At 71.4% G+C, this 83,182-nt stretch carries 88 protein-coding genes and 1 pseudogene (1 of these 89 cut by a window edge); 46 read left to right on the top strand and 43 right to left on the bottom strand.

The annotated features are described in order from the left end of the window. Positions 1 to 89 precede the first annotated feature (89 nt). Both AB0M93_RS35475 and AB0M93_RS35470 read right to left on the bottom strand, forming a co-directional pair. The gene (locus tag AB0M93_RS35475) at positions 90 to 320 is read right to left on the bottom strand and encodes a hypothetical protein (protein ID WP_364282041.1); all 231 of its coding nucleotides are present in this window, start codon (positions 318 to 320) and stop codon (positions 90 to 92) included. Beyond that, the gene (locus tag AB0M93_RS35470; RefSeq protein WP_364282038.1) at positions 313 to 669 is read right to left on the bottom strand and encodes a hypothetical protein; all 357 of its coding nucleotides are present in this window, start codon (positions 667 to 669) and stop codon (positions 313 to 315) included. Before AB0M93_RS35470 ends, AB0M93_RS35475 begins: the two co-directional genes overlap by 8 nt. An 81-nt stretch (positions 670 to 750) precedes the next feature. On the opposite strand from AB0M93_RS35470, the gene AB0M93_RS35465 reads away from it, so the two are divergent. Next, entirely contained in the window at positions 751 to 1,332 is a 582-nt protein-coding gene (locus AB0M93_RS35465) for a winged helix-turn-helix domain-containing protein (protein ID WP_364282035.1), read from the top strand. Here AB0M93_RS35465 and AB0M93_RS35460 read toward each other — a convergent pair. The 6 genes from AB0M93_RS35460 to AB0M93_RS35435 all read right to left on the bottom strand — a co-directional run bounded on the left by AB0M93_RS35460 (position 1,329) and on the right by AB0M93_RS35435 (position 5,747). Then, positions 1,329 to 1,955, bottom strand: coding sequence for an alpha-ketoglutarate-dependent dioxygenase AlkB (locus tag AB0M93_RS35460; protein WP_364282032.1), 627 nt, complete (start codon positions 1,953 to 1,955; stop codon positions 1,329 to 1,331). The two genes, AB0M93_RS35465 and AB0M93_RS35460, sit on opposite strands and share 4 nt — an antisense overlap. A gap of 249 nt (positions 1,956 to 2,204) precedes the next feature. Then, positions 2,205 to 3,263: an alcohol dehydrogenase catalytic domain-containing protein gene (locus AB0M93_RS35455; RefSeq protein WP_364282029.1), complete on the bottom strand. Its 1,059-nt coding sequence runs from the start codon at positions 3,261 to 3,263 to the stop codon at positions 2,205 to 2,207. A 29-nt stretch (positions 3,264 to 3,292) separates the two neighbouring features. Next, positions 3,293 to 3,622, bottom strand: a complete 330-nt coding sequence (locus AB0M93_RS35450; RefSeq protein WP_364282027.1) for a transcriptional regulator — start codon at positions 3,620 to 3,622, stop codon at positions 3,293 to 3,295. 72 nt (positions 3,623 to 3,694) lie between these two features. Then, on the bottom strand, positions 3,695 to 4,513 hold the full coding sequence (locus AB0M93_RS35445; protein ID WP_364282024.1) for an LLM class flavin-dependent oxidoreductase: 819 nt from the start codon (positions 4,511 to 4,513) through the stop codon (positions 3,695 to 3,697). A 69-nt stretch (positions 4,514 to 4,582) separates the two neighbouring features. Next, the gene (locus AB0M93_RS35440) at positions 4,583 to 5,266 is read right to left on the bottom strand and encodes a metal-dependent transcriptional regulator (protein ID WP_033261556.1); all 684 of its coding nucleotides are present in this window, start codon (positions 5,264 to 5,266) and stop codon (positions 4,583 to 4,585) included. Between the two features lie 40 nt (positions 5,267 to 5,306). Continuing rightward, positions 5,307 to 5,747 (bottom strand): GNAT family N-acetyltransferase, encoded by a 441-nt coding sequence (locus tag AB0M93_RS35435; protein WP_364259262.1) that lies wholly within the window; start codon positions 5,745 to 5,747, stop codon positions 5,307 to 5,309. A 56-nt stretch (positions 5,748 to 5,803) separates the two neighbouring features. Between AB0M93_RS35435 and AB0M93_RS35430 the strand changes: the two genes are divergently transcribed. After that, a complete protein-coding gene (locus AB0M93_RS35430) occupies positions 5,804 to 6,124 on the top strand; it encodes a hypothetical protein (RefSeq protein WP_364282022.1) in 321 nt (106 codons plus the stop codon). A gap of 4 nt (positions 6,125 to 6,128) precedes the next feature. On the opposite strand, the gene AB0M93_RS35425 is transcribed toward AB0M93_RS35430, so the two are convergent. Continuing rightward, positions 6,129 to 7,730, bottom strand: a complete 1,602-nt coding sequence (locus AB0M93_RS35425) for an amidohydrolase (protein ID WP_364282019.1) — start codon at positions 7,728 to 7,730, stop codon at positions 6,129 to 6,131. A 46-nt stretch (positions 7,731 to 7,776) separates the two neighbouring features. Here AB0M93_RS35425 and AB0M93_RS35420 point away from each other — a divergent pair, with 46 nt between their 5' ends. The 4 genes from AB0M93_RS35420 to AB0M93_RS35405 are packed head-to-tail and all read left to right on the top strand — an operon-like array spanning position 7,777 to position 11,045. Further along, positions 7,777 to 8,514, top strand: coding sequence for an enoyl-CoA hydratase/isomerase family protein (locus AB0M93_RS35420; RefSeq protein WP_364282016.1), 738 nt, complete (start codon positions 7,777 to 7,779; stop codon positions 8,512 to 8,514). Further along, positions 8,511 to 10,034, top strand: a complete 1,524-nt coding sequence (locus AB0M93_RS35415; protein ID WP_364282014.1) for an ATP-dependent acyl-CoA ligase — start codon at positions 8,511 to 8,513, stop codon at positions 10,032 to 10,034. The genes AB0M93_RS35420 and AB0M93_RS35415 overlap by 4 nt, the downstream gene beginning before the upstream one ends. Next, positions 10,031 to 10,666 carry a TetR/AcrR family transcriptional regulator gene (locus AB0M93_RS35410; RefSeq protein ID WP_364282066.1) on the top strand — a complete coding sequence of 212 codons (636 nt, stop codon included), beginning with the start codon at positions 10,031 to 10,033 and terminating at the stop codon, positions 10,664 to 10,666. Before AB0M93_RS35415 ends, AB0M93_RS35410 begins: the two co-directional genes overlap by 4 nt. Before the next feature lie 58 nt (positions 10,667 to 10,724). After that, entirely contained in the window at positions 10,725 to 11,045 is a 321-nt protein-coding gene (locus AB0M93_RS35405; RefSeq protein WP_013230128.1) for a hypothetical protein, read from the top strand. A gap of 57 nt (positions 11,046 to 11,102) precedes the next feature. On the opposite strand, the gene AB0M93_RS35400 is transcribed toward AB0M93_RS35405, so the two are convergent. Beyond that, positions 11,103 to 12,272, bottom strand: coding sequence for an acyl-CoA dehydrogenase family protein (locus AB0M93_RS35400; protein ID WP_364282011.1), 1,170 nt, complete (start codon positions 12,270 to 12,272; stop codon positions 11,103 to 11,105). Positions 12,273 to 12,438: 166 nt separating this feature from the next. Between AB0M93_RS35400 and AB0M93_RS35395 the strand changes: the two genes are divergently transcribed. Both AB0M93_RS35395 and AB0M93_RS35390 read left to right on the top strand, forming a co-directional pair. Then, complete coding sequence (locus tag AB0M93_RS35395; protein WP_364282009.1) at positions 12,439 to 13,062, top strand: hypothetical protein; 624 nt, start codon at positions 12,439 to 12,441, stop codon at positions 13,060 to 13,062. Positions 13,063 to 13,126: 64 nt separating this feature from the next. Further along, complete coding sequence (locus tag AB0M93_RS35390; RefSeq protein ID WP_364282007.1) at positions 13,127 to 13,813, top strand: 4'-phosphopantetheinyl transferase superfamily protein; 687 nt, start codon at positions 13,127 to 13,129, stop codon at positions 13,811 to 13,813. Here AB0M93_RS35390 and AB0M93_RS35385 read toward each other — a convergent pair. Next, entirely contained in the window at positions 13,810 to 15,024 is a 1,215-nt protein-coding gene (locus tag AB0M93_RS35385) for an isochorismate synthase (RefSeq protein ID WP_364282004.1), read from the bottom strand. The two genes, AB0M93_RS35390 and AB0M93_RS35385, sit on opposite strands and share 4 nt — an antisense overlap. An 84-nt stretch (positions 15,025 to 15,108) precedes the next feature. After that, positions 15,109 to 15,420, bottom strand: coding sequence for an integration host factor, actinobacterial type (gene mihF / locus AB0M93_RS35380; protein ID WP_051767699.1), 312 nt, complete (start codon positions 15,418 to 15,420; stop codon positions 15,109 to 15,111). A 444-nt stretch (positions 15,421 to 15,864) separates the two neighbouring features. Here mihF and AB0M93_RS35375 point away from each other — a divergent pair, with 444 nt between their 5' ends. From AB0M93_RS35375 to AB0M93_RS35340, 8 genes are all read left to right on the top strand, one after another. Then, positions 15,865 to 17,493 carry a long-chain fatty acid--CoA ligase gene (locus tag AB0M93_RS35375; protein ID WP_364282002.1) on the top strand — a complete coding sequence of 543 codons (1,629 nt, stop codon included), beginning with the start codon at positions 15,865 to 15,867 and terminating at the stop codon, positions 17,491 to 17,493. Between the two features lie 99 nt (positions 17,494 to 17,592). Next, complete coding sequence (locus AB0M93_RS35370) at positions 17,593 to 18,882, top strand: sugar ABC transporter substrate-binding protein (protein ID WP_364282000.1); 1,290 nt, start codon at positions 17,593 to 17,595, stop codon at positions 18,880 to 18,882. A 49-nt stretch (positions 18,883 to 18,931) separates the two neighbouring features. Continuing rightward, a complete protein-coding gene (locus AB0M93_RS35365) occupies positions 18,932 to 19,864 on the top strand; it encodes a sugar ABC transporter permease (RefSeq protein WP_364281998.1) in 933 nt (310 codons plus the stop codon). Between the two features lie 29 nt (positions 19,865 to 19,893). Further along, on the top strand, positions 19,894 to 20,676 hold the full coding sequence (locus AB0M93_RS35360; protein ID WP_364282063.1) for a carbohydrate ABC transporter permease: 783 nt from the start codon (positions 19,894 to 19,896) through the stop codon (positions 20,674 to 20,676). 437 nt (positions 20,677 to 21,113) lie between these two features. Next, the gene (locus tag AB0M93_RS35355; RefSeq protein ID WP_364281995.1) at positions 21,114 to 21,701 is read left to right on the top strand and encodes a TetR/AcrR family transcriptional regulator C-terminal domain-containing protein; all 588 of its coding nucleotides are present in this window, start codon (positions 21,114 to 21,116) and stop codon (positions 21,699 to 21,701) included. A gap of 145 nt (positions 21,702 to 21,846) precedes the next feature. Beyond that, positions 21,847 to 23,571, top strand: coding sequence for a TIGR03767 family metallophosphoesterase (locus AB0M93_RS35350; RefSeq protein WP_364281992.1), 1,725 nt, complete (start codon positions 21,847 to 21,849; stop codon positions 23,569 to 23,571). 52 nt (positions 23,572 to 23,623) lie between these two features. Then, the gene (locus tag AB0M93_RS35345; RefSeq protein ID WP_364281989.1) at positions 23,624 to 24,025 is read left to right on the top strand and encodes a PaaI family thioesterase; all 402 of its coding nucleotides are present in this window, start codon (positions 23,624 to 23,626) and stop codon (positions 24,023 to 24,025) included. A 71-nt stretch (positions 24,026 to 24,096) separates the two neighbouring features. Continuing rightward, the gene (locus AB0M93_RS35340) at positions 24,097 to 25,359 is read left to right on the top strand and encodes a peptidase C39 family protein (RefSeq protein WP_364281986.1); all 1,263 of its coding nucleotides are present in this window, start codon (positions 24,097 to 24,099) and stop codon (positions 25,357 to 25,359) included. Positions 25,360 to 25,398: 39 nt separating this feature from the next. On the opposite strand, the gene AB0M93_RS35335 is transcribed toward AB0M93_RS35340, so the two are convergent. Further along, on the bottom strand, positions 25,399 to 25,848 hold the full coding sequence (locus AB0M93_RS35335) for a carboxymuconolactone decarboxylase family protein (protein WP_364281983.1): 450 nt from the start codon (positions 25,846 to 25,848) through the stop codon (positions 25,399 to 25,401). 76 nt (positions 25,849 to 25,924) lie between these two features. On the opposite strand from AB0M93_RS35335, the gene AB0M93_RS35330 reads away from it, so the two are divergent. From AB0M93_RS35330 to AB0M93_RS35320, 3 genes are all read left to right on the top strand, one after another. After that, a complete protein-coding gene (locus AB0M93_RS35330; RefSeq protein ID WP_364281980.1) occupies positions 25,925 to 26,782 on the top strand; it encodes a sigma-70 family RNA polymerase sigma factor in 858 nt (285 codons plus the stop codon). A gap of 307 nt (positions 26,783 to 27,089) precedes the next feature. Then, the gene (locus tag AB0M93_RS35325; protein ID WP_364281977.1) at positions 27,090 to 28,187 is read left to right on the top strand and encodes an S-(hydroxymethyl)mycothiol dehydrogenase; all 1,098 of its coding nucleotides are present in this window, start codon (positions 27,090 to 27,092) and stop codon (positions 28,185 to 28,187) included. A 134-nt stretch (positions 28,188 to 28,321) separates the two neighbouring features. Next, positions 28,322 to 28,876 (top strand): gamma-glutamylcyclotransferase family protein, encoded by a 555-nt coding sequence (locus AB0M93_RS35320; protein ID WP_364281974.1) that lies wholly within the window; start codon positions 28,322 to 28,324, stop codon positions 28,874 to 28,876. On the opposite strand, the gene AB0M93_RS35315 is transcribed toward AB0M93_RS35320, so the two are convergent. Continuing rightward, complete coding sequence (locus tag AB0M93_RS35315; protein ID WP_364282061.1) at positions 28,854 to 30,272, bottom strand: FAD-binding oxidoreductase; 1,419 nt, start codon at positions 30,270 to 30,272, stop codon at positions 28,854 to 28,856. The two genes, AB0M93_RS35320 and AB0M93_RS35315, sit on opposite strands and share 23 nt — an antisense overlap. Before the next feature lie 298 nt (positions 30,273 to 30,570). Between AB0M93_RS35315 and AB0M93_RS35310 the strand changes: the two genes are divergently transcribed. The 7 genes from AB0M93_RS35310 (at position 30,571) to AB0M93_RS35280 (ending at position 35,723) form a co-directional block, all read left to right on the top strand. Then, positions 30,571 to 31,134 carry a helix-turn-helix domain-containing protein gene (locus tag AB0M93_RS35310; protein WP_354825695.1) on the top strand — a complete coding sequence of 188 codons (564 nt, stop codon included), beginning with the start codon at positions 30,571 to 30,573 and terminating at the stop codon, positions 31,132 to 31,134. Continuing rightward, positions 31,131 to 32,672 carry a glycerol-3-phosphate dehydrogenase/oxidase gene (locus AB0M93_RS35305; protein WP_364281971.1) on the top strand — a complete coding sequence of 514 codons (1,542 nt, stop codon included), beginning with the start codon at positions 31,131 to 31,133 and terminating at the stop codon, positions 32,670 to 32,672. The genes AB0M93_RS35310 and AB0M93_RS35305 overlap by 4 nt, the downstream gene beginning before the upstream one ends. A gap of 66 nt (positions 32,673 to 32,738) precedes the next feature. Then, positions 32,739 to 33,008 carry a helix-turn-helix transcriptional regulator gene (locus AB0M93_RS35300; protein WP_364281969.1) on the top strand — a complete coding sequence of 90 codons (270 nt, stop codon included), beginning with the start codon at positions 32,739 to 32,741 and terminating at the stop codon, positions 33,006 to 33,008. Next, complete coding sequence (locus AB0M93_RS35295) at positions 33,005 to 33,133, top strand: hypothetical protein (RefSeq protein WP_364281966.1); 129 nt, start codon at positions 33,005 to 33,007, stop codon at positions 33,131 to 33,133. The genes AB0M93_RS35300 and AB0M93_RS35295 overlap by 4 nt, the downstream gene beginning before the upstream one ends. Beyond that, positions 33,126 to 34,055, top strand: a complete 930-nt coding sequence (locus tag AB0M93_RS35290) for an ATP-binding cassette domain-containing protein (RefSeq protein ID WP_364281963.1) — start codon at positions 33,126 to 33,128, stop codon at positions 34,053 to 34,055. The genes AB0M93_RS35295 and AB0M93_RS35290 overlap by 8 nt, the downstream gene beginning before the upstream one ends. After that, entirely contained in the window at positions 34,052 to 35,242 is a 1,191-nt protein-coding gene (locus AB0M93_RS35285; RefSeq protein ID WP_364281960.1) for an ABC transporter permease, read from the top strand. Before AB0M93_RS35290 ends, AB0M93_RS35285 begins: the two co-directional genes overlap by 4 nt. Then, entirely contained in the window at positions 35,235 to 35,723 is a 489-nt protein-coding gene (locus tag AB0M93_RS35280) for a GNAT family N-acetyltransferase (RefSeq protein WP_364281957.1), read from the top strand. The genes AB0M93_RS35285 and AB0M93_RS35280 overlap by 8 nt, the downstream gene beginning before the upstream one ends. Here the strand turns inward: AB0M93_RS35280 and AB0M93_RS35275 are convergent. The 4 genes from AB0M93_RS35275 to AB0M93_RS35260 all read right to left on the bottom strand — a co-directional run bounded on the left by AB0M93_RS35275 (position 35,710) and on the right by AB0M93_RS35260 (position 40,198). Further along, positions 35,710 to 37,059 carry a deoxyribodipyrimidine photo-lyase gene (locus AB0M93_RS35275; protein WP_364281954.1) on the bottom strand — a complete coding sequence of 450 codons (1,350 nt, stop codon included), beginning with the start codon at positions 37,057 to 37,059 and terminating at the stop codon, positions 35,710 to 35,712. The two genes, AB0M93_RS35280 and AB0M93_RS35275, sit on opposite strands and share 14 nt — an antisense overlap. A gap of 63 nt (positions 37,060 to 37,122) precedes the next feature. Continuing rightward, positions 37,123 to 38,436 carry a citrate synthase gene (locus AB0M93_RS35270; RefSeq protein ID WP_364281951.1) on the bottom strand — a complete coding sequence of 438 codons (1,314 nt, stop codon included), beginning with the start codon at positions 38,434 to 38,436 and terminating at the stop codon, positions 37,123 to 37,125. A 197-nt stretch (positions 38,437 to 38,633) separates the two neighbouring features. Then, the gene (locus AB0M93_RS35265; RefSeq protein ID WP_364281948.1) at positions 38,634 to 39,575 is read right to left on the bottom strand and encodes a carbohydrate kinase; all 942 of its coding nucleotides are present in this window, start codon (positions 39,573 to 39,575) and stop codon (positions 38,634 to 38,636) included. 41 nt (positions 39,576 to 39,616) lie between these two features. Then, a complete protein-coding gene (locus tag AB0M93_RS35260) occupies positions 39,617 to 40,198 on the bottom strand; it encodes a TetR/AcrR family transcriptional regulator (RefSeq protein ID WP_364281946.1) in 582 nt (193 codons plus the stop codon). An 88-nt stretch (positions 40,199 to 40,286) separates the two neighbouring features. On the opposite strand from AB0M93_RS35260, the gene AB0M93_RS35255 reads away from it, so the two are divergent. Next, positions 40,287 to 41,423, top strand: a complete 1,137-nt coding sequence (locus AB0M93_RS35255; protein ID WP_364281944.1) for an acyl-CoA dehydrogenase family protein — start codon at positions 40,287 to 40,289, stop codon at positions 41,421 to 41,423. Between the two features lie 106 nt (positions 41,424 to 41,529). On the opposite strand, the gene AB0M93_RS35250 is transcribed toward AB0M93_RS35255, so the two are convergent. Then, positions 41,530 to 42,951, bottom strand: a complete 1,422-nt coding sequence (locus AB0M93_RS35250) for a hypothetical protein (protein ID WP_364281941.1) — start codon at positions 42,949 to 42,951, stop codon at positions 41,530 to 41,532. Positions 42,952 to 43,121: 170 nt separating this feature from the next. Here AB0M93_RS35250 and AB0M93_RS35245 point away from each other — a divergent pair, with 170 nt between their 5' ends. Further along, positions 43,122 to 43,646 (top strand): RNA polymerase sigma factor, encoded by a 525-nt coding sequence (locus tag AB0M93_RS35245; protein ID WP_364281938.1) that lies wholly within the window; start codon positions 43,122 to 43,124, stop codon positions 43,644 to 43,646. Then, on the top strand, positions 43,643 to 44,305 hold the full coding sequence (locus AB0M93_RS35240; protein ID WP_364281935.1) for a Rieske 2Fe-2S domain-containing protein: 663 nt from the start codon (positions 43,643 to 43,645) through the stop codon (positions 44,303 to 44,305). The genes AB0M93_RS35245 and AB0M93_RS35240 overlap by 4 nt, the downstream gene beginning before the upstream one ends. Positions 44,306 to 44,371: 66 nt before the next feature. On the opposite strand, the gene AB0M93_RS35235 is transcribed toward AB0M93_RS35240, so the two are convergent. The 3 genes from AB0M93_RS35235 to AB0M93_RS35225 are packed head-to-tail and all read right to left on the bottom strand — an operon-like array spanning position 44,372 to position 46,976. Then, complete coding sequence (locus tag AB0M93_RS35235; RefSeq protein ID WP_364281932.1) at positions 44,372 to 45,589, bottom strand: amidohydrolase; 1,218 nt, start codon at positions 45,587 to 45,589, stop codon at positions 44,372 to 44,374. Positions 45,590 to 45,609: 20 nt separating this feature from the next. Then, positions 45,610 to 46,104 (bottom strand): GNAT family N-acetyltransferase, encoded by a 495-nt coding sequence (locus AB0M93_RS35230; protein WP_364281929.1) that lies wholly within the window; start codon positions 46,102 to 46,104, stop codon positions 45,610 to 45,612. Next, positions 46,071 to 46,976, bottom strand: coding sequence for an aldose 1-epimerase family protein (locus tag AB0M93_RS35225; protein WP_364281927.1), 906 nt, complete (start codon positions 46,974 to 46,976; stop codon positions 46,071 to 46,073). The genes AB0M93_RS35230 and AB0M93_RS35225 overlap by 34 nt, the downstream gene beginning before the upstream one ends. 65 nt (positions 46,977 to 47,041) lie before the next feature. On the opposite strand from AB0M93_RS35225, the gene AB0M93_RS35220 reads away from it, so the two are divergent. From AB0M93_RS35220 to AB0M93_RS35205, 4 genes are read left to right on the top strand one after another with little or no spacing between them, the layout of a single operon-like run. Further along, positions 47,042 to 47,620 (top strand): TetR/AcrR family transcriptional regulator, encoded by a 579-nt coding sequence (locus AB0M93_RS35220; RefSeq protein ID WP_364281924.1) that lies wholly within the window; start codon positions 47,042 to 47,044, stop codon positions 47,618 to 47,620. Next, complete coding sequence (locus AB0M93_RS35215) at positions 47,620 to 48,519, top strand: MBL fold metallo-hydrolase (protein ID WP_364281921.1); 900 nt, start codon at positions 47,620 to 47,622, stop codon at positions 48,517 to 48,519. Before AB0M93_RS35220 ends, AB0M93_RS35215 begins: the two co-directional genes overlap by 1 nt. Further along, the gene (locus AB0M93_RS35210; RefSeq protein WP_364281918.1) at positions 48,516 to 49,340 is read left to right on the top strand and encodes an MBL fold metallo-hydrolase; all 825 of its coding nucleotides are present in this window, start codon (positions 48,516 to 48,518) and stop codon (positions 49,338 to 49,340) included. Before AB0M93_RS35215 ends, AB0M93_RS35210 begins: the two co-directional genes overlap by 4 nt. Continuing rightward, a complete protein-coding gene (locus AB0M93_RS35205; protein ID WP_364281916.1) occupies positions 49,337 to 49,744 on the top strand; it encodes a DUF5958 family protein in 408 nt (135 codons plus the stop codon). Before AB0M93_RS35210 ends, AB0M93_RS35205 begins: the two co-directional genes overlap by 4 nt. On the opposite strand, the gene AB0M93_RS35200 is transcribed toward AB0M93_RS35205, so the two are convergent. The 3 genes from AB0M93_RS35200 to pdxH form a co-directional block, all read right to left on the bottom strand. Continuing rightward, the gene (locus AB0M93_RS35200; protein ID WP_364281913.1) at positions 49,719 to 50,276 is read right to left on the bottom strand and encodes a DUF3558 family protein; all 558 of its coding nucleotides are present in this window, start codon (positions 50,274 to 50,276) and stop codon (positions 49,719 to 49,721) included. The two genes, AB0M93_RS35205 and AB0M93_RS35200, sit on opposite strands and share 26 nt — an antisense overlap. Before the next feature lie 23 nt (positions 50,277 to 50,299). Continuing rightward, on the bottom strand, positions 50,300 to 51,565 hold the full coding sequence (locus tag AB0M93_RS35195) for an MFS transporter (RefSeq protein WP_364282058.1): 1,266 nt from the start codon (positions 51,563 to 51,565) through the stop codon (positions 50,300 to 50,302). 87 nt (positions 51,566 to 51,652) lie between these two features. Next, a complete protein-coding gene (pdxH, locus tag AB0M93_RS35190; protein ID WP_364281911.1) occupies positions 51,653 to 52,330 on the bottom strand; it encodes a pyridoxamine 5'-phosphate oxidase in 678 nt (225 codons plus the stop codon). A gap of 229 nt (positions 52,331 to 52,559) precedes the next feature. Between pdxH and AB0M93_RS35185 the strand changes: the two genes are divergently transcribed. After that, the gene (locus AB0M93_RS35185; protein ID WP_364281908.1) at positions 52,560 to 54,233 is read left to right on the top strand and encodes a hypothetical protein; all 1,674 of its coding nucleotides are present in this window, start codon (positions 52,560 to 52,562) and stop codon (positions 54,231 to 54,233) included. 46 nt (positions 54,234 to 54,279) lie between these two features. Here AB0M93_RS35185 and AB0M93_RS35180 read toward each other — a convergent pair. Then, positions 54,280 to 54,990: pseudogene (locus AB0M93_RS35180) on the bottom strand (TetR/AcrR family transcriptional regulator). 89 nt (positions 54,991 to 55,079) lie between these two features. Between AB0M93_RS35180 and AB0M93_RS35175 the strand changes: the two are divergent. Continuing rightward, positions 55,080 to 56,180: a lipase family protein gene (locus AB0M93_RS35175; RefSeq protein WP_364281905.1), complete on the top strand. Its 1,101-nt coding sequence runs from the start codon at positions 55,080 to 55,082 to the stop codon at positions 56,178 to 56,180. A gap of 104 nt (positions 56,181 to 56,284) precedes the next feature. On the opposite strand, the gene AB0M93_RS35170 is transcribed toward AB0M93_RS35175, so the two are convergent. Genes AB0M93_RS35170 through AB0M93_RS35145 form a run of 6 tightly spaced genes read right to left on the bottom strand, consistent with a single transcriptional unit; the run spans position 56,285 to position 60,670 of the window. Continuing rightward, complete coding sequence (locus AB0M93_RS35170) at positions 56,285 to 56,980, bottom strand: urease accessory protein UreD (protein ID WP_364281902.1); 696 nt, start codon at positions 56,978 to 56,980, stop codon at positions 56,285 to 56,287. Further along, the gene (ureG, locus tag AB0M93_RS35165) at positions 56,977 to 57,666 is read right to left on the bottom strand and encodes an urease accessory protein UreG (protein ID WP_364281899.1); all 690 of its coding nucleotides are present in this window, start codon (positions 57,664 to 57,666) and stop codon (positions 56,977 to 56,979) included. The genes AB0M93_RS35170 and ureG overlap by 4 nt, the downstream gene beginning before the upstream one ends. Beyond that, a complete protein-coding gene (locus AB0M93_RS35160) occupies positions 57,656 to 58,336 on the bottom strand; it encodes an urease accessory UreF family protein (RefSeq protein WP_364281896.1) in 681 nt (226 codons plus the stop codon). Before AB0M93_RS35160 ends, ureG begins: the two co-directional genes overlap by 11 nt. After that, on the bottom strand, positions 58,336 to 60,051 hold the full coding sequence (locus AB0M93_RS35155) for an urease subunit alpha (RefSeq protein ID WP_364281893.1): 1,716 nt from the start codon (positions 60,049 to 60,051) through the stop codon (positions 58,336 to 58,338). The genes AB0M93_RS35160 and AB0M93_RS35155 overlap by 1 nt, the downstream gene beginning before the upstream one ends. Next, entirely contained in the window at positions 60,051 to 60,356 is a 306-nt protein-coding gene (locus AB0M93_RS35150) for an urease subunit beta (RefSeq protein ID WP_364281890.1), read from the bottom strand. Before AB0M93_RS35150 ends, AB0M93_RS35155 begins: the two co-directional genes overlap by 1 nt. An 11-nt stretch (positions 60,357 to 60,367) precedes the next feature. After that, entirely contained in the window at positions 60,368 to 60,670 is a 303-nt protein-coding gene (locus tag AB0M93_RS35145; RefSeq protein WP_020641633.1) for an urease subunit gamma, read from the bottom strand. A 290-nt stretch (positions 60,671 to 60,960) separates the two neighbouring features. Between AB0M93_RS35145 and AB0M93_RS35140 the strand changes: the two genes are divergently transcribed. Next, entirely contained in the window at positions 60,961 to 62,109 is a 1,149-nt protein-coding gene (locus tag AB0M93_RS35140; protein ID WP_176174616.1) for a citrate synthase 2, read from the top strand. Between the two features lie 24 nt (positions 62,110 to 62,133). On the opposite strand, the gene AB0M93_RS35135 is transcribed toward AB0M93_RS35140, so the two are convergent. Together AB0M93_RS35135 and AB0M93_RS35130 are read right to left on the bottom strand one after the other, a co-directional pair. Then, positions 62,134 to 62,721 (bottom strand): TetR/AcrR family transcriptional regulator, encoded by a 588-nt coding sequence (locus AB0M93_RS35135; RefSeq protein WP_364282055.1) that lies wholly within the window; start codon positions 62,719 to 62,721, stop codon positions 62,134 to 62,136. A 14-nt stretch (positions 62,722 to 62,735) separates the two neighbouring features. Then, positions 62,736 to 64,430: an SDR family oxidoreductase gene (locus AB0M93_RS35130; protein WP_364282052.1), complete on the bottom strand. Its 1,695-nt coding sequence runs from the start codon at positions 64,428 to 64,430 to the stop codon at positions 62,736 to 62,738. 216 nt (positions 64,431 to 64,646) lie between these two features. Here AB0M93_RS35130 and AB0M93_RS35125 point away from each other — a divergent pair, with 216 nt between their 5' ends. The 6 genes from AB0M93_RS35125 (at position 64,647) to serC (ending at position 70,960) form a co-directional block, all read left to right on the top strand. Further along, on the top strand, positions 64,647 to 65,486 hold the full coding sequence (locus AB0M93_RS35125; protein WP_364281887.1) for an ABC transporter ATP-binding protein: 840 nt from the start codon (positions 64,647 to 64,649) through the stop codon (positions 65,484 to 65,486). Next, positions 65,483 to 66,292, top strand: coding sequence for an ABC transporter permease (locus AB0M93_RS35120; RefSeq protein WP_364281884.1), 810 nt, complete (start codon positions 65,483 to 65,485; stop codon positions 66,290 to 66,292). The genes AB0M93_RS35125 and AB0M93_RS35120 overlap by 4 nt, the downstream gene beginning before the upstream one ends. Then, positions 66,289 to 67,449, top strand: a complete 1,161-nt coding sequence (locus AB0M93_RS35115) for a sensor histidine kinase (protein ID WP_364281882.1) — start codon at positions 66,289 to 66,291, stop codon at positions 67,447 to 67,449. The genes AB0M93_RS35120 and AB0M93_RS35115 overlap by 4 nt, the downstream gene beginning before the upstream one ends. Beyond that, the gene (locus AB0M93_RS35110; protein WP_364281879.1) at positions 67,446 to 68,066 is read left to right on the top strand and encodes a response regulator transcription factor; all 621 of its coding nucleotides are present in this window, start codon (positions 67,446 to 67,448) and stop codon (positions 68,064 to 68,066) included. Before AB0M93_RS35115 ends, AB0M93_RS35110 begins: the two co-directional genes overlap by 4 nt. Positions 68,067 to 68,289: 223 nt before the next feature. Next, positions 68,290 to 69,630 (top strand): serine hydrolase domain-containing protein, encoded by a 1,341-nt coding sequence (locus AB0M93_RS35105; RefSeq protein ID WP_364281876.1) that lies wholly within the window; start codon positions 68,290 to 68,292, stop codon positions 69,628 to 69,630. A 205-nt stretch (positions 69,631 to 69,835) separates the two neighbouring features. Continuing rightward, entirely contained in the window at positions 69,836 to 70,960 is a 1,125-nt protein-coding gene (gene serC / locus AB0M93_RS35100; RefSeq protein ID WP_364281873.1) for a phosphoserine transaminase, read from the top strand. Here the strand turns inward: serC and AB0M93_RS35095 are convergent. The 6 genes from AB0M93_RS35095 to AB0M93_RS35070 all read right to left on the bottom strand — a co-directional run bounded on the left by AB0M93_RS35095 (position 70,953) and on the right by AB0M93_RS35070 (position 77,409). Further along, on the bottom strand, positions 70,953 to 72,185 hold the full coding sequence (locus AB0M93_RS35095) for a glycosyltransferase 87 family protein (RefSeq protein WP_364281870.1): 1,233 nt from the start codon (positions 72,183 to 72,185) through the stop codon (positions 70,953 to 70,955). The genes serC and AB0M93_RS35095 overlap by 8 nt on opposite strands. A gap of 48 nt (positions 72,186 to 72,233) precedes the next feature. Further along, entirely contained in the window at positions 72,234 to 73,760 is a 1,527-nt protein-coding gene (locus AB0M93_RS35090; RefSeq protein WP_364281867.1) for an amidohydrolase family protein, read from the bottom strand. A gap of 133 nt (positions 73,761 to 73,893) precedes the next feature. Then, entirely contained in the window at positions 73,894 to 75,099 is a 1,206-nt protein-coding gene (locus tag AB0M93_RS35085; protein ID WP_364281865.1) for an ABC transporter permease, read from the bottom strand. Then, the gene (locus tag AB0M93_RS35080) at positions 75,096 to 75,782 is read right to left on the bottom strand and encodes an ABC transporter ATP-binding protein (RefSeq protein WP_364281862.1); all 687 of its coding nucleotides are present in this window, start codon (positions 75,780 to 75,782) and stop codon (positions 75,096 to 75,098) included. Before AB0M93_RS35080 ends, AB0M93_RS35085 begins: the two co-directional genes overlap by 4 nt. Beyond that, positions 75,779 to 76,873 carry a peptidoglycan-binding protein gene (locus AB0M93_RS35075; RefSeq protein WP_364281859.1) on the bottom strand — a complete coding sequence of 365 codons (1,095 nt, stop codon included), beginning with the start codon at positions 76,871 to 76,873 and terminating at the stop codon, positions 75,779 to 75,781. Before AB0M93_RS35075 ends, AB0M93_RS35080 begins: the two co-directional genes overlap by 4 nt. Continuing rightward, positions 76,870 to 77,409: a hypothetical protein gene (locus AB0M93_RS35070; protein WP_364281856.1), complete on the bottom strand. Its 540-nt coding sequence runs from the start codon at positions 77,407 to 77,409 to the stop codon at positions 76,870 to 76,872. The genes AB0M93_RS35075 and AB0M93_RS35070 overlap by 4 nt, the downstream gene beginning before the upstream one ends. 112 nt (positions 77,410 to 77,521) lie before the next feature. On the opposite strand from AB0M93_RS35070, the gene AB0M93_RS35065 reads away from it, so the two are divergent. The 3 genes from AB0M93_RS35065 to sepH all read left to right on the top strand — a co-directional run bounded on the left by AB0M93_RS35065 (position 77,522) and on the right by sepH (position 80,370). Then, positions 77,522 to 78,184 carry a response regulator transcription factor gene (locus tag AB0M93_RS35065; protein ID WP_364281853.1) on the top strand — a complete coding sequence of 221 codons (663 nt, stop codon included), beginning with the start codon at positions 77,522 to 77,524 and terminating at the stop codon, positions 78,182 to 78,184. After that, positions 78,181 to 79,332, top strand: a complete 1,152-nt coding sequence (locus AB0M93_RS35060; protein WP_364281850.1) for an ATP-binding protein — start codon at positions 78,181 to 78,183, stop codon at positions 79,330 to 79,332. The genes AB0M93_RS35065 and AB0M93_RS35060 overlap by 4 nt, the downstream gene beginning before the upstream one ends. Positions 79,333 to 79,524: 192 nt before the next feature. Further along, a complete protein-coding gene (sepH, locus tag AB0M93_RS35055) occupies positions 79,525 to 80,370 on the top strand; it encodes a septation protein SepH (RefSeq protein WP_364282049.1) in 846 nt (281 codons plus the stop codon). Here sepH and AB0M93_RS35050 read toward each other — a convergent pair. The 3 genes from AB0M93_RS35050 to AB0M93_RS35040 are packed head-to-tail and all read right to left on the bottom strand — an operon-like array spanning position 80,367 to position 82,187. Beyond that, positions 80,367 to 80,720: an MmcQ/YjbR family DNA-binding protein gene (locus AB0M93_RS35050; RefSeq protein WP_364281847.1), complete on the bottom strand. Its 354-nt coding sequence runs from the start codon at positions 80,718 to 80,720 to the stop codon at positions 80,367 to 80,369. The two genes, sepH and AB0M93_RS35050, sit on opposite strands and share 4 nt — an antisense overlap. Positions 80,721 to 80,737: 17 nt before the next feature. Continuing rightward, positions 80,738 to 81,349, bottom strand: a complete 612-nt coding sequence (locus AB0M93_RS35045) for a DUF2537 domain-containing protein (protein WP_364281844.1) — start codon at positions 81,347 to 81,349, stop codon at positions 80,738 to 80,740. Positions 81,350 to 81,380: 31 nt separating this feature from the next. After that, positions 81,381 to 82,187 carry an RNA methyltransferase gene (locus AB0M93_RS35040; protein ID WP_364281841.1) on the bottom strand — a complete coding sequence of 269 codons (807 nt, stop codon included), beginning with the start codon at positions 82,185 to 82,187 and terminating at the stop codon, positions 81,381 to 81,383. A gap of 209 nt (positions 82,188 to 82,396) precedes the next feature. Here AB0M93_RS35040 and AB0M93_RS35035 point away from each other — a divergent pair, with 209 nt between their 5' ends. Further along, positions 82,397 to 83,182, top strand: partial view of a glutamate--cysteine ligase gene (locus tag AB0M93_RS35035; RefSeq protein ID WP_364281839.1) — the 5' portion only. It continues 714 nt past the right edge of the window; 786 of the gene's 1,500 nt are visible here — the first part of the coding sequence; it begins with the start codon at positions 82,397 to 82,399; its stop codon lies off the right edge, out of view.

Here is an 83,182-nt window from a genome sequence, read left to right as displayed (position 1 = left end):
CGCCCCTCGCCGGGGCGCCCCCGGGGGGCCCCGCCCGGGCGGTGCGCGGCCGCGGGGGGGGGTTTGTGTTTCGGCTTTTACAACGCCGCTTAACCACTCACGACCACCAGCCAGCCGATGTTCGTGACCGCGATCGCGAGCCACGCCGCCCAGGCCACGGCGGGCGCGAGCCAGGTGGTGGCGACCCCCAGTGCCACCGTCACCACCAGCGGCCACGCGCGCGGCACCCGGCGCGGCTTTCGCTCGGCCAGATAGGCGTCGAGGGCCTCGGCGACCTGGTCGTCGATCTCGTCGCGCAGGTGCGCGTCCAGCTCAGACATGCGCCGGCACCGTCGGCCGCGGCAGGGCGACCGACAGGCACGCCAGCGCCAGCGGTACCTCCAAACCGGCCATGAGCAGCGAAAACACCACGTCGTCGCCGGCCGTCACGACGTCGAACCACGCGTCGGCGAGCAGCAGCGTCGCCGTGGCGATCGCCGCGAACGGCGTGCGCGGGTCGCCGCGGCCGACCAGCCACGCCGTGAGCAGCAGGCCGGCCGCCTCCGCCGCGTCGAAGCCCGTCCAGGCCAGGCGCCAGTGCTGCGCCTGGGCGACCTCCGGCAGCGTCGTCCCCAGTACCGCGATCCACGGCAGCAGGCACAGCCCCGCCGCCCAGAACAGCTTCTTCATGCGAACCCCCGAGTTCTCTCCCGGCCCACGGTAGCGATTGCAGAGATTCTTTGCAAACAATCTCTGTAGTACGCTCCCGGCATGGCCCAACGCCCCGAAAAGCGCGTCCTGACCGGCGCGGATCTCAAGGCCTTCTACAAGGCCCTGGCCAACCCGGTGCGCCGCGACATCCTGAACTACCTGGGCAAACACGGCGAAGCGAACTCGACGAGCGTCGCGAAGGCGCTCGGCGAGAGCACCGGGACGACCAGCTACCACCTCCGCCGGCTCGCCGACCTGGAGCTGATCGAAGAGATCGAAGACCGCGGGGACGGCCGCGAACGCTGGTGGAAATCGCGGTCGAAGGACCTCTACACCCCGCCCGACCTCGACCTGGCGCCGGACGAGCGCGAAGCGATGCTCAAACTCGGGGCGCTCAAGATGAGCCACGACCTGAGCCTGGTCACGCGGGCCTACGCGGGCTACGAGAACTCCCGCGGCTGGAACCAGATCTACCGCTCCGGCCTGTACCTGACGCAGGAGCAGGTGAAGTCCTTCGTCGAGGAGTACCAGAACCTGGTGTGGAAGTACGTCACCGAGCCGGGGCAGCACCCCGAAGGCTCGCGGCCCGTGGCCGTCCGGTTCATCGTGGTGCCGGAGGACGACGAGTCCACACCGGACTAGAGGCCGGACACCCGCAGCGTGATGTTCAGCCGTCCGGCCAGGCCCAGCGCCGGGTCCGCCGTGCCCGGCAGCGTCTTCGGGACGCCGTGGTAGGCGAGCCGGGACGGGCCGCCGAACACGAACACGTCACCGGAGCGGAGTTCGACGTCGGTGTACGGCCGGCCGCGGGTTTCGGTGTTGCCGAAGCGGAACACGCAGGCGTCGCCGAGGCTGACCGAGACCACCGGCTCGAGGCTGCGCTCGTCCTTGTCCTGGTGCAGCCCCATCTTGGCGGCGGCGTCGTAGAAGTTGACCAGGGCGATGTCCGGCGCGTACGCCTCGGCCGGCGTGCCGTACGCGTCCGCCAGCACGCGGCGGCCGAGGTCGCCGAGCCAGTCCGGGAACGGCAGCACCGGCGTGCCTTCGCCGGTCGTGCGCGAGTAGCCGTACGGGTACCAGTGCCAGCCGAGGCAGACCGACTTCACCGACATCACGCCGCCGTTCGGCAGCCGCGTGTGGCGGTAGCCGGACCAGCCGCGGCAGGCCGCGACGAGCTCGCGCTGTTCGTCGAAACCGAGCCAGTCGGGCAGGTGCACGGCGCCGGGCGCGATCTCGGCGCGCGGGCGCGGCAGCAGGGCGTCCATCACCTCGATTGTGCCGGAGACTCCCGTCGCACACGGGCGGTGACCGTCGAGGGGACGATGTGGTGACCGCGGAACGTGACACCCGCGCTGGTGAACAGCCGCAGGAGCCGCCCGAATGGTCCAGCAGAAGGCTCCTGCGGCCGAGTCCCCTCGCCCTGGGCCACCATGAAATAGACATTCCCACACCTGAATGTCACAACGCCAGCGTGGATCAGCTACGAACGGGTCACTTGACCGCGGTGCCGCCGATCAGTCGCGGAACGTGACGACGGTGACGCCCGCCTGCGCCGGCACCGGGTCGTTCATCGCGGCCAGCGCGGCCGGGACGTCGTCGAGCCCGATCCGCCGCCCGATCAGCGCGGCCAGGTCGATCCCCGCGGTCTCGACGACGCGCAGCAGCTCCGGGTACTCGTGGGCCTGGAGCCCGTGGATCCCGACCAGTTCGAGCTCGCCGCCGACGACCCGGTGCATCGGGATCGGCGCGACCCCCTGCGCGGGCGGCATCAGCCCGGCCTGGACGTGCCGGCCGCGTTTGCGGAGGCTGCCGACCGACGCCGCGCAGGTCGACGGCGAGCCGAGGCAGTCGAGCGAGACGTGGGTGCCGCCGCCGGTCAGCTCGCGGACGTGCGCGGCGACGGCTTCCGGTCCCTCGAATGCCGACGCGTCGACGGTCACCGCGGCGCCCGACTTCGCGGCGAGCCGCAGCGCGGCCGGCGAGACGTCGACCGCGACGACCTTCGCGCCCGCCGCGACGGCCAGCAGGACCGCGGAGATCCCGACGCCGCCGCAGCCATACACCGAAACCCACTGGCCCGCGGTGACACGCCCCTGCCGCAGCACCGCGCGGAACGCCGTGCCGAACCGGCAGCCGAGCGCGGCGGCCTCGGCGGCGCCGAGCGAATCCGGCAGCGCGACCAGGTTCGTCTCGGCGTGCTCGATGGCGACGCGCTCGGCGAAGGAACCCCAGTGCGTGGCGCCGGGCTGGAACTCGCGGTCGCAGATCTGCTGGTCGCCGCGGGCGCACTGGGCGCACGTCCCGCAGGCGCAGACGAACGGCACGGTGACGCGCGCGCCGAGCTCCCAGCCGCGCACGCCTTCGCCGAGCGCGACGATCCGCCCGGCGAGCTCGTGCCCGGCGACGTGCGGCAGCGTGACGGCCGCGTCGTGGCCCTGCCACGTGTGCCAGTCGCTGCGGCACACCCCGGTGGCGTCGACCTCGATCACCGCACCGCCCGGGGCGGCGACCGGCTCCGGGACGTCCCGCACGACGGGCGGGACGCAGAACTCCTCCATCACCACAGCTCGCATGCCGCGAGCCTAGCTTTCGTTGGCAGCGCTCAATTGAGCGCGTGGAACCGCCGGCTGCGCGGCGGGCCGAGGAGCCGGCTGAGCGAGCCGTCGGGCACGTTCAGGATGTCCTCGAGATTCCGCAGGGCCTCCAGCGATTCCGGCCGCTCGGGCCGGCACCGCCCGGACTGCCAGTGGCTGAGGGTGGCCAGGCTGACCGTGGTTCCCCTGCCGCGCAAGCGATAGCGGATCCGCTCGAGGCCGAGGCCGCGGGCCCGGATCGCCGCCCGCAGGGCCACGTCGAACGGTCCGGCCGCCAGCAGCCGGCCCAGCTCCGCCTGTTCCCCCCGGTCGATGGTGCGTGTTCGCTGACCGGTCATCACAACGCTCCGAAGCACTCCCGAATACGAAAATTGGAGCGTAGGCGCAGCTTCGCAAGATCGGAAGGGCCCTCACCCACCTGCCTTGCGCGCCTCGTCCGCGATCGCCGCGAACGGTTCCGCGTAGCCGGAGTTGATCGTGACGTAGGAAATCCCCCACCGCTCCCGCCACCGGAGAAGGGTTTCCGTGGCCTCGCCGGGATCCTCGGGCAGGACGGTGACAGCCCCGCCCGCAACGAGTTCCGGCACGTCGGCCCCGGCCCAGCGCGCGATCGAGGGCGACGGCTCCGTCCCGACGGCCATCAGGTTCAGGCCGAGCTCGATCTCCGGCAGCCGCGGCCCGGCGAGCTCCCGGAACCGATCCACAATGGACTCCGCCTCGGCTTCGGTGGTCCGCGGCGCCCAGCTGAAAGTCACGGTGTCGGCTTCTTGCGCGGCGAGCGCCAGCATTTTCGGCCCACCGCCGGCGAGCATCAACCGCGGCCGGTCGGCGGTCCGCTTGAGATGCGCGATGGTGGCGGCCATCCGTGTGATGCGCTCACCCGGTGAGGGGAATTCCCGCCCGAGCGCCGCGGCGTGCCCCTCGGCGCCCGGCCGCCCGACGCCGAGCCCGAGTTCGAACCGGCCGCGGGTCTGCCGGTGGAGGGTCTGCGCCTGCCAGTCGAGCGCCTCCGGGGTGCGGAAGGGATCGGCGAGCACGAAGGTCCCGACGGTGAGGTCGATGGTGACCGCGGCGGCGGCCCCGAGCAGCACGAAGGGATCGGCGGTCCCGACGGGATCGGTGGCGAGCAGGGTGTCGAAGCCGAGCTTCTCGACCCGCTCGGCCTGCGCGGTCCACGAGGTGAGGTTGGCCGAGTAACCGGCGACGATGCCGAAGCGGAAGGGTTTCATGCGAGCCATGGTCGCGGGCGGCGGACGGTCACCACATCCGCTTCACGACGTCACCCGCGCGTACGCCTCTCAGCGCAGGGTGACCGACAGCGCCTGCGCGATCTCCTTGCCGATGGCGTGCGTGGCCGCGTCCGGGGGCGAGCCCACCTTCACCACCATCGGGCCGCCGAACGGCTGGCGCTCCACCACCTCGATGCGTTCGCCCAGGTTGATCGCGTGTTCCGTCAGGTACCTCAGCAGCTCCGGGTCCGTGTCCCAGACGCGGACGATCTCGCCGACCGCGCCCGGCTGGAGGTCGTCCAGGATGCGGACCGGGAGCTCCTCCACGCTGCCGTCGGGCGCCGGGATCGGGTCGCCGTGGGGGTCGCGGACCGGGTTGCCCAGCTTCGCCGCGATGCGCTCGACCAGCCTGTCCGACACCGCGTGCTCCAGCGCGTCCGCCTCCGCGTGGACCTCGTCCCACGTGTAGCCGAGCTCCGACACCAGGTACGTCTCGATCAGCCGGTGGCGGCGGAGCACCGAGCGCGCCAGCAGCCTGCCGTCGGCCGTGAGCTCGATGCCGCGGTACGGCACGTGGGTGACCAGGCCCAGCTGGGACAGCTTCGTGACCATCCCCGACGCCGAGGACGGGCTGACCTCCAGCCGGCCGGCGAGCGACGTGTTGGTGACCGCCTCACCCCGCTCGACCAGGCCGTAGATCACCCGGACGTAGTCCTCGACCGACGAGGACCTCCGGACCGAACCATCTCCCATGCCGCATACGATACGGGGCCGGGTACTTTCTCGTGAAAGTTCACGGCCGCCAGCGGTAGCGGATCCAGCCCGGGACCGGCTCGGCGCCGAGCTGGGCGTAGAACGCCGCGCCTTTTTCGTTGCCCTCCTGCATGTCCCATTCCACGCGGCCGCTGGTGCGGTTGCGCAGCTCGTCCAGCAGCTCGCTGCCGAGGCCGAAGCGCCGGTGCGCGGGGCGGACGAACAGGTCGTCCAGCCAGATCCCCGGCCGCGCCTCCCAGGTGGAGAAGTTCCAGCTGCAGAAGGCGAAGCCGGCCACCGTGCCGGGCTCGCCGGGCGGGGTCGCGATGAGCACCCACGCCTTCGGGTCCGGCCCGAACAGGTGCCCGCTCATCTCGGCGCGGTCCAGCTTCAGGTCGTGGTTGTCCTCGTAGACGGCGTGCTCCTCGATGAGCGCGCAGATTTCCTCGATGTCTTCGAAGACGGCGTCGCGGACGGGCATCTCGCCTCCCTTTTTTTGTCGGTGGTGGTCGTTACGGTCGGGATCGGAGGTGGTCGATGTCACCAGAGGAGCGGTTCGAGGTCCTGGTCGACGAGTTCACCGGACGTCCGGGCATCACGCCACCCGGGGCGACCGGCGGGTTCGGGCGCTCGGCACTGCGTACGCACGGCCGGATCTTCGCGATGTTCGTCCGCGGGCAGCTCGTGCTCAAGCTGCCCCGGGGCCGGGTGGACGAGCTGGTCGAGGGCGGGCACGGGGTGCGCTTCGACGCCAACAAAGGCACCCCGATGAAGGAGTGGCTGGCCCTGGACGCCGGGTCGCCACAACCGTGGTCCGCGCTGGCCGAGGAAGCACTCGAGTTCGTGGGAAGGAAGTGAGTCATCACGCTTGATAACGCAGTTCGCCGCCGACGGCGGTGCCTTGCACGCTGAGTTCTCCGGATGCGAGGTCGTCCAAAGCGGACTCGTCCAGGGGCGAACCGGACAGCACGGCGAAGTCGGCGAGCTTCCCGGGTTCGAGCGTGCCCAGGTCACGCTCGGCGAAGGTCGCGTACGCCGAGCCGTACGTGTACGCGCGCAACGCCTGCTCCGGCGTCAGCGCCTCTTCGGGTGCGAAGGGCGCGCCTGACGCCGTGCGCCGACGCACCATGTCGGCCAGGGCGAGCAGCGGCGCGCCGTTCACGACGGGCCGGTCCGAGGACGCGGGGAGCACGCAGCCCGCGTCGAGGACGCTGCGCAGCCGGTAGCACCAGGGCACGCGAGCCTCGCCCAGCGCGGCGCGCATGCCGTCGCCGAGCTCGTTGACGAACCGGCCCTGCGGTGACGGGATGAGCCCGAGCGAGGCAAGCCGCGTCAGCTCCGCCGGCTGGAGCACCGCGCAGTGCTCGATGCGGTGCCGGTGGTCCGTGCGCGGCGAAGCGGCCAACGCGGCTTCGTAGGCGTCGAGGACGACGGTGATCGCGCGGTCGCCGATCGCGTGCGTCGCGATCTGCCAGCCCGCCTCGTGGGCGCGGCGGATCGTGCGCGCGAGCTCGTCCTCGGGCACCTGGAAGTAGCCGACGTTGCCCGGCTCGCCGTCGAACGGGTCGTGCATCGCGCAGGTGCGCCCGACCAGGGAGCCGTCGGCGAACAACTTCATCGGGCCGACGCGCAGCCACTCGTCGCCGAGGCCGGTGCGCAGGCCGAGGTCGAGGCCGAAGCCGGCGTCGTCGGGCAGGTCGTGCAGGACGCTTGCGGCGACCATCACCGTGCTGCGCACGCGCAGCACGCCGCGGTCGCGCGCCTCCTGGTAGGCCGCCAGCTCGGCGGGCGTCTCGCCGACGAGGCCGCCGCCGATCCCGGCCTCCTGGACGCTGGTGATGCCCTCGGCCAGGTACTGCTCGGACGCCCGCTCGAGCCCGCGGACCACGCGCGAAACCGGCGTCGGGTAGGTCAGCGGGCGCAGCAGCAGCTGGGCCTGCTCGCGCAGCAGCCCGGTCGGCGAGCCGTCGGTGTCCAGGACGACGTCGCCGCCGACCGGGACGTGCGCCAGGTCGAGCTGGTCGAGCACGGCCGAGTTGACCACGGTCATGTGCCCGGAGGTGTGCTTCAGCCGCACGAGCATGCCCGGCGCGGCGCGGTCGAGACCGTGCCGGTCGGGATGCCCGCCGGCGAGCTTGTTCTGGTCGTACCCGCTGCCGACCACCCAGCTCCCGGACGGGAGCGTCGCGGCGCGCGCGGCGACGGCGTCGTAGACCTCTTCGACGCTGCGGCAGGCACCCAGCGGGACGTCGTCCAGGGCCATGCCGAACCACGCCATGTGGTTGTGCGCGTCGTGGAACCCGGGCACGACGAAACCGCCGGCGAGGTCGACGCGAGCGCGCGCGGACAGCTCACGGGCGTCGTCCCCGAGCGCGACCACCCGGCCGTGCAGGACCGCGAGTGCGCTGGTGACGCCCGCGCCCGTCCACACCGTGGCGTTCTCGTAAACCGTGTCGACCCGCATCTCCAAAGGCTATCGATCGATCGATCGAACGTCTAGCATCGCCCTCATGCCCACCGTGGAGTTCGCCGTCGAGGACGGCATCGCGCAGATCCGGCTGAACCGGCCCGAGCGGCTGAACGCGGTCGCCGCCGTGCTGGTCGACGACTTCCTCGCCGCCCTCGACGCGGCCGCCCGCAGCGACGCCCGCGTCGTCGTGCTGTCCGGCGCCGGGCGCGCCTTCTGCGCCGGGCACGACCTCAAGGAACCCACCCCCGCGGGTGACTCACGGGCGCGGCTGGACCGGCTCCAGGACGTCACGCGGCGGCTGCGCGGGCTGCGCCAGCCGGTGATCGCGGCGGTGCACGGCTACGCGATCGGCGCCGGCGCGGAGTTCGCGCTCGGCTGCGACCTGATCCTGGCCGCCGAGGACGCCGTGTTCGCGTTCCCCGAGGTCTCGCTCGGCCTGAGCGTCACCGGTGCGGCGTCGCGGCTGCTCCCGCTGCTGGTCGGCCCGCTCAAGGCGAAGGAGCTCCTGCTGCTCGGCGAGCGCTTCGACGGCCGGAAGGCCGCCGAGCTGGGCATGGTCAACGCCGCCGTGCCCGCCGAGCGGCTCCAGGCCGAAGCGCTGGCCTGGGCGAAGCGGATCGCGGAGCACCCGCCGGCCGCCGCGGCCATGGCCAAGCGCGTCCTCGACACCCCGATCGACGTCGAGCCCGCCCTCGAACTCGAGGTCAGCCACGCCCTGATCACCGAGCACTCGGCCGCGGTCGCCGCGTCCACCGAAGCGTTCCGGAGCCGGGCGTGACGCCGCTGGCCGAGATCGGGACCCTCGCGCAGCTCGTCACGAGAGCCGCCGAGCTGTGGCCGGACCGCACGGCCTGGGTGTTCGACCACTTGGCCGAGACGTTCACGTTCGCCGAGGTCGACCGCGAAAGCTCCCGGCTCGCCGCGGCACTGGCCGGCCGCGGGATCGGCCCCGGCGACCGGGTCGCGGTGATGCTGCGGAACGTGCCCGCCTTCCCGCTCACCTGGCTGGCGCTCGCGAAACTCGGTGCGCAGCTGGTGCCGGTCAACACGAACTACCAGGAGTTCGACGGCGCCCACGTGCTCCGCCATTCCGGCGCGAAACTGGCCGTCGCCGCGCCGGAATTCACCGATCTCCTCGGCCGGATCGGCCTCACCGAAGTCGTCACCCCGGAGCAGCTCGAAGCGGCCGGCCCCCCGCCGGAGTTCACGCCCGTGCCCGAACTGCCGGTCAACATCCAGTACACCTCCGGCACCACCGGCGCGCCCAAGGGCTGCGTCCTGCCGAACCGCTACTGGACGACGCTGGCGATCGGCCTGGCCACCGACTTCCCCGCCGTCGGCGAGGACGACGTCGTCCTGACCGCGCAGCCGTTCCACTACATCGATCCACAGTGGAATGTCGCGCTGGGACTCGCCGGCGGCGCCACGCTCGTCGTCCTGGACCGGTTCCACCCCAGCACGTTCTGGACGAAGGTGCGCGAACACGGCGTCACCTGGTTCTACTGCCTCGGCCTGATGCCGACGCTGCTGCTGCGCCAGGAACCGTCCGAAGCCGACCGGGACCACCGCGTCCGCGCGATCTGCGCGTCCGCCATCCCGCGCGAACTGCACGCCGAGCTGGAGGCGCGCTGGGGCGTGCCGTGGTACGAGGCGTTCGGGATGACCGAAACCGGCGGCGACATCCGGATGACCGCCGCCGACCACGACGAGACCGTCGGCACCGGCTGCATCGGACGGCCGACCCGCGACCGCGAGGTGCTGATCGCCGACGACGCCGGGAAGCCGGTGCCGCGCGGGGAAACCGGGCAGCTGCTGATCCGCGGGGTCGGCCTGATGCACGGCTACCACGACGATCCGGAAGCGACGGCGAAGGCGTTCGGGAACGGCTGGTTCCACACCGGCGACCTGGCCCGGATGGACGCCGCCGGCCGCGTCTACTACGTCGGCCGCACCAAGGACATGATCCGCCGCAGCGGCGAAAACATCTCCGCCGACGAGGTCGAGCGCGCGCTGCTGCTGCACCCGGCGGTGCGGCTGGCGGCCGTCGTCGCGGTGCCCGACGAGCTGCGCGGCGAGGAGGTCAAGGCGTACGTCGTCTGCGACGGCGACCGGCCGGACCCCGCCGAGCTCGCCGAGTTCTGCGCCGGGAAGCTGGCCTACTTCAAGGTTCCGCGGTTCTGGGCGTTCGCCGGCGCGCTGCCGATGACGGCTTCGGAGCGGGTCGCCAAGGGCGAGCTGCGGAAGGTCGCGGACCCGCGCGCCGGATCGTGGGACGCGAAGGTGCGGGCATGGCTGTGAGCAGCCGGGAGCGGGTGCGCGCCGCCGCGGTGAAGCTGTTCGCCACCAAGGGCTTCCACGGCACCGGCATCCGGGATCTCGCCCAGGAGGCGGAACTCTCCTCCGCGAGCCTGTACCACTACATGGGCACCAAGGAGGATCTGCTCGCGGAGATCATGCACACCGCGCTGAACCGGCTCCTCGACGCCGCCCGCGAAGCGACCGCGGGCGCCGGGGACCCGGCGCACCGGCTGCGGACGCTGGTCGTGCTGCACGTCCTCGCGCACGCCGTCGGGCCGGCCGAAACCCGGGTGGTGGACAACGAAGTCGACGTCCTGTCCCCGGCCGCGCGCGAGCCGGTCGTGGCCCTGCGGGACGCCTACGAGCGGCTGTGGGCGTCGGCGATCGACGACGGCGTGGCCGCCGGGGTGTTCCGCGTCGCACACCCGGCGGTGACCCGGCTGGCACTGCTGGAGATGTGCAGCGGCGTCGCGAGGTGGTATTCGCCACGTGGCCCGCTGGCGCTGGACGAGCTGGCGGAGCACTACGCGGAACTGGCGTCGAGGGCGCTGGGGTGCACGTCGGCGCCGGGTGTCGCCGACTTGCGACGGTGCCGGGAAATCGTCGCGAAAGAGTGGGGGGTGTCCGTTTAGCGGCGCTTTTACCTGTGTACGCCTTGCCCAGACGGCGCGGGTGGGGGACGCTCGAAGGGTGACTGAGGAAACGATCCAACTGGAACTGGACGACTCGGGTCTCGCGCCGGGCCTCCCGGCGCCGGAAAACCCCCGCGATCAGGTGCAGGATGTGCCCTATCGCCCCGTCGAGTTCCGCGATGACGATCTCCCCACTGCCCTGGCACGGTGCTCCGCCTGGCTGCGGCAGGCCCAAGAGTGGCTGGGCGAGCCGCTCGACGTCCTGGCCATTCACCTCGACTACGACGACCGGCAGGGTTCGCCGTACTACGACGTGAAGCTCCTGTGCAACGAAGAGGACCTCGCGGGCGTCCCGATCGCCATCCGCAACAAGAAGTAAGCAAGCCGAAGCGCCGTCAAGGCCGCCGGAGGGCGGCCTTGACGGCTTCTCGCGTTCTTAACCCAGTGTGCCGCCGACCTTCACGTGCCCCTTGAGCAGGTTGCGGGCGATCGTCCGGCGCTGGATCTCGTCGGTGCCCTCGTAGATGCGCAGCAGCCGCAGCTCGCGGTACCACCGCTCGACCGGCAGCTCCCGCGTGTAGCCCATGCCGCCGTGGATCTGCAGGACGCGGTCGACGATTTCGTTGGCCTTCTGGCCGCCGTACAGCTTCGCCATCGACTGCGCGTGCCGCGAATCCACGCCCTGGTCGACCTGCCACGCCGCGTGCAGCACCAGCCACCGCAGCGCCTCGAGCTCGACACCGGAGTCGGCGATCATCCACTGGATGGCCTGCCGCTCCGCGATCTTCTGCCCGAACGTCTCGCGGGTGTTGGCGTGCTCGATGGCCATCGAGATCAGCCGTTCGCACGAGCCGATCGCGCGGGCGGGCAGCAGGTAGCGGCCCTGGCCGATCCACTGCATCGCGAGCTCGAAGCCGCGGCCCTCCTCGCCGAGGATCTGCGTCTCGGGCACGCGGACGTCCTGGAAGACCAGGGACGCCGGGCCCCACTCGCCCATGGTGTCGATGTACTCGGACTTCCAGCCGGCTTCGCGGTCGACCAGGAAGCAGGTGACGCCGCCGTTGGCCCCCTTCTCCGGGTCGGTGATGGCGAAGACCATGGTGAAGTCGGCCTCGTTGCCCCCGGTGATGAAGGTCTTCTCGCCGTTGATGATCCAGTCGCTGCCGTCCTTGCGGGCGGTGGTCCGGATGGCCTTGGCGTCCGACCCGGCGCCCGGCTCGGTGATCGCGAAGCACGACTTGCGCTCGCCCGAGATGGTCGGCAGCAGGTAGGTCTGCTTCTGCTCCTCGTTGGCGTGGAACAGGATGTTGTCGGCGGCGCCGCCGAAGCGGAACGGCACGAAGGTGCGCCCCAGCTCGGCTTCCAGCAGCGCGGCCATCACGGCGGACAGGCCCATGCCGCCGTACTCCTCCGGGGTCAGCACGCCCCAGAAGCCGGACTCCTTCGCCTTGAGCTGGAGGTTCTTGAGCTCCTCGCCGGTCAGGCCGGGCTGGTGGGCGCGTTCACGCCGGAGGACTTCCTGCTCGAGCGGGATCAGCTCCCGCTGGACGAACGTGCGGACCCAGTCGCGCACTTCCCGTTCTTCGGTGCTGAGTGAAAAGTCCATGGGGTGGCTGCTCCTCCGACACTGGCTAAGCGCTTGCTTACTCCCATAGTGCGCCACGCGTCACGCAGGCGCAAGGACGGCGGACCCGCCGAGGGCAGCCGGAACAGCCCGGAAGGCGGCATCCGGGGGCGGGACGAGCGGCGGGGTCCGCGCTTACCGTGGCCGCGTGGCGAAAGCAGCGCACCTCGGTGAGCACGAACCGCGCGAGGCCGCCCGGGCGACGCCCGCGCACACAGTCGCCGCGCGCCCCCAGCCGCCGGCCGTGCCGTCCACGAGTTCCGCCCTCGCCCTGCAGCGCCACGCGGGCAACCGCGCACTGTGCGGGCTCCTGGTGCAGCGTCAGACCGCACCCGCCCGGGCGGCCGGCCGCCGCGTCACGACCCCGTTCGGCCGGTTCGTGGTCGTCGGCCACGACGCGCCCGGCGACGACCGGATCACCCGCGCCGACCTCGACACCGCCACCCGGGCGTGGACGGCGATCACCTCCGGCCAGTCGCCGCTGACCATCTCGGACACCCAGACGCTGGGCCGCACCTACCCCGGCTTCCGCGAACGCGTCCTCGCCGCGCTCGCCACCCTGATGTCCAGCCGGCATGGCCGCCGGCTGGTCGTCGAGCCGGCCGCCGGACCGCATCGGGTGCGGATCGAACCGTCCGAGGCCGTCGCCCTGCTGGAGGACGGCGGCGAAACGCACGCTCTCGACGCGGCCGGCGCGCACGATCCGCACAGCGGCTACGGCCGTTCCCTCGACCCCCTGCCACGCATCCCGTCCGTGCCGCGCCGGCTGTAGCAACCCCTGACCTGAGCCCGGATTCGTGACAACGGCTTCGCGGCCCGGAAGGATCGGGGGTGTGATGGAGATCGAGGTCCGCTGGTCGTCGCCGTTGCCCACCGAAGATCGCTTCATGCGCCTGCTCGACGACGTCGAACAGGGCCGGTTCGAGGCGTACCGGCAGGAGGCCGACAAGCGGCGGTTCCTCACCGGCCGCGTCCTGGCGAAGACGGTCGCGGCCGAGCGGCTGGGCCTGGCGCTCGAGGCCGTGAAGTTCGACGCGACCTGCGAAGACTGCGGCAAGCCCCACGGCCGCCCGCACATCCCGGGCGCGGACCTGACGCTGTCGATCTCGCACTCGGGCGAGCTGATCGGCGTGGCGGCGACCCCGTCGGTCCCGGTGGGCCTGGACGTCGAGACGGCCACCCGCCGCGCGGACGACGGCCTGATCGAGTACGCCCTGAGCCCGGCGGAGGCGGGGCACCTGGCGGGCCTCGACGCGGCGGAGAAGGCCGCGGCGTTCTTCGTCTACTGGACCCGCAAGGAGGCGGTGATGAAGGCCACCGGCAAGGGCCTGCGCATCCCGCTGCAGAGCATCACGTTCTCCCGCTACGACGAGCCGGCCCGCCTGGTCTCCTCGGGCGACCCGGCCCTGGACCCGGCGACGACCCGCCTGGTGGACCTGAAGGCCGCGGACGGCTACCGCGCCGCCATCGCGGTGCTGACCACCGAGGAGCTGTCGGTCACCGAGGAGCACTGGGTCCCCTAGGCGACGTCCGCCAGGCCCATCGCGGTCAGCAGCGTGCGGAACTTCGCCGTCGTCTCGTCCAGCTCCTGCTGCGGGTCCGAGGCCGGCACGATCCCGCCGCCCGCGTACAGCCGCATCGACGTCGACGCGATCTCGGCGCAGCGGATCGCCACCGCCCACTCGCCGTCGCCCGCCGCGTCGACCCAGCCGACCGCGCCCGCGTAGTAGTCGCGGTCGAACGGCTCCAGCTCCTTGACCAGGTCGCGGGCGCCTTCCGTGGGGGTGCCGCAGACCGCCGGGGTCGGGTGCAGGGCCGCCGCCAGGTCCAGGGCGGTGATGTCCGGGTCCGCCAGCTCGCCGGTGATCGGCGTGCGCAGGTGCCAGATGGCCGGGGTCGTCACCAGCTCCGGGCCGGCCGGGACGTCCAGCGTGCGGCAGAACGGCCGCAGCGCCTCGACCACGTAGTCGATCACCACGGCGTGTTCCAGCTGGTCCTTGCGAGACGTCCGCAGCGCCTCGCCGTTCGCGCGGTCGGTCACCGGGTCGGCCGAACGCGGCATCGAGCCCGCGTGCGGCGAGGAAAACACCGTCCGGCCGATCCGCCGCAGCAGCAGCTCGGGCGTCGCGCCGACGAGCGTCCGGCCGCCCGGCAGCTCGGCCGCGTACGTGAAGTGCCGGGGGTTCCCGACGGCCAGGTTCCGCACGATGCTCTCGGTGGGCACCGGCGCGTCGAACTCGAGGTCCAGTGCGCGGGCCAGGACGGCTTTGCGCAGGTCACGTGCGGCCAGAGCCGCGACCGCGGACCGCACGGCCGCCATGTGCAACGCCGGTGACGGCACCGCACGGACCCGCATGGGCGGCGGGAGGACCTCACGCGGCAGGGAGGGCGCTCCTTCGGACCGGTGGACGGTCCGGGGCACGACGAGGTGGCCCGGCACCTTCGTGTCGGGCCCGGTGTCGAACGGGAGGACGCCGACGGCCAGCGGCGCACCGGTCTCGGTCAGGACGCCCGGGATCGCCGAGGCGAGCCGGCGGGGGTCCGTCTCGGTGACGGTGCGGATCGTGCCCTGCGCGAGCAGTGCGCGCGAGGCCGTCGTGAACAGGAAGTCGCCTCGCTGGTAGCGGGCGGCGAGGTCAGCCGGGATCGCCGGACTGACCGCTCTTGGGGGGTCCAGGGGGGCTTGCCCCCCGGCTGGGGTCTGGGGCTCGGCCCCAGAGGACGCAGAACTCACAAGACCAGCGTCCCAGGCTCCGGGAGTTCCGCGAGGGAAGTGTCGCTGACGACACTCCCCTCGCGGTCAGCTCCTGGTGACGGGCTACTTGAGCGCGTCGATGAGCGCCTCGCGCTGGCGCTCGCCCAGGCCGGCCGCACGCCGGTCCGGGTCGATGCCGGCCTGCTCGAGCAGGGCGGCGACCTTCACCGCGCCGAGGCCGGGGACGGCCTTCAGCAGCTGGGTGACCTTCGTCTTCCCGATGGTCTTGTTCTCCTTGGCCTGCTTGAGCACCTTTTCGATGCTCTCCTTGCCGGACTTGATCGACGCGAGCAGCTCCGAACGCGCCTTGCGAGCCTCGGCGGCCTTGGCCAGGGCCTCGGCGCGCTGCTCCGGAGTCAACGTAGGCAGAGCCAACGTAGTGTCCTTTCCTCTCAGGTCTCCGCTTTCGCGGCCGACAGCTTTTGTGAGTGCTTGCTCCTGCAAGCGCTGCTCAGCCGTCTCTTGCCACGGGCCCAGTAAACGCCACCCGCTTCGTGGCCGTGCAACCGACACGCACTTATTACCCCCGGAGGTGATACCGGGCAACCCGCTCCGGCCTGCGGAAACGCTCCCGAGAACGGTCCCGCGTGGCCCTTCTCACCCGGAAGTGAAGCCTCCGCTACCGGCTGTTCTCGCACACATTTCCTTGCCCATAAGGAAAACCCGAAAAATTGATGATCTTGATCATCGTCCGGTCGTCGCCCGATCGCGCTACGACCGTGACCGAACGGAGCCGTTGTCGACCATGCCCGCTTCACCCGATCCGCATTAGAGTCGGCGCAACCCCAGCCCACCGGCGAACGACCCCCGGGAGCGCCCATGTTGAGCACCATGCAGGACGGTCAGCTGTCGCTGGCGAACCTGCTCCGCCACGGCACGTCGGTGCACTCGGCGAGCGAAGTCATCACCTGGACCGGTTCAGAAGCCCGCCGGGAGAGCTACGGAGATCTCGGCCGGCACGCCGCCCGGCTCGCGAACGCGCTGCGCGGCCTCGGCGTGACAGGCGACCAGCGCGTCGGCACGTTCATGTGGAACAACGCCGAGCACATGGCCGCCTACCTGGCCGTTCCGGCGATGGGCGCCGTCCTGCACACGCTGAACATCCGGCTGTTCCCCGAGCAGCTGACCTTCGTCGCCAACCACGCCGAGGACCACGTCGTCATCGTCGACGGCACCCTCGTCCCGCTGCTGGCGAAGCAGCTGCCGGAGTTCAAGACCGTCCGGCACGTCATCGTGGCCAACGGCGACGCCGCGGCGCTGCAGGCCCCCGACGGCGTCCAGGTCCACGCCTACGCCGACCTGCTGGCCGCCCAGCCGGACACCTTCGACTGGCCCGACGTCGACGAACGCTCGGCCGCCGCGATGTGCTACACCTCGGGCACGACCGGTGACCCCAAGGGCGTCGCCTACTCGCACCGGTCGATCTGGCTGCACTCGATGCAGGTCTGCATGAGCGACAGCATGAACCTCGCGCAGAGCGACAAGGCCCTGGCCATCGTGCCGATGTTCCACGCGATGGCGTGGGGCCTGCCGTACGCGGCGCTGATGGTCGGCGCGTCGCTGCTGATGCCGGACCGGTTCCTCCAGCCGGCGCCGATCTCGGCGATGCTGGCCGCCGAGAAGCCGACGTTCGCCGGCGCCGTCCCGACCGTCTGGCAGGGCCTGCTGGCCCACCTCGAAGCGCACCCGCAGGACATCTCGCACCTGCGGGAGGTCGTGGTCGGCGGGTCGGCGGTGCCGCCGTCGCTGATGCACGCGTTCGAGGAGCGCCACCACGTCTCGATCCTGCACGCCTGGGGCATGACGGAGACCTCGCCGCTGGGCAGCGTGGCCCGCCCGCCGGCCGGCGCGACCGGCGACGAGGCCTGGAAGTACCGCTACACGCAGGGCCGGTTCCCGGCGTCCGTGCGGGCGCGGCTCATCGGCGACTCCGGCGAAGCGCTGCCGTGGGACAACGAAGCCGTCGGCGAGCTCGAGGTCCAGGGCCCGTGGATCGCCGGCTCCTACTACGGCGGCTCGCAGGTCGACCCGGACAAGTTCCACGACGGCTGGCTGCGCACCGGCGACGTCGGCAAGATCAGCGCCGACGGCTACCTGACGCTCACCGACCGCGCCAAGGACGTCATCAAGTCCGGCGGCGAGTGGATCTCCTCGGTCGACCTGGAGAACCAGGTGATGGGCCACCCGGCGGTCGCCGAGGCCGCGGTCGTCGGCATCCCCGACGAGAAGTGGGACGAGCGGCCGCTGGTCGCCGTCGTGCTCAAGGAGGGCCGGAGCGTCACGCCGGAAGAGCTGCGGGACTACCTGAGCGACAAGGTCGCGAAGTGGCAGCTGCCGGAGAACTGGACGTTCGTGGACGAAGTTCCCAAGACCAGCGTCGGCAAGTTCGACAAGAAGCGCATCCGCGCGTCCTACTCCGAGGGAAAGCTCGACATCGCCCAGCTCTAACGGGTAAATCTCCGGCGAGTCTGCACGCTTGGAACGGCCGCTATGGGGGAACCTACCTCCCTCATAGTGGCCTTCGGAGCACGTCGGAGGGGTCTGGGGATGCAGCGGAACAGGCGGAGTTTCCTCGCGCTCGCGGGGATGGGCGCGCTGGCGACGGCATGCGGGTCGAACACCGGGCGGCAGGGCGACCCGCCACCTTCGACGGCGTACTCGGCGGGGCCACCGCCGTCGGACGCCCCGAAGGTCACGCTCCAGCAGTGGTACCACGCCTACGGCGAGGACGGCGTCCAGGACGCCGTCAAGCGGTACGCGGCGAGCTACCCGGGCGCGGCCGTGAACGTGCAGTGGAACCCGGGCGACTACGACTCGAAGATCGTCACGGCGCTGCCGAACAGCAAGGTGCCGGACGTCTTCGAGGCCCAGGTCAAGATCGACTGGGTCCGGCAGAACCAGGTCGTTTCGCTCGACGACGTGATCGCGCCGGTGAAGGGCGACTTCAGCCCGGCCGTGCTGGCCGCGCAGACCGTCGAAGGCAAGGTCTACGGCATCCCGCAGGCCACCGACACGCAGGTGCTCTTCTACCGCAAGAGCCTGCTGCAGGCCGCGGGCGTCCAGCCGCCGCAGACGGTCGACGAGCTGGTCGACGCGGCCGCGAAGCTCACGAAGGACGGCGTCAAGGGCCTCTTCGCGGGCAACGACGGCGGCGTCGGCGTGCTCACCGGCCCGCTGCTGTGGTCGGCGGGGCTCGACTACCTGAAGAACGACAACCGCGAGGTCGGCTTCGACGACCCGCGGGCGGCGACGGCGCTGGCGAAGCTGCACACGCTGAACGCCAACAGTTCCCTGCTGCTCGGCGCCCCGGCGGACTGGTCGGACCCGGGCGCGTTCATCGACGGGCTGGCGGCGATGCAGTGGACCGGCCTGTGGAACGTGCCGAAGATCCGGCAGGCGTTCGACGACGACTTCGGCGTCCTGCCGTTCCCCAAGCTTGACGGCAGCGGCGCACCGTCGGTCCCGGTCGGCGCGTACGGCGCGATGGTGAACGCCAAGAGCGCGCACGTGGCCGAGGCCAAGGCGTTCGTGAAGTGGCTGTGGGTCGACCAGACGCAGGACCAGCTGGAGTTCGCGACGAAGTTCGGCTTCCACGTGCCGGCCCGCCAGAGCCTGGTCGGCCGCGCGGACAGCCTCAAGTCCGGCCCGGCCGCCGACGCGGCCCGGTTCGTCAAGGAGAACAGCCACCTCGTCGGCGGTCCGGTGTGGACGCAGCAGGCGAACACGGCGCTGTCCGACGCGGTCGCGAAGATCGCGAAGGAGGGCGCGGACCCGGTCGCGCAGACCAAGACGGCGGTCGAGGTGGCGCGCGCCGAGCTGAAGCGCCTGTTCGGATGAGCTGCGAGACTTATTCAGCCGTCGGCCGGCGCCAGCCGGCGGTTGAGCGATGAGCATTGGTCCGTTGCGCCGGCCTAACCAGAATAAGTCTCGGCGCGATGCGCGCGCGTTCTGGCTGTTCGTCGGGCCGTTCCTGATCGGCCTGGCGGTGTTCGCGTACCTGCCGATCGGCTGGAGCGCGTACCTGTCGTTCTTCGACGCGCGCAACACCGTGACGCCGACGCAGTTCGTCGGCCTGGACAACTACGCGCACATGCTCACCGACGAGCCGTTCCTGTCCAGCCTGGGGACGTTCAGCGTGTTCGCGGTGTTCATCGTGCCGCTGACGTTCGTGCTGTCGCTGGCCTTGGCGCTCGGCGTCCACCAGCTGCGGTTCGCGCGGGCGTTCTTCCGGTCGGTGTTCTTCCTGCCGTTCGCGTGCTCGTACGTGGTGGCGTCGCTGATCTGGAAGACGTCGCTGTTCTCGGGTGTCCGGTACGGACTGGCGAACAGCGTGCTTTCGCTCTTCGGCATCGACCCGGTGGCCTGGACCGGGACGGTGAGCCCGCCGTTGTACTGGGTGGTGCTGGTGACAGCGCGGCTGTGGCTGCAGCTGGGGTTCTACATGATCCTGTTCATCGCGGCCCTGCAGCGGATCCCGGCCCAGCTGTACGAAGCGGCGTGGCTCGACGGCGCGAAACCGGGCTGGCAGGTGTTCCGCCACATCACGCTGCCGCAGCTGCGCGCGACGTCGGTGGCGGTACTGCTGCTGAACCTGATCAACGCCTACCAGGCGTTCGACGAGTTCTACAACATCATGGGCGACGCGCGAGGGTACCCGCCGTTCGCCCGGCCGCCGCTGGTGTACCTGTACTACACGTCCCTGGGGTCGGGCGGCCAGGACCTGGGCCGCGGCAGCGCGGGTGCGGTGATCCTGGCGTTGCTCATCGCCCTGGTGACGTTGCTGCAGGGCCGCGTGTTCCGCTTCGGACGTGCATCGTGAGGGCGGTGCTGCGGTGGGCCGCGCTGGTGGTGGCGGCGGTGTTGTTCCTGCTGCCGTTCTACCTGCTGCTGCGGAACGGCCTGGCGTCGCGGGCGGACATCACGTCTCCGGAGTGGAGGTTCTTCCCGTCGACGCTGCACTGGGAGAACTTCTCGCGGCTGTTCTCCCTGCCGGACGTGCCCTTCGCGCGCAGCCTGCTGAACTCGCTGGTGGTCGCCACCCTGCAGACCCTGGGGCTGCTGGTGATCTGTTCCCTGGCCGGCTACGGCCTGGCGCGGATCCCCTACCGGCACTCGCGGTCGGTGTTCCACGCGGTACTGGCGACGTTGATGATCCCGACGTCGGTGACGTTCGTGCCGAGCTTCGTGGTGGTCTCGTCGCTGGGCTGGCTGTCGGACTTCCGCGGGCTGGTGATCCCGGGGCTGTTCAGCGCGTTCAGCGTGTTCCTGTTCCGGCAGTACTTCCTGGACTTCCCGCGCGAGCTGGAAGAGGCGGGCCGGGTGGACGGGCTTTCGCGCTGGGGCGTGTTCCGGCGGATCGTGGTGCCGAATTCGAAGGGGTTCTTCGCGGCGATCGCGGTGATCACCGTGATCGGCAGCTGGAACGCGTTCCTGTGGCCGCTGATCATCGCGCAGTCGCCGGATTCGTGGACGGTCCAGGTGGCGCTGTCGGGCTTGCTGACGGCCCAGAACCCGCAGCTGAACCTGCTGTTCCTGGCGGCGGCGGTGTCGATCCTGCCGATCGTGCTGCTGTTCGCGTTCCTGCAGCGGTACCTGGTGCGCGGGGTGGCGGAGTCCGGGTTGAAGGGCTGAACCGCCACCACAGCAGGGCGAGCGTCAGCAGCAGCGCGCCGCCGTCGGTGACCGCGGAGGGCAGCAGCCCCACCCAGCCGTGGAGGTCCAGCGTCGCCCGCCACACCGACGGCGGGATGGCGAAGACGCCCGCCGCCTGGGTGGCGTTGACCGCCAGCACCAGCCAGAACACCCACGCGCGCCCGGCGAGGGCCAGCAGCCCCAGGAGGTTCCCGGCCAGGTAGGCGTCGCCGACGAGCCGCAGGCCGGTCAGGAAGCCGTGGGACGCCGGCGTCCCGGCCAGCAATGCCGCGCGCGACCAGCTCGGCGTCGATCACCACGAAGTTCTGCAGCGCGGTGCCGAGCGCGAAGACCAGCGAGCACCCCGCGATCCACCAGCGCATCCTCGCCCCCCTATCAGTGATAGAGAGGACTCTATCACTGATAGAGTCCGCCGGGTGCCTCTCGACCGCCGTCAGATCACCGATGCTGCCCTCGCCCTGCTCGACGAGGTCGGGCTGGCCGAGCTGAGCACCCGGCGGCTCGCCGCGCGGCTCGGCGTCAGCTCGCCGACGCTCTACTGGCACGTCAAGGACAAGGCCCAGCTCCTCGACCTCCTCGCCGAAGCCGTCTGCGAAGGCGCCTTCGAGATCGACGAGACCCAGGACTGGCGCCGCCAGCTCGAACAGGGCCTCCACCAGTTCCGCGCCATGCTGCTGAAGCACCGCGACGCCGCGACCCTGCTGCGGGAACGTCCGCCCGGGCCGAACCGGCTCGCCCACATCGAGCGGACCGCCGGGATCCTGCTGGAGGCCGGCTTCACGCCGGAAGACACCGCGGGCATCGCCCGGCTGCTCACCGCGCACATCCTCGCGTCCGTCGAGCGGCCGGGGAAACCGGATCCCGAAGCCGCGAAAGCCTTCCGCGAGACCCTCAAGGGCTACCCGAACGCGCGCACCCTCGGGTTCACCGGGCTGACCGCCGACGACCTGTTCGCGCTCGGCACCGAGGTGATTCTCGACGGCCTGGCGCAGCGGAGGAAATGACCACAACCTTCGGCGGTACACCGCACTTCACCACCTGTGACAAAGTGAACTCAACTGTCACGGTGAATGTTTTTCACGTTCACCCCGTGTCCACCCAAGCCCGGCACCGTCCCGGGCAACCGAGAAGACTGGGGAGCGAACAACCATGGCCGAACTCACCCGGCGCACCTTCACCACCGCGGGCGCCGCCGGTCTCGGACTCCTGCTGTGCACGCCCACCGCGAACGCCCTCGACCGCGCCCTGCGGCTCACGAGCACCCGCTCGGTCACCACCACCGGCACCACCCTCGAACAGGTCGCCACCGGCGGCGGCACCGCGACCTACTCGCGCCTGTCCGCCGGCCCCGGCTGGCCGCTCGTCGTCCGCAGCGACCTCGCGACCCCGAAGAGCGGGCGCGACGACCGGCGGCAGGCCCTCAGCTCGTTCGTCCAGTTCACCGACCTGCACATCACCGACGCCGAGAGCCCCGCGCGGTTCGAGTACCTGCACCCGTTCATCGGCTCCGCGCACCGGCCACAGGAGGCCCTCGGCACCGTCGCCACCAGCGCGCTCGTCGAGCGCGTCAACAGCGTGCGGCAGGGCCCGTTCACCGGGCGGCCGTTCGACCTCATGGTCACCACCGGCGACAACACCGACAACCACGAGCTGCTCGAGCTCGACTGGTTCCTCAAGGTCCTCAACGGCGGCAGCGTCACCCCGAACTCCGGCGACCCGAACGCCTACGAGGGCGTCCAGAGCTCGGGCAACGACGAGTACTGGAACCCGTCGATCCCCGGCGTGGGCGACAAGTACTCGGCGAAGGGCTTCCCGCAGCTCCCCGGTCTGCTCGAAGCGGCCATGAAGACGTTCACCGCGCCCGGCCTCGACGTCCCGTGGTTCTGCACCTTCGGCAACCACGACGACAGCATCGTCGGCTCGCTGCCGGCGCAGATCCCCGGCATCGACGCCTGGTACACCGGCCGGTACAAGGTGATCGGCAAGGACGAGACCACCGCGAAGAAGCTCGCCGACGCCATCAAGAGCGGCTCCGGCGTCCCGGTCGCCGAGCTGTTCGGCGGCTCCGGCACCATCCGCGAGGTGACGCCGGACGCGCGGCGCCGCCCGTTCAGCACCGGCGAGTTCGTGCGCGCCCACCTCGACGCCGCCAACACCGGCCCCGGCCCCGTCGGCCACGGCTTCACCAGCGCCAACGCCGACGGCCAGAACGTCTACTACACGTTCCGGATCGCCCCCGGCATCACCGGGATCAGCCTCGACACGACCACCGACGCGGGGTTCGCCGACGGCTCGATCGGGCTCGCGCAGTACTCCTGGGTCGAGTCGACGCTGAAGCGCAACAGCTCGACCTACTACGACTTCTTCGGCCGCAAGGTCACCCACGCCGTCACCGACGAGCTGTTCATCCTCTTCAGCCACCACACCAGCGACACGATGACCAACCTGCTGCCGGACTCGCGCCACCTGCTCGACCCGCGGCTGAACGGCGACGCGTTCGTCGCGCTGCTCAAGCGGTTCCCGAACGTGCTGGCCTGGGTCAACGGCCACACGCACCTCAACAAGATCACGCCGCACGCCGGGAACACACCGCAGCAGGGCTTCTGGGAGATCAACACCGCGTCGCACGTCGACTTCCCGCAGCACGCCCGGATCGTCGAGGTGGCCGACAACGCCGACGGGACGTTATCGCTGTTCACCACGTTGATCGAGGCCGAAGCGCCGTACGCGGTGGACTACGACGCCCGGACGCCGCAAGCGTTTGCGTCGCTGTACCGCGAACTGTCGTACAACGACATCCACACCAACCTGGGCCGCGTCGGCGCGGCCGAGGACCACAACACGGAACTGCTGCTCGTCAACCCGCGGAGCTGAGTTACCCCGGAGGTCATCGCCCGGCCGCCGCTCTTCGGGCAAGCTGCCGGGTATGACCGATCCCGAAGGCACCCAGCTCTTCCACCGCTCCATGCCGTTCTCGGAACGGCTCGGCGTCGAGGTCCTGGAACACGGGCCGTCGCTCGTCCGCAGCCGGCTGAAGTGGGACGAGAGCCTCTGCACGCTCGGCGGTGCGCTGCACGGGGGCGCGCTCATGGCGCTGGCCGACTCGACCGGCGCCGTGTGCGCGTTCCTCAACCTGCCCGAGGGCGGGCAGGGCACGACGACCGTCGAATCGAAGACGAACTTCCTGCGCGCGGTGCGTTCGGGCTACGCCGTTGCGTCGTCCAGACCACTGCACGCGGGGCGCAAGTTCGTCGTGGTGGAGACCGAAATCCACGACGACGACGGCCGGTTGGTCGCGAAAGTGACACAGACGCAGGCCGTCCTGTAGGTACCTGTTTACATACCCGGCTCGACCGGCGAAAATCCCTGCCTACTGGGTGGGCCGATCAGGGAGCCGGGATGCGCGTACGCAAGTTGTTCACCTTACTGTCAGTGGTCGTGTTATCCGTGGTCACCGCGCAGGTCGCCGAGGCCGGGCCCGTCCGCCCTCGCGACGACGAGGCGATCGACTACCACGACTGGACCGGTGGCCGCTTCCACGAAGGCGGCTTCGCCGGGCTGGGGCTGAACCGCGACGGGCTGCGCATCACGCACCCGATCGGCACGGTGCAGCACACCGAGCCGGAGCTCGGCACGACGAGAACGTACGAATACGGCCAGTGGACGTCGCCGGAGTACCGGCAGGGCTTCGGCGCGACGCAGCTGGTCGCGTCGTGGAACGCCAAGACGCCGGCGAAGACCTGGCTGCAGGTCGAGGCGCAGGGCCGGACGTCGGCCGGCACCGAAACGACGTGGTACGTGATGGGCCGCTGGGCCAGCGGCGACGCCGACATCCTGCGCACCAGCGTCGACGGCCAGGACGACGCCAACGCCGCGGTGGACGTCGACACGCTGGAGATGAAGACCGGCGTCACGCTGAAGTCGTACCACCTGCGGATCAGTCTCTACCGCGAAGCCGGTTCGGGCGCGACGCCGTCCGTGAGCCTGCTGGGCGCGATGACGTCGGCCGTCCCGGACCGTTTCGAGGTCCAGACCACGAAACCGGGCCGCGCCACCGGGATCGAGCTGAAGGTGCCCGCGTACGCGCAGAACCTCCACAAGGGACAGTTCCCGCAGTACGGCGGGGGCGGCGAGGCCTGGTGCAGCCCGACGTCGACCGAGATGGTCGCCGAGTACTGGGGCAAGAAGCCGTCGGCCGAAGAGATGTCGTGGATCCCGGCGGACTACGTCGACCCGCAGGTGGCGTTCGCGGCGCGCTACACCTACGACCACGCCTACGACGGCACCGGCAACTGGCCGTTCAACACGGCGTACGCGGCGTCGCGCGGGCTGCGCGGGCACATCACGCGGCTGCACTCGCTGAACGAGCTGGAGAACTACATCGCGCGCGGCATCCCGGTGATCACGTCGCAGTCGTTCCTGTCGTCGGAACTCGACGGCGCCGGCTACGGGACGTCGGGGCACATCATGGTCGTCGTCGGCTTCACGAAGGACGGCGACGTGATCGCGAACGACCCCGCGTCGAGCAGCAACGACCGGGTCCGCAACGTCTACAAGCGCGACCAGTTCGAGAAGATCTGGCAGCGGACGAAGCGCTACCGCGCGGACGGCACCGTGGCGGGCGGCCCGGGCGGCATCGCGTACATCATCACGCCGGCGTGACCGGGGCCGGCGGGGCGCCTTCGCGGCGCCCCGCCGGGCTCACCAGGTCTTGCCGGCCTGCTCCCGGATCGCGCGGTTGATCCGGTTGAAGAAGCCGCTGAGCGCGATGTGCAGGACGATCGCGGACAGCTGCTTCTCGTCGAAGTGCGCGGCCGCGGCGGCCCAGATCTCGTCGGTCACGCCGGGCTGGCCGTCTTCAATCCGCGTGGCGGCTTCGGTCAGCTCCAGCGCGGCCCGCTCCGGCTCGGTGAAGAACGGCGTCTCGCGCCAGGCGACGACGCTGTGCAGCCGGTCGTCGGTCTCCCCCTGTTTCTTCGCCGACTGGACACCCGCGTAGGTGCACGGCGCACAGCCGTTGATCTGGCTGGCCCGCAGGTGGACCAGCTCCAGCAGCAGCGGGTCGACGCCGGCCGCGTGCACCGCCTTGAACAGCTGCTGGACCGCACCGGTCACCTCGGGACTGCTCGTGCTCTTGAGCCGTGCTTCCATCGTTGCTCCGTCCGTTACCTGTGCCCCTCCGGGCTCGTCATGTCCACGACGGAGCAGGAGCGAGGAAGGTAACCACATGTCCGACACCGTGGCCGCGGCGTTCGAAGCCCGGCGCGACCGGTTGCAGGCGGTGGCGCACCGCCTGCTGGGCTCGCACGCCGACGCCGAAGACGTGGTCCAGGAGGCGTGGCTGCGGCTGGCCCGCCAGGACGCGACGGTCATCGGCAACCTCGACGGCTGGCTGACCACGGTGGTCGGCCGGATCAGCCTGGACGTCCTGCGGTCGCGCAAGTCCCGCCCCGAATCGCCCTACGACGAGATCGTGGTGGCGATCGAGGACGGTTCGGAAGAGGTGGCCCGCGCCGATTCGGTCGGCCTGGCGCTGCTGGTGGTCCTGGAGACCCTGGGCCCGGCCGAGCGGCTGGCGTTCGTGCTGCACGACCTGTTCGCGGTCCCGTTCGAGGAGATCGCCCGCATCCTGGGCAAGTCGGCGGCCGCGACGAAGATGCTGGCCAGCCGCGCCCGCCGCAAGGTCCGCGCGGCGGACCGCCCACCCGCACCCGGCCGCCCAGAGCGAGAGGTGATCCAGGCATTCCTCCGCGCGGCCCGCGACGGCGACTTCGAGGGTCTGCTCCGCGTCCTGGACCCGGAGGTCCAGCTGACGGTGGACACCCCGGGCGGAGTGGTGGTGGTCCTGGGAGCAACCAAGGTGGCCGCAGGAGCCCAGTTCGGCGCGGCGGCGACCGGCCGCCCGTTCCTGGTCGGCGGCCTCCCGGGAGTGGTGGCCTGGCGAGAGGACGGCTCACCGCTGTCGGTGGTGGCGTTCACGGTGGCGGAGGGGAGGGTGACCGGGATCGCGGCGGTGGCCGACCCGGCCCGGCTGGCGTCGATGACCCTGCCGCCGCCACCCGAAACCGTCGGTGGCTCCCGGTAGCGTGGCAGCTGGGGGCCGGAGGCCCACGGTCGCGTGCTTGTGGGGCCGGAAGAGGCCCGCGTGCTTGCCGAGCGGACGGGCGCTGCAGAGGCCAGCACCGTCGTCGAGCTGCGGCGGCGGCCAACCAACCGCAGGCTCACCTCGCGAGCCCGGAAGCCCGGAAGCCCGGAAGCCCGGAAGCCACAGTTGCGTAAGGCGCAACTCGTTGCGTCTTCACCACGAACCTCACTCATGCGGATGTCGCCATGTCCGCGTGATCCGTGATTAGCTGCGGGCAGGAGCAGCCAGAGCCGGAAGGTGGATTCGCATGCCGTACGAGGTGCAGGGGGTCGTTTCGCGGGGTAAGGGCGAGCCCGTCTCGCTGGAGACCGTCCTCGTGCCCGATCCCGGTCCCGGTGAGGCCGTCGTGAACGTGCAGGCCTGCGGGGTCTGCCACACCGACCTGCACTACCGCGAAGGCGGGATCAACGACGACTTCCCGTTCCTGCTCGGCCACGAGGCCGCCGGGGTCGTCGAGGCCGTCGGCGAAGGCGTCACCGATCTCGCGCCGGGTGACTACGTCATCCTCAACTGGCGGGCCGTCTGCGGCACCTGCCGGGCCTGCCGGCGCGGCAAGCCGTGGTACTGCTTCTCGACCTTCAACGCCGCCCAGCCGATGACCCTCGCCGACGGCACCAAGCTCTCGCCCGCGCTCGGTATCGGCGCCTTCCTCGAAAAGACCCTTGTCCACAGCGGACAGTGCACAAAGGTCAACCGGGAAGCGGAGCCGGCGGTGGCCGGGCTGCTCGGCTGCGGTGTCATGGCCGGGCTCGGCGCCGCCATCAACACCGGCGCCGTCACCCGCGGTGACTCCGTCGCGGTCATCGGCTGCGGTGGCGTCGGGGACGCCGCCATCGCGGGCGCGAAGCTCGCCGGCGCGACCACGATCGTCGCCATCGACATGGACGACCGGAAGCTCGGCTGGGCCGAGGACTTCGGCGCCACGCACACCGTCAACAGCAAGGGCCTCACCGAAGAACAGGTCGTCGAGGCCATGCAGGACGCCACCAGCGGATTCGGCCCGGACGTCGTGATCGACGCCGTCGGCCGGCCCGAAACCTGGCGGCAGGCCTTCTACGGACGCGATCTGGCCGGCACGGTCGTGCTGGTCGGCGTGCCGACGCCGGAGATGCGCCTGAACGACCTGCCGCTGATCGACTTCTTCTCGCGCGGCGGCTCGCTCAAGTCGTCGTGGTACGGCGACTGCCTGCCGAGCCGGGACTTCCCGATGCTCGTCGACCTCTACCTGCAGGGCCGGCTGCCGCTGGACAAGTTCGTCACTGAGCGGATCGGCGTCGACGGCGTCGAGCATGCCTTCGAGCGCATGCACCACGGGGACGTCCTGCGCAGCGTGGTGACGTTCTGAGCAGCGTCTTCCAGGGCCAAGCCCCGGACCCCGGCCGGGGGGCAAGCCCCCCTGGACCCCCCGAAAGCCCGCTGTTCACCGACGACGAGTACCCGGCCGAGCCCTACCCCGGCGCCCGGCCGGGTCACTCGTTCGTGCACGTCGACGGCGTCGGGCATCCCCTCGACACCGCGCCCGACGGCTGGCGCAACCGGCTGGCCGTGCTGGCCTACGGTTCGAACGCGAACCCGTCGAAGATCACCTGGCTGCGGGCGCGGCTCGGACTCGAGGGCCCGGTCGTCGTGGCGCACGCGCGCTGCGCCGGGCTCGCCGCGGTGTGGGCCGCGGGCTTCCGCGTGGTCGACGACCAGCGCCCGGCCACCCTCACCGCGCTGGCCGGCGCCGAAGACCACGCCATCTGGTTCGTGACGCCCGACCAGCTGGCGGTCCTGGACCGCTGCGAAGGCCGCGGCACCCGCTACCACCTGGCCCGGCTCACCGAACCCGACGTCACGCTCGAAGACGGCACCCGGCTGACCGAGGTCCACACCTACGTCGGCGCCGCGCCGATCCGCTACCCGCTGCTGGTCGACGGCAAGCCGGTGCGCACGGCCGACGTCCCGCAGGCCGAGGCGGCGAAGCTCGAAGGTGTCGCCGCCGACGGCCACGGCGTACCGTGCGAGGTCGTCACACCAGCTTTCCCGGGTTGAGGATCCCGGTCGGATCCACGGCGGACTTGGCCGCCCGCAGCACTTCGACGCCCAGCGAGCCGATTTCCGCGCTCAGGTAGGGCGCGTGGTCGACGCCGACGGCGTGGTGGTGCGAAATCGTGCCCAGCCCGGTGATCGCCTCGGACGCCGCCGCCTTCGCCCGCTGCCACTGGCCGGCCGGATCGGACTCGTCCCGGGCCGTCAGCACCGTGAAGTAGAGCGACGCACCCGTTTCGTACGCGTGGGAGATGTGGCACATGACGATCGAGCGGCCCAGCGCGGCGGTCAGGGCCGCACGGACGTCGTCACGCAGTTCATCCACATTGGACCAATAGGCCGCCGTTTCGAGCGTCTCGACACAGACGCCCTGGTCCAGCAGGACATCCCGCTGCCGGGGACCGGCGAACCGGCCGTGCCGCCACGATTCACCGAGCGCCTTGCCGACGCGCACGGCCCCCGCCGCCTTCAGCCGCCGCGTCGTCTCACGGCGGCGCAGCGCCACGTCGTGCGCGGTGCCTTCCCAGCCGACAATGAGGAAACACGGCCGCCGCACGCCCCGCGCGACCAGGTAGCGGCGCAGCGCCGTCGTCTTCAACCCCGCGTTCAGCGCCAGCGACACCTCGGTTTCGTCCACATCGGACAGTCGGGTGACGTCGGCGAGCGCGTGGTGCTGCGCGAGGTCCCGCACCGCCTCGGCACCGGCCGTCCAGCCCGGTAGCGCGTAACCCTCGTACCGCCGGACCTTCGGCGCCGGCCGCACCCGCAGGGCGACTTCCGTGATGACGCCGAGCGTCCCCTCGCTGCCGATGGCGAGCTGGCGCAGGTCCGGCCCGGCCGCGGAGGCCGGCGCGACGCCGAGCTTCCACGGGCCGCGCGGGGTGGCCAGCCGCACCCCGGTCACCATGTCCTCGAACCGCCCGTAGCCCGACGACGCTTGGCCCGCCGAGCGCGTCGCCGCGAAACCGCCGATCGTCGCGCGCTCGAAGGACTGCGGCACGTGCCCGAGCGTCAGGCCGTGCCCGGCGAGCAGGCGCTCCGCCTCGGGCCCGCGGACGCCCGCCTGCAGGACGGCGATGCGCGACTCGGCGTCCACTGACACCAGCGCGTCGAGCCGGACGAGGTCCAGCGCGATCACCGCCGCCTTCTCGCCGCGCAAGGCCGCGACGCCGCCGACCACCGACGTGCCGCCGCCGAACGGCACGACACCGACGTCGTGCTGCACGCACACGTCGAGGACCGCCTGGACCTCGTCGGGATCGGCCGGCAGCACCACCGCGTCGGGCACCGGGAAGCTCGCCGAAGGCGACCGGCGCCGCAGGAGGTCGAGGTAGGACAGCCCGGTCGCCCGCGCGAGCCGCGCCGGGTCGTCCACCAGCACGTTCTCCTCGCCGACCACCTTCGCCAGCGCCTCCACAGCAGACTTCGCCAGTTTCGGTGACGGTATTTCCACCGGCATTTCGCGCGCTGGGGCGGCGGCGGGGGCGACCGGACCGATACGCTGGTCGAGCCACCTGGCCGCCCGCGCGGGCAGCGGGGTGGCGTCGGCGGCGTCCTCGGTCCAGGACCGGCGCAGGCGGTGGTCAATGAGCGGCTTCACGACTACAGTGTGACATATGGACGTGAAACGTCACACCACTCAGGCCGCGGCTTCGTCCGCGCTCGCGGACACCCGCAACCGCCAGACGGCCACCCGCGTGGCCGATGACGTGCTGCTCGACGCCGCGCGCTCGTGCGTGCTGGCCGTCGGTGTGCGCCGCACCACACTCGCCGAGATCGCCCGCACCGCGCGCGTCAGCCGGATGACGGTCTACCGCCGGTTCCCCGACGTCCGCAGCGTGCTCGCCGCGCTGATGACCCGCGAGTTCAGCGGGCTGCTGCGCACGGCGAGCGAAGGCGGCGCCGACGCCGCGCACAGCCGCGACCGGCTCGTGCTGATCGCGGCCGCCGGCGTCCGGGCACTGTCGACCGATCCGCTGTTCCGCACGCTGCTCGACGTCGACCCCGAGCTCGTCCTCCCGTACATCGTGGAGCGGCTCGGCGCGACGCAGAAGTTCGCCGAACAGGCGTTGCACCAGCTGCTGGAGGCCGGCCACCAGGACGGTTCGATCCGGCGGGCGCCGGTCGCCGTGCAGTCCCGGTCGGTGCTGCTGGTGGTGCAGTCGTTCGCGTTCTCGCTGCGGCCGGCCACGGCCGACGTGCCCGAGGCGGCGCTGATGGCGGAGTTCACCCACGTGCTCGACGCGGCGCTGAAGCCGTGACGTCCGGCTCGCTCAACGCGCGGCGCCGCGAACGTGAGCTCGCGGAGCTGGCTGCGGGCGAGCGAGTCGACGTCGTGGTGGTCGGCGGCGGCGTCACCGGCACGGGCATCGTGCTGGACGCGGCTTCCCGGGGCCTGTCGGTGGCGCTTGTGGAGGCGCACGACCTGGCGTTCGGGACGTCACGCTGGTCGTCGAAGCTGGTGCACGGCGGCCTGCGGTACCTGGCCCACGGCGAGTTCGGCCTGGCGCACGAGAGCGCGGTGGAGCGCGGGATCCTGATGACACGCACGGCACCGCACCTCACGCGCGCGATGCCGCAGCTGTTTCCGTTGTACCCCAGCACATCCCGGCTCCAGGAGCGCGTGGTCGCAGCCGGCTTGCGGGCGGGCGACGTGTTGCGCCGGGCGGCACGCACGCCGTCGTCCGTGCTGCCGCGTCCGCGCTCGGTTCCGGCGGCGGAAGCGTTGGCGCTGGCACCGGGGATTTCCCCGCACGGCTTGCGCGGTGGCTTGCTGGCTTACGACGGCGCGCTGGTCGACGACGCGCGGCTGGTGGTGACCCTGGCCCGGACGGCGGCGTCGTTCGGCGCCCGGATCCTCACGCGGCTGTCGGCGCTTTCGCTGTCCGCGGACCGCGTTCAGGTGCGTGACGGCATTTCCGGTTCCACTATGGACATCCACGCCCGCCAGGTGATCAACGCGACGGGCGTGTGGGCGGGCACGCTGACCGGCGCGGTGCGGCTGCGGCCGTCGCTCGGATCACACCTGGTACTGGCGCCGGGAACGGTCCCGCTGGGAACGACATCGGTGAACATCAGCGTGCCCGGCGAGACCAACCGGTTCGTGTTCCTGCTCCCCCAGCCGGACGGCCGGGTCTACTTGGGACTGACGGACGAGCCGGTTTCCGGGCCGATCCCCGCCGTGCCGACCGTTCCCGAGTCCGATGTGGATTTCCTGCTGGAACTGGCCTCGTCCGTGCTGTCGCGGCCGCTGACCCGGGCGGACGTCGCCGGCTCGTACGCGGGCCTGCGTCCGCTGGTCGAGGGGACGGGCGGCCGGTCGGCGGACCTTTCGCGCAAGCACGCGGTCCTGGCCGGTTCGGACGGCTTGCTGACGGTGGTCGGCGGCAAGCTGACGACGTACCGCCGGATGGCCGAGGACGCGGTCGACGCGGCGGTCCGCCTGGCGGGACTCAGTGCTTCACCCTGCCGGACGGCTCGATTGCCGTTGCTGGGCGCGGCTCCACGAGCGGAGCTGTCCCTTGTGGACGCTGCACCCCGGCTGGTGGCCCGGTACGGCACGGAGGCACCACGGGTGGCGGCGTTGGGCGAACTGGACGCGGAGTTCGCGGCGCCAGTGGGACCGGGCACCGAGATCACGGCGGCGGAGATCGTGTGGGCGGTCCGGAACGAAGGGGCGCTGGACGTTCCGGACGTGCTGGAGCGCCGGACGCGGTTGTCGCTGATCCCGCCGGACGCCGAGGCCGCGGCGGCGCGGGTGGCGGAGATTGTCGACAAGTCGCTCGCGGGTCTCGACTGAGCGTAGAACCAGACTTGATGTTCTCTTGAGTTGACGTCTCATTGTGTTTTTGCAACAGTATGTCGTATGAGCCCGGTCAGACGCGGCAAAGAGCTGCCGATCTACAACCGGCTTCCCGTGCTCCGAGCCGAGCGGGGGTTGAGCAGGGCCGCGCTCGCGAACGCCGTCGAGGTCAATCCGCAGACCATCGGCGCGCTCGAGCGGGGCGACCACTATCCCAGCCTGGACCTGGCGTTCCGGATCTGCGCCGTGTTCGACCTGCCGGTCGAAGCCGTGTTCGGCCGGGAGCCGTTCACGCCACTGTCCACCCAGGTCTACCGCGAGGGGGAAGCATGACCGAACTGCCGGGGTGGCGCGACCGGCGGCACCGGCGGCCGCTCGTGGCCGTGCTCGTCGTCGCCGATCTGGCGCTGCCCGACGACGACCCCGAGGATTTCGCAGAGGGGATGGGGAATGCCTGAGGGGACACTGGAGATCGACCGGATCTCCAAGCGCTACGGCGCCAAGACCGCGCTGGACGGCGTCACGTTCGACGTCCGCGCCGGCGAGCTGTTCGGTTTCGTCGGCAGCAACGGCGCCGGCAAGACCACCACGATGCGGATCGCGCTGGGGGTGCTCGCCGCCGACGGCGGGGAAGTCCGGTTCGGCGGCGAAAAGGTCACGCACGAAACGCGCACGCACATCGGCTACATGCCGGAGGAACGCGGCCTGTACCCGAAGATGAAGGTGCTCGACCAGCTCGTCTACCTGGCCGAGCTGCACGGGCTGAGCGCGAACGAGGCTCACCGCAACGCGGAGAACTGGATCACCCGGCTCGGGCTGGCCGACCGCCGCAAGGACGAGGTGCAGAAGCTGTCCCTCGGCAACCAGCAGCGCGTCCAGCTGGCCGCGGCGCTGGTGCACGACCCCGCGGTGCTGGTGCTCGACGAGCCGTTCTCCGGCCTCGACCCGCTCGCCGTGGACGTGATGAGCGGGGTGTTGCGGGAGAAGGCCGCGGCGGGGGTGCCAGTGGTGTTCTCCAGCCACCAGCTCGACCTCGTCGAGCGGCTGTGCGACCGGGTCGGGATCATCCGCGGCGGCCGGATGGTCGCCGTCGGCACGGTCGCCGAGCTGACCGCCGGCGCGCGCAGCAAGCTGGTCGTGACGGCGCCGGCCGCGCACCCCGGCTGGGCCGCCGGCCTGCCCGGGGTGCGGGTGCTGGAGCAGCAGGGCGCGACCACCGTACTCGACCTCGAACCGAGCGCGGACGACCAGGCCGTGCTCGCCGCGGCGCTGGCGACCGGGCCGGTCACCGAGTTCAGCCGCCGTCGCCGCTCGCTGACCGAGCTCTTCCGCGACGCCGTTTCCGACGGCGCCGCGGCCCCAGGGGAGGAACCGCGATGAGGAAGCTGAGTGGCCGCCGGGCGGTCTGGCTCGTGATGAAGCGCGAACTGAACACGCGGCTGCGGACGCGGTCGTTCGTGGTCGGCACGGCGGTGCTGCTGGTCCTGCTGCTGGGGTACGTGGTCTTCCAGACGGCGCTGGCCGGTTCGTCGGACCGGAGCACGGTCGGGCTGACCGGCCAGGCGATCGGCATCGCCCGCCAGCTGCAGGCCGAGGCGGCCGTTTCGGGCCGTGAGATCACCACGGTCGTCGTCACCGATCCGGACGAGGGCAGGCAAAAGGTCGAGAACGGCGACTTCGACGCGCTGGTCTCGGGCAGCGCGGCGCAGCTGACCGCCACCTACAAGTCCTCTTTGGACGACCAGCTGCGCCGCGTCCTCGACGAGGTCGCGCAGCAGCAGGTGCTCGACGGCGTGCTGTCGTCGGCGCAGCTCGAGCCGGCCGAGGTGATGGCCCGGGTCAACGGCACCCACGTGCACGACGACGCCCTCGAACCGCAGCCTGCGGATCACACGCAGCGGCTGGTCGTCGGCCTGGTCGTGGCGTTCCTGCTGTACATGAGCATCATCACCTACGGGATGATGGTCGCCCAGGGCGTCGTCGAGGAGAAGTCGAGCCGGGTGGTGGAGATCCTGCTCGCCAGCGTGCGGCCGTGGCAGCTGCTGCTGGGCAAGGTGATCGGCCTCGGCCTGGTCGGCCTGACCCAGCTGGTGATCCTCGCGGTGGTCGGCTTGGGCGCGGCGTCGGTGACCGGCGTGTTCACCCTGTCGGGGTTCGCGACGGGCGCGGTGCTGTGGGGCCTGCTCTGGTACCTGCTCGGCTTCCTGCTGTACGCCACGATCTACGGCGCACTCGGCTCACTGGTGTCACGCCAGGAGGACACCCAGTCGGTGGTCGGGCCGCTCAACATCATCCTGGTGGTCGGGTTCATCGCCGGGTTCAACCTGCTGGTCCAGAACCCGGCGGGCTCGGCGACGCAGATCGTGTCGCTGATCCCGCTGCTGTCCCCGATCCTGATGCCGGCCCGCATTTCGACGGGCGCGGCGGCGGGCTGGGAGATCGGGCTGTCGCTCGCGCTGACCGTCGCGTTGGTCGCGCTGCTGACGTGGGTGGGCGGGAAGATCTACGGCAACAGCGTCCTGCGGATCGGCAGCCGCATCAAGCTGTCCGAGGCCCTGCGTGGCTGACGTGCGGCCGGCCGGGCCGGCCGACGTGGCCGCCATCCGCCGGTTCGGCGAGGTACACGTCCGGGCGCACTACGCCCCGCTGATCGGCGCGGCCGCGGCGGACGCCCAGGTCCGCGACTGGTGGAACGAAACGCACCTGGCGGCGGCCGTAGCCGGCGGGCTGGTGATCGTCGCCGACGACGGCGGCGAGCTCGCCGGTGTCGGGCAACGCGGCCGCAACGGGCCCGAGCACGTGATCTACAAGCTCTACGTGCACCCCCGGCAGCGCGGCCGCGGGCTCGGCCCGCGGCTGCTCGACACCCTCGCCGCGCAGCTGCCCGCCGACGCCGAACGGCTGTACATCGAGCACTTCGCGGCCAACGAGCGAGCCGGTGCCTTCTACGAGCGCGAAGGCTTCACCGTCGACCGGATCGTGCCGAGCGCCGCCGGCGACCCCGCGCTCGACGTCGTGTGGCGGGTGCGGCCGGTCAGCGGGACGTGATCTTCCCGTACCGCTCCAGGGACACCTGCCGCTCGTGGGCGTGGTCGACCATCGGTGCCGGGTACTCCTCCGGCCTATCCTTCAGCTGGTGGACCGCCTTGCCCGGCACCGAGCGCAGCTCCGGCACGTACTTCCGCACGTAGCTCCCGTCGGGGTCGAACTTCTCGCCCTGGGTCGTCGGGTTGAAGACGCGGAAGTACGGGGCCGCGTCGGTGCCGCAGCCCGCCACCCACTGCCAGTTCAGCTGGTTCGATGCCAGGTCGCCGTCCACCAGGTGCTTCATGAAGTGGCGGGCGCCCAGCCACCACGGCAGGTGCAGGTCCTTCACCAGGAAGCTCGCGACGACCATCCGCACCCGGTTGTGCATCCAGCCCTCGGCCAGCAGCTGCCGCATGCCGGCGTCCACGATCGGGTAGCCCGTGCGGCCCGCGCACCACCGCTCGAACGCCTCGCGGTCGTCGTCGTGCTCCATCGCGTCGAAGCGCTTGTCGTAGTTCTCGCGGGCCGTTTCCGGGCGGTGCCACAGGACGTCCGCGTGGAACTCGCGCCAGCACAGCTCGCTCCGCAGCGACTTCGCGCCCGCGCGGTCGTCGCCGTCGAGGTCCGCCAGCAGCGTCCTCGGGTGGACGCACCCCCAGCGCAGGTACGGCGAAAGGCGCGTCGTGCCGTCGCGGTCCGGGCGGTCGCGGTCGACGTCGTAGGTGTCGATGCCGCCGTCGAGGAACGCGTGCCAGACGTCCAGCGCGGCCTGCTCGCCCGGCTCGGGCAACACCGCGGACACCCGGGGCGGCTTCGGGATCTTCAGCGAGCGCGGCGGCTCGATCCAGTCCACAAGGGACGGTCCGGTGTCGGCGGGCGAGTGCCAGCCGCGGGCGGTCCAGGCTCGGAAGAACGGCGTGAAGACGCGGTACGGCTCGCCGTCCGGCTTGGTGACGCTGCCCGGCGTCACCGCGTACGGGGAGCCCGTCTCGACCCAGTCGATGTTGTGCTCCGCCAACGCTTTCGCGACCGCGGCGTCCCGGCGGCGGCCGTAGGGGCCGGTGTCGGCGCTGACGTGCACCGCCGCGGCGCCGATCTTCTTCGCCACCTTCACGACCTCGGCCGCCGGTTCGCCGCGCACCAGCATCAGCCGGCCGCCGAGCTGCTCGTTCAGCTTCTCCAGGCAGCCGTGCAGGAACGCTTCACGCGGCGCACCGCCCGGCTTCAGCAGCGCTTCGTCGAGGACGTACAGCGCCAGCACGTGCTTGCTGTGCTTCGACGCCTCCAGCAGCGCGGCGTGGTCGCCGAGCCGCAGGTCACGGCGGAACCACAGGACGACCGGCGCTTCTCGAGTCACGGCGGTAAACGATAAGCGCCCCGCCGCGCAGGTGCACGGCGGGGCGCTTGTCCGGGTGAGCGATCAGCGCTCGGACATCGGGGTGTAGTCCCGCGACGCGTGGCCGGTGTAGATCTGCCGTGGGCGGCCGATCTTGGTGGCCGGGTCGTTGATCATTTCGCGCCAGTGCGCGATCCAGCCCGGGAGCCGGCCCAGCGCGAACAGCACCGTGAAGAACTTCGTCGGGAAGCCCAGCGCCCGGTAGATCAGGCCGGTGTAGAAGTCCACGTTCGGGTACAGCTTCCGCTCGACGAAGTAGTCGTCGGAAAGTGCGGTCTCTTCGAGCTTCTTGGCGATGTCGAGCAGCTGGTCGCCGCCCTTCAGCTTGCCGAGGATCTCGTCGGCGGTGCTCTTGATGATCTTCGCGCGCGGGTCGTAGTTCTTGTAGACCCGGTGCCCGAAGCCCATCAGCTTCACGCCCTTTTCCTTGTTCTTCACCCGCTCGACGAACTTGGCGACGTCGCCGCCGTCGCGCTGGATGCCCTCGAGCATGTCCAGCACCGCGGAGTTCGCGCCGCCGTGCAGCGGGCCGAACAGCGCGTTGATGCCGGCCGAAATCGAGGCGAACAGGTTCGCCTCGGACGAACCGACCAGGCGCACGGTCGAGGTCGAGCAGTTCTGCTCGTGGTCGGCGTGCAGGATGAACAGCAGGTCGAGCGCCTTGGCGGCCTCGGGGTCGACCTCGTACGGCTCCGCGGGGAAACCGAAGGTCATCCGGAGGAAGTTCTCCACCAGGCCCAGGGAGTTGTCCGGGTACAGCAGCGGCTGGCCGACGGACTTCTTGTAGGCGTAGGCCGCCAGCGTCGGCAGCTTCGCCAGCAGGCGGACGGTCGACAGCTCCACGTTCGGCTCGTCGAACGGGTTGAGCGAGTCCTGGTAGAAGGTCGACAGCGCCGACACCGCACTGGACAGGACCGGCATCGGGTGCGCGTCGCGCGGGAAGCCGCTGAAGAACGCCTTCAGGTCCTCGTGCAGCAGCGTGTGCCGCTGGATCTTCTCGGTGAAGTCGGCCAGCTGGGCCTGGGTCGGCAGCTCGCCGTAGATCAGCAGGTAGGAGACCTCGATGAAGGTTGACTTCTGGGCCAGCTGCTCGATCGGGTACCCGCGGTAGCGGAGGATGCCGGCGTCACCGTCGATGTAGGCGATGGCCGACGACGCGGCGCCGGTGTTGACGAAACCGGGGTCGTAGGTGATGTACCCCGTCTGCGCCAGCAGCTTCCCCAGTTCGATCCCCGGCGCGCCCTCGACCGGGTGCACGATCTTGAACTCGTGCTCGCCATTCGGCAGGGTCAGCTTCGCGGTTCCGCCGGACTGCCCCGCAGTCGTCGCGTCGGACATGCAAGTCCCTCTCACGTTGGGCACGGGCCGGCGGCGCCTGTAGGTTTCACAGGTAGCCACGTGTTCACGCGAGGAAACACTGGCGCCTCGCTGCACACCGCCCCGCTGGGGTATGAAGAATGCCCCACCACGCTAGTCGAGAAACCCGCCTTCGCGCAGCGGTGACGTTGCTCCTGGGGCCCCCTTTGGGACCAGGTTCACACGGTGGACGCCATATCGGCCGAAGTCGGCGGCTCCGCACCGCTGCGGGACACCGTGATCGACGCCGCTTTCGCGGCGAAAGCGAGGGCCTCGCGCCACGCGTCCGCGTCGAGAGAGGCCAGGTCGGCGGCCTCGTGGGTGTGCAGCCACGCCAGCAGCGCCCCCTGCACTGTGTCGCCCGCGCCGATCGTGTCGACGACGGTGACTTTTCGCGACGGCACGTGGGCCAGCTCACCTGCGGCGGTGATCACCGAGAGCCCGTCGGCGCCGCGGGTGAGCACCACGGCGTCCACTCCGGACTCGATCCACGTCTTCGCGGCGGCGACCGGGTCGGCGCCCCCGGTGAGCCACGCGGCGTCGTCGTCGGAGATCTTCAGCAGCCGGACGTCCGGCAGCCAGGACGCGAACCGGGCCCGGTAGGCGGCCGGGTCGGTGATCAGCGCCTCGCGGATGTTGGGGTCGAGGACGGTCAGGACGCCGCGGGCGGCCTCGCGCCGCAGCATCGCCTCGTACGCCGACGCGCCGGGCTCGAGGACCATGCCGAGCGTGCCGAGTGAGAGCGCGGTCACGTTCTCCGGCAGCGGCCCCGGGTCCGCGACGAGCCGGTCGGCGGTGCCCTCGACGTAGAAGGAGTAGCGCGCGGCACCCTTCGCGTCGAGCGCCACGACGGCGAGCGTCGTCGGTTCGTCGCCACGCTGCAGCAGCGACGTGTCGACGGCGGAGGCGTGCAGCCGGTCGACCATCGCCTCGCCGAAGCGGTCGGTGGACACGCGCGAGAGGAACGCCGCCGGCACGCCGAGCCGGCCGGCCGCCAGCGCGACGTTGTACGGGCCGCCGCCGAGCCGGGGCAGCAGCGCGCGCAACCCGCCGTCCACAGTGGAATCCAGGGGGTCGCCGGGAACCAGGTCGACCAGAGCTTCTCCGCCTACGACGATCACGCCGGAAGCTTAATTCACGCGGGACTGACAATTCCTGTCCGCTATTTGTCGAGACCGCCGAGCAGCAGTTCCCCCAAAGCGGTGAACGCCTCGGCGTCGGACACGTCGGTCCGCCTGCCGAGCACCCCGGTTTGGATGCCTTCGATGATCAGCCCGGTCATCTCGGCGACCAGCCGGGCGTGGACGTCCCGGAAGACGCCGTCGGCCACGCCCTTGTCGATGAACTGCCGGAGCCGTGTCGCGGCGAACCGGCTGTTGAGCTGGTAGGCCTCGCGAGCGGGACCGAAGGCGGCGAGGTCGCGCATGAAGGCCGCGGACGCCCGGTTGAGGTGCTCGGAGACGCCGGCCAGGTACTCGGCGATGAGCTTGCGGGCGTCGTCGATGCCGGCGACGCGCTCCTCGATCCGCTCCGCGGCGCCCCGGAAGAACTGGGTGACGACCTTGACGGCGAGCTGCTCCTTGCTGGGCGCGAGCGCGTAGAGCGTCGACTTGGAGCAGCGGAGACGGCCGGCGAGGTCGTCGAGGGTGAAGTCCGCGAAGCCCTCGGCCAGGAAGAGCGCCTCGAGGTCGGCGAGCAGGGCGCGCTGGCGAGCGGTCGGCCGTCGGCGGGGTTCGGGGCGCATCGGCTCACTATCTCCTACGTCTTCCGCGCCTTACGGTACTCTGAACGAGCCCACAGTACTGTTTTCAGTACCGCTTTGGAGGACGAAGATGCCCGCCGAACGCCTGCTGCCCGACTCCGATGCGGCGGATCTCGTCGCCCTGGCCAGGGAGATCGCGCGCGACGAACTCGCGCCCCGGGCGGCAGCGGCCGAGGAGGCCGAGCAGTTCCCGCGCGAGCAGTTCCGCCTGCTGGGCAAGTCCGGCCTGCTGGGCCTGCCGTACGCCGAGCGCTGGGGCGGCGGCGCGGTGTCCTACGAGGTCTACCTGCAGGTCCTGGAGGAGATCGCGACGGCGTGGATGACGGTCGGCGTCGGCCTGTCGGTGCACACGATGTCCTGCTACGCCCTGTCGGAGTACGGCACCGACGAGCAGCGCGACCAGTGGCTCCCGGACATGCTCGAAGGCTCGCTGCTGGGCGCGTACGCGCTGTCGGAGACGCAGGCGGGTTCGGACGCGGCGGCCCTCTCGACGCGCGCGCGCCTGGACGGCTCGGACTACGTCGTCAACGGCACGAAGGCGTGGATCACGCACGCGGGCGTGGCGGACTTCTACACGACGATGGTCCGCACGGGCGAGGCGGAAATCTCCACCCTGCTGGTTCCCGCCGCGACGCCGGGCCTCTCCGCGGCGCCGCGGGAGCGGAAGATGGGCCTCACGGGCTCCCCGACGGCGCAGATGATCTTCGACGACGCCCGGGTACCGGCCGCGCGGCTGCTGGGTTCCCCGGGAGACGGCCTCCGCATCGCGTTGTCGTCGCTGAGCTCGGGCCGGCTGGGGATCGCGGCGTGCGCGGTGGGCCTGGCGCAGGCGGCGCTTGACGAAGCGGTGGCGTACGCGAAGGGCCGATCGCAGTTCGGCCGCCCGATCATCGAGTTCCAGGGCATCGAATTCCTCCTGGCCGACATGGCCGCGACGGTGGAGTCTTCGCGGGCCATGTACCTGGAGGCGGCGCGGCGGCGTGACCGGGGGCTGCCGTTCAAGCGGCAGGCGTCGATCGCGAAGCTGGTCGCGACCGACGGTGCCATGAAGGTGACGACCGACGCCGTCCAGGTGCTCGGCGGCGCCGGCTACACGCGTGACTTCCCGGTGGAGCGGTACATGCGGGAGGCGAAGGTGCCCCAGATCTTCGAGGGCACCAACCAGATCCAGCGGCTGGTCATCGCCCGCGAGCTGAAAGCATCCTGACACTCGTTTCCCAGACGCGCATTTTTCCACCCCCCTTTGCTTTCCGCACGTGGTGCGGCCGGCGGTGAACCGGCCGCACCACGCACACCCCTCGGCCCTGGCTGGTCTAGCGGTTGTCGCCGTCCTGCGGAACGGACGCCGGCACGGACGGGCTCACGCGGGCGATGTCGCCGCTGAGCACCCATGCGCGCTGGCTGGGCGCGAAGCGCGGCGAAAGCAGCCCATCGTTGATCTCCCGGGTGACCGCGACGCGGTTGTACGCGGTCGCGGGCAGGAACAGCCGGTCGTTGGACTGGCCGCCGTCGGAGGTGTCTTCGAGGTCCGCCTCGACGGCGTCGACGATGCCGTCGTGGTTGCCGTCGACCCGCGCGACCTCGGCCGCGTAGGTGTCGAAGATCCGCTGGCTCAGGTTGTGCTCGTACGGCTCGAAGGACGCCGTCCGCAGGTATACGTCCAGCATCACTTCGTTGCCCAGCCCGCTCGGGATGAACCGGAGCCGCTTTTCCTTGTGGTCGTCGTTGTTCGGCATCGGGCGGTCCGGGTCGTCCGGGCTGGTGTTGAGCAGCCGGTCCGGGTCACGCGGGAAGTTCGGGTTGTCGCCGTCGACCTGCGACTGGTTCTTCACGCCCGAGGGACCCGAGCCCGGCACGATCGACGACAGCGCACCGATCTTGCCCTTTTCGAACGTGCCGGGGATCCCGCCGGTGAACGGCAGCTCGTACGTCGGCGGCACCCAGTTCGTGTACTGGTTGAGCTCCCAGTACGAGTGGAGGTCGCTCTGCTGCGTGGCGTTGTAGGCACCCAGCGACAGCTGGATCGGCACCAGGTTGGACACCTTGTCCGGCCAGTGGTCGTTCGCGGACGGCTCGCGGGGCGCCTTGCCGTCGGTGGTGAAGACCGCGCCCGGCTTGTTGTGGTGGTCCCCGGTCTTCGCCAGCGCCACGGCGTCCGCGGCGGTGATGGTCCCGAAGGCGGCGTGCCCGTCGGGGCGCGGCGCGGCGACGTCGGGCACCGTCACGTCGTGGATCAGCCAGCCCTCGTACCAGCCGGACTCGTTGTTGATGACGAACAGCCCCGAGATGTCGGTGAACATGTCGACGAACGAACCGGGGTCGTCCGGGTCGGTCGGCAGCCCCGGCTTCGGCTCGACGACCACCCGCAGGCCGCCCAGCGCGGGCGGGTCGTGGTTCGGCCCGGTGGCCGTGGGCGCGACGCCGTCGTTGATCCCCGGAACGGTCGTGGTGAACACGTTCGGTTGGAAATTCTTCGTGTCCAGCAGGTAGTACTGGAATAACTGACTCGGCGACGGCGCTTCGGAAAACGCGGTCATCGGCGGGAAGGTCGACGCTCTGCCAGCCAGCACCGCCAGGCGGTCCTTCAGTGGCTGCGGCAGGAACCGGATGTCGCCCCGGTCGGTGAAACCTCCCCCTTGCTGCGTAACGGCTTCGGCTCCGCCGGACAACGCGGCGGTCGCCCCCAGCGTCAATGCCGCGGCCACCGCGGTCGCGGCCTTTCGCTTGCTCGTCATGATTTGCTCCTCGCGTGAAACGGGCAGTCCCCGCGCTCGCCGGCAGGGGCGCGGAGGAGAAATCAAGGTGGCCCCTCGCCGAAAGGTATGCACCCGGGTTACATCCGCACTCGTCCTCGCGGCCGGCGGGCTCGCCGAGTATGGTCCGGAGCTACGGATGTGGAGTCCCGATGGAGGGGAAGTCCGGACCGGACTGGGAAACCGTTTACCGCGAAAATGTCGTCTGGGTATACCGACTGATACTGAAAAAGGTGGGAAACCCGGCGGACGCCGAGGATCTCACCGGCGAGGTCTTCCTCGCGGTGCTGAAACCGTTGCGCGGGAACGCGAACGCGGCGGAGATCCGCGCTTACCTGCTGGCGACGGCCCGCACCGTGCTCGCCGCCCATTGGCGGCGCCTGTTCGGCCGCGAGATCACCACGATCGGCCTCGACGAAACCACGGAAATACCCGACGACGACCACCGGATACCGAACGGCACGACAGTTCCGGCGACGGACCGGCGGGTCGCCGCGATACTCGCCGAATTGCCCGAGCGCGCGCGGAAAGTCCTGCAATTACGATTTCTGGAGTCCTACTCGCTGCAGGACGCCGCCGACGAGCTGGGGGTCAGCCTGGCCAACGTCAAGGTCATCCAGCACCGGGCCCTGCGGCTCGCCGCCCAGGCCGCGGCACGGATCGAGGAGCAGGCATGAACGACGTCGACCGCTTCACCGACAGCCTCCTCGGGCAGCGCTCGCCGGAGCCGTTCCGGCCGGACGACGAGCAGGTGGCCCAGATGCGCGGGGCCATCGAGCTGCAGGCCGCCCGCCTCGGCGCGGCCGACGCGCTGCCGGACGCGGACTTCGTCGCCCGGCTCGGCCGCGAGCTGGCGGCGGAGTGCACACCGCCCGCCATGCCACTGGATCGGCGCGCGAACCGGCGGCGCGTGGTCCGCACGGCCGGGATCGCTGCCGCGTCCCTCGCGGCAGGCGCCGGGATCGACCGCCTGGTCCGCGGCCCGGCACCGGCGGCACCACCGCGGGAACCGGGCGAGTGGCGAACGGTGGCGGCGAGCAAGGACGTGCCCGAGGGCGGCCTGCGGGAGTTCGAGCTGGACACCGTGACCGGTTTCGTCCAGCGGACCCCGGATGGCCTCCGAGCCGTGTCTTCGACCTGCACCCACCTGGGCTGCCGCCTGCGGCTGGCGAACCCCGGACGTCAGCTGGTCTGCCCTTGCCACAACGCGACCTTCGCGCTGACCGGCGAGATCCTGCACTACGACCTGCCGGTGGAGATCCCGCCACTGTCGGTGTTCGAAGCTCGCGAACAGGACGGCGACATCCAGATCTACACCCCCTTCGAGCGGGCGTAGCCGGTTCACCTCGATTGATCGGGCAGCACGCCGGAACCGCCCGGTTACCGGCGTGCCGCCCGAAACTCAGCGGGTCTCCCGGTACCGGCGGTCCTTCGACACGCCCTCGCCCAGTGCCTCGTCGAAGTGGTACACCTCGTCGCCCCGCACGAACACCCGCAGCGCGCGGTTCATGACGTCCAGGGGATCGCCCGACCACAGCACCACGTCGGCGTCCAGGCCCGGCTTCAGCGAGCCGATCCGCCCGTCCAGCCCCAGCATCGACGCCGGGTTGATCGTCAGCGACCGCAGGGCCGTCGCCGGGTCGAGGCCGTCCTTGACCGCCAGGGCCGCCTGGTACACCAGGAAGTTGATCGGGATCACCGGGTGGTCCGTCGTGATCGCGATCTGCACCCCGGCCCGCGCCAGGATGCCCGCTGACCGCAGCGTGCGGTTGCGCAGCTCGACCTTCGACTTCGTCGTGAACAGCGGGCCGAGGATGACCGGGACGTTCCGCTCGGCCAGCAGGTCCGCGATCAGGTGGCCCTCGGTGCCGTGGTTGATCACCAGCTTGTAGCCGAACTCGTCGGCCAGCCGGATCGCCGTGACGATGTCGTCCGCGCGGTGGACGTGCTGGTCCCAGTACAGCTCGCCGTCGAGGACCTTCGAGAGCGTCTCCAGCGTCAGGTCCACCTCGTGCGGCTTGCCCTCGGACTCGGCGTGCGCGCGCTTCGCCTGGTAGTTGCGGGCCTTCGTGAACGCCTCGCGCAGGATCGCCGCGACCCCCAGCCGCGTCGACGGCGTCTGCTTCTTCTCCCCGTACACGCGCTTCGGGTTCTCGCCGAGCGCGCTCTTCACGCTGACGTGCTCCGCGAAGATCATGTCGAGGATGCTGCGGCCCCACGTCTTGACGCCGATCGTCTGGCCGCCGATCGGGTTGCCCGAGCCGGGCTTGATGACGACGCTCGTGACGCCGCCGGCCAGCGCGTCGTCGAAGCCGGACTCGTAGGGGTCGATGCCGTCGACGGCGCGGAAGCGGGCGCCGTTCGGGTCGGTCAACTCGTTCGTGTCGTTGCCGGACCAGCCCTCGCCGTCCTCGTGCACGCCGAGGTGGGCGTGGGCGTCGATGAAGCCGGGCAGCACCCAGGTGCCGGCCGCGTCGACCAGTTCGGCGTCCTCCGGGATGTCGACATCGGCCTCGGTACCGACCGCGACGATCCGGCCGCCGTCGATCAGGACCGTGCCGCCGTCGATGGGTTCACCGTCGATGGGGACGACGTAGCCCCCGACAATTGCCTTCGCCATAGTTCGCCACGCTAACGAACTCACCCGGGCGCGTGCACGCGGGCCTTCGCCAAGTGCACCAGTTCGTGGTCGTGCTCCGGTGTCCGGTGCGTCTCGCGGTAGCCGTGCTTGGTGTACAGGTGCAGCGGCCCCGCGCTCTTCGAGCCCGTGAACAGCCGGAACAGCGTCACCTCCGGCGGCGCGGCCGACTCCGTGAACCGCAGCAGCGCGCCGCCCAGGCCGAGCCCCTGCCGGTCCGGCGCCACGACCAGGCGGCCGATCACGCCGACGTGTCCCGACACCGTCAGCCGCACCGATGCCACCAGCCGTCCCGACTCGCGGATCCCCCAGGACAGGCCGGTCAGGGCCGCGCGCGTCTCGTCCAGGGTCTCCAGCAGCGGTGGCAGGTCGAGGTCGCCGTGCGCGCGTGCTTCGGTGACGTACGCCGCGCGCTGCAGCGTCAGCACTTCGCCCGCGTCGGCGACGCTCAGGCGAAGGGGCTTCACGGGACCCGGATGCCCCAGCTGCCCGACCACGACGCCGCCGGCTCCAGCTCGATCAGGTCGGTGCCCGTGTTGAGCGCGTCGGCCGGGCAGGTCATCGGCTCGATCGCGACCGCGCGGCCGCGGCCGACCAGGTCGGCCGGGGTGAACACCTGCGCCCAGCGGAAGTCCGGGCCGGTCCAGACCAGCAGCTGCTGCTCGCCGTGGGCCAGGACGATGTGGTGCCGGCCGTCCTCGGCGGCGGTGAGGCCGCCGAACGCGGTGTCCAGGTCGACGCCGGCCAGGAGCCGCCCGCCGCGGAAGTCGTAGTCCGTGTCCTCGACGTCCTGCTCCTCGGCGTAGGGCATCTGCTCGTCGGGCAACGACGGCCGGACGCGGGTCGCCGGCAGCGTGAGGGTCAGCTCGTCGGTCGGGACGTCGCCGATCCGGAAGTACGGGTGCGTGCCGACGCCGACGCCGATCGGCTGCTCGCCCTCGTTGCGGATCTCGTGGGTGACGATCAGCTCGCGGGGCGCGACCTCGTAGGTCAGGGTCGCGCGCAGCGGCACCGGCCAGCCCGGCTGCACCTCGACGTCGACGGCCAGGGTGATCGACGACTCGGCGTGCTCCACCAGCTCCCACTCGAGGTGGCGGGTCAGGCCGTGGATGGCGTTGCCGCGCGCCTCTTCGGTGATTTCCAGCTGCTGGGTCTCGCCCTGGAACGTCCACCGGCCGCCCTTGGTCCGGTTCGGCCAGGGCAGCAGCACCTGCCCGGCGCCCATCGGCGGCTTGGCGTCCTCGGGGAACTCCTCGACGTACGGCACGCCGCCGACTTCGAACGCGCGCAGCCCGGCACCGATTTCGGTGACGACGGCGCGCGCGTTGCCGCGGGTGATCTCGAACTGCTGACCGGTCGGGTTGCCCATGGCACGACCTTACCGATCCACAAAATAACTAGACCGGTCGTCATAGTTTGCGCTACGGTCGGGTCATGGTTCGCCGCACCGACACGCGGCAGCGGATGCTCGACACCGCCGCCGACCTGTTCCAGACGCAGGGCTACCACGCCACCGGCCTCACCCAGCTGACGACGGCCGGGGGCGCGCCGAAGGGGTCGCTTTACTTCCACTTCCCCGGCGGCAAGGAGCAGCTCGCCGCCGAAGCCGTGAAGCTGTCGAGCGAGCGCACCGGCGCCCTCCTCGAAGCCGTCCTGGCCGACGCACCCGACCCCGCGACCGCGATCGACCGGGCCGTCGACGCACTCGCGGGCTTCCTGACCGAATCGGGCTTCCAGCGCGGCTGTCCACTCGCGACGGTCGCCTTGGACGCCGCCGCGGCGAGCGAACCCATCCGGGAAGCCTGCGTGGACGGCTACGCGTCCTGGCACGCCGTTCTCGCCGGATACTTCGCCGCACAAGGGCTTTCCGCCGCGCGCGCCGACGAGCTCGCGACGATCGTGCTCGCCGCGATCGAAGGCGGGCTGCTGCTGGCCCGCACCCGCCGCGACCTGGCGCCGCTGCACGCCGTCGCCACCCACCTGCACGCCACCCTCGACCGGGAGTTCTCCTGATGCGCGTCCACCACCTGAACTGCGGCACCATGCGCCCGCTCGGCGGCCGGCTGATCGATGGCAAGCCGGGCCTGTTCCGGCGCGCCACGATGGTCTGCCACTGCCTGCTGCTCGAAACCGGCACCGGCCTGGTGCTCGTCGAGACCGGCATGGGCACGCCGGCCGCGGTCGACCGGACCGCCTGGCTGGGCGCCGGGTTCGTCCGCCAGTCCAACCCCGTCCCGGACCCGGCGCAGACCGCGATCGCCCAGATCCGCGCGCTCGGCTTCGACCCGGCGGACGTCCGCGACATCGTGCTGACCCACCTCGACCTGGACCACGCCGGCGGGCTGATCGACTTCCCGTGGGCCCGGGTGCACGTCTACGCCGAGGAGCTGCGAGCGTTCACCGAACCCCGCGACGCCGCCGAGCGCGGGCGGTACCGCAGGATCCAGTTCGCCCACGGTCCACAGTGGACGTCCTATGCGGACACCGGCGAGCCGTGGTTCGGCTTCGACGCCGTCCGGCAGCTCGACGGCCTGCCGCCCGAGATCCTGCTGGTCCCGCTGTCCGGGCACACCCGCGGGCATGCCGGGGTCGCCGTCGACACCGGGAGCGGCTGGCTGCTCAACGCCGGGGATTCGTTCTTCTTCCACGGGCAGGTCGACCCCTCCGCGCCGCACTGCCCGCCGGGCCTGAAGTGGTTCGAGGGCCGCATGGAGACGGTGCCGCGTGCCCGGCTGGACAATCACCGCCGCCTGCGCCAGCTTGTGCAGGAGCACGGCGACGACGTGACCGTCTTCGCCGCGCACGACGAGACCGAGTTCCTCCGGCTGAGCACTGGTGACAACCGGGGCTTCGCCCCGGGCCGGGGGCTTCGCCACCCGGACCCCCGAAAAACGAGCAGGAGCAGCGTATGAAGGTGCACCACCTGAACTGCGGGACGATGCGGCCGGCGGGCGGCAAGGTCCTCGACGGCCGGCCCGGCCTGCTGCGGCGCGCCGAGCTGGTCGCCCACTGCCTGCTGATCGAGACCGGCGACAGCCTGGTGCTGGTCGACACGGGATTCGGCACCCGCGGCGTGACGCACCCCGGCGAGTGGCTGGGCCGCCCGTTCATGGCGCTGGTCGGCGCGAAGCCCACAGCGGCCGAGACGGCGGTCACCCAGATCGAGGAGCTCGGCCTCGACCCGGCCGACGTCCGCCACATCGTCGCAACGCACCTGGACGTCGACCACGCGGGCGGCCTGGCGGACTTCCCGAACGCCGTCGTGCACGTCCGGGCCGAGGAGCACCGGGCGGCGACGTCCCCGGCGAACGCGGCCGAGAAGAACCGCTACCGCGCGGCCCAGTTCGCGCACCGCCCGCTGTGGAGCACGTACGACGAGCGGGGCGAACCGTGGTTCGGCTTCGAGGCGGTCCGGTCGCTGAAGGGCCTGCCGGAGGAGATCCTGCTGGTCCCGCTGACGGGCCACACGCGCGGCCACACGGGCGTGGCGATCGACACGGGCACCGGCTGGCTCCTGCACGCGGGCGACGCGTACTTCTTCCACGGCCAGCTGGACCCGGTGGCCCCGCACTGCCCACCGGGCCTGACGGCGTTCCAGAACATCGTCCAGACCCTGCGCCGCCCGAGGCTGGAGAACCTGGCGCGCCTGCACGAGCTGGCACGGGACCACCAGGACGAGGTCACGGTGTTCTCGGCGCACAGCCCGGTCGAGCTGGCCGCGCTGCGCCGGTGACCCTCGGCGAGCGCGCGGTGCGCCTGAACGAGCTCGCCCAGGGCCTGCGGCCGCCGGCGGAGGAGGCCCGCTGGTTCGAGCGACAGGACCCGCCGACCCGCCGGGCGGTCTTGGACGAGCTGGCCTGCTACGCGGGGCAGGCGAGAGCAGGCGAAGAGGACCGGGACGAGGCGATCCTCCGCAGCGGCGTCAAGCCCGGCGACACCGCTGCGGTCCTGCTGCGGGTGGGGCCGCCGCACGGCCGGCTCCGGAAGATCTGCGCCCTGCCCGATTACCAGCAGGTGCCGGCGTTCCGCCTGCTGGCAGCGCTGTTCGGGGTCGCGGACGACCGGCGGCGCGCGCAGTGCGGCGGGCAGTGCTCACACGAGTGGCACCACCTCAGCTCGCGGCGAGGGCCTGCTTGACGAGCGGGGCGATCTGGTCCGCCGTCATCTTCGCCGGGCCGGTGTAGTTGATCAGCACCGGTGTGCCCTCGACCAGTTCGGCCGAGGCGAGCGTCGCCGTCTTCTGCTCGTCGATGTAGTAGACGGCGCCGTCCGGGAAGCCCGGGACGTCCGTTGCGCCCGGCTTCGCCTTCTTGATCGACGCCACTATCTCGGCCGGCTTGCCTCGCTTGCCTTCGTAGCGGGTCACCGCGAGCGCGCCCGCGGCCTTGCCGTCGTGCTGGTACTCGCAGCTGCGGGCCTTGCCGCCGTTGGCCGCGCTGTTCTGGACCGGGCCCGGCACCGCCTTGAGGTTGTCCAGGAACAGGGCCTTCGACACGGCTTCGGCGGGCAGCAGCTTGCACGGGTCCAGCGCCGCCGCGGCGGCGTTCGTGCTCGGTGCCGGCTTCGGCGCCGGCTTCGGAGCCGCGGACGAGGAAGGTGCCGGTTTGTCCTCGGACGAGCACGCGGTCAATGCGGCGAAAGCGACCAAAACGACAGCAAAGGTACGCATGCCCGCACCCTAACCCGGACGGACTACGCCGTGGGTGCGCGGTACCGCCAGAACGCCGGGAGCAGGAACATCGACGCGCACACGAGCACGATGACCAGCAGGCCGCCGCCGGTCGCGGCGGCCGCGGTGCCGAACGCGGCCGCGCCCCAGCCGTGGGTCAGGTCGGCGATCCGGGGGCCGCCCGCGACCACCACCGTGAACACGCCCTGGAGCCGGCCGCGCATCTCGTCGGTCGTCGCGACCTGCAGGATCGCCATCCGGTAGACCGCGCTGACCATGTCCGCGGCACCCGCCAGCGCCATGAAGACGACGGCGAGCCACAGCGAGTGCGCGAGCCCGAACGCGGCGACCGCGGCGCCCCACGCGCAGATCGACACGACGACGGCGACGCCCTGGCGGTGGATACGCGTGAGCCAGCCGGAGAAGAGCCCGATCAGCATCGCACCCAGCGGCAGGGCGGCGTAGAGCCAGCCGAGCGCGGGGCCGCCGCCGGGCGGGTCGCCGAACGTGCGCTCGGCCATCTCCGGGATCAGCGCGCGCGGCATGCCGAAGACCATCGCGATGATGTCGACGACGAACGAGGCCAGCAGCACCTTCTGCCCGGACAGGTACCGGAAGCCGTCGACGACGTCGCCGAGGCCGGCGCGGCGCGAGGGGCCGTTCAGCGGCGGGATCGACGGCAGCCGCCAGACGGCGAACAGCGTGATCGTCAGGGCGACGACGTCGATCAGATAGAGGGTGGAGAGCCCGAGGACGGGGATCAGCGCACCGGCGAGCAGCGGCCCGAAGACGGCGCCGAAGGTGGACATGGTGGTGTTGAGGGCGTTCGCGGACGGCAGCAGTTCGGCGGGCACGAGCCGCGCGACGACGGCGCCGCGCGTCGGCATGTTGATCGCGAAGAACGCCTGGTTGACGGCGAGCAGGCCGAGGACCAGCCACACCGAGCCGAAGTTCGCGAAGGCCTGCAGCCAGAGCAGCGCGGAGGTGATGGCGACGCCGACGTTGGTGACGAACAGCAGCTTCCGCCGGTCGACGGCATCGGCGACGGCGCCGCCCCACAGCCCGAAGATCAGCAGCGGCACGAGCGCGACGAGGCCGGTGAGCCCGACGTAGGCGGACGACCCGGTGAGGTCGAAGACCTGCTTGGGCACGGCGACGGCGGTCAGCTGCGTCCCGACGGCGGTGACCACAGTGGACAGCCACAACCGACGGAAGGCCACGATCTTCAGTGGCCGGGTGTCGACGACGATGCGGCCGAGGATCTTGCGGAAGCCCGAGCGGGGCGGCAAGGTCCCCGGTTCACCAGTCACGACAGATGAGCTTAGCGGGGCTAACTATCTCCGCGTAGGTGATTTACCTCGCCCGGGCCGCCGAACCTACGGCGCGACGCGCTCGATGTTCCAGCCGTCGTCGTTGCGCACGTACCGCAGCCGGTCGTGCATGCGGTCCTCGCGGCCCTGCCAGAACTCGACCAGGTCCGGCCGGATCCGCCAGCCGCCCCAGTGCGGCGGGGCCGGGATCCGCTCGACGTCCGCGAAGCGGCGCTCGATCCCGTGCAGCGCGTTGTCCAGCGCGCGCCGGCCGTCGACCACGCGGGACTGCGGGGACGCCCACGCCCCCAGCTGGGATCCCCGCGGGCGCTGGGCCCAGTACTCCGCCGTCTCCTTGACGCCGACCTTCTCGACCTCGCCGCGGACGTGGACCTGGCGGTGGAGCGCGTACCAGGGGAACGTCACCGACGCGTACCTCGTCGCCGTCAGGTCGTGGCTCTTCGCCGACGTGTAGTTCGTGTAGAACACCACACCGCGGTCGTCGAGGCCCTTGCACAGGACCGTGCGGGACGAGGGGCGGCCTTCGGCGTCCGCCGTGGCGAGGACCATCGCGTTCGGCTCCGCGATGCCCGCCGCGACCGCCTGGTTCAGCCAGCCCTGCAGCTGATCGGTCCAGGTGGCGGCGAGCGCGGTTTCGTCGAACGCCGCGCCGTCGTAGGCCACGCGCATTCCGGGAAGGCGTACTACGGCGTCTTCCACCTGGTCCTCGATCTCCGGCATCATCGCCAAACCTCCACGCCCGGTCGGGGCATCAGTCGACTTCGGCTCTAGGCACGTTAAGGCCTCGCGACCGGCAGCGGAACCCACCTAACGGTGACACCCGACACCCCCTTCCCGCCATCCCGCCGTAACCGCAGGACAACAAGCTGTAACCACCGCGTTACCTCCTGGACCAGGATCGATACAGGAAACACCTACCTTCGGCGCGTTCCCCACCACCCCGGAGGCAGGCATGACCGAGATCCTGTCCAACGCAGAAACGAGCGCCCCGCCGAAACGCCGCTACGCCCCGCTCGCGGCCAACGAAAACCGCGAGGACTACTCGCTCCGCTTCGCCGCGCATTCGTTCCGGAAATGGTCCCCGTTCGTGGTCGCGACGACCGCGCTGGGCGGCATCGCCTACCTCGCCGACTTCGCGATCGGCGCCAGCATCGTCCTCTCCTACGGCTTCACCTCGGGCGTGCTGGCGATCCTCGCCGCGGCCGTCGTCATCTTCGTGACCGGCGTGCCCATCGCGGCCGCCTGCGCGAAGTCCGGAGTGGACATGGACCTGCTGACCCGCGGCGCCGGCTTCGGCTACTTCGGGTCGACGCTGACGTCGCTCGTGTACGCGAGCTTCACCGTCATCTTCTTCTCGCTCGAAGGCTCGATCATGGGCCAGGCGTTCGAGCTGGCCCTCGGCATCCCGCTGCCCCTCGGCTACCTGCTGGCGACGCTGATCGTGCTGCCCTTCGCCCTCTACGGCATGGGCGCGGTCGCGAAGATGCAGACCTGGACGCAGCCGCTGTGGATCGCCGGCCTGGTGCTGCCCTTCGTCGTCGTGCTGGTCCGCGAGCCGGGCAAGTTCGCGGAATTCACCCACTTCGGGGGTACGGAGGGCACCGGCGCCGGGTTCTCCGCCATCGGGTTCGGCTTCGGCATGGGTGTCGCGCTGTCGCTGATCGGGCAGATCGGGGAGCAGGCCGACTACCTGCGGTTCATGCCCGAGAAGACCGCGGAGAACAAGCGGGCGTGGTGGACCGCGGTGCTCGCCGCCGGCCCCGGCTGGGTGATCCTCGGCGCCGCGAAGCAGATCGGCGGCGCACTGCTGGCCTTCCTCGCGCTCGGCGTCGTCGGGAAGGCGCACGCGCTGGAGCCGATCGCGCCGTACCTCGAGGCGGTGAAGCCGGCGCTCGGGCCGGTCGCGCTGACGTTCGCCGCGCTGTTCGTCGTCGTGTCGCAGATCAAGATCAACACGACGAACGCCTACTCCGGCTCGCTGTCGTTCGCGAACTTCTTCTCCCGCGTGTTGCACAAGCACCCCGGCCGCGTCTGGTACGTGCTGGTCAACTGCGGGATCGCGCTCGCGCTGATGGAGTTCGGCGCGTTCGGCTTCCTGAACAAGATCCTCGGCTTCTACTCGAACGTCGCCATCGCGTGGATCGGCGCGGTCTGCGCGGACCTGGTGATCGCCAAGCCGCTGGGCCTCTCGCCCCGCTACATCGAGTTCAAGCGGGCCTACCTGCACAAGATCAACCCGGTCGGGTTCGGCTCGATGGTAGTCGCGTCGGCGGTGTCGATCACGGCGTACTTCGGCGCGTTCGGGCCGTTCCTGGCCGCGTTCAGCCCGCTGCTCGCGCTGGTCATCGCGATCGTCCTGGTGCCGACGCTCGCCGTCGCCACCCGCGGCCGCTACTACCTGGCGCGGCCGAACACGGTGGCGGGGCCGGACGTCGAGACCGATCTGCGGGCGACGCACACCTGCTCGGCCTGCGGCGACCCGTACGAGCTGCCGGACGTCGCCGACTGCGCCAAGCAGGACGGCCCGATCTGCTCGCTGTGCTGCACGCTCGACAGCACCTGCCACGACGTGTGCCGGACGACCGGCCCGGTCGACCTGGGCCTGCCGGCGCCGCGGACCCCGTAAGGTCCGTGAGGGCCCTTTCCCGGCGTCCGCAGCCGGGAAAGGGCCCTCACGTGAGCCGGCGTCCCCCCGGATCCCCCTCCCGGCTCGACTCGTTCACGTCCGAGGCCGCGCCGGGGTTGCCCGGGATTCACAAGATTTTTCCGGGCCGCAGGATGGCCGCCAGCATCAGCGCGCGCAGCTCCGCGCCGACGTCTTCGACCGGCAGCGGCGGCTCGTGCGCCTGCCACTCGCGCAGCAGCCCGGTGGCCGCGCCGACCAGGGCGATCGCCGTCAGCCGGTAGTCGCGATCGGGCGCGGCGCCGTGGGCGGCCGCGCGCCGCGCCTCCGTCTCGATGAAGGTGGCCCAGCGGTCGACCCACACCTGGTGCTGCTCCTCCAGTTCCGCGCTGACGCCCACCGCTTCGACGTAGTTGAGCCGCGGCAGGCGGGGGTCGACGGTGACCGTGTCGATGAAGACGTCGAGCAGCGTGGCGATGCGGGTCACGGCGTCGGCGTCGGCGACCTTGTCGAGCGCGGCAGTGACGTGCTCCAGGGCGAGGCTGTTGATCCGGTCGTGGAGCGTGCGCAGCACGTCCTCCTTGCCGGTGAACTCCTCGTAGAAGTTCCGCGTCGACACGCCGGCGCGGGCGCACATGTCGGTGATCTTCGTGTACCGGAAGCCGGCGGAGGTGAACAGCTCGAGCCCCGCCGTGAGCAGCCGCTCGCGGCGGTCGGCGCGACGTTGTTCGGGTGCGACGCCGCCGTACGTGCGAGCCAACGGTTGTCTCCTCCTTCTGAGGGATTGCCGGATCCTACCGGCCTGGCTAAATTGTGAAAACCTCGATTACCACACAACCGGAGGCAACGATGCTTCGTCGGTTACTGGTCGCTGTCACGCTCCTGTTCGTGACAGCCGCCCCCACGGCACACGCCGAACCGGGTGTCCTCTTGGAACAGCAGCCGACGACGGTGTTCGTCGGCCCCTTCCCGGCCCCGGTCAAGGCCTGGCACCTCGTCTACCGCTCGACGTCGGCGACCGGCGCGCCGAACGCCGTCTCCGGCACGCTGCTGGTGCCGCCGGCGCCGTGGCTGCGCGGCGGCCCCCGCCCGCTGATCACGTACGCGGTCGGCACGCACGGCCTCGGCGACCAGTGCGCGCCCTCGAACCTCCTGGCCCACGGCATCGAGAACGAAAGCGCGTTGCTGGCGCAGGCGTTGACGCAGGGCTGGGCGGTCGTCGTCACCGACTACGAAGGACTCGGCACGCCGGGCACGCACACGTACGCGGTCGGGCAGTCCGAAGGCCGCGCGGTGCTCGACGCGGCGCGCGCCGCCGCCGGGGTGCCCGGTGCCGACCTGTCGCCGTCCGGTCCCGTGGGCGTGTTCGGCTACTCGCAGGGCGGCCAGGCCGCGGCGTGGGCGGCCGAGCTGCAGGCCACGTACGCGCCTTCGCTGAACGTGGTCGGCGTGGCGGCGGGCGGCGTCCCGGCCGACCTGAACGCGGTGTTCGCCGCCAACGACGGCGGCGCGGCGTTCGGCCTGGTCCTCGGCGCGGCCACGGGCTTCGCGGCGGCGTACCCCGACGTCCCGTTCGCCTCGATCCTGAACGACCGCGGCCGCGAGGCGGTGGCGCGCGTGTCGCAGGCGTGCACGATCGAGCTGGGCGCGGCGGCGCCGTTCGCGCACCTGCAGGACTTCGTGACGGTGCCGGACCCGATCCACGAGCCGCAGTGGCAGGCCCGGCTGGCCGAGAACTACCTGGGCACGACCGCGCCGAAGCCACCGGTGTACCTGTACCACGGGACGCTGGACGAGCTGATCCCGTTCAGCGTCGGGACGGCCTTGCGCGACCGCTGGACGGCGCTGGGCGCGAAGGTGACGTGGCAGGAGTTCCCGCTGCTGGAGCACATCGGCGGGGTCTCGATCGGCGGCCCGGTGGCGATGACCTGGCTGGGCACGAAGTTCTGAGAGTTCCGCTCGCCGGGGACGGACGCAGGGGGTCCTCCCCGGCGAGCGGCGCGATCCACCCGAAACTGTCGTCCCCTCCCGGTAGCGTGGAAAACGGGGGCTGCTCAGAACGGCCGCAGCGCGGTGACGGCGTCCGGCGCCAGGGAAGTCGTGAGCGTGCCACCCGCGGCGAGCGGGCTGCGGGACCACCACTCACCCGACGCCGCCGGCTGTTCCGCACCGCCGACCTCCAGGTCCGTGACCAGCACCCGGCGCCCCGCCAGCACGGCCAGGCTCCCGTCCGAAGCCGGGTCCCCGACCGAAAGCGTCTGACGCACCACCGGCACCGAACCCCGCGTGACCGACAGCGAAGTCGTCAGCGAACCCGGCTTCTCCCCGGCCCGGCCCAGCACCAGTACCTCCCGCGTGTGCAGATAAGCATCCGAAGCCAGCGAAGCCCGGAAGACCGCATTGTGCCGGGCCCGCGCGGTGACCACCGTCGGCTCCGGCAGGTACTCCAGCGAGCCGCCCGGCTCCACCACGACGTCCACAGTAGACAAAGACGACTCACCATGCAGGCCCGGCAGGGCCAACGTAGCCGCCACCCCCGACAACCGGAGCGAAGCGCCCGGCCCAACGCGGACGGTGAGCAGCAGATCGTCCCCACCCAGCGGCGAAGTCGCCGAGTTGACCAGGTGCACCACGGCCGTCGAGCCCGAACGGCGGCGCGGGAACAACGTCAACGGCGCCATCGAGCGCAGCTCCCGCAACACCGTGCGCGAGCCGTCGAAGCACGCGGTCAACCGGGCGTGGGCCTTCACAGCAGGGAACGGACCCAGCCGGCCACCTCGGGCGCGTCCGGAGTGTCCACAAGCGACTGGGTGATCACCGGCAGCGCACCCCGCATCCGGTGCGCGTCCGACGTCATCACGGCCATGTCCGCGCCGACCAGGTGTGCGATGTCGATCTTGTTGATCACCAGCAGGTCCGCCGTCGTGACGCCGGGGCCGCCCTTGCGCGGCACCTTGTCGCCGCCCGCGACGTCCACCACGAAGATCTGGCTGTCCGCCAGGCCGCGGCTGAACACCGCCGTCAGGTTGTCGCCGCCGCTCTCGATGATGACCAAGTCGAGGCCGGGGAACTTCTCCTCCAGCCGCTCGACGGCGTCGAGGTTCGCGGTGATGTCGTCGCGGATCGCCGTGTGCGGGCATGCGCCCGTCTGCACGGCCTCGATCCGCTCCGGGTCCAGCACGCCCGCGCGGCGCAGGAAGTCCGCGTCCTCGGTCGTGTAGATGTCGTTCGTGACGACGGCGAGGTTGATCTCGTCACCGAGGGCGCGGCAGAGCGCCGCGGTCAACGCCGTCTTGCCCGAGCCGACCGGGCCGCCGATACCGATCCGGTAGGCGCGGCCCGCGGTGGGCGCCGCGTCGTAGTGGTCGGGATCGGCGGCCGTCGGGTCGAAGTTGACCTCGTGGAAGTGCCCGTGACCGTGGCCTTCAGCTGGCAAAGAGACGCACCTCTTCCTGGTGGTGCCGGGCGTGGGCCTCGGCGAACAGATCCAACGCGGGCGAACCCGGCGAGGGCAGTGACGCGGGATCGTCGCCCGCCACCGCGGCGGCAGCCTCGCACACCGAGCTCAGATCGAGCCGCGCAACCACGGCATTGACGGCAAAGGGGTCCAGCCCGAGCAATCGCACCGCGGCACTCGCCGGGCCACTGACCGACAGGTACGCGGCCGCCATCGCGGCGTCGTACGGCGAACCACCCGCGACACCGGACAGCGCGCCCAGCACGATCGGATGGTGCGGCCGCGGCGTCTCGGCCAGCAGCGAGTCCAAGACGGGAGAAGGCCACGCGATCCGCCCGGCCCGCGCTGTTCCCCGCCCCTGCGCCCGGGACGCCTCCCGCTGCGCGAGCGACGGCGTCCGCGCATCCAGTTCGGCGTCCAAACGCGACCAATGTCCGGGTTGGACAGATCGCGCGGCGGCATGCGCCGAAGCAGCCGCGAAAACCGCCGCCAGGTAGCCCGCCGTCCGCAGCCGTCCGGAAAGGAATCCGGGCAGGTCCCGCACCGAAGTCACCAGCTTTCGCGCCACGACCTCTTCCAGCCCGCCACTGTGGACGTGGCCGCCGCCGGGGAAGCGGGAGTCCGCGAGGATCAGCGCCGAAAGGTCCATCAGAACAGGAAGTACCGCTGGGCCATCGGCAGTTCCGTCACCGGCTGCGGCTCGATCAGCTCGCCGTCGACGTGCACCGCGAAGCTGTCCGGCTCGACGCGGACGTCCGGCGTCGTGTCGTTGAGCACCATGTCCGCCTTGGTCCGCGCGCGCATGTTCGACACCGCGACCAGCGGCCGCGTGATGCCGAACTTCTCCCGCAGCCCACTGTCCAAAGCAGACGGCGCGACGAAGTGGAGGCTCAGCGCGGCCCCGATCGACGCGCCGAACATCGGCCGCGCCATGACCGGCTGCGGCGTCGGGATGGACGCGTTCGCGTCGCCCATCGCCGCCCACGCCGGGAAGCCGCCCTTCAGCACCACGTGCGGGCGGACGCCGAAGAACTTCGGCTCCCACAGCACGAGGTCGGCGAGCTTGCCGACCTCGACCGAGCCGATTTCGGTCTCCATGCCGTGCGCGATGGCCGGGTTGATCGTGTATTTGGCGACATAGCGACGCGCACGCAGGTTGTCGGCCGCGCCGTCGCCGGGGAGAGCGCCGCGGCGGCGTTTCATCACGTGCGCGGTCTGCCAGGTCCGGATGATGACCTCGCCGATCCGGCCCATCGCCTGCGAGTCGGAGCTCATCATCGAGATCGCGCCCATGTCGTGCAGCACGTCCTCGGCGGCGATCGTCGTCGGCCGGATCCGGCTCTCGGCGAAGGCGAGGTCCTCGGGCACCGACGGGTTGAGGTGGTGGCAGACCACCAGCATGTCGAGGTGCTCGTCCAGGGTGTTGGCCGTGTGCGGGCGGGTCGGGTTGGTCGACGACGGCAGCACGTTCGGCAGCGAGACGACCTGGATGATGTCCGGCGCGTGCCCGCCGCCGGCGCCTTCGGTGTGGTACGCGTTGATCGAGCGGCCACCGATGGCATCCACAGTGGACTCCAGGAAGCCGGCCTCGTTCAGCGTGTCGGTGTGGATCGCGACCTGGACGCCGGCTTCGTCGGCGACGGTCAGGCACGCGTCGATGGCGGCCGGCGTGGTGCCCCAGTCCTCGTGCAGCTTGAACCCGCCCGCACCCGCGGCGAGCTGCTCGCGCAACGCGTCGTGCCGGACGGTGTTCCCCTTGCCCAGTAACAGGACGTTGACCGGGTAACCGTCCATCGCGGACAGCATCCGGCCGAGGTTCCACGCGCCGGGCGTGACGGTCGTGGCCTTCGTGCCCTCGTTCGGGCCGGTGCCGCCACCGACCAAAGTGGTCAGCCCGGCGGCCAGAGCCGTGTCGACGAGCTGCGGGCAGATGAAGTGGACGTGGCAGTCGATGCCGCCGGCGGTGAGGATCTTGCCGTTGCCGGACAGCACTTCCGTCGACGGCCCGATGACCAGGCCTGCGTCGACGCCGTCCATCGTGTCCGGGTTGCCCGCCTTGCCGATGCCGACGATCCGGCCGTCGCGCACGCCGACGTCGGCCTTGACGACACCCCAGTGGTCGAGGATCACCGCACCGGTGATGACCAGGTCGGGCGCGCCTTCGGCCCGGGTCGCCATCCCCTGGCCCATGGACTCGCGGATGACCTTGCCGCCGCCGAAGAGGACCTCGTCGCCGGAGCCGGAGGGCCCTATCGAACGATCCTCGGTGACCTCGATCAGCAGGTCGGTGTCGGCGAGCCGGATCCGGTCGCCGGTGGTCGGGCCGAACAGTTCGGCGTAGCGCTCGCGGTCGATCTGCGGCATCAGAACTCTCCCGAGAATTCGGACCGCAGCCCCGGCACCCGCCGCGCGCCGGCCAGGGGAACAAGGTCGACTTCCCGTTCGACGCCCGGCTCGAACCGCACCGACGTCCCGGCCGGGACGTCGAGCCGGTGGCCGCGGGCGGCCTCGCGGTCGAATTCGAGACCGGGATTCACGGCCGCGAAGTGGTAGTGCGAGCCGACCTGCACCGGCCGGTCGCCGAGGTTCCGCACCAGCAGCCGGACGCGCGCGCGGCCGGGGTTCAGCTCGACCGGCGTGTCACCGGGAATGATCTCGCCAGGGCGCATGCCGCTGCTCCTCACACGATCGGGTCATGCACGGTGACGAGCTTCGTGCCGTCCGGAAAAGTGGCCTCGACCTGCACGGAGTCGACCATCTCGGGCACGCCGTCGAGCACCTGCGCGCGGGAGAGCACGGTCCGCCCGCTGGCCACGAGCTCGCTGACCGTCCGCCCGTCGCGGGCGCCTTCGAGGACGTGGTCGGTGATCAGCGCGACCGCCTCCGGGTAGTTGAGCCGGACGCCGCGGTCCAGCCGCTTCCGCGCGACGTCGGCCGCCACGTGGATGAGCAACTTGTCGCGCTCCTGCGGGCTGAGGTGCATGCGCTAGGTCTATCACCCGAAACGCGCAGGCGCCTGGTTCGGAAACACAGGATTTACCTGGGCTTCGTCACACTCCGTGGCGAAAAATTCTCCGGCCCCCGGGCTTCGGTGACTGAATCGTTCTCGTAATCGTGACCGAAACCACCGTATCTTTCGATTGCCACCCGCCCGTCAAGAGAGCAAGGTCTATCCATCCGTGCGATGTGGCGCGCGTTCAGTGCGCTCTGTCCCAACCGCGCGACCAGCACCAACCAGCCGGGGAAAAGCGCACCGAAAGGTTCCGCGAAACAGTGACTACCTCCACGATCAGCAAGCCACAGCCGTCCGGCCAACCCGACGACGGCTTCCGACCGGGTCTGGAAGGCGTTGTCGCCTTCCACACCGAAATCGCCGAACCCGACCGGGACGGCGGTGCCCTGCGCTACCGCGGCGTCGACATCGAGGACCTCGCCGGCAAGGTGACCTTCGGCGACGTCTGGGGCCTCCTCGTGGACGGCCGGTTCGGTCACGGCCTCCCGCCCGCCGAGCCGTTCCCGCTGCCGGTGCACACCGGCGACGTCCGGGTCGACGTCCAGGCCGCGCTGGCCATGCTCGCCCCGATCTGGGGCTACCGCCCGCTGCTGGACATCACCGACGAAGAGGCCCGCGAGCAGCTGGCCCGCGCCTCGGTGATGGCGCTGTCCTACGTCGCCCAGTCGGCGCGCGGCATCGGCCAGCCCGCCGTCCCGCAGACCCGCGTCGACGAGGCCCACTCGATCACCGAGCGGTTCCTGATCCGCTGGCGCGGCGAGCCGGACCCCGCGCACGTCAAGGCCCTGGACGCCTACTGGGTGTCGGCCGCCGAGCACGGCCTCAACGCGTCGACCTTCACCGCCCGCGTCATCGCCTCCACCGGGGCGGACGTCGCGGCGGCCATGTCGGGCGCGATCGGCGCGATGTCCGGTCCGCTGCACGGCGGTGCCCCGGCGCGCGTGCTGCCGATGATCGAAGAAGTCGAACGCACCGGCGATCCGGCGGGCCTGGTCAAGGGCATCCTCGACCGCAAGGAACGCCTGATGGGCTTCGGCCACCGCGTCTACCGCGCCGAGGACCCGCGGGCGCGCGTGCTGCGCCGCACCTGCCAGGAGCTCGGCGCGACCCGCTACGAGGCGGCCGCGGCGCTGGAGCAGGCCGCGCTGAAGGAGCTGCGCGAGCGGCGCCCGGATCACCCGATCGAGACCAACGTCGAGTTCTGGGCCGCGGTCATCCTGGACTTCGCCCAGGTTCCGCCGCACATGATGCCCGCGATGTTCAGCTCGGCCCGCACCGCCGGCTGGGCCGCGCACATCCTGGAGCAGAAGCGGACCGGACGCCTGGTGCGGCCGTCGGCCAAGTACGTCGGCCCGGCGCCGCGCAGCCCCGAGGACGTCGAGGGCTGGGAGCTCGTCACCAAGCACTGACGCACTACCGCAGAAGCGGCACTTTCACGTGAAAGTGCCGCTTCTGTCGTGGGCGGCGGTGGTGCGGAGCATGGCCGTGAGCTGGTCGACGAGCCAGCCGTCCAGGTCTTCCCGCGCGACGCTGCGTTCCTGCAGCCAGCTCAGCAGCGCGCCCTCGACGACGGCGGTCCAGCAGCGGAGGGTCAGCGACAGCAGCGGTGAGGGGTTTTCGACGCCGAGGGCGTCCAGGATCAGCGCCACCGCGCGGTTGCGGACCTCGTCGATCGCCGCGTCGGTGTCCGACGTCGCGATCACCGAACCGCTGCGCAGCAGGGCGATGTACCCCGCGCGGTAGTGGTCGGCGACGTCGACCAGCCCGCGCACGGCCGCGCGCAGCCGCACCTCCGGCGGGCCCTCCTCGAGCCCGGCCAGCCCGTCGATCAGCCCGTCGGTGACCGTGCGCAGGGCCTGCTCCTGCAGCTCGCGGAGGCTGGGGAAGTACCGGTAGAACAACGGCCGCGACACTTCGGCGCGCGCGACGATGTCGTCCACGGTCACCAGCTCCGGCGCCCGCGAGCCGAAGAGGTCGAGCGCGGCGCGGATCAGGTCGTCGCGGCGCGCCTGCGGCGTCATCCGCCGCGGCCGGCTCACGGCGTCAGGTCCAGCTTCGCGGCCTGGCGGAGCAAGCCGGGCGTCAGTCGCGAAAGGACCAGCGCGACCTTCGCCTCCGGAGTGGACGGAGCGATCGCGATATCCTTTTCCACGGCACGCAGGATGTCCCGGGCGACGCCTTCGGGCCCGAACCCGCGTCGCGCGTACAGCTTCGAGCTCGACCGCTGACGCCGTCGCTGCTCCTCTTCGGACACCCCGACGAACGTCGTCGTGTCGGTGATGTTGGTCTTCACGATGCCGGGGCACACCGCCGTGACGCCGATGTGGTCCGCGGCCAGCTCGGCCCGCAGGCAGACGCTCAGCGTCAGCACGGCCGACTTCGTCGTCGCGTAGGCGGAAAGGATCTTCGACGGCAGGTAGGCGGCCGCCGAAGCGAGGTTGACGATCTGGCCGCCTTCTGCGCGCTCGGCGAGCATCGGCGCGAACGCGCGGCAGCCGTGGATCACGCCCCAGAGGTTCACGTCGATGATCCGCTCCCAGTCCTTGACGGACGTGTCGAGGAACGGCCCGGACATCCCGATCCCGGCGTTGTTGACCACGATGTCCGGGACGCCGTGTTCGGCGCGGACCCGCTCGGCGAAGCGGTGCACGGCGTCGCCGTCCGAAGAGTCCACTGTGTACTCGGCGAGGCCGTGTTCACCGAGCAGCTTCAGCGTTTCCGCGGCGCCGGCCGCGTCGATGTCGGTGATGACGACGTCGGCGCCGCGCTCGGCGAACGCGAGCGCGGTCGCGCGGCCGATCCCGCTGCCCGCGCCGGTGACGACGACGAGCTTGTGTGCGAACGGGCCGGCGTCCACGCGGGCCCGGCGCAGCCCGCGGTTTTCGGTGCCGGTCTCGGCGTACTCGATCAGCTCCGCGGCCGCGGCCGCCACCACCGCCGGCCGCGCCCGGGTCACCCAGTGCGTCCCGACGATCCGGCGGATCCGCAGGTCCGGCACCCAGCGGGTGACCTCGGTCTGCAGCGGCGTCGTGACGTAGGCGTCGCCGGTCGGGGCCAGCACCTGCACCGGGACGTCGGCGGGCCGGGGCGCGGGCCGCGACAGCCGGGTGAACATGTTGGCGCGGTAGAGCTCGAGCCCGTGCAGGCCGTCGGACTTCTCCGGGGGCGCCGCGTCCGGTTCCATCCGCTGGATCTGCTTGCCCAGCAGGCCGGTGCGCCACAGCAGGTCCGGGACGAGCGGCACCTGGAACGCGAGGATGTACCACGAGTGCAGGAACTGGCTCAGCGCGTTCTTGAGCCGCTTCGGCGTCGGGCGGCGCAGCTGCGCGCGGAACCACGCGCCGGCGTGGTCGAGGCTCGGCCCCGAGAGCGACGTGTAGGAGGCGATCCGCCCGCGCAGCCCCTCGCCGGTGACGGCGTGCCAGGTCTGGATCGAGCCCCAGTCGTGGGCGACCAGGTGCACCTTGCCCGTCGGCTGCACCGCGTCGACGACCGCCCGGAGGTCGTCGGCCAGCTGGTCCAGCCGGTAGGACGCGCGTCCCGACGGCTTGTCCGACTGTCCCGCGCCACGGACGTCGTAGGTGACGACGCGGTGTTTCGCGCGCAATTCGGCGGCTACCCCGTCCCACATCGAGCTGTTGTCCGGGTAGCCGTGCACGAGCACGACTGTGGGCCCGTCACTCCGGCCGTCGATGGTGACGGAGAGGCGGACACCGTCGCTGGCGGTCACCCACTTGTGAGACATTCTGTCATGTTAGACAACCTGTCAACAGTACGGTTCACCCGCGCGGCGGTGTCCGGAAGCCCGATGTGCGGGTTTTTGCTTGTATGACAGCGTTTTCGTGGTTCCACGGGAAACCAAACCGCCCTTGTCCATCGAACGGTGGACAGCCGGATCAGCCGCCCGTTGGTGGGATCCGACGCCGTCGGAGGTCAGGCTTGGGCCATGACCACAGCAGTCAGCGTGCGCGGCCTGCGCAAGCAGTACCCCGGTCACCTCGCCGTCGCCGGGCTGGACCTGGACATCGCCCCGGGCGAGGTGTTCTCCCTGCTCGGCCCGAACGGCGCCGGCAAGACCACCACCGTCGAGATCCTCGAAGGCCACCGGCAGCGGACGTCCGGCGAGGTCACCGTTCTGGGCGAGGACCCGGGCAAGGCCGGCCGCGCGTGGCGGGCGCGGCTCGGCATCGTCCTGCAGACGGCGACCGACGCCGCCGAGCTGAGCGTCGCCGAGACCGTCCGGCACTTCGCGAAGTACTACCCCCACCCACGCGACCCCGACGAGGTGATCGACAAGGTGGGGCTCACCGAGAAGGCCAAGGCGCGGGTCAAGTCGCTCTCCGGTGGCCAGCGCCGCCGCGTCGACGTCGCACTCGGCATCATCGGCCGGCCCGAGCTGCTCTTCCTCGACGAGCCGACCACCGGCTTCGACCCCGAGGCGCGGCGGCACTTCTGGACGCTGATCAGCGACCTCGCCGCCGAAGGCACCACCATCCTGCTGACCACCCACTACCTCGACGAGGCCGAAGCGCTCGCCGACCGCGTCGCGGTCATCGCGCGGGGCGAGATCGTCGCCCAGGACACCCCGCAGAACCTCGGTGGCCGGGCCGCCGCCGAAGCCACCGTGCGCTGGGTCGACGAACGCGGCGAGCACGTCGAGCGCACCGCGTACCCCACCAAGCTCGTCACCGAACTCTCGGCTGGGGGTCGAGAGCTTGCCGGGCTGACGGTGACCAGGCCGAGCCTGGAGGACATCTACCTGGACCTGATCGGAGACAAGGCATGACGACCCTTACGCTGCCCGGCCCACTATCTCTAGGGCTGGCTCGCGGCGGCACCGAACTGCGGCAGTTCTTCCGGCACAAGGAACAGGTGGTCTTCACCTTCTCCCTGCCCGCGGTGCTGATGATCCTGCTCGGGTCCATCCTGGACGGTCCGACGCGGCTCGACGGCGTCACCTCCGGCCAGCTGCTCGCGGCCGGGATGATCGGCTCCGGCATCGTGTCGACGTCGTTCAACAGCATCGCGACCGGCGTCTCGGCCGACCGCGAGACCGGCGCGCTCAAGCGCCTGCGCGGCACGCCGATGCCGCCGGCGTCGTACTTCGTCGGCAAGATGGTGCTGGTCGCGGTGTCGAGCCTGGCCCAGACCGTGCTGATGAGCGTGGTCGCCGTCCTGCTGTTCGGGCTGCGGCTGCCGTCCGATCCGGCGAAGTGGCTGACGCTGCTGTGGGTGTTCGCGCTCGGCATCGTCTCGTGCACCCTGCTCGGGATCGCGGTCAGCTCGCTCGCGAAGTCCACCAACGGCGCGGTCGCCATCGTGCAGATGCTGTACCTGGTGCTGCAGTTCATCTCCGGCGTGTTCGTCTCGCCGATCACGAACCTGCCGAAAGTTATGGTGGACATCGCGTCGTTCTTCCCGCTGAAGTGGATCTGCCAGGGGTTCCGGTCGGTGTTCCTGCCGGACGGCGCCGTGAGGATGGAGATGGCCGGGACATGGGAACTGCCGCGGGTGGCGCTGGTGCTGGGGATCTGGTGCGTGGTGGGAGCGGTGCTGGCCCGGCTGACCTTCCGGTGGACCGACGCGAAGTGACCGACGCCTGGGACCGGTTCAACTGGCTCTGGGAGATCCTCTTCGCGGTGGCCTACCTGGCCACGACCACGCTCGTGCTCCTCGACGGAGGCGACCCGCTGCGGACGGCGGTCGCGGTCGGGGCGCTCACCGCGCTCGCCCTGAGCTACCTGTTGTGGGGCCGCCGGCTGGTCCGGGACGACGACTCGTCCCTGCCGCAGCGGTGGGCGTTCGCCGTCCTGGTGCTGGTGCTGGTCGGGGTCGCGATGGTCGCCGAAGGGACGTCCGGCTTCATCCTCTTCATGGCGTGCCCGCTGCTGTTCTCGACGCTCGAGTTCCGGCCGGCGGCCGTCCTCACCACCATCGCCATCCTGACCAACCCCGCGGCCGCCATCGTCAACGACGGGCTCACCGGCCCGACGCTGTACATCATGCTGCCGATGACGGCGATCCTGGTCGTGTTCGGCGTGCTGTGCGGCAAGTTCATCGGGCACGTCATCGAGGAGAGCCGGGGCCGCGCGGACCTGATCGCGAAGCTCGAAGCGAGCCAGGCCGAAGTCGCCCGCCTCTCCCGGGAGGCGGGCACCGCGGCCGAGCGCGAACGGCTCGCGCGGGAGATCCACGACACCCTGGCCCAGGGGTTCACCAGCATCGTCACCCTCGCCCAGGCCATCGAGTCCGAACTGGACACCGACCCGGCGGCGGCGCGGCGGCACGCGGAGCTGGCCGCCCGCACCGCCCGCGACAACCTCACCGAGGCCCGCGCGATGGTCGCCGCGCTGGCCCCGGCGGACCTCGCGGCCGGTTCGCTCGTCGACGCCGTCCGGCGGCAGGCCGACCGCCTCGCCGACGAGACGGGCGTGCCGGTTCGGTACGAAGTGGACGATGGCCTGCCGTCGATCGGCATGGCAGGCGAGGTGGTCCTGCTGCGGGGAGCGCAGGAGGCGCTGAACAACGTCCGGCGGCACGCGGCGGCGTCGGCGGTGTCGGTCCGCCTGTCCGTTGTGGACGGTGCGTTCCGGCTGTCGGTGCGCGACGACGGAACCGGCTTCGCCCCCGACCACGCCACCGGTTTCGGCCTGCGCGGCATGCGGTCACGCGCCGAGCAGGTCGGTGGCAGACTGAGTGTCCGCAGTGGCCCCAGCGGCACCGAACTCACCCTGGAGGTGCCGGCTTGATCCGCGTCATGCTGGTCGACGACCACCCCGTCGTCCGCGAAGGGCTCCGCGGCATGCTCGAAGCCGAGGCGGACCTGACGGTCGTCGGCGAAGCGGGTTCCGGCGACGAAGCCGTCGCGCTCGACCGCGTCGCCGAGCCCGACGTCGTCCTGATGGACCTGCGGATGCCCGGCCTCGACGGCGTCGGCGCGACCCGGCGCATCCTGCGCGAGCAGCCCGGCCGCCGGATCGTCGTGCTCACCACGTACGAGACGGACGCCGACATCCTGCGTGCGGTGGAAGCCGGCGCGTCGGGCTACCTCCTGAAGGACGCATCCCGCACGGAGCTGGCGAACGCGATCCGCGCGGCGGCGCGCGGGGAGACGGTACTGGCACCGTCGGTGGCCGGGAAGCTGGTCAACCGCGTCCGCAACCCCGAACCGCAGCCGCTGTCGGCCCGCGAGGTGCAGGTGCTGCGGCTGGTCGCGAAGGGCGGCACCAACGCCGACATCGGCCGCGCGCTGCACATCAGCGAGGCCACGGTGAAGACCCACCTGCTGCGGGTGTTCGGCAAGCTCGGCGTCTCGGATCGCACAGCCGCGGTCACGACGGCGATGTCCCGCAACCTGCTCGGCTGACCCCACCCGGCCGTGCCGGAAGGGTCGACACGCGTGATTGGAAAGCCGACACGCGTGATTGGGAAGCCGACACGGCCGCAGCCGGCGCCAACGCCGTGTCGTCCCTTCAATCACGCGAGTCGACCCTTCAATCACGCGTGTCGACCCTTTGATCACGCGTGTCGACCTTTTGCGCACGGGGGCAGGACCTGCTGCGGCAGAGCTCGCGCGGCAGAATGCCTCCATGCTCTCCTCGACCGAACACGCCCTGCTCCGCCGGATCGCGCACGAGCAGGCCACCTGCCGGGCTCCGTCGCTGGTCGCCGCCGTGGTGCGGGACGGCGAGATCGTCTGGTCCGGCGGCCGGGGCCGCGTCGGCGAGCGGCAGCCCGGGACCGACACCCAGTACCGGCTCGGCTCGATCACCAAGACGCTCGTCGCCACCGCCGTCATGCGGCTGCGCGACGAGGGCCTCCTCGACCTCAACGACCCGCTGGAAAAGCACGTCCCCGGCACACCGTTCGGCGCCGCGACCGTCGCCCAGCTGCTGTCCCACACCTCCGGCCTGACGTCCGAATCACCCGGCCTGTGGTGGGAACGCACCCCCGGCGCCGACTGGGACGCGCTCGTCGGCAGCCTCGCCGAAGGCGCCACCAAGCACCGCCCCGGCGCGCGGTTCCACTACTCGAACGTCGGCTACGGCGTCCTCGGCGAACTCCTCGCGCGCCACCGCGGCAAGGGCTGGCTGTCCGTGCTCGACGAGGAGGTCCTCGGCCCGCTCGGGATGACCCGAACCACCCCGCACCCGGTCGGCGAGCACGCCGACGGCTTCGCCGTGCACCCCTTCGCCGACGTCCTGCTGCCCGAGCCGAGCCCGGACGCCGGTGCGATGGCCCCGGCAGGCCAGCTGTGGTCGACGGCGAAGGACCTCGGTCGCTGGACGGCGTTCCTCGGCGGTGACACCGGCGGCGTGCTCGCGCCGGAGACCGTGGACGAGATGCGGACCATGGTCACCGTCGACGACACCGACGTCTGGACGACCGGGTTCGGGCTCGGCCTGATGCTCGTGCGCCACCGGGGCCGCCGGTTCGCCGGGCACACCGGCTCGATGCCCGGCTTCCTGGCCGTGACGCTGGTCGACCCGGCCGCGCGGACCGGCGCGCTGGTGCTCACCAACTCGACCGCCGGCGTCGGCATCACCCAGCTCTGCCTCGACCTCATCACCATGACCGACGAGCTCGAGCCGCGGCTGCCCGCCGAGTGGCTGCCGTCCCCCGCCGACCCGGCGCTGCTCGCCCTGACCGGTCTCTGGCACTGGGGCCCGACGCCGTACCACCTGCGGCTGCTGGCCGACGGCCTGCTGCAGCTCGCCCCGGTCGAAGGCGCCGGGCGCAGCTCGCGCTTCCGCCCGGCCGGCCAGGACACCTACGTCGGCCTCGACGGCTACTACGCCGGCGAGACGCTCGAAGTCGGCCGCAACTCCGAGGGCGTCGCCACGCACCTCGACCTGGCGACGTTCATCTTCACGCGCACGCCGTACGACCCGGCCGCGCCGGTCCCGGGCGGCGTCGAGAACTGGCGGTGAGAGGTTGACGGGCCCCGCTCACACCCCCAGGGTGGTGAGCGGGGCCTTCACAACGGCGTGAAGCTACCGGGCCGGCACCGGGACGGAAACCGTGTTTTTACCCCCACGGCGACCCGCCCCGATGCGCCGACCGGCCCAGCGTTCCACATGCTGGACGCGAAATACCCACTTCACCAGCCCTATCCCGACCTGAGAGACTGACCACATGACCGACGCTGAGTTGACCATCCCCGCAGACCTCAAGCCGGCCGACGGCCGTTTCGGCTGCGGACCGTCGAAGGTCCGCGCCGAGCAGCTGAGTGCGCTGGCGGAGTCCGGCTCCACCTACCTCGGCACGTCGCACCGGCAGAAGCCGGTCAAGTCCCTCGTCGGACGCGTGCGGGCGGGCCTGTCCGAGCTGTTCTCCCTGCCCGAGGGCTACGAGGTGATCCTCGGCAACGGCGGCACCACGGCGTTCTGGGACGCGGCCGCCTTCGGCCTGGTCCGCGAGCGCGCGCAGCACTTCACCTACGGCGAGTTCTCCTCGAAGTTCGCCACGGTGACCAAGGGCGCGCCGTTCCTGGCCGACCCGATCGTCGTCAAGGCGGAGCCGGGCAGCGCGCCGGACATCGCCTACGAAAGCGGTGCGGACCTGGTCGGCTGGGCGCACAACGAGACGTCCACCGGCGTCGCGGTGCCGGTCCGCCGCCCCGAGGGCAGCGAAGGCGCCCTGGTCGCGATCGACGCCACCTCCGGCGCCGGCGGTCTCCCGGTCAAGGCCGAGGACTTCGACGTCTACTACTTCGCGCCGCAGAAGTCCTTCGCCGCGGACGGCGGGCTCTGGATCGCGCTGGCCTCGCCGGCCGCGGTCGAGCGGATCGGCGAGATCGGCGGCGGCGACCGCTGGATCCCCGAGTTCCTGTCGCTGACCACCGCGCTGGACAACTCCCGCAAGGACCAGACGTACAACACCCCGGCCGTGGCCACGCTGTTCCTGCTCGCCGAGCAGATCGAATGGATGAACGGCCAGGGTGGCCTGGAGTGGACGACCTCGCGCACGAAGGACTCGTCGTCGCGGCTGTACGAGTGGGCCGAGAAGACGAGCTACACGACGCCGTTCGTGAAGGACCCGGACCTGCGCTCGCAGGTCGTCGGCACGGTGGACTTCTCCGACGACGTCGACGCCGCCGCGGTGGCGAAGGTGCTGCGCGCCAACGGGATCGTCGACACCGAGCCGTACCGCAAGCTGGGCCGCAACCAGCTGCGCGTCGGCCTGTTCCCGGCCATCGACCCGGACGACGTCTCGAAGCTGACGCAGGCCATCGAGTACGTGGTCGAGCGGCTCAGCTGACCTGAGGCTCCGCGGAGGGGACCTGCACCGCTTCGGCGGTGGGGGTCCCCTTCTTCGTGCCGAGGCGACGGGCGCCGAAGGCGGCGAGGACCAGCAGGAGCAGGCCGAACAGTTCGTAGGACTCGGTGGCCAGCCACCAGCCGAAAGACGGCGCCGGGCGCGGGGCGAACCACATCGGGCCGGCGATGAACAATGCCAGTCCCGCGACGACGACCGCGGCCGCCACCCACCGGACCGCCCGCTCGAAGCGCCACGCGTACCAGCCGGCGAGCACCAGGATCGGCACGCACCACGTCCAGTGGTGGGTCCACGAGATCGGCGACACCAGCAGCCCGCCGAGCGCACAGGCGGTGAGCCCGAGCACCGGCTCGGCGGCGCGCACGATGACCACCGCGACCAGGGCCATCACGGCCAGTGCGGCCAGCACCCAGACGATCTCCGGCAGGCCGGCGCGCACGGTCAGGCCGTGCAGCGACTGGTTGCCGACGTAGTCGACGCCGCCGATGCGGCCCGCGTCGAAGACGAGCTTCGTCCAGTACGTGACGGACGCCGACGGCCGGACCAGCCACAACAGCGCCCCGGCCACCACGAACCCGGCGACCACCCGCGCGGCCGAGCGGAAGTCGCGGCGGAACAGGAAGTACACGACGAACACGGCCGGGGTGAGCTTGATCGCCGCGGCCACCCCGATCAGCAGGCCCTTCGTCCGCTTCCGCTCGCCGGGCAGCAGGACGTCGAGCACCACCAGCACCATGAGCAGCGCGTTGATCTGGCCGAAGCCCAGCGTCGAACGCACCGGTTCGAGCAGCGCGCCGGCGAGCTGGGCGCCGATCGCGACCAGCGCGGCCACCGTCCGGCCGCGGACCTTCGAGGCGTCGGTGAGCGAGCCGTTGAGCGTCGCCACGTAGAGGTAGGCGACGACGCCGGTCGCCAGGATCGACGCGATGCTGACCAGCTTCATCGTGACCGCGAACGGCAGCAGCGTGCCGGGCAGGAAGACCGCGGCGGCGAACGGCGTGTAGGTGAACGGCAGCAGGATCCGGTGCGTGGTCGGCACCCAGGCGTCGTACGGCGAGCCCTGCTCGGCCAGCGCCTTCGCGCCACCCAGGTAGACCTCGAGGTCGAGGCCGTCGAAGCGCTTGAGCACGAGCACCAGGACGACGGCGGCGATTTCGAGCACCGCGAGCGACCAAGCCAGCTTCCGCCCGACAAGCCACCCAGCCAACGCGTCCCCCTCGAACCAGGTCTTCGACCGGCCGAGATTACCCGGGGCTCAGCAGCAGCCGTGCACCGGCAACCGCACTGACCTGGCGTTCGCCGCGGTGACCGGGCGGCTCGCCGCGGCCTCGGCGTCGGCCAGCAGCCGGTCGAGATCGGCGCGGCCGAGCACGCGGCCGGCGGTGACGACCGTGTCGATCCGCCGGACCGCACCGATGTCGGCGAGCGGGTCGGCGTCCAGCAGCACCAGGTCGGCGTCCTTGCCGGGGGCGATCGTCCCGGCGGTGTGTGCCCGGCCGAGGAACGCCGCCGCGTCGCGGGTCACCGCCTGCAGCGCCCGCCGCGGGCTCAGCCCGGCTTCGACCAGCCAGCCGAGCTCGTCGTGCAGGCTGAACCCCGGGAAGACGTACGGGTTCTGGCAGTCGGTCCCGCCGAGGATCCCGACGCCGGCGCGGTGCGCCTCCCCGACGAGCCGCAGCTGCGCCTCGAAGTAGGCCTCCTGCTGGGCGGCCTGCGCGGGCGTGGCCGGGGAGAACAGCGGCAGCCGGTCGGCCCAGAGGTCGCGGATGTCCTGGGAGACGTACTTCAGCCGCCAGTCGTGCGCGTAGGCGTCGGCGGGCCGCGAGATCACCCGGTTGACCGTGAACGTCGGGCTGAGCCGGCTGCCGTAGGCGTTGAGGCCGGCGAAGTGCTGGGCCGCGACGGCCGGGGCGTACGCCTGCGCGGCCTGCCGGTCGAGCTCGCGGGCCAGGTTGAAGAAGTCGCGCGGGGCCTGCGGGTCGAACGGCGTCGCGTCGAGGCGGGCGAGGAACTCGTCCCGGCGGCTCGACGTCGCGATCGGGAGCCCGAAGAGGTGCTCGAAACTGCGCTGCCCGGCCCGGGCGGCGTCGAGCAGGCGGATCCGGTAGGGCCAGTGGCCGGCGAACGGCAGGCCGTGGCGGCGGCACTCGTCGGCGATCGCGGCGAAGGCGTCATCCGGCAGGTAGAAGTACACCTTGACGAAGTCCGAGCGCTGGGCGATGGCGGTGCGGACCGCGGCCCGCGCCTCCTCGGCATCGGCGACCTTGACGACCGGCGGGCCGAGCAGCGACACCGGACCGTCGATGATCGCGCTGGCCAGGACGACCCGCGGGCCGAGCAGCTCGCCCCGGGCGATCTTGTCGCGGGTGACGCGGTTTTCGTCGTACCCCTGCATCTCGCGGATGCCGGTGACGCCGTTGGCCAGGAACAGCGGCGGCCAGAGGTCCTCGTAGTCGATGCCGTGGGCGTGCATATCCCACAGGCCGGGCACGAGGTAGCGGCCGCGGCCGTCGATGACGCGGGCGCTCCCGCACGACGGCACCTCGGCCGCCGGGCCGACCCAGGCGATCCGGTCCCCGACCAGCACGACGGCGGAGTCCGGCCGGGCCGGGCCGTCGGTGCCGTCGATGACGGTCGCCCCGGTCACCACCACCACGGCGGTGCCGGCGGCCGCGGCCTTCTGCGCGAACACGGCGGGCGCCACCCCGGCGGCGGCCAGGCCCGCTCCCGCCGTCGCCAGCCACCGCAGGAAATCGCGCCGGTTCGCCTCGATTCGCAGCACTGCCGTCCCGCCCTTCGATCGGCTCCCTCCCCCACAACCTCATCCAACACCTCGCCGATCGCGTCGGAAATCTTCCAACGTGCTGAATGCCGGGCGGCCGGTTGACCGGCCGCCCGGCACTCCGTGCCTCCCCTCAGGCCAGCGCGCGCGTGGGCGCCAGCCGCGCGGCCCGCACCGCCGGGTAGGCCCCCGCCACCGCCCCGACGAGCGCCGCGACCCCCACGCCGCCGGCCAGCGCGGCCGACGGCAGCACCGCGGGCCACCCCTGGCTCAGCGCGTACCCCGCCGTCACCAGCACCCCGGCGAGCACCCCGGCCAGCCCGCCGAACCCCGACAGCAGCACCGACTCGGCCAGGAACTGGCCGCGGATCTGCCGTTTCGTCGCCCCGAGCGCCCGGCGCAGGCCGATTTCGCGCCGCCGCTCCAGCACCGAGATGACCATCGTGTTCGCCACGCCGACGCCGCCGACGAGCAGGGCGACGCCGCCGAGCCCGAGGAACAACGCGCTGTACGTCGTATCCGTCAGCTTCTGCGCCGCGAGGGCGTCCGACGGGCGGCGCACCTCGACCTCGTTCGGCGCCTGCGGGTTCAGCGTCGCGGCCAGCACCGAGCGCACGCCGTCCACTTGGGACTCTTCGGCACGGACGTACACAGTGGACGGATGGCCGTCGAACTCCAGCAGCCGCTCGGCGACGTCCCAGCCGACCAGCGCCGAGCGTTCGATCTCCGGGGCGAGCGGCATCGGCGCGAGGATCCCCACGACGGTGAACCACTGCGTCCCGATCAGCACCTGCGGCGGCCGGGCCGGGTCGACGTGGTCGATCCCGAGCCGGGCCGCGGCCTGGGAACCGAGCACCGTCACCGGGTAGTCCTGGTTGCCCGCGGCCAGGAACGCCCCCGCCCGGACCTTGCCGCCCAGCACGGCGAGCAGGTCCGGCCGCGCCGCGTACACGGCGAGCCCGGACGTGTCGTCCGGCGCGATCTTGTCGCTGCGCCGGACGCTCGCCGACGTCGTCCCGGTGCCGGCGGCCGCCTGGACCGGGCCGACGCGCCTGGCCATCGGGACGGCGTCGTCGGGCAGGACCGCGTTCTTCCCGAACAGCGTCTGCCCCGGCCCGGCGGTGAGCAGGTTCGTGCCGAGCGCGGCCAGCCGGTCGTGCAGGGCCTGCGCGCCGGACGCCGGGATCGCCAGCACCGCCACCATCGCGGCGACGCCGATCGCGATGCCCAGCGCGGAAAGCACCGCGCGCACGGGCCGGGTCCGCATGCCGTGCGCGCCGAGCGCGACGACGTCCGGCGGCTTCAGCCGGGCCGGCTCGGGCAGTTTCACCAGGGTCATCGCGCACCTGCCAGGCCGGTGTCGACCCGCAGGCGCCCGTCGAGCAGCTCGATCCGGCGCGGCATGCCCGCGGCGATCTCGCGGTCGTGGGTGATCACGACGATCGTGGTGCCGCCGGTGGACAGTTCGCCCAGCAGCGACAGCACCGACGCCCCGGTGGCGGTGTCGAGGTTGCCGGTCGGCTCGTCGGCCAGCAGGATCGCCGGGTCGTTGACCACCGCCCGGGCGATCGCGACGCGCTGGCGTTCGCCGCCGGAGAGCTCGCCGGGCCGGTGCCACGCCCGGTGTCCCAGCTTGACGCGGTCGAGCGCGGCCAGCGCCCGCGCACGCCGCCGTCGCCGCGGCACCCCGGCGTAGAGCAGGCCGGTGCACACGTTGTCCACCGCGCTCATCCCTTCGTCGAGGAAGAACTGCTGGAACACGAACCCGATCCAGCGCGAGCGCAGCGCCGAGACCTTGCGGTCGGGCAACGCGGCGACGTCGTGGCCGCGCAGCTCGACGCGGCCCGACGACGGCCGGTCGAGCGTGCCCATCAGGTGCAGCAGGGTGGACTTGCCGGAGCCGGACGGCCCGACGATCGCCACCATCTCGCCGTCTTCCAGGGCGAGCGAGACGCCGTCGAGCGCGGCGACCCCGCCGGGGTAGGTGCGCGTGACCTCGTGCACGCGCAGCACGGGCGTCACGACGTCGTCACCACCCGCATGCCCGCGGTCAGCCCGGCGCCGGTGACCTCGACCTTCCCACCGCTGAACAGTCCCGTTCGGACGGCGATGAGCCGTCGCTGGCCGTTCTCGTCGGCTTCGACGGCGTACCCGCCTTCGGCGAGCGCCAGCAGCGCCCCGACCGGGACCGCGAGCACACCTTGGTGGACGTCCTTGGTGAACCGGACGCTCGCCGGGGCCGAGTCGAGCGGGCCGGCGGCGGCCGGGTCGTCGAGCCGGACGCTCACGGTGATCTTGGGCTTGCCGTCGTCCTGGCCCGCCTGGTCCTTGCCCTCGACGGCGGTCCGCCCGACGTCGGTGATCGTGCCCGTCGTCGTCTTCCCGTTGATCGTCACCGACGCCTTCGCGCCCTGCTGGGCCAGGCCCTGCTTGGCCGCGTCCAGCTTGACCTGCACCGAACGGACGGTGCCGGTCGTCTTCAGCACCTCGCCCTGGGCCGGCGAGCCGAGCTTGGCCGCCAGTGCCGACACGCGGACCTCACCCGCCGCCAGCACGACGTCACCCTGGCCGAACGCGCCGGTCTGCTCGAGGCCGAGGGACTTCTGCCACTTCTTCAGCGCCGCCGCCGTCGCCGAGGTGAACTTCTTGTCCGGCGTGCCGAAGCCGCCGAACCCGCACGCCTTGAGGTTCTCCTCCAGCTGCTTGACGTCGGCGCCGTCGTCGGCGCCGGCCGCGAGATCGCGGTAGAACGGCAACGTGCCGTAGAACAGCGGCACCGGCTTCGCGTCCACTCCGTACACCGCCTGGCAACGGGTCAAGGTGGCGCCGGCGGCCGGCAGCGACGTGATCGTGCCGGGCTTGCGGCCGCCGACGGCCGACTCGTCGCCGTAGCCGAGGGTGCCGTCCGCCTCCTCTTCTTCGCTGAGGTCGGTCTTGACGACCTCGGCGGTCTCGACCGGCGGCGGCGCGGCCTCCTTCACCGGCGTCGCGCTCGACACCCGGGTCAGGATCACGACGGAGCTGGTGCCCAGCACCACGACCAGGACGGCACCGGCGACGAACCAGCGCGTCCGGCCGCGGCGGCGTGGCTTGAGGTGGGTCACTTCGGTCACTTGCCCGCCTCGGAGTGGATGCTCATGCCGAGCCCGCACGCCTTGGCGGCGTCTTCGAACTTCTTCGGGTCGTCGCCCGGCCCGCCGATCCGCGTCGCACCCTTGCCGCTCGGGTCGGGATCCGGCATGTCGATGCCGTGGTCCCGCATGCACTTGGCGTCCTTGCGCATCTTGTCGAGCTCCTCGGCGCTCGGCGGCTTCATCTCGCCGCCGTTGGGCATGAGGTGCTTGCACGCGTTCGACGCGGCATCGAGCTTTCCGTCGCCAGGCGCGACGCCCTGGATCGCGATCGACCCTCCCTTGCCGTCCCCGGCCGGCTTCGGGTCGGGCATGTCGACGCCGTGCTCGCGCATGCACTTCGCGAAGTCCCGCATCTTGTCCTCGTCGCTCTTGCCGCTGGCGTCGGCGGCACTGGGGCCGCCGCTCTTCGGCGGCGTCGAAATCGAGGCGACTTTCGACCCGTCGTCCGTCTTCGCGCCGCAACCACCGAGCAGCAGCGCCGCCCCGATCGCCGCGACGACGATCCGTGTCCGCATCGGCTCGCTCCTTTCCTCCGGTCGGGTGCCAGGTCTACGGATCCGGGCATTCGGGCGCGCTAAGCGACGTCGCTTATGCGGTCCTTATGGCCTGCCTGCGCAGACTGGGCCGGTGCGGGTGCTGGTGGTGGAGGACGAGCGGTTGCTGGCCGACTCGGTCGCGGAGGGGCTGCGGCGCTTCTCGATGGCCGTCGACGTCTGTTACGACGGTGCGCAGGCCCTGGAGCGGGTCGGCGTGCACGGCTACGACGTCGTGGTGCTCGACCGCGACCTGCCGGGAGTGCACGGCGACGACGTCTGCGCCGCCGTGGTGCGGGCGGGCGGCGAGGCGCGGGTGCTGATGCTGACCGCGGCCGCCGACGTCACCGACCGGGTCGCCGGCCTGGGCCTCGGCGCCGACGACTACCTGACGAAACCGTTCGCGTTCGCCGAGCTGGTCGCCCGGGTCCAGGCGCTGTCGCGGCGCGCGCGGCCGGCGTTGCCACCGGTGCTGGAGCGCGACGGCGTCGTGCTCGACCTGCCGCGGCACCAGGCCGCCCGCGACGGCCGGTTCCTGCTGCTCTCCCCGAAGGAGTTCGCCGTGCTGGAGGTGCTGATGCGGGCCGAGGGCACGGTGGTGAGCGCCGAGGACCTGCTGGAGAAGGCGTGGGACGAGCACGCGGACCCGTTCACCAACGCGGTCCGCGTCGCGGTGATGACGCTGCGGCGCAAGCTGGGCGACCCGCCGGTGATCGGGACGGTGCCGGGAGCGGGTTACCGGTTCGGCGCGCCGTGACCGGCCTGTCCGTCCGGACGAAGCTGACGGCCTGGTATGGCGGGCTCTTCCTGCTCGCCGGCACGATCCTGGTCGTCATCGACTACCTGCTGGTGCAGAGCACGCTGCCGGACCCGGCCCGGGTCGCCTCGACGACGATCGGCTCGGCCGACGCGCTGTACGGTGCCCAAGCCGGCACGGTCGTCGGTTCCCCGGGCGTGGCGGTGCAGCTGCTCAGCGGTTCGCTGGACACCTACCGCTCCTCGACGCTGTCGACCTTGCTGGTCGGCTCGGCGATCGCGCTGGTGGCGACGGCCGGGCTGGCGGTGCTGTTCGGCTGGCTGATGGCGGGCCGGGCGTTGCGGCCGCTGCACGACATCACGTCGACGGCGCGGCGGCTGGAGGCGGGCAAGCTCGACCGCCGGATCAACCTGGAAGGGCCACCGGACGAGCTGAAGGAGCTGGCGGACACGTTCGACGGCATGCTCGACCGGCTGGCGGAGTCGTTCGACAGCCAGAAGCGGTTCGTCGCGAACGCGTCCCACGAGCTGCGGACCCCCCTGGCGGTGCAGCGCACGCTGATCGAGGTCGCGCTGGCCGACCCGGAGGTGACGCCGGAGCTGCGGAAGCTGGGGACGCACCTGCTGCACACGAACGAGCGCAGCGAGCGGATGATCGAGGGCCTGCTGGTCCTGGCCCGCAGCGACCGCGGCCTGCACGCCCGCGCGCCGGTCCGGCTCGACGAGATCGCGGCGTCGGTCGTCCGGGCGACGTCCGCCCAGGCGGCTTCGGCCGGGGTGACGGTGGAGACCCGCCTGCGCCCGCGGACGGTGGCGGGCGACCCGGTGCTGCTCGAGCGCCTGGTGACGAACCTGCTGGTCAACGCGATCACGTACAACGCGCCGGGCGGCTGGGTGTACGTCGAGGTGCGCGGCGACCCGGCGCTGGAAGTCCGGAACTCGGGACCGGTGGTCCCGCCCGAGGCCGTGCCGACGCTGTTCGAGCCGTTCCGGCGGCTGGGCGGAGCGGAGCGGACGGGCGACACGCGCAACGCGGGGCTCGGGCTGTCGATCGTCCGCTCGGTGGCCCAGGCCCACGGCGGGTACACGGAGGCCCAGCCCGGCCGGCGTGGCGGGCTCACGGTGACCGTGCGGCTGCCGCCGTCTTGATCCACTCGATCGTGACTTTGCGTGTCCAGCGTGTCACCCCTTCGCCGCTGACCTGGCTGAGCAAGGATGCGGAGGACGCGAAGTGAACAGTGGGCAGTTCGGTGCGGACTCGGCGCGCCTCGCACGTCAAGCCGACGCGCCGTTCTAACGTGGGTACCCACAACGGTGAAGAAGATCGGGGAGGCGAGAACAATGCGGGCGCTGCGAGTGGTCGGACTGCACGAGGACGGGAAGTCCATCGTGCTCGAAGACCCGGCGAGCCGTACTCGTTTCCTGCTCCCGGCTGATGAGCGACTGCGCGCGGCGGCGCGGGGTGACATCACCCGCCTCGGCCAGATCGAAATCGAGTTGGAGAGCCAGATGCGGCCACGCGAGATCCAGCAGCGCATCCGCGCCGGCGAGTCCGTCGAGCAGGTCGCCGCGAGCGCCGGTGTCTCGACGCAGCGCGTCGAGCGCTACGCCTACCCCGTCCTGCTCGAGCGGTCCCGGACCGCCGAGCTGGCGCAGAGCGCCCACCCGGTCCGCGAGGACGGCCCCGACGTGCAGACGCTCGGCGAGGTCGTCGCGTACGGCTTCGGCGTCCGCGGCCACGACTACTCGCAGGCCACCTGGGACTCCTGGAAGGGCGACGACGGCCGCTGGGTCGTGGTGCTCCAGTGGAAGGCCGGGCGCTCGGACAACCGCGCGCACTGGGCGTTCTCGCCGGGTGCGCACGGCGGCACGGTGACGGCGTTGGACGAAAACGCCGAGGTCCTGCTGGACCCGAACGCGTATCGCCCGCCGCGCACGGTCCGCGCCCTCGCCCCGGCGCGCGAGACGGAGTACCAGCCGACGCTGGACTCGGTGGAGCCGGAGCGCGCCCAGCTGCCGTCGGCCGAGCCGGACCCGGACGACGACACGCGCGAGATCCCGCGTGTCCCGGCGGAGCCGGACGAGGACGCCGCGGTACCCGAGCCGCGGCCGAAGGCCAAGAAGAACCACCCGATCGTGCCGTCCTGGGAGGACGTGCTCCTCGGGGTCCGCTCGCAGCGCGGCTAATCCACCCGCGCGGCGAGCGTCTTCGGCGCCACCTGCCGGTAGGCCTCGCGCACGATCCGGTCGACCTCCGCCCAGTCGACGTCGACGTCCAGCCGGACACCCAGCCAGCCGCGGTGCCCGACGTACGCCGGCCGGAAGAACCGCCCGGGCTCGGTGCGCACCAGCTCCTCCTGCGCCCCGGGCGGTGCCGGGCACCAGAAGGCGAGCCTGCCGTCGCCGTGGTGGTCGTCGGCGAACATGGCGAACGTCTTCTTGCCGCGGACGAACCAGGCAGGCGACCCGTGGCTGAGCCGCTCGGTCGCCTCCGGCAGGGCCAGGCACAACTTCCGCAACGCGTCCAGCTGCTCCACCCCGCCAGATTACGGCGTCAGAAGACGATGACCAGCACGCCGATCCAGGCGATCACGACACCGCCCGCCGCGCCGTAGGCGGCCCAGCGCAGGATCGGGGTGCGGCGGATCAGCCACAGCGACGGCGAAATCCCGGCCGTCACGAAGGCCGCGGCCACCAGCGCCAGCCAGCCGCTGGTCTCGCGGACCACGGCCGAGGCGAGTGCCAGCATGGCGACGACGACCACGGCCGCGATGAACGCCGACACGGTCAGCCCGGTCAGCCACGGGGTCGGCTCCCCCGGCGGCCCCGGCGGGCCGAGCACGGCCTGGACGAACCGGTGGCGGCGGGCGACGGCGGGCGGGGGCGGCTCGACGACGGTGTCGGCGCCTGTCACCGGGTCCACGAACCGCACGGTCGTGCCCATCACCGAGGCCAGCCGGCCGGCGAGCTGACGCCCGCGCTGCGAGACCACCGCGCCCGCCTCCGCCCCGGAATCGGCGGAGACGGCGGACGCCACGCGCGCCCATTCGTGCAGGGCCTGGGCCAGGTCGGCACCGATCGCGAGCTTGTGCGGGTCCACCTCCCGCGCGTGCTCCCCGCCGGGTCCGGCCAGCACGGCCCGCTCGCCGCGGATCCGCAGCTCCATGGTGTCCCCTCCCGCCTCGGAGACCAGAACTTTAGCCGCCCCGGGCCAGTTCGTAGAAGGCAACGGCGGCGGCCGTGGCGATGTTGAGTGAATCGACTCCGGCCGGCATGGGTATCCGGACGGCATGATCAGCCGCCGCGAGTGCCGTCTCGGTCAGCCCGGGGCCTTCGGCGCCGAAGAGCAACGCCACCCGCCCCGGCGCGTGCTCACGCAGTTCGCGCAGCGGGATCGAGCCCGGCCGCGGGGTGAACGCCGCGACGGCGAACCCGCGCGCCCGCAGGTCGTCGAGCCCGCCGGGCCAGTCCGTCAGGTGCCCGAACGGCACGCGCAGGACGTGGCCCATCGACACGCGCACGCTGCGCCGGTACAGCGGGTCGGAACAGCCGGGCCCGAGCAGCACGCCGCCGACGCCGAGCGCGGCCGCGTTGCGGAAGAGCGCACCGAGGTTTTCGTGGTCCCCCACGCCTTCCAGCACCGCGATCGGGCCGGTGCCGCCGGTGACTTCGGAAACCGTCAGCGGCGCGGGCCGGTCGGCGACGGCGAGGATCCCGCGGTTGAGGTGGAACCCGACCACATCGGCCATCGTCTCCGCGGAGGCGACGTACTGCGGCACGTCGAGTCCCGCGAGGTCGCCGGCCAGTTCCGCGAACCGCCGCGACACGCCCAGCAGCGCGCGCACCGGGTAGCGGGACGCCAGCAGACGGGAGACGACGACGGTGCCTTCGGCGATGACGAGACCCCGGCCGCCGGGCCGGTCGGGCCGACGGTCCGCAGTGGACAGGTCACGGAAATCGTCGACGCGCGGGTCGCCGGAGTGGTCGATGTGGATCACGCCCATCCGCTCAGTCTGTCACCCGCTTGCCGGGCGCCTCACTGGTCCGAACGTCGACCGCGCGGTGGTACGAACGGGGCCATTTTGCAATCGGTTAACTGCCCGTGACGGAGAGCACCAGTTTGGCCGCTAGCCCGGGTGCATCGGCTGTGTAACGGTTGTCCGCCCGGCCTGAAACACGTCCTAGTCCACGCCGACACGAAGCAGGGATGGTCATGGGGATGGACCTCGAGGCTCAGCCGTTCAACACGCTGGACCGAGGACGATACCGCCGCAAGGTGCAGCGTTGCCTCGACACGCTGGCGCGGATGCTCACCGACGGCAGCTTTTCGTTCCCCCGCAAGAACATCGGCCTCGAAGTCGAGCTGAACCTCGTCGACCGCGAACTGCGCCCGTCGATGACGAACAGCGCGGTGCTGGAGGCGCTGGACGACCCGTCGTTCACCACCGAGCTGGGTCAGCACAACATCGAGCTGAACGTCCCGCCGCGGCCGCTGGCGGGCGATTCCGCGCTCCAGCTCGAAGACGACCTCCGCGCGTACCTCGACACCGCGGCGGCGAAGGCCCGCGACACCGGGTCGTCGCTGGCGATGATCGGCATCCTGCCGACGTTGAAGCACGAGCACTTCGACCAGAAGTGGCTGACGAACAAAACCCGGTACTCCACGCTGAACGACCAGATCTTCGCCGCGCGCGGGGAGCGCACGGTGCTCGCCATGGAGGGCGCGCCGCTGCCGGGCCGGCAGCCGGAGCGCCTGCGCAGCTACGCGGAGTCGATCCTGCCAGAGGCCGCGTGCACCAGCGTGCAGCTGCACCTCCAGGTCGCGCCCGAGGAGTTCGCTGCCCACTGGAACGCGGCGCAGTGCCTGGCCGGCCCGCAGATCGCCCTCGCGTCGAATTCGCCGTTCCTGCTCGGCAAGGCGCTGTGGCACGAGACGCGGATCCCGCTGTTCCTGCAGGCGACCGACACCCGGCCGGAAGAGCTGAAGAACCAGGGCGTG

Source organism: Amycolatopsis sp. NPDC051102 (assembly GCF_040682815.1).
In the GTDB taxonomy this organism is placed as follows: Bacteria; Actinomycetota; Actinomycetes; order Mycobacteriales; family Pseudonocardiaceae; genus Amycolatopsis.
Note: the sequence above shows the minus strand (reverse complement) of the source record. Positions and strands in the feature narration are given on the sequence as shown.

Coding starts and splice junctions, on each gene's coding strand:
- AB0M93_RS35475 (WP_364282041.1), bottom strand. CDS start 320: ATGTCTGAGCTGGACGCGCACCTGCGCGACGAGATCGACGACCAGGTC.
- AB0M93_RS35470 (WP_364282038.1), bottom strand. CDS start 669: ATGAAGAAGCTGTTCTGGGCGGCGGGGCTGTGCCTGCTGCCGTGGATC.
- AB0M93_RS35465 (WP_364282035.1), top strand. CDS start 751: ATGGCCCAACGCCCCGAAAAGCGCGTCCTGACCGGCGCGGATCTCAAG.
- AB0M93_RS35460 (WP_364282032.1), bottom strand. CDS start 1,955: ATGGACGCCCTGCTGCCGCGCCCGCGCGCCGAGATCGCGCCCGGCGCC.
- AB0M93_RS35455 (WP_364282029.1), bottom strand. CDS start 3,263: ATGCGAGCTGTGGTGATGGAGGAGTTCTGCGTCCCGCCCGTCGTGCGG.
- AB0M93_RS35450 (WP_364282027.1), bottom strand. CDS start 3,622: ATGACCGGTCAGCGAACACGCACCATCGACCGGGGGGAACAGGCGGAG.
- AB0M93_RS35445 (WP_364282024.1), bottom strand. CDS start 4,513: ATGAAACCCTTCCGCTTCGGCATCGTCGCCGGTTACTCGGCCAACCTC.
- AB0M93_RS35440 (WP_033261556.1), bottom strand. CDS start 5,266: ATGGGAGATGGTTCGGTCCGGAGGTCCTCGTCGGTCGAGGACTACGTC.
- AB0M93_RS35435 (WP_364259262.1), bottom strand. CDS start 5,747: ATGCCCGTCCGCGACGCCGTCTTCGAAGACATCGAGGAAATCTGCGCG.
- AB0M93_RS35430 (WP_364282022.1), top strand. CDS start 5,804: ATGTCACCAGAGGAGCGGTTCGAGGTCCTGGTCGACGAGTTCACCGGA.
- AB0M93_RS35425 (WP_364282019.1), bottom strand. CDS start 7,730: ATGCGGGTCGACACGGTTTACGAGAACGCCACGGTGTGGACGGGCGCG.
- AB0M93_RS35420 (WP_364282016.1), top strand. CDS start 7,777: ATGCCCACCGTGGAGTTCGCCGTCGAGGACGGCATCGCGCAGATCCGG.
- AB0M93_RS35400 (WP_364282011.1), bottom strand. CDS start 12,272: ATGGACTTTTCACTCAGCACCGAAGAACGGGAAGTGCGCGACTGGGTC.
- AB0M93_RS35390 (WP_364282007.1), top strand. CDS start 13,127: ATGGAGATCGAGGTCCGCTGGTCGTCGCCGTTGCCCACCGAAGATCGC.
- AB0M93_RS35375 (WP_364282002.1), top strand. CDS start 15,865: ATGTTGAGCACCATGCAGGACGGTCAGCTGTCGCTGGCGAACCTGCTC.
- AB0M93_RS35370 (WP_364282000.1), top strand. CDS start 17,593: ATGCAGCGGAACAGGCGGAGTTTCCTCGCGCTCGCGGGGATGGGCGCG.
- AB0M93_RS35365 (WP_364281998.1), top strand. CDS start 18,932: ATGAGCATTGGTCCGTTGCGCCGGCCTAACCAGAATAAGTCTCGGCGC.
- AB0M93_RS35350 (WP_364281992.1), top strand. CDS start 21,847: ATGGCCGAACTCACCCGGCGCACCTTCACCACCGCGGGCGCCGCCGGT.
- AB0M93_RS35345 (WP_364281989.1), top strand. CDS start 23,624: ATGACCGATCCCGAAGGCACCCAGCTCTTCCACCGCTCCATGCCGTTC.
- AB0M93_RS35340 (WP_364281986.1), top strand. CDS start 24,097: ATGCGCGTACGCAAGTTGTTCACCTTACTGTCAGTGGTCGTGTTATCC.
- AB0M93_RS35335 (WP_364281983.1), bottom strand. CDS start 25,848: ATGGAAGCACGGCTCAAGAGCACGAGCAGTCCCGAGGTGACCGGTGCG.
- AB0M93_RS35330 (WP_364281980.1), top strand. CDS start 25,925: ATGTCCGACACCGTGGCCGCGGCGTTCGAAGCCCGGCGCGACCGGTTG.
- AB0M93_RS35325 (WP_364281977.1), top strand. CDS start 27,090: ATGCCGTACGAGGTGCAGGGGGTCGTTTCGCGGGGTAAGGGCGAGCCC.
- AB0M93_RS35300 (WP_364281969.1), top strand. CDS start 32,739: ATGAGCCCGGTCAGACGCGGCAAAGAGCTGCCGATCTACAACCGGCTT.
- AB0M93_RS35295 (WP_364281966.1), top strand. CDS start 33,005: ATGACCGAACTGCCGGGGTGGCGCGACCGGCGGCACCGGCGGCCGCTC.
- AB0M93_RS35290 (WP_364281963.1), top strand. CDS start 33,126: ATGCCTGAGGGGACACTGGAGATCGACCGGATCTCCAAGCGCTACGGC.
- AB0M93_RS35285 (WP_364281960.1), top strand. CDS start 34,052: ATGAGGAAGCTGAGTGGCCGCCGGGCGGTCTGGCTCGTGATGAAGCGC.
- AB0M93_RS35270 (WP_364281951.1), bottom strand. CDS start 38,436: ATGTCCGACGCGACGACTGCGGGGCAGTCCGGCGGAACCGCGAAGCTG.
- AB0M93_RS35260 (WP_364281946.1), bottom strand. CDS start 40,198: ATGCGCCCCGAACCCCGCCGACGGCCGACCGCTCGCCAGCGCGCCCTG.
- AB0M93_RS35255 (WP_364281944.1), top strand. CDS start 40,287: ATGCCCGCCGAACGCCTGCTGCCCGACTCCGATGCGGCGGATCTCGTC.
- AB0M93_RS35250 (WP_364281941.1), bottom strand. CDS start 42,951: ATGACGAGCAAGCGAAAGGCCGCGACCGCGGTGGCCGCGGCATTGACG.
- AB0M93_RS35245 (WP_364281938.1), top strand. CDS start 43,122: ATGGAGGGGAAGTCCGGACCGGACTGGGAAACCGTTTACCGCGAAAAT.
- AB0M93_RS35240 (WP_364281935.1), top strand. CDS start 43,643: ATGAACGACGTCGACCGCTTCACCGACAGCCTCCTCGGGCAGCGCTCG.
- AB0M93_RS35235 (WP_364281932.1), bottom strand. CDS start 45,589: ATGGCGAAGGCAATTGTCGGGGGCTACGTCGTCCCCATCGACGGTGAA.
- AB0M93_RS35225 (WP_364281927.1), bottom strand. CDS start 46,976: ATGGGCAACCCGACCGGTCAGCAGTTCGAGATCACCCGCGGCAACGCG.
- AB0M93_RS35220 (WP_364281924.1), top strand. CDS start 47,042: ATGGTTCGCCGCACCGACACGCGGCAGCGGATGCTCGACACCGCCGCC.
- AB0M93_RS35215 (WP_364281921.1), top strand. CDS start 47,620: ATGCGCGTCCACCACCTGAACTGCGGCACCATGCGCCCGCTCGGCGGC.
- AB0M93_RS35210 (WP_364281918.1), top strand. CDS start 48,516: ATGAAGGTGCACCACCTGAACTGCGGGACGATGCGGCCGGCGGGCGGC.
- AB0M93_RS35200 (WP_364281913.1), bottom strand. CDS start 50,276: ATGCGTACCTTTGCTGTCGTTTTGGTCGCTTTCGCCGCATTGACCGCG.
- pdxH (WP_364281911.1), bottom strand. CDS start 52,330: ATGATGCCGGAGATCGAGGACCAGGTGGAAGACGCCGTAGTACGCCTT.
- AB0M93_RS35185 (WP_364281908.1), top strand. CDS start 52,560: ATGACCGAGATCCTGTCCAACGCAGAAACGAGCGCCCCGCCGAAACGC.
- AB0M93_RS35175 (WP_364281905.1), top strand. CDS start 55,080: ATGCTTCGTCGGTTACTGGTCGCTGTCACGCTCCTGTTCGTGACAGCC.
- AB0M93_RS35160 (WP_364281896.1), bottom strand. CDS start 58,336: ATGGACCTTTCGGCGCTGATCCTCGCGGACTCCCGCTTCCCCGGCGGC.
- AB0M93_RS35155 (WP_364281893.1), bottom strand. CDS start 60,051: ATGCCGCAGATCGACCGCGAGCGCTACGCCGAACTGTTCGGCCCGACC.
- AB0M93_RS35150 (WP_364281890.1), bottom strand. CDS start 60,356: ATGCGCCCTGGCGAGATCATTCCCGGTGACACGCCGGTCGAGCTGAAC.
- AB0M93_RS35145 (WP_020641633.1), bottom strand. CDS start 60,670: ATGCACCTCAGCCCGCAGGAGCGCGACAAGTTGCTCATCCACGTGGCG.
- AB0M93_RS35135 (WP_364282055.1), bottom strand. CDS start 62,721: ATGACGCCGCAGGCGCGCCGCGACGACCTGATCCGCGCCGCGCTCGAC.
- AB0M93_RS35125 (WP_364281887.1), top strand. CDS start 64,647: ATGACCACAGCAGTCAGCGTGCGCGGCCTGCGCAAGCAGTACCCCGGT.
- AB0M93_RS35120 (WP_364281884.1), top strand. CDS start 65,483: ATGACGACCCTTACGCTGCCCGGCCCACTATCTCTAGGGCTGGCTCGC.
- AB0M93_RS35105 (WP_364281876.1), top strand. CDS start 68,290: ATGCTCTCCTCGACCGAACACGCCCTGCTCCGCCGGATCGCGCACGAG.
- serC (WP_364281873.1), top strand. CDS start 69,836: ATGACCGACGCTGAGTTGACCATCCCCGCAGACCTCAAGCCGGCCGAC.
- AB0M93_RS35085 (WP_364281865.1), bottom strand. CDS start 75,099: ATGACCCTGGTGAAACTGCCCGAGCCGGCCCGGCTGAAGCCGCCGGAC.
- AB0M93_RS35070 (WP_364281856.1), bottom strand. CDS start 77,409: ATGCGGACACGGATCGTCGTCGCGGCGATCGGGGCGGCGCTGCTGCTC.
- sepH (WP_364282049.1), top strand. CDS start 79,525: ATGCGGGCGCTGCGAGTGGTCGGACTGCACGAGGACGGGAAGTCCATC.
- AB0M93_RS35045 (WP_364281844.1), bottom strand. CDS start 81,349: ATGGAGCTGCGGATCCGCGGCGAGCGGGCCGTGCTGGCCGGACCCGGC.
- AB0M93_RS35040 (WP_364281841.1), bottom strand. CDS start 82,187: ATGGGCGTGATCCACATCGACCACTCCGGCGACCCGCGCGTCGACGAT.